This window comes from Sphingomonas sp. GC_Shp_3 (assembly GCF_026540945.1).
GTDB lineage: Bacteria > Pseudomonadota > Alphaproteobacteria > Sphingomonadales > Sphingomonadaceae > Sphingomonas.
Map to the genome: position 1 here is coordinate 1 of NZ_JALNUT010000010.1, position 114028 is coordinate 114028.

The window sequence follows — 114028 nt, forward strand, 5'->3', positions numbered from 1 at the left end:
CATCGTCGTCGCCATGATCGCATTTCTGCGCAAGGCCGATCGCGCCGACGCGCTACGCTACGTTCATGGCGGATGGATTGGCGCGCTCGTCGCCGGCGGCGTCACTTGGGCTATTGCGACCTATGCGATCGGGATCAGCGGCGCGAGCCGCGAGCTTACCGAAGGATTCGGATCGCTTTTTGCAGCGATCGTGCTGCTTTCGGTCGGCATCTGGATGCACGGCAAGGCGCAAGCCGATCAGTGGCAGCGCTACATTCGCGAGAAGATGTCCCGCGCGCTTTCGGGCGGCTCGGGGTGGTTCCTGTTCGGGCTGGCGTTTGTCGTGGTCTATCGCGAGGTCTTCGAGACGATACTGTTCTATGCGGCGCTCTCGGCGCAGGGGAACAACGCAATGCTCCTTGCCGGTGCCGGGTCAGCGGTCGCTTTGCTTGGCGTCATCGCCTGGGCCATGCTCCGCTACACCCGAAAGCTGCCGATCACGCAGTTCTTCCGTTATAGCTCTTGGCTGATGGCGGCATTGACGGTCGTGCTTGCGGGCAAGGGTGTTGCTGCGCTCCAGGAAGCTGGGATCATCGACATAGCGCCGCTTGCAGACGTGCCACGGCTGTCGATGCTTGGTCTGTTTCCGACCTGGCAATCGGTGCTCGCACAAATTCTCATGGCGGTCGCTATCGCCATCGGGTTCGCGTGGAACCGGCGTGGCGGAAACCAGGCCCGGAAAGCTACCTCGGCCTAGAGCAGAGGCGGATCGGCTTGGACGGTCCGCCTGCAACGTCAACGTGGCTTGATGGCGGTCACGGTCGGCCCCGTCGCAGTGACCTGCACCGTAAAATCGATCCGCTGCCCGACCTTGACGCCTTTAAGGAGCGTTGGCGGGTTGGCGACAAAGGCCATCGTCATCCCGGGCCATGCCAGTGCGGCGATCGGCCCGTGCTGGATCGTAACCTTGGCTGTCTTCGGATCGAGCGCCTTGACGATGCCGCTACCGTTGCCGGTTTTGGCGGCCTTCGCCGCCATGCCCGGCATCGGTTTCATCGGCTGTGCTATTACGGGGGTAGCCGTGAGGCTGGCAGCGATGAGTAGTGCGATCGGTTTCATATTTGCTCCTGAGTTGAAGGGGGAAGGGGAAACGTAGAAGCGGCAGGCTGGCGCGATCGTCGCAGCAGCAGATAGGCGGCGGGCAGCACCAGCATCGAAAGAAGTGGCGCCGTCAGCATCCCACCGATCATCGGTGCGGCGATCCGGCTCATCACTTCGGAGCCGGTGCCTGTGCCGATCAGGATCGGGAACAGGCCGGCCAGGATCACCGCGACCGTCATCGCCTTGGGCCGGACGCGAAGGAGAGCGCCTTCGCGCACGGCCGCTGCGACCTCTGCGTCGTCCGGCGTAGGACCGCGGGTCTCCAACGCGTGCTTGAGGTAGATCAGCATCACCACGCCGAACTCCGCCGAAACACCGGCGAGCGCGATGAATCCGACACCGGTGGCGACTGATTGGTTGTAGCCGAGCAGATAGAGCAGCCATAGGCCGCCGGTGAGTGCGAACGGCAGGGTGCCCATCACCAGCGCGGCTTCATCGAGCCGGCGGAAGGTCGCGTAGAGCAGCAGGAAGATGATGACCAACGTCGCCGGCACGACGATCTTCAATCGCTCGACTGCGCGCTGCAGATACTCGAACTGTCCGGTATAGGTGACGCTGACGCCGGGGGGCAGTTTCACCTTGGCGGCGATCGCGTTTTGCAGATCACGAACGATCGTGGTGAGCGGCGCGCCGCGTCCATCGATGTAGATCCACGTCACCGGCCGGCCGTTCTCGCTGCGTAGCATCGGCGGTCCATCGGTGATGCGAACGTCGGCGACGGTGCCGAGCGTGATCTGCTGCCCTGCCGGCGTCAGCACGGCCAGATTGCGCAAACCCTCGATGCTATCGCGCAGCTCGCGCGGGTAACGCACGCTGATCGGATAACGTGCGAGCCCTTCGACGGTCTGGCCGATCGTCTCGCCGCCGATCGCGCCCGACACGATCGACTGCACGTCGGCGACGTTGAGGCCATAGCGTGCCGCGGCGGCCCGGTTGATATCGACATCGATATACCGCCCGCCGGTGAGCCGTTCGGCCAGCGCCGAGCCGACCCCGGGCACGGTCTTCGCGACCTGTTCGATCTCGCGCGCGGCCGCGTCGATCTCGGCGAGGTTCGCGCCTGCCACCTTGATGCCGATCGGACTCTTGATGCCGGTCGACAGCATCTCGATCCGGTTGCGGATCGGCGGAATCCAGAAATTGGCGAGGCCTGGCACCTTTACCGCCTTGTCGAGCTGATCGATCAATTTGTCCTGGGTCATGCCCGCGCGCCACTGATCCTTGGGCTTGAAGCGGATCGTGGTCTCGAACATTTCGAGCGGGGCAGGGTCGGTCGCGGTATCGGCGCGGCCGGCCTTGCCGAACACGCTTTCCACTTCCGGCACGGTCTTGATGAGCCGGTCGGTGAGCTGGAGAAGCTGGCCGGCCTTGGCGGTCGAGATGCCGGGCAGCGCGGACGGCATGTAGAGCAGGTCGCCCTCGTTCATCTGCGGGATGAACTCGCCGCCAAGCTGACTGATCGGCCAGAGGCTGGTCGCAAACACGAGGCCGGCGATGACCAGCGCCTGTTTCGGCCGCGCCAGTACCCAGTCGAGCGCGGGACGATAGACGCGGGTGAGGACGCGATTGATCGGGTTGGCATTCTCGGACGGGATGCGGCCGCGGATCAGCAACCCCATCAGCACCGGGATCAGCGTGATCGACAGGATCGCAGCTCCCGCCATCGCATAGGTCTTGGTGAAGGCCAGGGGCGCGAACAGCCGCCCCTCCTGGCCCTGAAGCGAGAAGATCGGCACGAACGAGAACGTGATGATGAGAAGGCTGAGGAACAGCGCCGGGCCGACCTCGACCGCTGCGGCAGTGATCACGCGCCAGCGCTCGGCACCCGCCAATGTCTCATCGGGATGATCGTGTGCCCAATGTTCGAGATGCTTGTGCGCGTTTTCGATCATGACGACGGCCGCGTCGACCATTGCGCCGATCGCGATGGCGATGCCGCCCAGCGAGAGGATATTGGCGTTCAATCCCTGCACGCGCATCGCAATGAAGGCGATGAGGATGCCGAGCGGCAGGGTGAGGATGGCGACCAGCGCCGAACGGACGTGCCAGAGGAACAGCGCGCAGACGAGCGCCACAACGATGAACTCCTCGATCAGCTTGCTGCGCAGATTATCGACCGCGCGATCGATCAAGCCCGACCGATCGTAGGTGGTGACGACCTCCACGCCAGGTGGCAGGCTTTTCTTCAATTCGTTGAGCCGGGTACGAACGCCGTCGATCACATCACGCGCGTTCTTGCCCTGACGCATCACGATGACACCGCCTGCAACCTCGCCCTCGCCGTTGAGCTCGGCCAATCCGCGCCGCATTTCGGGACCGATCTGAATCGTGGCGACGTCGCCGAGTGTAACGGGCACGCCGCCAATCGTCTTGAGCGGCACGCTGCGGAAATCGTCCAGCGTCTTCAGATAGCCGGTCGCGCGAACGATATATTCCGCCTCGGCCATCTCAAGGACCGATCCGCCGCTCTCTTGGTTGCCGCGCTTCAGCGCCTCGGTCACCGCCTCCTGGGTGATCCCGTAAGCGGCCAGCTTCTGCGGATCGAGGACGACCTGATACTCTTTCACCATCCCGCCGATGCTCGCGACCTCGGCGACCCCCGGCACGGTCTTCAATTCGTAGCGTAGGAACCAGTCCTGGATGCTGCGGAGTTGCGCGAGGTCGTGACGCCCGGTCCGGTCGACCAGCGCATATTCATAGACCCAGCCCACCCCGGTAGCATCCGGGCCGAGCGATGCCTTTGCGCCCTCGGGCAGGCGGCTTTGCACCTGGCTCAGATATTCGAGGACCCGGCTGCGCGCCCAATAGAGATCGGTCGCATCGTCGAATAACACATAGACGAAGCTGTCGCCGACGAACGAATAGCCGCGCACCACGCGCGCGCCCGGCACAGACAGCATCGTCGTCGCGAGCGGATACGTAACCTGGTTCTCGACGATCTGCGGGGCCTGGCCCGGATAGGTGGTGCGGATGATGACCTGGACGTCGGATAGGTCGGGCAGCGCATCGACTGCTGTCGAGCGCAGAGCGCCCACTCCGACGACGATCAGCGCGAGGGCTGCGAGCAGGACGAGGACACGCGCCTTGACGGACGCCTCGATGATCCGCGCGATCACTGCGTGTCGCCCGTGATCGGCCGCGCGGCGATGCCGGTCAGGCTCGCCTCGCTGTCGAGCAGGAACTGGCCCGACGCGACGACCTTCTCGCCTGGTGCCAGTCCGGCGAGGATTTCGGTCCTGCCACCTGCATCACGGCCCGCTTTGACCTCTGCTGGCCGATAGCGGCCCTTATCCTCGGCGAGCATGACCAGCGTCCGCATGCCGGTGCGGATCACGGCTTCGCTCGGCACCAGCAGTGCGGTGTCGGACGTGCCGCCCAGATGGACGGTCGCGAACATGCCGGGGCGCAAGCGACCGCTAGGGTTGCGCAGCTCGATCCGTACCGTGAGCGTGCGGCTGTCGGCTTGTGTCGTCGGCAAGACAGCGATGATCCGTCCGGTAAAATGCTCGGCAGGGAAGGCCGCCAATTCGGCAGTCGCGGTTTGCCCGACCTTGATGGCGCTCGCGCGCACCTCGGGCACTGCGGCATTCAGCCAGACCGTGGCTAGGCCGTTGACCTGTGCCAGCGTCTGCCCGGTGGCGAGCGTTACACCCTGCCGCGCGTCAAGCGTCTGGATGACACCGGCGATTGGACTGCGCACGGTGGTCATGCCGCGCCCGCGCGGCGTGCCGCCCGGAATACCGAGAAGGCGCAGGCGCTGGGCTGCGGCCGCAGTGAGCGCCCTGTCGCCGGTCCGCCGCACGGCCTCATATTCCGCCTGTGCACCGCCCCATTCGGGCACCAAGATGTCGGCGATCGGCGCCCCGCGCGCGATCACGTCGCCCGGCGCCCGATTATAGACCCGCTGGACGAACCCGGCTGCGCGCGACTGGATAATTGCGACGTCACGCTGGTTGAAGTCGATCGTGCCGGTCGCATCCAGTGCGCCGGCCAGCGTCCCGGTAGTCACCGTGGCGATACGGATGCCGAGATTTTGCATCGCGGACGGATCGATCGAGATGCCGGGCTTGGCGGCCGGTCCCGTGGCACTCGCATCCGGATATTTGGGGATCGTCTTCATCCCCATCGACGAGAGCGAGTCCGGATTGTCGTAATGCTCCTGCGGCACCATCGGGTCGTAATAGTAGAGTGGCTTGGGCTTCGCCGCGGAGGCCGGACCGGCGGTCGCCGATGTCGCCGGGGCGGTCGTAGCCGGACCAGTCAACCGTGCGGCGACGAACCCGATCCCGCCGCTAGCAAGGATCGCAAGAACGACCGCGCGGGACGCGGGCGTGCGGGGGACGAGATCGCGCGGGCTCATCGTGGGTCGCTCCGATAGGTAAGGGTGAGACGTGCACCGTCGATCGCGACCAATGCCTCGCGGTCGAGCGTTTCGAGGGCCGCATTGGCAAGCGCACTATGTGCGTCGACGACATCGAGCAGTCCGGCACGTCCGCCAGCATAGCTCGCGGTCTCGAGATCGACGCGCTCGCGCGCCAACGGCTCGAGTGTCTCCTTCGATCGCATCCACTGCGCATGGTGCATCACATGATCGGCAAGGCTCGCATCGAGGCCTGCCGCGAGTTGGCGGGCGGTATCTTCCTGCTCGGCGCGCCGTTTCGCCGCGTCCGCGGCGCGGGCGGCGATCAACGGGTCTTGGCGGTGCGATTTGAACAGCGGCAGGCCGATAGTGACGCCTGCGGAGACATAGTCGCCAAAGCGCGGATCGCGGCGCTGGTAGCTGACGTCGACCCCAAAATCCGGACGGCGATCGGCCTGCGCCAACCGGACATCGGCATCGGCTTGGCCGACACGGGCGGCAATCGCCGCCAGCATGGGGTTGCGGTCGAGCGCGCTGCGCAATTGCGCGGGCTCCACCATGAAGTCCGGCACCGGGCCGGCGACCACAGGGGTCGGATCTCCGGTCCAGCGGATCAGGTCTGAGCGCGCGCGCGCGACCGCGGACACCAGTTCGTCGCGGCGATCATCTAGGGCTGCGAGACCCTGGCGTCCCGCAAGCGTCTGCGCCGGGCGAGCGTTACCGGCCGATACCGCACTGGGGGATGTCCGTACCAGACGCTCCAGCCTGCCGCGCACGGCGTCGAGTGCCACGAGACGGCGCTCGGCATAGGCCAGTGTGATCCAAGCGATTGCAGTTTCGACCTCAACGGTGCGGGCTTCAGCTACCGCCTCTGCATCGGCAGTCGCGATATCGGTATCGGCGCGCGCCTGTTGCGCATGCCGCTTGGCCGCGTTCGGAATGTCCTGTGACAGTCCGACCCGCGCCCACGTGAAATTGTCGCGATTGGGCTCGAAGGCGAGCGGCCCCGAGACCGGGAAGCTGTCGACCCCGAGTGCGAGCTTCGGATCGGGGAGAGCGCCTGCGGCCCCACGTGAAGCACGCGCGCTATCAGCACCGAGAGTACGAGCGCGTAGTGACGGCGCATGGCCCTTCGCTGCGGCGAGCGCTCCATCGAACGTGAGCGGTCCAGCCGTGGCTGTGGTGGTGGTAAGCGCAGCGATCAGCGCAACGCTCAGTATCGTATATCTGGACATGGTTTCCCCGCTGGCAGACGAGAGCGTAGAACCGACCGGCAGGGCTTCGGCCTGCCGGTCGGTTCCTCATCGCTTGCTCAAGAGCTGTGTGAGACGCAGCAAGCCATGTTGCCGGACTTGGCCGCCATCAGTGGGCGGCCGGTGTCGGCAGCGATCATCTCGACCGCCGCTGGAACCCAGGCGCGATGCGACACGGCAAGCGGCGCGCGAGGGCCAGGAGCCTGGACACTAGGCCGCCATTCGTAATGACCATCGTCGGCGCGCGGAGACGCGGATGCGGAAGTGGCCGCAAGCGTGGAAAAAATACCGACGAGAGCGCCGGAAAATCCGATTTTCATGATGTTTGATCCTTGATCTGAGCAGTAGGCCGTCAGCACGCAAGCTTCGAAAAAGAAGCCTGCCGCAGGCGGAATCCGGGTGTCAGATCAGGAAGCTGGGTGGATCGGGCTCGGGACCGTAGGTGCGGCCTTCAAGGCGCGCGGTCAGCGTCCAAGCTGGTGTAAGAAGGTCAAGCTGCCGCGCTGAAAGCGTGATGCCGACAGGTTGAAGAATGGGCGCGATCGCGCATCCCATCACAGCAATGCACTGAAGGGTCATCTTCTTGCACGGCATAGAGCCGTGCATCTGCCCGGACATCATGCTGTCGCCGCAATCCATTGTCGCCATAGCCGTCATCGGCATGGTGACGCCCTGGGCGGGGCTCATAGCCATTGCCGTCGATTGCCCGAATAGACCGAGAACGGCCATGAACAGCAGGAAAGGGCGTAAGAAGCGTGTCACGTCATGGAAGACTTAGGGCAAAGGGTTTTCGAGTCAATTAAACATACTCCGGTGAATGATCACCGACGAGTTACACCGTCGCGCCACGGTCGCTGCGAGGATCGCAGCGTAATGCGCAAGGCCGCAGCACGACCGCGGATCGCATCCATCGTCCGTCCCATCTCGCGGGCGATCTGCGCGATGGTCTGTCTGGCCGTCACACGCCGGCGTAGCTCGGCGTCGGCCTCGTCCGTCCAGCGTGCGCCATGCTGATCGGTCAGCCCAAAATCTCCTCGATCAGGAGCAACCCCAAAAAGCCGATGAAGAACATGGCGCTGATGAGCGGGGTGTCGGGCTTCTCATGCGCCTCGACCAATAGTTCCTCGGTCACGAGGTAGAGCAAAGCCATCAACCCGAAACTCAGGAAACCGGCAACGACGATAGGCGGGAACAGGGCCACGGGCGTCGCCAGCGCCGCGCCGATCGGGAGCAGCAGGGCGATCCCCGCCGTAATCCCAACGATGCGGGCCTTCGATCGGATCGTTTCGCCGAGCTCGGTCGTCACGGTCAATCCAAGGAACAGCACCTCGAGCGTCAAGGCAATGGTGAGCAGCACGCCAGCCTTGCCGCCTGCGACGAACGCCAGTCCCAGCACCAGCCCGTCGATCAGGATGTCGACGCCGACCGCCGCAAGCATGGCGATCGGTCCCTTGGCGCGACCCTCGATCGCCTTGAGCGACAGCATGACGATGATGCCGATCGCGCCCCCGATGAACGTGGCGACGGGCGAGCCTTCGTGCATCACCTGGGGCAGGATTTCGACTGCGGCGGCGGCGAACACCACGCCTGCCGCCAGATGCTGCATGGCGCTTATGACGGCTTCGCTGGGTCGTCTGGTAACGGCCACCGGCGAACCGAGCAGCACGGCCGTGACCGGGATCAGGGTGAAAGCTACGGCCTGCATCGCCACGCCCTCAAACGGTCTTGTCGGATTCGAGCACGCACGGCGTTCCCGGGTCGGTCTCGATCTGAATCGTCGCGTGATCGATCCCGAACTTTTCCTTCAGAGCTGCCGCGACGCCGGCCGTGTAGGCGTCGCCGGGGTAGCCGCCCGGGACGAGCAGATGCACGGTCAGTGCCGTCTCGGTCGTGCTCATCGGCCAGACGTGGAGGTCGTGAATCTCCTGCACGCCCTGGCGTCCGCGCAGGAACGTGCCGATCTCCTCGGGGTCGAGGCCGGGAGGTGCTGCCTGAAGGCTCATGTTTACGGAATCGCGGAGCAACCCCCACGTCCCGATCGCGATCACACCAACGATGACCAGGCTCGTCACCGGGTCGATCCAGGTGAGGCCGGTCTTCACGATGATGAAGCCTGCCACCACGACGCCGGCCGACACCGCGGCGTCGGCCGCCATGTGGAGGAACGCGCCTTTGATATTGAGGTCGCCCTTGCGGCCCGACATGAACAGGAGCGCGGTCGCGGTGTTGACGACGATGCCGATCGCCGCGACGATCATCACCGTCCCGCCCGCTACCGGAGCCGGCTCGGAAAAGCGCCGGATCGCCTCCACCGCAATCACGACGATCGCGATGAGCAGCAGCAGGGCATTCAGGAACGCCGCCAGGATCGACGAGCTGCGGAAGCCATAGGTGTATTTGCCGCCAGGGCGGCGTTTACCCAGCGTCGCCGCGCCCCAAGCGATCAGTAGGCCCAGCACATCGCTCAGATTGTGGCCGGCATCCGCCAGCAGCGCCATCGATCCCGACGCGATGCCGTAACCGGCCTCGATGATGACGAAGCCTAAATTGAGGGCAGTACCGATCGCAAAGGCACGGCCAAAGCTCTTGGGGGCGTGGCTGTGCCCATGCCCCCCGTGAGCGTGACCGTGGTCGTGACCACCCGCTTCGCTATGGTCATGGGCGTCTCCGCCCGCTGAATGATCGTGCATGATCTGTCTTTCAGTGTGCCGGAGCGGGCAGCGGAGGGAGTTCAAGATGGCTGTCCGACGACGCCGGCAGCTTGCGCGCGCCGAAGCGGGCGTAGAGCGTCGGCAGCACGAACAGCGTCAGAAGGGTCGCCGAGATCAGCCCGCCGATGACGACGGTGGCGAGGGGCTTCTGCACCTCGGCACCGGCCCCGTGCCCCAGCGCCATCGGTACGAAACCGAGCGACGCGACGAGTGCCGTCATGGCAACCGGCCGGAGCCTGGCAAGCGCCCCCTGATACGCCGCGACCGCGCGTTCCACGCCGTCGCGCATCAAGTCGTGGATGGAGGAGACCATCACCAGCCCGTTGAGGACCGCGATACCTGACAGCGCGATGAAGCCTACGGCCGCGGAAATGGAGAACGGCATTCCTCGCAGCACCAGCGCCAGCACACCGCCCACAAGCGCCAAGGGCACGCCGGTGAATACGATCAGCGCGTCGCGTACGGAACCTAGCGCCCCGTAGAGCAGCAGCATGATGACGGCGAAGCAGATCGGGACGACGATGGCCAGCCTGTCGCGCGCGGATGCCAAATTCTCGAACTGCCCACCCCATTCGAGATAGGTGCCCGGGGGCAGCTTCACCTTGGCGTCGATCGCAGCGCGTGCATCCGCGACGACACCCGCCACGTCGCGGTCGCGGACGTTCGCCTGCACCACGACACGACGCTTGCCGTTCTCCCGGCTGATCTGGTTGGGACCGTCGACGACGGCGATATCCGCGACCGTCGACAGCGGCACGAAACCGCCGCCTGCGGTCGGCACGGGCACCTGGGCGACCGCGGTTAGATCGGATCGTGCGCTTTCCGCCATGCGGATTACGACGGGGAAGCGACGATCTCCTTCGAAGATGACGCCGGCCTGTCGTCCCCCGATCGCAGCGGCAACCGTGTCCTGCACGTCGCCGGCAGTCACCCCGACCCGCGACATGGCGGTGCGGTTGGGACGGATGTCAAGCATCGGCAGACCTTCGGTCTGCTCGACCCGGACATCTGCGGCGCCGCGTGTCGCACGCAAGATGCCCGCGATGCGATTTGCGGTCGCGTTCATCTCGCCGAAGTCGTCGCCGAACACCTTGATCGCAATATCGCCGCGTACGCCGGCGATCAGCTCGTTGAAGCGCATCTGGATGGGCTGGGTGATCTCATAAGCGTTGCCCGGCAGGGTGGAGAGACGCTTTTCCAACTGCTCGACCAGCGCCTCCTTGGACAGGCCGGGATCAGGCCATTCCCCTTTGGGTTTCAGGATGACGAACGTGTCGGTCGCGTTCGCCGGCATCGGATCGGACGCGATCTCGGACGTACCGGTGCGCGAAAAAGCAAACCGGACCTGCGGCGCCTTGGCGAGCGCCTTTTCGACCTGGAATTGCATGGCCTGGCTCTGGTCGACTGACGTGCCCGGGATGCGGACAGCCTGCACGAGGATATTGCCTTCATCGAGCTGGGGCAGGAACTCCTGACCCAGGGTGGTGAAGGCGACACCGGCAAGCGCGAGCGCGCCGACCGCGACGCCAATGGTGAGGCTCGGCCGGCGCATGGCCGCGCCGAGTCCCGGTTCGTAGCGTCGCCGCAGGAACGCGACGATGCGGCTTTCCTTCTCCTCGACCCGCTTGCTGAGCCAGATGGCGATGGCCGCGGGTATGAAGGTCAGTGAGAGGATGAAGGCGAAGACGAGCGCGATGATGACGGTGAGCGCCATCGGCTCGAACATCTTGCCTTCGACGCCGGAGAAGGTGAGGAGCGGCGCATAGACGAGGATGATGATCGCCTGCCCGTAGACGGACGGGCGGATCATCTCGCGGGCGGACGCGGCGACTAAACCGAGCCGCTGTTCCATCGTCCGCTCGCCATCGCGGCCGTGCTGCGCCTCGGCGAGACGCCGTAGGGCATTCTCCACGATGATTACGGCGCCGTCGACGATCAGGCCGAAGTCGAGCGCGCCGAGGCTCATTAAATTGGCTGAGACACCGGCTTTCAGCATGCCGATGCTGGTGAGCAGCATCGTGATCGGGATGACGAATGCAGCGATCAGCGCCGCCCGGAAATTGCCGAGCAGCGCGAACAGGACGACGATGACCAGAACCGCGCCTTCGGCGAGGTTGCGGGCAACCGTAGCAATGGTGGAGTTTACCAGTTCGGTCCGGTTCATCACCGGCTTCACCACCACGTCGACCGGCAAGGATCGGCCGATCTGGGTCAGCCGCTCGGCCACGCCCGTCGATACGGTACGGCTGTTCTCCCCGATCCGCATTACCGCAGTCCCGACCACGACTTCATGGCCGTTCTCGGACGCGGACCCCATGCGGAGCCCCTGCCCAGTGCGGACGGTCGCGATCTGGTTGAGCAGGATCGGCACGCCCTCGCGCGTGGCAATGACGGTGCGGGCGAGTTCGTCGGCGTTGCGCACACGTCCGTCCGAGCGGACGGCAAGCCCTTCACCATTGCGGTTGACGACGCCAGCGCCGGCGCTGGTGTTGTTGCGCTCGAGCGCGGTCGACAGATCCTGCAGCGTGAGGCGCATCGCCGCCATCCGCTGGACGTCGGGAACGACGAGATATTCCTTGGTGTAGCCGCCAAGGGAGTCCACGCCGGCCAGGCCCGCCGTGCTTTTGAGCTGCGGCGTGACGATCCAGTCCTGCACGGTACGCAGGTAGGTCGCCTTGTCGGCATCGCTGACAAGGTGATCGCCCTCCGGCGTGATGTAGCTGCCATCGCGTTGCAGACCGGGTTCGCCGTTGCGGTGACGAGTCTGATCCAGCTCGCGATATTCGACCGTCCACATGAAGATATCGCCGAGCCCGGTCGCGATAGGCCCCATCTCGGGATTCACCCCCTGCGGAAGGTTTTCCTGGGCGGAGCGCAGGCGCTCGGCGACCTGCGCCCGTGCAAAGTAGATATCGGTCTTTTCTGAGAAAACCGCCGTGACCTGGGCGAAGCCGTTGCGGCTGAGCGACCGGGTATAGTCGAGTCCGGGGATGCCTGCGAGCGACGTCTCGACGGTGAACGCGACCTGCTTTTCGATCTGATCCGGGGAAAGGGCAGGGGCAACGATATTAATCTGCACCTGGTTGTTGGTGATGTCGGGCACGGCATCGATCGGAAGCTGGCGCAGCGCGCCGATCCCGATCAGTGCAGCGGCGACGGTGAAAAGCAGGACCAGCCATCGCTTTTCGACGGACAGGGTGACGATGCGACCGATCATGGCTCAGTCCTCGTCCTTGGCTGCACTTTTGCCGAGTTCAGCCTTGAGCGTGAAGCTGTTGGTGGACGCGATCCGCTCGGAGCCGGTGAGGCCCGATGTCACCACGACCTGACCACCGTTGGTCCGGCCCAATGTCACGGGCAGCGCGCGGAACCCTGTCGGGGTCCGGACGAAAACAAACGATTTGTCCTCGATCATCTGCACTGCGGCCGAAGGCACGGCAACGGTGCGGTCTCCGGTGGCGGGCACGAGGATCGACACGTTGACCGTCTCGCCGACCCGCCAGATGCTGCCGGCGTTGTCGAGCGTTGCGATCACCGGCACCAGCCGGGTCGTCTCGTCCAGCACGGGCGAGACAAACGTCACCCGACCCTCCTGACGCCGACCGGGGGCCGTGACCTCGACGCGCGCACCAGGCTTCACCCGGCCGGCATCATTCGGCACCAGCGACGTGGTGACGGTGACTTTCGAGAGATTGGCGACGCGAAACAGTTCGGCGTCGGCCGCGACCGTCTGCCCGAGCGTGGCGGACCGTGCGATGACCTGACCGCCGATCGGCGAGCGCACCGCGATGCGGTTAAGCGCGCCACCCCCGCTGCCGGTCGCCGATAGCTGCTGCTGCGCCAGGCGCAGCGCGATACCGGCTTCGGTCGCCGCGGTCCGCGCGGCGACGAGATCCTGTTCGGGCGAGACGCGCTCGGCGAACAGGCGCTGTTCGCGGCGCAGGTTGGACCCGGCGAGGGCGGCACGTGCGCGCGCTGCCTCGACTTCGGCCTTGAGCGATGCTGCTTCCCGGCTCTCGATAATCGCGAGCGGATCGCCGCGGCTGACGGATTGGCCAAGATTGCGGGTGAGCGAGACGAGGCGCCCTCCGACCGAGGCCGACACGACCTGTACGCCCTGCGGATCGCCTTCGATCGTCGCGGACAGCTCGATCGCGCCAGCTTCGCCGCCCACGGTCGGGCGCGTTACCTCGATACCGGCATCCGCGATCTGCTGTGCGGATAAGGTGACGACATCCTTGGCCGCTTCCTTGGTCTCGCCGCCTTCGGCCTTCTCGGTCTTCTCAGCGCCGGCTTTTTCGCCGGCCTCGCCGCTGCTGCTCCCACTACCGCAGCCCGCAAGAATGAGGGCCAGGGTCACGGGTGCAAGCGCCCGGATGATGATTTTGGTCATTGATTGGTTTCCTCGGACGAGGGCGCGGCGGCAACGAGCCGTTGGAGGCGGGCCTTCGCATCGTGATAGGTGGCGAGCGCGTCGATCGCGGCGGTTCGCGTTTCGGACAGGGTCCGCTCGGCATCGAGAAGGTCGAGCTGGCCGAACTTGCCTTCGCGGTAGCCGATCCGGGCGATCCGCGCCGCCTCGGTTGCCGACGCGAGCGCAGGTCCGCTCGCGTTGCGGGCGGACGTAGCCGCATTCGCCACCTCGACTTGGGCGCGTGCGATATCCTGTGCCGTATCCAGCTCGGCTACACGCCGAAGCGCCTGTGCCTGATCGCTCTGGGCGCGAGCCTGGGCGACGGCCGCCTTCCCGTTGTTGAAGACGGGGAAGGGGATCGACACCCCGAACACTGCCGCGACGTCGTTGGTCGCCTCGAGACGACGCGCACTGGCGCTGAGCGTCACGTCGGGGACGCGCTGCGAACGTGCGAGCCTCACCTGTGCTTCGGCTGTGGTCGCGTCCGCGCGCGCAGCGGCAAGCGCAAGCGTGCCGGCGGTCGCAATCGGCTGCGCCGGACCAAAGCCCTCGACGCGATCGTACCACGCCATGTCCAGGGCGCCGATGACGGGCTGGCCAATACGGCGCGTCAGATTGTCGCGCGCGACCTCTGCGAGACGCTGCGCGCGCTCGACGGCGGTTTCGGCATTGATACGCAGCACGTCGGCCCGCTGCTGTTCGAGGGGCGATGCCCGCCCCGCCTGCACGCGGACACCGGCTGCGCGCAGCGCTTCCCGGGCGATCCCCGCCTGCTCGCGTGCCGTGACAAGGCGACGGTCGGCCGCCGTCGCTTCAATATAGAGTTGGGTGACGGCAAGGCGCAGATCGGCTTCGGCCAAGGCAGAGCCGATCCGGGCGCGGCTACCGATCGCGTCGGCCATTGCGATGCGCGCGGACCGCTTGCCCCCAAGCTCGATCGGGAACGCCAGACCGGCCGTCGTCTCGGCGCTGCGCACCCCGCGATATTGTCCGCTGCCCGCGACGTTCTCGGTTTCCGCGACGATCGAGGGGTTGGGGCGATAGCCCGCGACGGTGCGACCCGCCTCTGCTGCCCGGACCGCGGCCGTCGCCGCGTCCAGCGCGGGCGCGGTCGCGCCGGCGAGCGCCAGCGCCTGTTCGAGCGTAAGGGTTGGACTGGTCGATATCGGCTCGGACGATTGCGCCTGCGCAATCGACGCGCATGACGCCACGGCCAATAGGGCCGCGATTAAACGCTGCATGGGTAAGTATCTCCTGACGAACGCTGGAATCCGCACCGGTGTGCCCGGGCGGAGCTTAGACGTCGGTTAGGCTTGGGGAGGTCGCAGCGCCGGGTCCGAAAGCGCCATCGCCATCGGACCATTGTTCCAAGCTGATGGCATCACGCACATTCCTGTAGCGGATGCGACCGGATCAGGTGCCATCGGAACGCCGATATCATGGCCATGGCATCCGCCATGATGATGGGGATAGCCCTTCTGGCTGTCCGCCGGCACCTGGTCGCCATCGCCATTGGCATGGCCGATTGACGTAGAGGCAGATACCTCCACGTCCGGCCCCTCGGCCGCGTGCGCAACCGATCCGAACCCGAGCGACAGCGCGAGCATCAGACAGAGGAAGAAAGCGGACAGGCGTTGCATCGGCCCGGCCCGTAGCAGCTTACCGACTGCCATGTAATGATCCTCGGAAATCGACAGGCCCAGAACGTGGGGAAGACCGCAATTCCGCACGGGCCTGTCGCATGATCTGAAAGCCGCCAGCCAATCCCAGCGCTGCCATCAGCGCCGCCACAACGAGGTCGGGCCATGCACTGTTCAGGCCGAACACGCCGCCTGCGGCAAGGACGACGGCGATGTTGCCGATCGCGTCGTTGCGCGAGCAAATCCAGACCGATCGCATATTCGCGTCACCGCTGCGGAAGCGGTAGAGCATGACCGCCACAACGAGGTTCGCGATCAAAGCGACGACACCAACGATGCCCATCATCTCGGCATGCGGCACGGTTCCGTGAACGGCCGCCCATCCTGCCGCAATCAGGACGTAGAGACCGAGTAGCGCGAGCGTTGCACCTTTCAGCATCGCAGCGCGGGCGCGCCAGGCGAGGGCCATGCCTGCGACGCCCAGACTGATCGCGTAATTCGCCGTATCGCCAAAGAAGTCGAGCGCGTCGGCTTGGAGCGCCTTCGAACCGCCCATGATGCCGGCGACAATCTCGATCGCGAACATGGCCCCGTTGATCGCGAGTGCGATCCACAGCGCGCGCCGCCATCTCGGGTCGTTGGTGCCCGTCTTGTCGGACGCGCAGCTCGTGCAGGCCATGTTTCGCCACCTCGATAGAATCGATCTGGCAGCCTATATGCACCCTCTAGTCGCTAGAGGGTCAAGCGCGATGTCCGAGAAACTGACGATCGGAAAACTGGCTGGAGCAACTGGCACCAAGGTCGAGACGATCCGCTACTACGAGCAGATCGGTTTGCTGCCGGCGCCAGCGCGATCGGCCGCGAACTACAGGACGTATGAGGTCGCGCATCTTCGCCGCCTGTCGTTCATCCGGCGCGCGCGGGATCTCGGCTTCTCGATTGATCAGGTGCGGGAGTTGATGGGACTCGCCGATCGTCGCGACCAATCCTGCATCGCGGTGGACGTCATCGCCAATCAGCACCGCGACGCCATCACGCGAAAGATTGCCGACCTGACAGCGCTCGCCGGCGAGCTCGATACGTTGATCGATTCCTGTAGCCGTAACACCGTCGCCGACTGCCGGATTATTGAGGCATTGGCGCCCAGTTCCTGAAGAGGCCCGGCGCTCTATCGGCTAAGTGCCGCGCATAGGCGCGGGGCCATAGGTGTGCCACGTGGCACACCTCACGCGAGGATCGTCACCCGGACGGGCCGAGATGCCGGCACGGTGGCTCGGCCGGTGCCCAGCACCGATGGAGCCGTGGCCCGGCAGGGCCGCGCCCGCGGGGCCCTTAGATCAGGCCCAGATCGCTTCTGCGTCACAGCCGGCCAAGAACCCGCCTTGGATGGAACTTGCGAACGGCATTGCTGGGAACGCTTGCCAGTGCGCCTTCATGCGAGACGGCCAGGATGTCCCAGGATTGATCCGCCTGACGAAGTAGCTGGCCACGGCCGCGGCACCATAGACACGCGTGCGCCGCTCAAAGTCGCTACCAATATGCACGAGCTGCGGTGCCTCGAACGGCTTGGGCACCAACGGCTGATTGATGATGCCTGCGTTCCACAGACGGGCATGATGCGCGCTGATGTTGCGCACGAAGGCGAGCGTCTTGATCCAGCTCACCAGCGTGTTGGGAAGAAGGCCGTAGCGCTTGGCGATGGCAGCACGATCGTTGGGGTGCGCCATCTCAAGCAACCAGGACAAGGTGCCGAAGTCCCATGCCTCGACCGCCATCCAGATCGGCACGGGCGGGCTGTAGGTGGCGTAGAACTCCTCGATCCAGTCGTCCTTCGAGCGGGCGATCGCGCCATCGGCCTTGGCAAGCCAATTCTGGTGCCGTGTGCCCCCTCCAGGCATGCCTTGGTTGGCACGATGGGCGTCGAGAAAGGCCGGTGAACGGTGCGCGCAAGGATCACGCTTGCCCATGGCATGCGCGAGATCCACGCGCAGCGCGACCTCGATCCGTTCGATTGCGTCGAGGAAGAGGAGGCGAAGCTGCTTGTCGAAGAGGTAGAGATCGACAGCGTGGCGGAACTCGGCCCCCGCTTGGAACTGCTAGGTGCGGACGGTCAGCGTCGCATCATTGGGATCGGGAACGAGCTGCTGGAAGGGTTGCCAATAGGGCGTGAGACGTCCGTAGCCGATCCGCTGAAGGTGGAGAACCGCCTTGGCTTGGTCGGTCACAACCAAGCCGCGCTGCATGAGAAGCGCGAGCTGGTCTGCGAAACTGAGATGAGGTTTGGTGTAGGGCGGAAGCATACAGCCCAGATATGAAGAAGGCCGCCCCTTGATGCCAGCGGCAACAGGGGGGACGGCCATGTTGCGTCCGATATATGCGTGGGCGCATGAGGATTCAATTAAAAGTTGAAAGCCGCTCGACCGCTGTGCGCGTCTGGAAGCCTTTGGCACGGCGCGTGCGATCCATGAGCGCTGGTCGATAGGCGGGCCTAGGCTATTACTCGACCGTTCCAACAGCACACCCTTTCGTACTGTCGCCCGCCCGGGAACGTGCGTTATCCTCCTTGCCAGGGCGTCTCAAAAGATTCTGCGTAGCATTCTTTCTGGTTTTGCCGCCCTTCATCACCTGCGACGCGATCGGTTTGGTAAGATCGATACCCTTTTCCAATGTAAGGCGGCCTTTGATCGCACCGACCCCGCGTACAGTCTGAAAATTACCCGTCTTTGGGTCGCGAACTGCGGTGTTCGTCGAGGTAGGCTGTGCCTTTGCCATAGCTCGAATATACTTCGTCGTTTGCGCTGACGAAAGGTGTGTCCCGTAGCACACCTGCTCTATCGAAGCCCGATTTTAAGAGCACCGCGAGAGAGTTGCTCTTTTTCCTACAGCCTCTAGACACGCCATACCCGCGGCCGCTTATCGAGCGTGTCCGTTTCCCGAAAGGGTACTAGCAGACCGGGGCTGTCGTATGGGCGGCCCCGGGTCTCCCCCACGCTCGGTGGGCGACCTCCCAACACCGTGCAGGTCATCGGTCGTCGAAAGCACGAATCGGAATGCCCCGACGCGAGACGCACCTCTGTAGATGTCAGGCAAAACGATGCGAGTTCGTGCTTTCGACGACCGATCGTGATCGACCCGCATTGAGCAAGTGCGCTCCATGGCGGACTTATTTACCGGCGCGATCATTCGGACCTTGGGACGTGTCCGGCAAAACGGTGCCGAATGGCCACTAACCGCAACATCAGCGATCTGCCGACGATCGCAGGCAGGTTGGACGGAGGATGGAGTTGCAAAGCCGAAATTCGGTCGCCGACTGCAGAACCCTTGGGACTTCTGGCTCATGCTGACTACATTCGTGCGGGGTGAAACGAACGAACCCAGCTTCGTCTACTGCTGATAAAGTTGTAATATGAGGGTCGGCATCAAACTCGGTGGAACGCCCTCATCAAGCATCATTGCAAACATTTCATCGTCATCTGCCGTCGGTGCAAGTCCCTCGATCACGAGGTTCGCGCGCGCTTCCGCCAGATCTTCACGCCAAAGTGCGATTTGATCCGGCGTGCCGCGTTCAAACGTCATCGAGCGGAGCTGCCTTCGCATCTCTGTTAGATCGACACTTCCCATCGTGGACTCGCCTACGTACGTTTGAGGGTGTCCTTGAACCTATCCGACCGATGCAGATCGAAAAAGGAACGCGTGGGCGTTTGCAGCGCTTCGTGTCGCAAAACTCATTCTCCGGGTTACCCTCCGAACGTTACATGCCACGCTTCATAATTAGCGATAACGCTGATTCCCGCTAATTACATGCTGGCTTCAATCTGGGCGGTCGCGTATCATTTCCGAGGGTTCCGGAACGGCCGCGCACGCGCCTGTTGCGGTTTGGACGAACGTAACGCGGGAGGTCGGCATGGCCGACGATGGTGGCATCGATAACGCGGCGCACGTCGATCCTTCGGATCTGGCTGGTATCGTGGCTGACGCGCTGGTCGTGGTCGACCAGGTTCAGTCGCTCGAGCCCTATCTCCCGCAGCTCGCGCCCGACGATCGCGAACGGGTTGACGACTATGTTCGCCGAGCCTCGGCCGACGCGACGTTGCGCGCCTACAAATCGGATTGGCGAATGTTCTGCGCCTGGTGCCAGGAAAGCGGTTATCGGCCGCTCCCAGCGACGCCGGCGACGGTCGCCGCGTTCCTGACGCTGCTCGCCGAGAGCGGGTTCAGTCCGCAAGAGCTCCGCCGCACGAAGCGCGGCAAGGTACTGCCGCGGAAAGCGCCTGTGCCGCTCGGCCGCGCGACGATCGGCCGACGCCTTGCCGCGATCGTCTTCGCGCACCGCGCGGCTGACGTTGAGCCCCCCACCTCTCAACCCGACGCGTCACGCCTCGAACGCGCGATGCGCGGCATCCGCAAGGATAAGCGAGGTGATCTGCCCGGGAAGAAGCGCCCAGCCGATGGCGACGTGCTCCGCGACATGGTGCGCGCGATCGTCGGCGAGGATCTGCGCAGCTTCCGCGACCGCGCGCTGCTCGCTATCGGGATGGCGGGCGCGTTTCGGCGTTCCGAGCTGGTGGCGATTACAGTCGGGCAAGTGAACGAGGACAGCCGCGGGCTGTTGGTTCGGATCGCGGCCTCAAAAACCGATCAGGAGGGCAAGGGCCACACGGTCGCGATCCCCGACGGGCGTCGGCTAGAGCCGGTCCGCCACTACCGGGCTTGGCTGAAGACTGCGGGCATTGCGAGCGGTCCGGTGTTCCGCAAGCTCACGCCGCAAGGCCGGCTCACCGATAAGCCGATGAGCGCCCAAGGCGTGGCGCTGGTGGTGAAAGCTGCTGCTGTCGCGGCGGGCTACCCGGCCGAACTCTTCTCAGGTCACTCTCTCCGCGCTGGCTTCCTTACCGAAGCCGGTCGCCAAAACGCTAATTTGTTCAAGATGAAAGAGCATAGCAGGCATTCATCGCTTGAGATGGTTGCGGAATATGTACGCGACCATGAGCGGTTTCGTGAGCATGCGGGCGAAGGCTTCTTATAAGCCGAACCAAAAGAAGCTATTCGTTCCTCTGCGGCGGCAGGAGATTCTGGCTTGGATCAGGGATATACTCGCTCGTGGCGGTGTGGACGATGACCACCGACCGGCCACTTACCCCCCGTCATGACCCTGCCGATCACTCGGAGGGCATTTAGAGCTTACGACAGGGATAGGCTTTCTTCTTGAATTCCTCATTGACGAAAATGCCCTTGGAATCTGCGTTCTGGAACTGCTCCCAGACATCCGGAATAACCTCGGAATAAACGTAGTGACCGCTTTTCTTAAAGATCACATGGCATTCCGAAGTCTCTTCGTCATAGCCGATCTGATCGACGCTTTTCGAGTCAACATAGTTCATTTCCACCACGACTTATCCTCTCACCTGCCGGCGCCAACAACTCAGCGCATCGGCATATAGGTCTACATCCGGGCGCGGTTCAACACTCCAGCGGCCGCTGACCTTTGGGTCTGCCCCGCCATTGGGCGTTCGCGTTATCCGCACTCGAACCCGTGACGGGACGAACATGGCCTCCCCGACGAACAGGCCTTCGCCGGTTCGCAAAGACGGTAGGAGATCGACGAGACCGCCGAGATCATCCGGGAACGCTGCTGCCACCCGGCCCCGGTCGCCTGGATTCGTCGTTCGAAGGGCAATCATCGTTCCACATTGGCTGAGTACAGTTGCGTCGATCTCGCTCGGCCGCTGGGTGATCACCATCAGGCCGACGCCATACTTCCGACCTTCCTTGGCGATCCGTTTCAGAATGCGATGGCAACTGGAATCCTCGCCCTCCGGAAGAAAACGATGGGCCTCATCGACCACGATCAAAAGCGGCTGCGCCTTACCCGAGACCGCAAGTGATCCGGCCCACAACAACGTGTCATAGACGATACGGACAAGTAATCCGATAACATCGCCTGCGATTTCCGACGGCAGCTCGGACACGTCAACGATGGTAAGCGGCTTCGGATGGCCGACCCAGGAGGCGACCAGGGTATCGATGTCAGTCGTAACCCTGCCCTCGAGATCCGGGGCGTATCCACCTGCCGGGTGGAATAAGAACGCATAACGCGCGTCTGTGATACGGCTCCGCGCAAATTCCAATTGCTTGCCAATGCCGCGAGGCGAGGGGTTTTTCATCGGCTCCTTGCCGCCCGGCCCATGGATTGGGTAGATGTTTGAGATTAGTTGGGTCGGATCACCGGCCGTCTCGACCTGCGTCTTAACGCGCTGGCCAGCCTCAGTCCGAAAAGTCGACCTCTCGAAGTCATCGAGTTCAAACCACAATTGATGGACGCTGAAGGGAACGGGACTGTCCGCGGTAATTGAGTTCGGCGGCGGTGGGCTTTCGAGAAACGCCGCGGCGGCGCGCTTGAGTTCTTGGACGCGATCCCGGACGATCGCTTCGTTGCCAGACGACATTCCGCCAAAAGTGATTGAGAGCAGCTCGTTAAAAGGAAGGGCCCAATAGGGAACGACGAGCGCTTGCTCTCCTTGCCCAGGCGAAATGCGAAAGATGGTACGGTCCGTGGCATCCCCTCCATATTCGCCGTGAGGATCGATAACTAAGGTACGAGCGGACGGATAGCCTGGGGACGCGAGCACCTCCAGCATCACGGACACCAGATTAGACTTCCCGGCTCCCGTCGAGCCGACCACTGCACAATGGCGGCTTACCAATCGGTCAAGATCGAGGGTTGCAGGGATCCCACTGGCCGCCGCGATGTTCCCCACTACAAGTCCACCGCTATTTGGCGAGCGACTATAGATAATTCCGAGATCGACGTTAGTGACGAAATGCACTTCGTCCCCGACAGTGGGATACTGGCCAACGCCACGCTCGAAAACTCCGCCAGTCGATTCACCGAAAAGCACGACGGTCATCCACCGATAGCCCGCCAGGCCTTCGTCTTTTGCGTCATCTCGCTCGAGCTGCATTGCGTCTCCGCCGATACCCGGGGGGACTGCGTCAGCGCCGACTTGGGAGCAGACTGAGTATAGCTGAGTGTAGCCAACAGGAATTCGGAAAAAGCCCCCGATTTGGCCGACGCGGTAGGACTCACCCTCGACCAAGACGAGTGTGGTAGGCAAATCGCGCCTCAGCCTCACCCGGACGATACCGCCGGCAACCGACGCGACTTGCCCGATGTAGGTCGGATCCGAACTTGCCATTTCAAGCCGGTCCCGTGAGCTTGCCGAGAAACTCGGCGAAACATGCGAAATCTCCGAGTTTCAGAGTTCCGGCGCCGCTCAGTTCTTTCTCGGGCTCAGGCGGATCGAGGGCAAACGCCTGTGCTAGGTGGTTGGCGCTATGTACTTCCTCAAGCTTCCATTCACCGTGCCGCCCGCCAATGAAGCCGGCGCGCGGACCGAGCACCATCAGGTTCAGATATCGTTGCGCGCGTTCCGCCAAGACCGAAGACGAATCCGGATCGGCAAATTGAAGCGCCACAACATGAGGTCGCCGCTTCGCTTCCAACGCATCAAAGATGATCGCATTGATATGGTCGTCCGAAAAGCTATACCCGCAGACGAAAAGAATTGCATCGTCTCGGTCAAGCACACGGGTGAGACGATCGAGCAGGGCTGAATAAGGCTGCTTCCGCGATTCATCATATTTATGATGCGAGGGAAGGATCATTTCACCTTCATTGTGCGGCTCCGTGCGGATAACCCGCGACCTCCCGCCCACTGTATCCAACCGCCAATTGATAGAACCATGAATTTTCCAGAGCCGGGTCCATGCTGTGCCGGGTGCATTTTCAGGTCTGGTCAAACTGTCGTGGGAGAAAAATGGCCGATTGCATCCCACGAATCCATCAAACGCCGGGACGCGTTCGGCTTCGAGAGCCGTCTCGACGAGGACGTCATAGTTCGTCGTGAAGATCTCGACCGGATGGACTCTCGGCATACGCGCGATCCATCGCACAAATTGTTCATGCGGAAGCTGTTCTGGAAAACTCGACCGGTCGGGGTTCACCTGCGCGGCGATCGTTGCCTGAATAGTCTTTTCTACCACAAGAAGATCGGCAGAGACCAAGCCAGAGAGCGTATCTCCGACTCCGATCGCATGGACCTTGCGACGGACGCACGACAAGATGTCCTCAATATTGACAGGCCGCTTTCCGGTACCGAGCTCCTTCTCAATCGCATCATAAGCAGCGGCGAACCGGGTGCCCTCGTTCACTGGATCAAGTTTCTTGATTTCTCTCGCGCAAATCGCTGTGAGCTCTGCCACGTTCGGGATCAGTGATCGGGTTTTGGGAGGCTCGTCGTCGGCGGCGGCAGGATCGGGCGGAACCGCAACCCGAACAGCGCAGGACGTCCCCGCGCCCAACAGAAAGGAGACATTAGCCTCTGGCTGAGTGAGATGGTTGCGGAGCGATTCCAGGAGTTTGCGAGGATCGTGCGTTGTCATTTCACTGCTCCAAAAGCCGCAACTTCGTGCTCGACCGCCGGCCCGGGGGGGGTTAACGTCAAGCGATTGGCGTTCACATGTCGGAATGCGCGTTCACGGCAGGTCAGCAAGATCACCTGCATCCGTTCGGCCGCCTCGCTTAAAATTTCGACCATCAAATCGAGCCGAGCATCGTCAGCATATACCAGCGGATCATCGAGGATGAGCGACACCGGCCGTCCCTGCTCCAGGAGCATGTCGGCAAACGCAATCCGGGTCAGTACCGCCAGCTGCTCTTGGGTACCGCGCGACAGATCCCCGCACCCTTCGCTGATCCCGCCCCGCACCACCGCATCGAGCATCAGATCCTCAGAAAAGGATAGATCACAGCCAGGGAGCAGGCGCTCAATGTGCCGCTTTGCCCGCTTGGCAACGGGGCCGACGAACTTGGCCGACGTCTCGTCACGTGCCTCGTCTAGCGTTTCGCGCAGAAGCTTCAGGGTTTCGGCCTCTTCGGTGACGCGTTGCACGGCCGCGCGCGCAGCTTCAGCTTCCTCTCGGGCGCTTGCCTCGCGGTCGGCTAGACCCTTCCCGCCTTCGCTCTCGATCGTCCCTTCCAACCGAGCAATTTCCATCTCAAGCTTTGTCCGCGCTTCCCCCGCCGCCCTGCTCCGCGCATCGACCGTCTCGATCTTCCGCGCAATCGTCGCGGCGTCGTGCGCTGTTGCGTCGCGGATCGCATCTTCCAGCTTCACTGCCGCTTCGGCGGTTTGCTCGCGAGCACGAGCGAGATCCTCTGGCAGGCTCAGGAATTCCGGTCGGCTCTCGATCGCAGCGATCTGACCCGTAGCGTTTACGAGATCGCTCGCGGCACCCGCCTCAGCGGCGGCAAGCGGTGCATCCTCCTCCTCGGCACGCCGGAGAGCGGCGAGCGCGCTATCCTGCGCGCCTTCGGCCCGTGCAAGCACGGTGTCGGCCGCCTCCAGAGCATTCGTGAGGGCTGCGATATCGGGAAGTTCGCCTTCACCCGCCGCGGCTTCATCCGCGAGCTCGACGATGAAGAGCTTGAGCGCACTGGCGCCAGCAGCGAGCCCGATATTTTCATCGGCTGGCGTCGTCGCTTCGATCCGCGCCGCTATGGTGCGCAGTTCGCTCGCAGCATCCCGCGCAGCGTCGTTGCGTGCGCGCGCAGCCGCGAGGTCAGCAACATCGAGATCCGCCAGCGCAGACTGCTGCTTCTTCAAAGCCGACGACAAAGCCTCATCAGTGCTCGTCGCGCCAGCGGGCGGTGTGATGATCAGCTCAGCGCCACCAAGCCGAATTTGGGCCCTGCTGGTCAGAGTCCGCTCACCGGGACCCGCGGGTTCGCCGTCAATCAGAATGCCAGCAGTGTCGCCGGTCAGCGCGATGCGCGTCGCGCCCGCGCTCTGCGATGCACGAGACTCGGCAATCGCTCGCTCATTCGTCTCGAGCAGTTCGATCGTCTTTGCCGGGATCAATGTCGCCGCGAGGGTCTTGGCCTCGCCCTGAAGCCGTTCAAGCTCGACCAGCTCAGCATGGCGTTTGCGCGCTGCCGTAACCCCGGTCTTACGACGTGCCGCGCGCACGCGATCCTCGCCCGCGCCGAGAGCGGCGCGCGCATCCTGACGCGCCGTCCGGGCATTTTCGAGGGCCGCACGCGCATCAACGAGGCGCTGCTTGGCTGTAGCCAGACCCTCGCCGAGGTCCGTTCGACTGGCACGCGCCTTCTCCAGCGCGAGTCTCGCTTTGTCACAAGCTTCCGTCGCCGCGCGATGGCGCTCCGAAAGGTCTTCGAGCCCCTTCCCCTTCGCGCTGACAGCTTCATGCTCCGCACGACGGGTCGCCAGGATCTGCGCGGCGGCGCGCGCAACCTCCAACGACGCAACCAGATCCTTCCGCGTCTGGACATCGGTGTCGTCGGCGATCTCGCGCTGAACGACCTTCAGCCTGGCACGCGCGGCTTCGAGTTCAGCGAACGTCTTCTCCAACCCCGCGAGCCTGTCAGCGGCATCTCGCGCGGCGGTCTCGGCGCTTTCGACCCGCTCCCGCACCTCATTTTGACGCTCGCGCTTCTGACCCGTCGGCGACCAGTATCGGGCAAACTGCTCGTCGACCCGGGTGCGGACTCGCTTGTACGCGGGGCCGCCCATGATCGAGCCAACTTCGGCTTCCAAGGTGGACCTGACCGTATCGCGCACGATTTGCCCGGGTGCGGTGACCGCAAGAGCGTCCGTTTGCGCCACCCAGAGCAGACCCAAGGCGCCATAGGTCTCGGCATCGCCTTTTTGACTGGTATCTCGGACGGACCCGAAAAGCGCATGGAGCCGGGCTTCGGCTTCTTCGCCTTGGGCCTTTCCCTGTGGTCCCGTGACCTCGATCGTGGCGCCGCGCAGGAACCGCTTGGTGACAGTCCACGGCGCACCATCGGCCTCGAACGACACCTGAATCTCCGGCCCGACTGCCTCGCCATAGGGCGCGAAGGATTGGGCGAGCTGGTTCTTTGTCCCATGGCGCACGAAAAAGGCCGCCCGAAGCGCCTCGAGCAATGTCGACTTGCCGGTTTCGTTGGGTTCGATGATGATGTTGAGACCGTCGGTGAGCCCCTCGATCGCCATCGGCTCGCGAAACTTGCGGAAGCCGTCGACGGCAATCCGGCGAAGCCGCAGGCTCATGCCTTCTCCTCCCGGCTATACTCGACGAACAGGCGCTCGAGCGCGCGTTTGGCGATCGATGCCTCTAGTCCACCGGCTTCGATCCGGGCGGAGAGTTTTGCGGCCGCTACGCCGAGCATGCCTTCGCCCACAAGTTGCGCGAGATCATCTTCGCTAGGGCGACCGACAAGGTCGCTGGCGCGAACATCGAGATAGCGGACGCGGTGGCCGACATCATTTTCAAGCCTTCCGAGCATCGCCACGCGATCTGTGAGAGTGGTGATTCCGGCGAGCGATAGTTCGAGCAGCGTCGCCGGCGGGTCGATTGACCCCAACAGCTGGTCACATTCGGCGTCGAACGCAGCCTGATCGTTCACGGCCCAGCTGCGCCTGATCCACTGAAAACGGCCGGTGCGGATCGGCGTGACGGTCGGCTCACGGCCCTCGTCGATATCCACCAGCAGGATTTGACCCGGCTCGTCGCGCTGGAAGCGATCGGTCTCAGGCGTGCCGGAATACCAGGTGCGCGCATCGACCTTCAGCATGCCATGCCAGTCGCCGAGCGCGAGATAATCGAGGTTGGATCGATGAGCACGGTCGGGAGCGATCTGATTCTTGGTCTCGCCCTGCGTCCCAAAATCACGGACTGAGCCGTGAGCCACGCCGAGCCGCAGCCGTGCCCCGGGCGTCGCCATGCCGTCGAACAGGTCAGTTGGATCATCGAGATTGTGCCGATGCGCGAGCGGCGCGGGCAATAGCCAGACGCCTGGCTCGATCTCCCGGGGCTGCGGTCCGGAGAGGACGGTGATGGTGGCGCCCACGCGCTGGCGCACACGATCCCATAGCCCGCCATTTCGAGCGAAGTCATGGTTTCCGGGAAGCAGCCACCATCGGCATGGATGGCGCTCCATCCTCGATATCGCCTGCACGATCGTGCGATCCTCGGGGCCTTCGGTGTCGAAGACGTCGCCTGCGACAAGGACATGGTCAACACCATGGGAGGTCGCTGCGCTACCGATCGCGTCGATCGCATCGAAGCGCGCTTCGGTGAGGGCTGCGCGCACCTCCGGCTCGAAGCGCCCATATGGCTTGCCGAGTTGCCAGTCCGCGGTGTGAATAAATTTCATTATGCTTTTGTAGCTTCGAATGCGCGCGCGCGATTGAGAGCAAACAAGCGCGCAAGTATCTCGTCATCGCTTAGAGCGCCCTCGCGCCACGCGTCCCCCCACCCGTAGGCATCGGCCACAGCCGCGTCCAGCGCAGCGTGGGCGTTCACCAGCCACTGCGGGCGTATGTTGTACAGGTTGGTCAGCGTGCGTTTTTTTAGTTCCTTTACGGCAACCTCATCCCTGAGAAGGATCCGATCGGGGAACCCGCTTACCACCTCGGCCACGCGCTCGATCAGGTCAGCGGGGTTCAGCCAGTTTGCGCGCAGCTCGTTCAGCCGCGCGGCAGCCGCGCCGATCGCCTGCGCGTGAGGATCGTCGGCATAGGCCGCTGCCGGGATGTTCGGGGTTAGGCCTTCTGGGAATGGGAAGGTCTCAAATCCAAGTGATGGCGTGTATTGCGGATCATTTCCCACACCATGCCACCCCCCCAGGGCGAGCGACCAAAGCTCATGGAATTTCGAGTGGAGCACGCCGAACGCAGTGTCGTCGTCGCGGCATACAATGACGACACGACTGTCGGGGACGACGCTCGGAGGCGCCCACACAAATAGCCGATGTTTGGCAACACGCGGTGTAAAGATCGCGCGGCTCAGCCCCGCCACTGCTTTCTTGATCCCCGGCACGGTCTCGCCGTGCTGCCACCAGAACAGACGTCGCCGGTCTCTGCGATTGGTCTCCCGAAAGGGCTTCACTACCTCATGGACATGCTCAAACGGCATTTCGTACATCGCCGAGTCGGCTTCGGATGTGGTGCCAAAGTCGATGATCCAGCGATCAGATGGCCTCTGCGTAATGTCCTGTCCGTTGAGAAGCGGACGTACGACGTCACGATTGTGCCGGCCATTGGGATTCATTGGTAATAGGAGCCATCGGCGGGCAAGATCGCCTTCGACGTCGAATGCACCCACCTTGACCGGGCCCTGGAAGGCAACGCTGCGATTTTCTTGCAGCCTGCTGGCAGATGTGAGGTCGACGCCGCCCCGTTCGGCGGACAGGTCGGCGAAGATGCTTTCGACGGAGGAGCCATCGAGTAACGATGGGCCGTCAGATTTGTGACCGAAGCTCACTAGCGACACCCGAACGGCGGCACCGTCGACCGTCCATTGCTCGTCGCTCCAAGCCTCAAAGATTCGGCCGTGCACAACGATAGGAATGAGTACCTCGCGGTTTTTGCCGCTGCGAATGCTGTTTGTCGATACCAGCCCGACACGCGAAACCTGTCCGCCCTCTATCATCGCCCAGGCCTTGGCGAACCAGTAGCAGACTAGATCGACGCCACCCGGCACATTAGGCCAAGCCTTGCGTAGCGCTCGCGTATACTCCTCGCCCAGCTCGCCGATCATCTTCTTGTTTCCAAGGAATGGCGGGTTTCCAACCACTGCATCTGCCGCCGGCCATTCGGCTGGCAAACCCTCGGCGTTCAGAACTGCATCCCGGCACTCGATCGTGTCCAGCGGCCGTAGAATCGGGCTTCTAGCCGCGTCGAACCCGTTGCGGCGCATCCACTGAATTTCGCCGATCCAAACCGAAACTCGGGCCAGTTCGGCTGCGTAGGGGTTCAGCTCGATTCCCAGCACGCATTCCGGACCGACGCGTGGGAAGCCACGCGGCAGACCTAGTGCCTCGGCGTCGAGATTGGCGCGATGTTCGATGTCTTTGAGCGACCTGAGCGCGACGTACAAAAAGTTGCCCGATCCGCAGGCCGGATCCAGTACGCGAAAGCCTGCAAGGCGCTCGATGAAATCGTTGTGGATCGCCGCGGCATCGGTCAGCGCGCGCGTACGCTTTCCCAAATCGGCGCCTCGAAGCAGCTTCTCCTTCGTCTGCCGCGGGGCGCTTTCTACAAGAGCCGTTAAGCGGGCCAGCGTGCGGGCCCATTCCGCTTCAAGTGGTTGGATGATCACGGGGCCGACGATCATCATGATCTTGTCGCGGTCTGTATAGTGCGCGCCGAGCTGACTGCGCTTCGCAGGGTCGAGTCCGCGCTCGAAAAGCGTACCCAGAATTGAAGGATCGATTTGGGACCAGTCGCGGCGCGCAGCGCTCAACAACTGCTCGATGTCGTCGCTGTCCACCGGCAATGCGCTATCGTCGACAAATAGTCCGCCATTGAACCATTCGATCGCGGTGAAGCCCACGGTGCCGCCGCGTTGCGCCATGGCTCCGAACAGCATCGATGCGTTGGCAGTGAACTTGGTCGGATCGCCGCGGCTCACCTCGAGCATCTTCGTGAATAAATGGTCGGGCAAGAGCCCCACATCCTCAGCGAACATGCAGAACACGAGCTGGTTGACGAAATGCGCAACCTTCTGCGCATCATGCCCCCGGTCGCGAAGGCGCTGCGCGATCCTAGCAAAATCGCGAGCCGTCTCCTCGGTGAGCTCCTGGCGAGACTTTTGCGGCTTGAATTGCTCGGGGTCGACGAACGCCGCTTTCAACCGATCGCGGACGGCACCATCGGTCAGATCCTCTAGTGCGAACTCGTGGGTCTCCTGGACGCTGTTGGTCCAGTTGGTCCGGATAACTATCCGACTCATGTCAGAAACGATTAGCAGCGGCGGATTTTCAAGTGCGACTGAATATTGCAGCAGCTGAGCGTTGGCCTTGTCGAGATTGGCGTGTCTGCCCTTATACTCCCATCCGAAACACTCGCGCCGCCACACGTCTGCCCAGCCATTGCCGCCACTCGTCTTGTTCGCCCCCTTCTCGAACGTGAACCAAGTCCCGGCGGGATCCGCAGACACTGGATCGAGCACGCCGAGAAGCGCACAAAGATCGTTGAAATGGCTTTGCGATGCCGAGCGCTCCTTCAGCTCGACGTTTCGCCACTTTTTGAGAAATTCGTAGGGTGTCATGCGGCCCTTAAAATTGATGTGAAGGGCTGCAACCTGCTACCCCTTCCTCTTCTGTAACCCATCGGTTCAGCTGGACAATGATTAGGCCTGCCGATGCCGATCGTTCGGATCACAGCGAAACAGGCGGCTTGGGTCGGCGGACCCGTTGGGGCATCCGTTCCACGTCGAGCAACAGACCCTGCTCGTCCTTCTTCGCATCGAGGAACTCCCCGAGGCTTTCGCCTAATCCGAGAACGAAGAAGGTCATAGCGTACGTGCCCAGCGCGACGGTCGGATCACCTTTCTCTAATTTGAGATACGTACTCTTAGCGACCCCGATCCGTTCGGCCATCATGACCACAGTGAGTGTGCGCTTCTTTCGCGCCAGTGCGATATCGGCGCCGAGCTTCGCCAGGCTGCGCCTCACGCGCGGCGGAAGGGTATCAGGGACGGTCGATCGCATTTAAGGTCTCATATACGCGCCCATGTCGGCGATAGGGTGCGTTATATACGTCTTTATTCGAATAGCCGATGCTATGGTTTTTTTAAACACGACACCAAGAGTTCCACAGCTCAAGTCGCAACACCCTCCCGCTGTTACTGATCCAATGTTTCCTCATACCGACCTGCGCGGCGTAGCTGCCGAACGATGCCATTGAAGGCGGCTGTCACGCCCTGCGCCCGCCCAATCTCGTTTTCCTGGCGCGCAGCATCCCAATAAAGCTCGAGCGGCCAACGCTCTGGGCAGTGCGGGAGAAGGCAGCGAAGCGCCAAACGAACCTCCACGCCGTCCACGCGCGCGTCCGAGCAGCGGGTGACGCCACTCCGTAGGATATGGACCGAAAGCGCGATCACGACGCGCTGGTGGCGACCGATCTTTGCCATCGCTCAATGAAAATCGTGTGATTTGAAACGTATCGCGTCTTCGGGATCCATGCCCTCGGCATGAGGCGGCCAATAGGAGTTACGCGGTTCGGGCTTCCATCCCGCGTCACCTCGGTCGGGTGAACCAGGATGTTTGGCGCCGTCGCCGCGGCCGGTGCGATGCGGGAACGACAGCTCGCCGACACGGTGCAGCAGGTCGCCATGGTCGATGATCCGGTCGCAAATGACATGTATCACCTCGCCTTCCTTCTGCACCCTGCCCTTCATGCCGATCATCGACGCCGACATGACGGTGCGCCTCTGGCGCTCGAACCGGTCAGGCCAGAGGATGCCGTTGGCAATGCCTGTCTCGTCTTCGATCGTGATGAAAAGGACGCCCTTGGCCGAACCGGGCTTCTGACGAACCAGGATGATGCCAGCGACCTCGACATGCCGACCATCGCGTATGGTGGCGAGATCCGCGCACCTGGTTACGCCACGCCGTGTCAGATCATCGCGAACAAAGGTTAGCGGATGCGCGCGCAGCGACAGCTGCAGCGCCCGGTAATCCTCGATCACCTTACGGCCATCGGTCAGCGGGCGCAGCGCAACGACAGGCTCGATCCCTTCGGCGCTGATCGTCTCGGCCGCGCGGTCCGCGGCCGCAAACAGCGGCAGCGGCGCCTCGCCGAGGCCCCTCACCTTCCACAGGCCCTGCCGCCGGTCGGCGCCGAAGGCGTGAAACGCATCGGCATCCGCCAGCTTCTCGATCGCCGCGCATTGGACGCCCGATCGACGCCACACGTCCTCGACGGAATCGAACAATGTCGTGCTGCGCGCTCCTACGATCGCAGCCCCATCGGCGTTCGAAAGCCCGCGCACTTGGCGCAGGCCGAGCCGCACCGCAAGGTAGCGGCCGCCTGTCGGCTCCAACGTGCAGTCCCAGCGGCTCGCGTTGATGCACGGGGGCCGGACCTGGACATCGTGCGCCTGAGCGTCGCGTACGATCTGTGCGGGGGCGTAGAACCCCATCGGCTGCGCGTTCATGAGCGAAGCACAGAAAACGTCGGGATGGTGATGCTTCATCCAGCTCGATGCGTAGGAGATCTTGGCGAAGCTGGCGGCGTGGCTCTCGGGGAAGCCGTAGGAGCCGAAACCTTCGAGCTGGCGGAAGGTGCGCTCGGCAAAGTCGCGCGGGTAGCCTCGGGCGACCATGCCTTCGACGAGCTTTTCCGAGAAATGCGAGACGCCGCCCGTTACCTTGAACGTAGCCATGGCGCGGCGCAGCTGGTCCGCTTCGGCCGGCGTGAAGCCGGCGCCGACGATCGCGACCTTCATCGCCTGCTCCTGGAACAGCGGCACGCCGAGTGTCTTCTCCAGCACCGCGCGCAGCTCCGGCCGGGGGTATTCGGGCCTTTCCAGCCCTTCGCGCCGGCGGAGATAGGGATGGACCATGTCGCCCTGGATCGGGCCCGGCCGCACGATCGCGACCTGAATGACGAGATCGTAGAAGCGTCGAGGCTTCATGCGCGGCAGCATCGACATCTGCGCGCGGCTCTCGATCTGGAAGGTGCCGAGCGTGTCGGCCTTCTGGATCATCGCGTAGACGTCCGGATCGTCGTCCTGCAGATCGGCAAGACCGACCCGAACGCCCTTCGTCTCCTCCAGCATGTTGAAGGCGCGGTTCATGCAGCCAAGCATGCCAAGGCCCAGCACGTCGACCTTCATGAACTTCAGGGAGTCGATATCGTCCTTGTCCCACTCGATGATCTGCCGGTCGACCATTGCGGCTGGCTCGATCGGCACGAGGTCGTCGAGCCGGTCGAGCGTGAGCACGAACCCGCCAGGGTGCTGGCTCATGTGGCGGGGCACGCCGATCAGCTTGCGGGCAAGCTCGAGCGTCAGGCGCAGCCGGCGATCGCCCATGTCGAGATTCAGCTCGTTGACCTGCTTCTCACCGACCCCTTCGGCCGACCAGCCCCAGACGAGCCCCGCGAGCGATGATGTCAGGTCTTCGGGCAGGCCCAGCGCCTTGCCGACGTCGCGGACAGCGCCGCGCGCGCGGTAGCGCTGAACCACGGCGGTCAGCGCGGCGTGGTTGCGGCCGTAGGTCTCGTAGATCCACTGGATGATCTCTTCGCGGCGCTCATGCTCGAAATCGACGTCGATATCGGGCGGCTCACGGCGCTCGCCTGAAACGAACCGCTCGAACAGGAGTTCGTGCTTGATTGGATCGATCGAGGTGATCGCCAGCACGAAACACACGCAGGAGTTGGCGGCTGAGCCGCGCCCCTGGCACAAGATGCCGCGGCGCCTCGCTTCTCGCACGATCGCATAGACCGTCAGGAAATAGGGCGCGTAAGCGAGTTCGGCGATAAGCTTCAGCTCGTGCGTGATCTGATCGGTGTACGCTTGCGGGACGGCGCCATCGAACATCCGGTCGACAGCCTCCAGTGCCAAGCGCTCGAGCGCTTCCTGTGCGCTGAGGCCCTCCAAAAGCCGCTCGTGCGGATACTGATACGCGAGTTCGCCCAGATCGAAGGTGCACGCGCGCGCGATGTCGACGCTGGCACGCAGCGCGTCCGGATACGCCTTGAACCGCCGGACCATCTCGGCGGGAGACTTGAGCGCGCGGTCAGCGTTCACCTCACGGCGGTAGCCGAGCTCGTCGACGGTGCATTTCTCTCGGACTGCAGTGACCACGTCCTGCAGCAACCGCGCCTCGGGCGCATGATAGAGGATATCGCCAGTGACCACCGTGCGCACGCCGGCCGCAGCGGCTTGGCGCGCGAGCGCGTCGATGCGGACCGCGTCATTTGGCCGACGGCGCTGGTACAGCGCCATATAGCCGCGTTTGCCATACACGGCCTTCAACCCGGCGAGCGCAACCGCGTTATGGTCGCTCGCTTCCTCGGCGAGCAGGATGGCGACCATCCCTTCGGACCAGGGCTCGAGATCGTGCCAGTGCAGCTCGCACTTCCCCTTCCCCGCTCGCTTCTTGCCGACCGTCAGCAGCCGGGTCAGCCGGGACCAGGCCGGTCGATCGGTCGGGTAGAGCAACAGCCGGCGGCCGCAGGCCAGATCGACGCGGGCACCGGCGATCATCCGCACGCCAGTCGCCTTCTGCGCTTCCCAACCCCGCACCACGCCTGCGACGGAGCCGATGTCCGAAATACCCAAGGCTTCCAGGCCGAGCAGATTTGCAGCGGCGAACAGCTCGTCCGGGCTCGACGCGCCGCGCAGGAGCGAGAAGTGCGTGAGGACCTGCAGCTCGACATAGTCGGTCATGCGAACACGCCGTGCATCCACCAGCTGAGATCGCCGGTTTCGCTCTGAAAGCCGTCGCCACGCCGGAACACCCAGTAGCGTCCGCCCTTCTCATCCTCGACGCGGTAATAGTCGCGCACGGCCCAGGTCTCCGCGTCGCGGCGCCACCACTCGCCGTGAATGCGCTCGGGGCCGTCACCAGCGACGATCATGTAGGTTGTACCCCGCCACTCGAAGCGCCGCGGCGGTTGGTCGGGCATCAGCGCGATCACACGCGACAGCGGTTCGGGGCGCGCAAACAGACGGATCGGCCGGATCCAGGCTGGCCAGCTGCCCGGCGCCTCGACAGGGTCGGAGCGCGTTACCGCGCGCTCGGGCACATGGCTCTCGACCGGTGCCAGACGGAAGACCGCGCGTGGGCCGATCCTGCCGGCAACGACGTCCACCAACCGCGCCGGGTCGCGCACCAGAGTTTCGCCCGCGAGCACCGCGCCGAGATCGACGGCGTCGAGCGGCTCGGTGTGCGGTGCAACCAACGTGAAGTGCTCAAGTCCGAGGCCGGGTTCGATCCGCTCGATGCGAAGCTTCAGCAGCCGATGGAGGTGCGACACCTCACGTGTCGGTCGCGACGTCCCGACCGCCACGACCTGCTCGCCGCCATCGACGCGCAGCCCGGTCAACCGCAACGCGCGCGCGCCAAGCCCGCGCGCCTGCAGCAGCTCGGCGAGATCGCCGAGCAAGTCTCCCATGACGCGCTCGATCGCTTCTGCTGTGCAGATGGGCTCCAGCAGACGCCGTTCGGCGACCGGCGCCTCGGCATCCTCGCGCGGCGTGATCGGCTCTGCGACGCCACCCAGCGCCTGATCGAGCCGTTTGATCGTCGGCAGTCCAAGGCGCCGGGCCAACGGGCCTCGAGCGACGGGCAGGAGGTCGGCAACCGTCTCGAAACCGAATTTCCGTCCGGCGTTCAGCGCCGTGTCGGACAAGCGAAGCGAGGCGATCGGCAGCGGCTCCAACGCTTCGACGATGCGGCCCGGCGGTACGATCGTGACGTCCGCGCGACCGAAACGGGCAAGGGCGTGTGCAGCACCGGGGGTGTCTGCGACGGCGACGCGGGCCGTAAAGCCCGCGCGCGCGCAAAACGCGCGCAGTCGACGGCAGAAACGCTCTTCGCCACCATGCAGGTGGGCACACCCTGTGAGATCGAGCCACAGCCCATCACTTGGCGTGACGGCTGCGATCGGTGTCCAGCGACGCACGGCACGCAGCGCCAGCGTGTCGAGCAGAGCGGCGTCGGCGTCCGGCTCGAAAGGCCGGAAATCAAGATCCGACACCAGCGCGCGCGCGTGTGTTGCGGCCATACCGACGGTGATGCCAAGGCTCGTGGCTGAAGAGCAGGCGGCCACGACTTCCTCGCGGCGACCGACCTTGCCGACCAAGGCAAGCGGCTCCGCGTGAAAGGCAGCAACCGTCGCTTGCACCAACGCGGTGTGCTCCGCTGGTACGGGGCCACGATACGGGTGCGTCGCGGCTTCGGAACGGCGGCCGAGCTCGCGCATCGGCGGACGCGCGTGCGCGGGAAGCGCCGCGATCTGGCTTTCGGCATCCCCGCCTGCCGGCGCCTCGGTCCGCGCCCAGCGCGCGCCCGGACGCCATCCACCTCCGCGCGGAACCGAACAGGCGCCAGGATTGTCGTCGACGGGAAGCTGGAGCGCTGCGGGGCTAGGCCGCGGCATAGCGTACCGGTCCAACCGTCTCAGCCGCTCGATGGCCAAGTGCGGCAGGAACAGCGAGACGACCCGTCTCATCGCATCCCTCCACGATCATAGAAAATGAAGCGCCACTGCGCTGTCGGGCAAGCTCGACCAACCAGCGCGGCCGCCCGACACCCGCGACTGCGAGCCGGGCCGACGGAGCACTGCCAATCCTCCAGCGGGTCCAGGCAGCCGATGGTTCGGCAAGCGGATCCTGCTCGCGACCCCGCCTCCGCCGCAGAACCAGGACCGGGATATCCGCATCGGCCGCCACGAGTTGAAGTCGCCGGCTCGCCACCATCGACATCCTGCCGACTTCGGCGACCACTGCGGAGGGCGTACCATCGCGCACCGCGTCCTCGACCACGGCCAGCAGCGCGTCATCGTCCCGTGGCTGCGCGTGGATCACGTTGGCGGAGGCAAGACCTGCCTGCGCCAGCCCCGGCGCATACAGATCGTTGCGGCAACTCGCCCACAGCACTGGTCCGCCGACGCGAAGTGCCTCGCGTCCTGCCATCCCAGCGAGGAACAGCGTAGTGGCAGCATCATCGGCGAGCGAGCAGGTCTGCGCAGTAGCTTCATGCAACGCCCCGCCTCGCAGCCCTCCCCCGCCTAGCCGTGCGTCTAGCTCCGAAAGGCCGAACGGCATGACTCGGTACTCGCTGACAGGCGATGCAATTGCCTTGAGTTGGGCGAGTGTGGACGGCAACGAAGAATGGACGGCGGACATAACGCATAGACTCGGTGTGTTCCTCTTATGTTCCTAGCTCATTCCCAACAATGCAAGGCTTTTGGCGTCCCGTTTTGGTCGGGCGACGGACGTGTTCGCCCCCGGTTCGCAAGGGCACGACGATGCGGCTTGGACGAACTAAACCCAGCAAACTGCGGCTGCTCACATCGGATCAGACAGAGGGTGGCTTGTTAGAAATATGCGGGCTATTATCTAACAGGAAAGGAGCAGTCCCGTGACCGCAATGGCCGACAGAATCATGAAACGCATTCGCGGCAAGGGTCGCGGTTGGGTGTTCACGCCCAAGCATTTCATCGACTTCGGCTCGCGTGGCGCGGTCGATGTCGCGATTTCCCGTCTGGCACAATCTGGATCGATTCGCCGGCTCGGCCGGGGACTGTACGATTATCCTCGCCACCATGACACACTAGGCATCCTCAGTCCGGACACTGCGACCATAGCCGATGCGATAGCGACCCAAAGCGGTGACAAGCTGGCGCCCACCGGTGCCGCGGCTGCCAATAGCCTGGGGCTATCGACCCAGGTACCGTCGCGAACGAGCTATGCGACCAGCGGCCGTACACGCGTGGCCAAGGCCGCAGGCCGCACGGTGACGCTCCGACACAGTCGCGCACCGGTTCTCGATTCCGGCTCCGATACCGCCAACGCGGTGCTCCAGACGCTTGCGCAGCTTGGCAAAGCCCATGTCGATGCGGACGTTATTCGGCGGCTCGCGACACAGGTCGACACTCGAGCATTGAAACAGTTGCTCCAGGCACGACCTTCGATGCCGGGATGGATGGGTGATGTGATCCTCAAGATCGATACCGCGCACCATGGATGAATTTGCGCGCCGCAGCGCCAGCGACCGTCGCGTCTTTATTGAGGAAGCCGCAGCGCAGCGCGACCTGACGCCGATCGTCATCGAGAAGGATTTCTGGGTTTGCTGGACGCTGAGACGCCTCGGCACAGCGCCTGATCTGGAAGGCCATGTCACCTTCAAAGGCGGCACGTCGCTTTCGAAGGCTTACGGCATCATCCAGCGTTTCTCCGAGGATATCGACCTGACCATCCGCCGCACAGCGCCACTGCTCGATCAGGTTGCCTCACCGATGGAGGCCGGCATCGGCTCCAACGAACGCCAGCGCCGGACCAAGGCGCTGAAAGCTGCAGCGCAAGCCTATGTCGCCACGATCGCGATGCCGGCGCTCGCGGCGGCGGTCGAGGCTCAGCTTGGCCGTGAGGGATGGAGCATCGCCCTCGATCCGGAGGACCGGGACGGCCAGACGATCCTGTTCAACTATCCACGCACCGGCGGATATGCAGCGAGCGACTATTCTGCGCGTGACTATGCTGCCGATGACGAGACCGGCTACATCAAGCCGCGGATCAAGCTCGAATTCGGCGCACGAGGCGATCCCGACCCGTTCGAGAATCGCGAAATTCGCCCTTACCTCGCCGAGCAGTTTCCGGATGCCCTCCCGGACTCCTCGACGTCGGTCGAGACGCTCAGCGTCGAGCGTACGTTTTGGGAGAAGGCGACCATCCTTCACGCACTCCATCACAACGGCAAGATGCGCGATGGCTTGTCACGTCATTATTACGACATGCTGATGCTCGACCGGGCAGGCATCACCGCCCCAGCCCTCGCCGACCCGGAACTGCTGGAGCAGGTCGTACGCAACAAGAGCGTGATGTTCGCCGATGCGTCGGCGTCCTACGCAACGGCTATCCTCGGCACGTTGCGCCTGACACCCTCCGATTGGATCCGGCAGGCGCTCGCCAGCGATTATGCGGCCATGGCAGACATGTTCATGGTCGAGCCCCCTTCCCTCACCGAACTGCTGGAAGGGTTGGCCGGCCTCGAGGCGCGCATCAACGAGGTCGGCTCGGCATCCTGAAGGCTGTCGCCCACATCTAGTGCAGGCGTTCGCCTCTCGGCCCACGCGGCTCGCGCAGCGGCAGATAGAGCAGGCGGAAATATTCCTCGGCAAGCGCACGCGCCGTATCGGGCAGGAGCTTCTTCACAGTCCCTGTAAACGAACCCCCGAGAAAGAGTGGCTTGCCCGGTGCGCCCCTGGCTAGCGCCTGGAACTTGTCGAACATGAGCCGACCCAGCGTGCGGCCATTGTCGGTGCCGTAAAGATAATCCTCTTGATCCGGGCTCACCGTGATGCAATCCCACTCGAGCTCAGCATAGGCGCGGGCGATCCGAACCATCACCATCGGACGGTTGAGCCTCTGACAGTAGTAATAATGGCTGTCGTTGCCGATCCGATCGCCCCGCCTGAACTCGGCATAAGGCAGGTCCGGCAGTGACCGTCCGGAAACGACGGCGCTGAACGGATTGCTCGGGGCCGTTTCATATCCAAATTCTCGTAAGCGGCGTTCAAAGTCCGCCGGGCTGGCGAGCGTGATGGCGGGCGGCAATTCGGCATTGGCGTCGATTGCCGCCTTGAGGGCGGCGTGTGTACGAAACTGAAGGCCGCTGGCGATTGCCTCGGTCAGATGCGAGGACCGAACCCCCGGCATTTGGCTGCGAAGCGCGGTCTTGGCCGCAGCGACATTGGCGTCAGATAAAATGATCAGGTGCATGGCTAACCGTCCTCATTCGAGTAGACCGTCTGACGCCGATTACGAGACGGCCCGAATGGGTCGGCTGCAAAGCTACCTCTTGCTCCCTTTGACCCGGCGACAGGTCTGGTGGGAGGGACCGAACCTTAATCTATCACCCTGCCGGGCGATGACAAGGTGGCACGCGCGATCGTCCGGCCACTAGGCCCCCTTCAAATTCAAACAGAAGCTGGTCCAGTCGTGCCTCGCCAAAACTGCGTGCTATAGTTGTTCAGGTGTCGCGAGTAGGAGTCGGTGGTCGCTTGAAATGTTTCCGGGATCAGCGTTCGATCCTGTCCTGACTTCAAATATTCCCGAACCGATTGTAGAGCCGACGATCTAAGGTGTTCCCAAACGCGATAAAGCTTCTCCTGCAACTCATCGTCCTGCTTTGCGCGAGTGGGTTTTCGTGCCGGAGCCGACGAGGTGTAGTCAGGGCGCAGGTCAACTTCATGCAGGAACGTAATGCTACCATGCGTCCAGTCGCCTTCCGCAGTGGCACGCCAGCGGTAGTTGATCCGAACGCTCAGGTTGGGAGTGAAGCGCGTGGGCGTCCAGATCACGTCGTCGATCCAAAGGAGCTGCTGCTCACGCTCCTCTTCCTCCAGTCGGCTCTTCATGTCGCGCACCGCGGACACGAGCTCCATGCCCGCGCGCCGGACATCGTGTGCCGTCTCCGCGCGCTTCTTTGCCGCCTTGGCTTTATTGTGGACGATGATCGCCTGGTCCAGCCGGTAGAGCCGCTGGGACACAAACGGGCCGCAGCTGGCGAGGCGCAACGAGTGCAGGTCTCCGGATCTCGATTGCCACACAGTTTCGTCTACGAGCCGCTCAAGCTCTCGAAGCTCGATGCTCTTCAACGCCTCGGCATCGCCGCGTGAAATATACAGATTGCCCATATGATCGCCTCAGAACCAATCCATGCCGAGCGCTCTTGCATGGTCATTAGGCCGGGCCCGCAGCAGGCTGTGTTCAAGAGCGTCGATTGCCTGCAGCGCGAATGTCCGCGCGTCGTCCAGCGCCCGCGCGTCTGCCATGGCACCGATCTGCCGCCGCGCCGCATCGAAGGTCTCGCTAATCGTTGCATCCCGAGCAACGAACGCCTGCGCATTCGTCAGCATTGCGTTCGCGTTGCCGGTCAGAAGACCGGCATCGAATGCGTGTGCCCGTCCGATCATCGAGCGCGCTGCGGCCAAGGGTTCGCGCAATGTCTCTGGGAGCGGCATCGAAATTCCAACCCTGGTTTTCTGTGAAAAAAACAGGATCGCCGCCGAGGCGCAAGTCCTGAATGGTGCGGCGATCTACTTTGATCAAGCCGTCGCGACACCGTCTGGCCAAGGCTTGCGTTAGGTGCCCTTCCCTATCTTCGCATTCTGCAGGAGCAGGATCGAATGCATGTCGCTCAGACTGTCCGCCATCGCCTTGGACCCGGACATGACGCGCGTCGCTTCGTGCAGGAAATCTGCTTCCAGGCGTGAAGTCGCAGCCACAAGACCTCCAAGGTCCATCGCCCTGACCGATGAGACATCCGACTTGCTAAGCACGCTGCCAAGCAGTTGGCCGATACCATTGTCCTTGCGCCAGTCTACAAAATCACGGCGTTCGAACGACTGGGTCAATAGATAGCCGTAGCGCAAGTGAACGGCACGAAAGATGTGGAAGATCAACCAGAGGCGATCTCCCGAGAAGAGACGATGCCGGTCCATTTCATTGCCATTGAGCTCCGTGAACAAGGGATTAGCAAACATATCGCACTCAAAGGCGCGGACATATTCAAGCAGATTCGGGTGGTCCGTTCCGCGGAAGGCGAGGCCCGCCTCTTCAGCCGTGAAGGTGCTATCGAAGCCGACGGAAGTGCCGAATCTATCGCGGATCAGGAGCATATGCGCCCATAATCCCGTGACCGACGCTACGATGTGCGGGTGCATGCCCGCATTCGTCGCTGTGATGACGTCGACCGAGTTTTTGAGCGTCGAGTAAGCGCCCTGCAGGTCAGCCTTGAGCCGTTCAAGCTTTGCGTCGCTTCGACGATCGACTTCTTTAGTAATGAATTTAGTCAGAACGCCGGGAAATAGCTTCAGCACGAGCCAGGATGCGACGACCGGCCACCCGACTGCAAGCACGCTCAGAATAATACTTTTCATACGAGCAGCATAGCCATGACCCAGGCCACCCCTCAAGCGGCTAGCTGCTGGCCACAGGTTCCTCCCGCCGCTCAGTCAACGACGCAATGATGTTGTTCAACCGTCGCAGCAGATCGTCGTAGGTGAGGATATCCATCATGTTCGCGTATTTGCGCTTTATGACTTCGAGGTCGAACATCTGCTGGCTGGTCAAAGCGGGGCTTCCGTCCGGTCCTCGGTCGCGCCCCATGATGATCATTGCCTTGGGGTTGGTGACGCGGAGCGTCATCGAGCCTGGCAGGACGGTGCGGTAGCGCTCAGTCAACTCACGCTCACCCGGGGCACCCCATTTCGACAGGTGAAAGAGGTACTTTTCTGCCTGCATAATGCTGCCTGAAAGCTCGCGCGTGGGGATGCTGTTGCCCCGGTAGAGTGACCGACCGACCAATGCGTTGTCGAACGGCTTTTTAATCTCGATCACGTCGATAGTGCCAGCCGCGTCGACCAAACACAGGTCGATGTAACGGTCACGCCGCTCGCCGGGTTTGCTGTAGAAATCGGCTATCTTGACGTTCTCGAGAACCGCCACGTATTTCGGAAGCACTAGCAGGATGATTTTAATGATCATCCTTTGCCAGTCGTGCTCCGAATAGTCTGTCGCGGTTTGGAGCCACGTCGTGATCAGGTCGCGCAAATAGACGTACTTGTCTATCTCCGCTTGGATGAGTTCGGCTTGCGGAAGGGCGCGATCGCTGATCACCGAGCGCCTCCTGCTGAGGTAGGCCTCGTAGGTTTCGCGGGCGCTGCGCATACTGTCGAAGAACTCGCCAAGGATCAGCTCGACGCGTGCGCTCGCATAATGGTCAAGTTCCGTGGTGTTGGGAAACGTGCGGAGAAGCTCATAGAAGCTTGCTGACGGAATCGCATCGTCGCGGGCTCCGCCAATGACGATAGGCCCGTTGTCGGCTTTCACTTTCGCAATCCGGCGAAAGATTCCGACGTTGCGCTCGGCGACGAACAGCTTCCGCTCGAGCCACACACTTTCGTCGATCAGCACATCGTTCTCGATCTCGAACACGCGCCCGGGAATTTGGAAATATCCATCGCGGTGCGCGGCGAAGCGAAAGCGAAACGGCGGCGCGGGCTCAGGATCATCGTCGGTTCCCAAGGGCCCATCAAGCAAGTCATCAGCCGTAAAGGTGAAGCCGCGGCTGACCGTGACCTCGCCTGAGGTCTGAAGCTGATCGCGGACCCATCTCGGGGTGGTAAAATCAGGTGTGTAGATCAACACGACCGCGCGAGCGTTGACCTCAAAGCTAACCATCACTCAGTTCCTTAAGGTGTGCGCCCGTTGTTGCGTTGACGATCGTTTGCCATCGTCCACCCGATTGAGAAAGAAATTCGAGCCGCCGTTCGCGCAGAATGGCCCTAGCGCTTCTGATCGTCGGCGGCTGGTGGCAAGATCGGAGCACTGGATGAGCTGGCGCTCTCCCGTAGGTGCGCGCGCCACGCATCGTTCCAGTCGTCGTGGTACTCGGGCACGCGGCTGACCACTTCGCGACCGTTCGCGCCGAGGTGTTCGCGCGCCTTTTCCAATAGGCGATCGGCGGCTCTACCCCGGTCGCCGTAGACGATCACGCGGCGAACCTTCTCCGGGATCGCCACAAAGGCGAGCCGTTCCACGCCACCCAAGGCCCAAGTCGGCGTGCCGAACCATTCCATTGCCGATCGCGCATCTTCGATCCCCTCGGCGAGGCCGAGCTCCTCGGTTGCGGGAGCAAGCCGGATGGCAGCGGTGCCGAGCAGCCCCAGCGCGACCTTCGGTTTGGGAATGGGTTTGTGCAGCACATCGGCCGGATCGAGGAACGTCCGCTGGACGGCGACCAGACCGAGGTCGTTTTCGACCGCCGCGATCATCGCGGGCATGATTCGTTTGTCGACACCGGAGCCGAGGATCGTGGCCGGGTTGAAGCGCAGAGCCTTGGGAAACGGGGCGCTCAGACCACGGGCGACGAGATAGTCCTCGGCGAGCGTGCCAGCGATCGGCAGGCTGGCATTCCAGAGGCGCAACGCCAAAGCGCCCATATCGCGCTTGGGCTTCCCTGTCGGGATCGCCACGGCGGTACGGTCATGCAGTTTCCGGCGTTGCAGCGCCTTCAATACCTCCAGCGTCGTGCAGCCGGCGAAGCAGTGAAAGAGAATCGCGGTATCGCCGAGCCGCACAGAAAGGCTGGGCGAGCCGTCGTCATGCGCCGGGCAGCGACATTCACCGCGGGTGCCGCGCCAGACGCCCCCGAGCTGTTCGACGATATTCCTGGCCCGGATCTCGGCATCGAGCGGTAATCTCGCCATCGGGAACGTCCTGTGGGTCTGATAAATTTCGGTCACTCTGGCCTCCGCAAAACGCAACCGAGACCAACGGCATCCTCCCCTCTGTGACGGAGGAGAGACGGACGGCGGCTATCCGCTTCGGGTTCGTGGAGGCATGGTCGGCCAAGGTGCGCGGTGCAGTGCCGGCAACGCCGCAGCGCCGATTGATAAATGCTCGAAAGCACGAAGACGCAGCACAGCGCGCGTGCTCGACATTCCTATCCCGCTTAGCTGTAGCGTCCGGAGAAAAGATCGCCGAGCGCACGCCTGCGGAAGGCGTTCCACCAGCGCCGCCGGCGATGCTCTGGCCCGTCGTGGATCATGTGGCAGCGCTGGCATAAGGCAGCGAGGTTGCGCCAGCGCGGTCCGCTGAAGGTCGGATCGTGATTGAGGTGCGCGGTCGCCAGATAGACGGGCTTGCGCGTCATGCGGATCGCCTCGAGCGGTACGAACTCGGGCGCATGGCGGAGCTGGCGACCGCGACCGTCGCGCCAGACGTTGATCTCGGCGTCCCACCAGACCCCGTTTGCGCCGATAAGCTGCGCGACATGACGGCCATGCGGTCGCTGGCAATGTTCGCACCTGCCGCCGGCGCGCGTGAATCGCACGATATTGCTGATCTCCGGCCAGTCGATCGGATAGAGCCAGCGATGTTCGGGACGGATCGGCATTCAGCGATTCTGAGTCATCCAGCACCAGAACGAAAGGAGAAACTGCGCTACCCGAGAAAGTGGCTCGCCCGTGTCGACTGAGCAGCGCTGGATCAACTTTCTTCCCCTGGCAACGACCCAAGCGAGGATCGTCACCCGACCGGGCCGAGACCTTCGGGCTCGGGCGGAGCGAAGCGGAGCTAGAGCCGTGCCGCAGGCCGCTCCCGCGTCTCATCAGCCGGGCTCGGCTTCGGACTTGGTCAGGACCGAGAACGAGTCGACGATCAGCTCGGTACGGTAGGAAACCTCGTTGCCTTTGCCGTGGTTGCTCTCGCGGACCCGGCCGGTGACATGCACCAGATCACCCTTCCCGGCTGCTTCGACTTGGGGTCCGACATTGGAGAAGCACACGACGCTGTTCCACAGCGTGTCGGTCTTCCAGTCGTCGCCGTCGCGGCGGTTATAATTGGCGGCGACGCTCACATAGGTGACCTTCTCGCGCGCCGTGATTTTGCCGATGCGACCGATGATCCGGAACTCGGCAATATTCTGTGGCATGATTTCCTCCTTCGTTGATGTTGGGGTCGGATCCGGCGGGCCTGTGCGAGCCTAGTCGCGCTCCTCTTGGCGGTGCGCAAAGTGGTAGCGCGCCAAATTCTCTTGCGTCGCGTATGTGTCGTAGGCCTTCGTCCAGTCGCGCCGGGTGGCCTGCTGCGCCGTCCGAAGTGGCACGCGGCGCTCGCAAACCAATCGCCATAAGACATAGGCCAAGGCATTCTTGTCGGCCGCGTTCGCCTGGCCGCGCCGGGGCTGGAGCCATAGATCACGCAGGTCGAGCGGCGCACCGCCAAGCGAGATCGGGATCAGATGGTCGAGTTCGTAATCGGCGAAGGACTCGCCTGGATGCTGCGCGTCCATCAATCGCCGTTTGACGGGCGCGGTAACCGCGAAGGCGGGGCGGACCGATCGTGCATAGCCGGGTCGGCAGATCGTCGTGCCGATGTTCGCCTGAGTGATAGAGGGATCGACGGCCCCTGGCGTATCGCGGGGCGGCAGGATGCCGGTTCGGTCCACCCGCAAGAAGGGATTGCGGAGCGCCGTCGATAGGCCGGCAACGGCATCGCAGAAGTCATGGGTCGCGGCGACGCTGCAGGCCGAAACCTCACCGCGCCTCCCAGCCCGCTTGTCGTCGAACGGCCGATACCAGAAGCCGATGGCGATCAGGAGCGCCAACCCGCCCGATATAGCTTGCAGCTTCAAGAGCGAATGGCCCGTATATCCACCGTCGTCCCAGTCAACTCGAAACCTCTCGACAACTGAATCAGCTAGGTTCCGGCCTAGCTGACAATTGCCTAAAGTCGTTTGAAACACGTCTCCTATGGCCATGGTGCAATACCGTACCTCTAGTCGCAATAGATTACGCCGTATCACTCCATAATCGCGAATGGATCGCTCCAGATGTGCTGTTGTTTGCCTTATGCTTCAGGTTTAGCCTTCTGATGTCGATGTCCTCTAGTCGCTGACATCAGCTTGGGTTCAATTCAGCAATGGTGCATTGGTGTGCTTCCGGCGAGTATCGTAGCGAAGGCAATTCAACTCTGTGCCGCCGGGCTAGCCGGGGCCGGAACGCCATCTCCCGCGTCGCTCGCAATCTCCGTTCGTTCGGGTGCGGTCCTCGCTCGGCAGCCGGGCAACGCAGCGGACGCAGAGGCGACGGTGCGTGATCTGATCGCGTCGGGCGCGGACTTCGAGGCGGGGCCGCTGGCGATCCGCGGCCGAGATTTTGCGACTTACGGTATCACGCTGGCAACGGTTTTTGATGCCTGCGCGCTCTCGCATATCGACGACGACCGGTCTTCTATCGGCTCCGTGGGCGCGCTCTCGGCGTCGAACGTCGCAGCCCTCGTTCGTCGCGCCTTTGGCTCGCGGATCACCGATACGATCCGCCCAATGAACGCCAGCTACGGCGCGCGGTATAGCTGGCACAAGTTCGGCCAGGCAGTCGATTTCGTTCCCGCAGGCGGCGTCCACGCGATCGACCGCGAGCAGATCCGGGCCCTCATGACACAGAGCGGTATCCGGATCATCGAACTGCTCGGGCCGGGGGATCGCGGTCACGCGAACCACTGGCATGTCGCGTTCGCACGACCCGGGCAGGTCATCGACCGGACCCGACCGATCGAAGCCGACGAGGACTGGATCATCACCGTCGCACAGGGCGACGCGCCGTCCCCCCCGACGCCCGCCGGAGTTGAGGCGGCCCCCGCACCGACCGCGCGGGCCTCGGCCCTCGCCCTTGCTGCCAATGCACCGGCGCAGTGGGACGTGTTCGCAACCGAAGAGTGGCGCGCAGCTCATGGAGGTGGCTCATGATCCGATACCTGATGACCAAGCTGGGCGGCACTACTGGCGCCATCTCGCTTTGCGTGGCCGGCGTCGTGGCGGTCGCGGCCCCACAACCCGCCTACGCGTCGGACTGGGGGTGTCAGGTGGTCCTCTGCCTCGCGACACCCGGCTCGCCGACGAAATATGTCGAGTGCGTCCCGCCGATCACGAAACTCTGGAACGCCCTCGCTATCGGCAGCTCGTTCCCGACCTGCACCGGGGTCGGCGTCAAAATGAAAAAGGCCAAGCACGGCTACGACCTGACCGTGACGCAGGCCGATGGCGGAACGTCGCGGTACGCGCTCGACACCCGCTACCAGACGGTGACGCAGCAATGATCCACGCCATCGCCGCGATCACGATGCTTGCGCAGCAATGCGCGCCTGAGATCGCGACCGAGGCGGTTGTTCCCCTCGTCGTGACCGAAAGCGGCGGCGACGATCTGGCGATCAATATTAACAAGGGGCCGCGTGTCCGCGCCGCGTCGATCGCCGACGGTGCCGCGCTGGTGCGCCGGTACATGGCGGCCGGCTATACGGTTGATGTCGGGCTGGCGCAGGTGAACTCCGCCAATTTAGCGCGGTTGGGCGTTACCGTCGAACAGGCCTTCGACCCCTGTACGAACCTGCGGCTCGCATCCTCGATCCTTCGGGCGGGATATGGCCTCGCGATCCAGCATTATACGGGGCTGGACGCGATCTCCGCGACCTATTCGCTCTACAACACCGGCACGCTGACGCGCGGTTTCCACAATGGTTATGTCGGTCGCGTCTGGTCGGCCGCGAGCGGCATGGGGACGATCCAGACACCCCCGCCCATCCCAGGCTCGGCGTCGGCGCCGACCGCCACGCCCGCCTCGGCAAAGCAAGGGATCGCCGAAGCTAGCTGGGTGGTGGGGCAGATCGATTCCAGCGCGGTTCAGGTCTTCAAATGAGCGCGGATAACAGCGTTGCACGGGGCGGCCTCGACGCGGAGACGCAAGCCGGACAGGCGGCTTTCCAGATTCCGCCTGAGCTGGCGACACGGTATCAGGTACGGATCATCGAGCCGTCCGACGGCAGCGAGCGCCGCGTCGGCATGTTCCTGCCGACAGATCGTGAGAACCCGTCGATCGAGATTGCCGGCGATCGCATCATTGCTCGAAACGAGGATCCCGAGACCGTCTCGGCCCTGGTCACGATCGCCAAGCACAATGGCTGGGCAGGAATCGACGTCGAAGGTTCGCCTGAGTTTCGTCAGGCCGTGTGGACGGCAGCGTCGCGCGAAGGCCTGACCGTGCGCGGCTATGAGCCGAGCTTCGACGAACAGGCGCGAATGGAAGAGCTGCGTCGCGCCGATGCTGCACGACGCGACCGTGAGGTGGCGGAGAAGCCGGCGCCGACTGTCGAACCCGTCGCTCCGACGGCGGCTGTCGGGGCGACGGAGGCGACAGTAGTCGCGCCGTCGGCCGACGCGGAGAGGAACGGCGCGCCTCAGCCGTTGCCAAGCGGAAGCAGCACCGAATTGTCCGACGCAGACAAGCGCCTCCTGTTGACGGTGAGCGTCCACACGCAGGATCGCAAGGCGCTCTACGCGGCCGTCAGCGAGGACATGGACCCCTTGCGGAGGGAGGTTCAGGCCGAACGTATCGATCTGAACAGGGATGCGCTGAACGGGGCGCTGGAGCGGGCCTTGGAAAGCCCGACGCTGGTCAGCGCCTTCTCAAGGTCCGGTTATGAACCCGACGGTCTGCGCCAGATGGCTCGCGACGGCGCGTGGGACGGCGAGGTCGCCGATGCGATCTACATCGTCCGCTCTGGGCTCAACCGGCACGAAGTCGCCCGCGAAGCCGGTGCGAACGTGCCGCTCGGCGGCGCGCTCGCCGCCACGCCCGAAGACCGCCTAGCCGGCGAAGCGACGGCTGCGCCCGAGCGACAGACCGAACAGGAACCCCATATCGTTCGGGAGGAGCGCCTTCATCAGGCCGCGCCTGAGCGACGTCACGAAAATGACGAACTGGCCGAACTGTTCCTTCATGGCGGGGCGGAGAGTATCGCCGCCGAGCCGCGCCTCGCGGGCGCGCTGCAGGCGCAGGCGGCGATGGATCAGCACCTTGGTGCGGCGTTCGATGGCGACGCGGAACGGATGACGTCCGCGAGCTTGGAGAGCCGCCACATGATCTCGGACGTGCTGCGGCGCGGCCTGGATGTTTCGGTCCGCGAGCCGACGCCTGTGCGGCAGGTCGAGCCGATCCGCCCCACCCACGATCTCGAGAGGTAAACCCCAAGCCATGGAGACCCGTATGAAGTTCACTCAAGGCATGGGCCGGATGTTGTCCGACGCCCGCGCGCGGCAGGTCATCGGCTTTGTCGGTGCGCTCGCCCTCATTTCGATCGCCCAGCCGGCCTTTGCCGATGGAACCGCGATCGAAGGTGGTCTCAACACTATCAAGGCATGGATGACTACCGTTGCGTCCGTGGTCGGCGTCATCGCCGTCATGGCGGTCGGCTATGCCAAGCTGACCGGTCGGATGGACTGGGGAAAAGCGGTCACGGTGCTGATTGGCATCGGTATCATTTTTTCGGCCACGACGATCGTCGGCTGGATGAGCAGCTCGGGTGGCTGACGCGGATAGGCTCGCCGAGGATAAGGTGTTCCTCGCCCTGACCAGACCATCGGTGTTCATGGGATTGCCGCTCGAGGCGATCCTGCCGATCATCATGGTCTGCATGGTGATCTGGGGGGTTTTCCATAATCCGTTTTACCCCCTGGCCTTGTTCGGAGCGCTCTACTTCCCGGCACGCATGATCTGTCACTACGACTTCAACGCGTTCCGGCTGTGGGGCCTGTGGTTCCAGACCGGCTTCCTATCCAAGAACCGCAAGTTCTGGGGCGGCGGGAGCTACTCACCCGTCCGCCTCGCCAAAGGCGTGAAGCGGAAGCATTTCGGCAATGACTGATACCAGGCTGAGGCATAAGAAGATCGCGGTTCGCGAGACGGATGACATCAAGTTCATTCCTTACACGCGGCACGTCGACGACACGCTGGTTGCCCTCGAAGACGGCTCGCTCATGCGCATGTACCGCGTCGATGGGCGGCCGTTCGAGACCAGCGACATCGGCGACCTCAACACCTGGCATAACAAGCTCAACATCGCGTGGCGCTCGATCGGTGACGATCGCGTCGCGCTGTGGACCCATCTCGTGCGGACAGCGACCGACCCTGTTCTCGGTGGCGACTTCCACTCCGACTTCGCGCGAACCTTGCAGGAGAAATACGCCGACACGCTGAAGGAGAAAGTCCTCTACCACAACGAGTTCTACGTCACGATCATCGTCCGGCCGTCGAGCATGGCCGGCGAGCAAGTGACGCGGCTTTTCTCCAGGCGAAAAGCCAACGCCGAGATTGACCATCGCGCGCTCACTATCATGGCGGACAAGTGCCGCGACTTCGAAACGCTGCTCGCCGATGTCGCGCCAGAGCCGCTCTCGCTGTATGAGCACAACGGCGTCCTTTTTTCACGACCGATGGAGGTGCTGCACTTCATCCTGACCGGCGACCGCATCCGCGTGCCGCTGCTCGACGGCAGGCTGGGCCAAGCCCTGTATGCCTCACGCGTGGTGTTCGGTCGCGAGGCGGCCGAGATCCGGCTGCCGCACACGTCGCATTATCTCGGCATGTTCGGTGTGCGCGAGTATGTCGCCAGCACGCGGACCGGTCAGTTCAACAGCCTGCTCACGCTCGACTTCCCGTTCGTGCTGACCCAGAGTTTCGCGCCGTTGGTGAAGTCGGTCGCGAGCGAGCGGTTCACGAAAAAATACAAGCAAATGGTCTCCTCGGACGATGCCGGCGTCAGCCAGGCGGAGGAACTGCTCGACGGCGTCGACGATCTCATGGCGAACCGCTTCGCCATGGGCGAGCATCACCTCTCGATCGCGGTCATCGACGAGAACCCGAAGCGGCTGCTGGAACGCTTGTCGATAGCCCGATCGGCAGCGGCCGATACGGGCATGGTGATGGCGCGCGAGGACGTCGCGCTGGAAGCCGCCTTCTGGGCGCAGCTTCCCGGCAATTTCAGGATGCGCGCGCGCCCCGCGGTCATCAACACACGCAATTTTGCAGGCCTGAGCCCGTTCTACACCTTCCCGGCCGGCCGCAAGTCGGGGAACCACTGGGGCGAGGCGGTAACGCTGCTCAAGACGCGCGCGGGCTCGTCCTTCTGGTTCAATTTTCACCGTGCCGACATCGGCCACACGCTCATCATCGGGCCAACCGGTGGCGGCAAGACGGTGCTGCAGAACTTCCTGCAAGCGCAGCTCGAAAAGACCGGCGCGAAACAGGTGTTTTTCGACAAGGACCGCGGTGCCGAGATCTTCGTGCGCGCTTGTGGCGGCACCTATTTGGCGCTGCGCGACGGCGAGCCCACCGGCTTCGCGCCGTTGAAGGGCCTCACCCCGTCTCCGCACGACATCGCGTTTCTGCGGCAGTTTATCCGTGTTCTGGTACGCCGGGAAAACCGCCCTCTCAGCGTCGCCGAAGAGCGACTGATCGACGAGGGTATCGAGGCGGTGATGCGGCTGCCGGCGCCGTCGCGCTCGTTCAGCGCGTTGCGCGAAATGCTGGGCTACGCCGATGCGGAGGGCATTGGTGCGCGGCTGGAGCGCTGGTGTCTGGGCGGCCCGCTCGGCTGGGCTTTCGATGGTCCGCAGGACGAGGTGTCGATGTCGGCGCGGTTCATCGGCTTCGACATGACGGACTTCCTGGAGAACCCGGAGATCCGCACTCCCACGATGTTGTACCTCTTCCACCGCGTCGACGAGCTGCTGGACGGGCAGCGTGTCGTGGTCGACGTAGACGAGTTCTGGAAGGCGCTTCAGGACGAAGCCTTTCGGGCGTTCGCGCAGGACGGTCTCAAGACCTTCCGTAAGCGCAACGCCTTCATGGTATTTGGCACGCAGTCCCCGGCCGATGCGCTGCGCTCGCCGATCGCGCACTCGATCATCGAGCAGACCGCGACCAAGATCTTGCTTCCAAACTCGGACGCCAAGCGATCGGATTATTGCGACGGGCTCGGCCTGACGGACGCGGAGTACCGGCTGATCCGTGAGGATCTGACGCCGGAGAGCCGGACCTTTCTGGTCAAGCAAGGGCATACCTCGATCGTTGCAAAGCTCGATCTCGGCGGGATGCCCAATGAGCTGAAAGTGCTTTCTGGCCGCGAGGAAACCCTCGTCGCCATGGAGGAGGCCATTGCCCTGGCGGGCAACGATCCTGCGGCGTGGCTGCCGCATTTCTATGCCAACCAAAGGAGAAGCTGACATGTCGCTCAAGCGCATCATCATGGTTGCAGCCGCGCCGGTCGCGATCGTCGCGTTTACGTCGCCGGCCGCTGCACAGGGCATCCCTGTGTTCGACACCTCGACCTATGTGCAAGCGCTCGCCCAGGTCCAGAACACGATCAAAATGATCCAGCAGGGCGAGCAGCAGATCCAGACAGCGACGACAACGCTCAGCTCGCTTCAGAAGCTGACCAACGTCAACGCGCTCGCCCCGCAATTGCTCAACGCGCAGGTGCGCAACATCCTGCCCAACACGACGATCGACGCCTCGACGTTGCTCGGTGGCGACCTGTCGAAGATCGGATCGCTCGGTTCGCTCGCATCGAGCATCCAGTCTCGTTACGCGCTGCCGGCAACGTCGTCCTCCGACGCAGACCTAGCCTACACCCAGGCGCTCAAGGATGCGACCAGCTCATCGGCCGCCACGGCCGCGCTGGGCGAGAATACGCTCAGCATCGCCCAGACCCGGATGCAGGGCCTCGACCAGCTCCGCGAGCAACTGTCGAGCGCCAAGGATCCCAAGGACGTGATGGACCTGCAAGCCCGTATCTCGGTCGAGCAGGCGCAGCTTCAGAACGATATGCTCAAGATGCAGGCGATCCAGATGGCGCAGGCGGGTCAGGCGAACATGCAGATCAGCGCGGCGCAAGTGGCGGCTGGTCGCGACGAAGCAGCATTCTTCAGTGCCAACACGATCAGGAAGTGATCATGCGCAAGATACTATCCGTCTGCTCTTTGCTCGTTGTCTGCGGATGCCAGCAGAACGTCGTGGTGCCTACCGCCAAGGAGCTGATCGCCAGTCCGCAACTTCTCACGGAGTGGCAGGCGAAGTGCGATGCCGGGGAGTACAGCCATCTCCCTGCGGATCAGAAGGCGAAGATGTGCGCGACGACCGGAGACGCGACCATCTCGGTCGCCCAGACCAAGGCGGGTAACGAAGAGGCCGACTTCTTCAAACAGAACACGATCCGCAAGAAGTAGATCTACCCGCTGCCTTGTTCGCCGAAGATCGGAACCTCACGTAATGGCTGCCGGCCCACCCAACATAATGACGCTGTTCACGACGATGTATTCGTATGTGGAGACCGCCATAGCGACCTCGGTTGCGAGCTTCGGGGCGGGGCTCGTCGATTTCGTTGCAGCGCCTTTGGCCCTGGCGGCGATCATCTACTTCCTGCTGCTCGGCTTTGCCGTGCTACGAGGGGCTATCCAGGCTCCACTTCGCGAGCTGGTATTCCAGGCTGGTAAGGTCGGGTTCGCCCTCGCCGCTGCCAGCGCGGTTGGCTATTCGGCGTTCGTGGTGAACGTGGTCACCAACTTGCCAAGCGAGATCATCGCGGCTGGATCGGGCACGCCCGTCACCAACCCGGGCACCACCTTCGATACCTATGTCGCCGATACCGGCAAGCTCTCGGAAAAGTTGGTCAACGCGAACCTGAAAGTTCAATCGCAAGAGCAGAAGGGCATCACAGACTTTCGCACACCCGTGATCCAGCTCAGCGCCACCCTGATCACCTATCTGTGTGTCGCCGTCCTCTACATCTTCGCGTTTATGTCGGCGTCGATCGGCTTTTGCATCGTCATTTTTGCCAAGCTGTCCGTTGCGATCTGCGTCGCGCTCGCGCCGCTCGCGCTGGCGTGTCTGCTTTTCAACTCCTCCCGCTGGCTGTTCGACGGGTGGCTGAAGCAGACCGTCAATTTCATCCTGCTGATGGTCGTCATGGCAATCATGACCAAGTTCATCACCGGCCTCCAGGAAGCCGCCATGGACGGCATCATGGGATCGATCCCCGAAGACGGCTCGTCCTTCGTCATGGCGCAGAACGGCTACATCGTTCTGAAAGCTGCCGTGATGCTCGTCGCGACGATCGCCTGCGCGGCGATCTACATCGTCGGCACGATCTTCTTCTTTCAATCGCCGGCCATCGCTGCGGGTATCTCGGGGGGTGCGTCATCTGGCGGCCATGGCTTCCTGCAGACCGGGGCGAACATGTTGACCAACCGGCTCATGTTCCGGCGCGCGACGCAGGCGAACCGTCCCCCCGCAGGAGGAAGCGGCACGGGCGGCTCGGCATCTCGGTCCAATTAGGCCGGCTGCCAGTCCAGAACCATGAAACACGGAACACCGCAGGCGCGGGACCTTACGAACGGAGACGGTATGAAAAGGCTGACCATCGTGGCGATCGGCACGCTTGTGCTTGGCGGCTGCACCGGGACCCATATCAAGCCCGTCTCGGTGTGCGACGGCAAACACCGGCGTCCCGCCAACCTCTACGGGTCGATCCTGCCAAGCTTGCCGGTGCCACTGCCGGCGTCACAGCAGGGCGCAGGGCAGTCGATGGTGGTTCCTCCATCACGCGAGCCCGCACCGCCCCCTACGCCCGGTGCCGGAGGTCCGCCTGCCGCCCCAATCGGACCTGGGGCCATGAATATCCCGCGATCGGCGCCACGCACGTCCGCGCAGGACGTCGCGCCGACCTACTCCTCCTGCTGAAGGGATCGACGCCATGGGCGCGGTGAAGGCCGAAGATAAAGAGAAATACTACGAGACATCGAGGACGTGGGAATATGACCGTATGCGTGCGGCGATCCAGTCCAAGCGGCTCGCCTGGGGCGTTGCGGCGGCTGCGTGCACGCTCGCTGTGGCGTCAGTTGCGGCAGTCGCGATGCTCAGCCCGCTGAAGACCGTCGAGCCCTATGTCATCAGGGTCGACAAGAGCTCGGGCGAGACGCAGGTCGTGACCGCGCTCAAGGGGCCGCAGCCGCGCACCTATGAGGATGCGGTCAACCGCTACTTCATCTCGCAATATGTGCGGTTGCGCGAAGGCTGGCTCAACGATGCCGCGCGCGAGAACGCCTATACGGTCATGCTTACCAGCGATTCCGCCGAGAGCGCTCGTTACCTCAACAGCGTTCAGGCCAACAACAAGAACGCTCCGTCCAACATCTATGGCGACAAGGGCTTCGTCTCGATCTCGATAAGAACGATCAGTTTCCTCAGTCCTACCGTGGCGCAGGTCCGCTTCACGAAGATCATCACCTTCGGGCAGAACACGCCGATCGCGCAGAATTGGAACGCGATCATGACCTTCAGATACACGACGGCGCCGGAGCATGAGAAGGATCGGAATATCAATCCGCTCGGCTTCCAGGTCGTGAATTATCGTTCTGACCCGGAGGCGTGACATGAGCGATCAGCCAAATACGTCGGACAATGGCGACCGTGTTGCCGTCCCCTTCATGCCCGCGCTCCGCAAAGAGCTGGGTCTGCGCCTGTCACCGCCGACGACGGCGTTGGTGCTGACGGAGGATGGCGCCAGGAACAGCTTCTGGCGCGGGGTCGGGGCGGTGTGGCTCCGCCTCGTCGCGTTCTCGGTTCTGGGTGCCGCGGCAGTCACGCTCGCGCCACAGCCTGCGTTCGCGTCGGAGACCCCCGTCCCTGGGGCCAAGGACGCTCGCGTTCGCAACGTCAACTACGATCCAGATCAGGTGGTGACGATCGTCGGCAGTTTCCGGCACGCGATCGAGATCCAGTTCGGGCCCGGCGAAACGGTCACGCAGGCCGCCTTGGGCGATACCGTCTCCTGGCAGATCGCGCCCGTTGGAAACATCGTCTTTCTCAAACCCCGCGAGAGGGCTGGAGGAACCAACCTGATCGTCGTCACCAACGCGGGCGGCGTGTCGCGCACCTATCATTTCAACCTCGCACTAGGGACGGGCGCCACGATGTACGGCGTACGATTCCGCTATCCGCGCGAGGAACGGGCGATGGCGGCGTTGCAGGTGCAGCTTGCCCAGGTCCAGGCCGCCAAGGCGATCGAGACGACCATCACCATCGCCGCGCTCGACCATGCCGTGATCGAGGGCACCCGGAATATGAGTTATACCGTGCAGGGCGACGTCGCGCTGCAACCCACCGAGGTCTCCGACAACGGCGAGTTCACCGTGCTGCGCTATCCGGGCCACGCCGACATTCCCTCGATCTTCGCGGTCGACGTCGACGGGACCGAGACGATCGTCCCCTACGATGTTCGCGAGGATTTCGTCGTGATCCATGCGGTCTACCGTCAGTTGCGCCTCCGGCGCGGGGCGACGGTGCTGTGCATCTACAACGAGGCGCCGCTGCGCAACGATCGCGGCGATCGAACGGGCACCGTCTCCAATGTCGTCGAACGCAAAGTGAAGGGGCAGTAACATGGTCGGGACCGTGATTGACCGCGGGGGCGATGTCGCTGCCGACACCGTTGCTCCAAGCGAGGTCGATAACCCGGTCGCGCGTAGCGGCGGGTGGGGCAACCTCGCCTTCATCGGTGCGGGGATCGGATTGCTCGGCGCCCTAAGCGGCATCGTGATAGGCTATGGTGCGTTTCACCAATCGGCCAGTACCGCGGCTGCCGCGCAGCCCGCGAAGGCCAGTGACCGTGCCGTGGACGACGTGATGGGATCGCCAAACGCCCAGCGAGCGGCGCTCGCGGGTCAACTCGGCCAGCCCGGCGCGGCGCAGACCGACATCTTCGGGCGGCCGATCGCCGCAGCGGCGGGGACGCAGGTCGCCGATGCCAACGGCAATCCGGTGCCGACAACGGGCGGGACAGCCTCCGCCACGGCGAACGGACAGCAATCTCCGGAGCAGCGACGTGCAGAGCAGGCGCGCGCCATGGCCGATGCGGCCCGGCGATCGCCGATCATGGCCTTTGGCAACACCGGGCTGGCCTCGACCGCTCTTCCCGCCTCCGCGCCCGGTGCGGACGCTCAACAGAGTACGGACCTCGAGGACCGGACGCGCGGCGCTGGACAATCCACCGTCGCGCGGCGGGGTCTCGGTGCCAGTGGTTTCGGAGCGCCGGGCGAAGACAATCCGGCCGAAGCGGGCAAGGGTTCGACCGACTTCAACGATCAGCTCGGCCATGCCGCGATCCAGACGGTCCGGGCAACGATGGTCGCGGACCGTAACCTTCTGCTGAGTGCGGGCACGGTCATCCCCTGCACGCTCCAAACGGCGATCAACTCGACGCAGGCCGGGTTCGTGTCCTGCGTCATCAACCACGATGTCTATTCCGAGAACGGTCGCATCGTCCTGCTCGACAAGGGGACCAAGGTCCTCGGGCAATATTCCGGCGGCATCACGCAGGGGCAAGCGCGCCTGTTCGTACTGTGGACGCGCGCCCTGACGCCGCGCGGCGTAGCGATCGACCTCGGGTCGCCGGCAGCGGATAGCCTTGGTCGGGCCGGGTTGCCAGGCGGCGTCGATACCCAGTTCTGGGCACGTTTCGGCGTTGGGCTCGTCATCTCGGTGCTGGAGGATGCCTCGCAAATCGCCGGTCGGGCGGTCGCCAATGAGGGGAGCAACACCACGCAAGTTCCCGGACAAACCGGGCAGACCGTCCTTCAGCAAACTATGAACATCAAACCGATCTTGAAGAAGAACCAGGGCGACACCGCGGCGATCTTCGTCGCCAAGGACTTCGATTTCCGCTCAGTCTATGATGTGGGATTGAGGCGTTAAGGCCGTGGCATCCAGTCCGACGTCGCTGATCTACGAGCATAATGCCGAGCCGATCCGACGGCACCTTCTGCGCGACGATGTGACCGAGCTGGTCATCAACGAGCCAGGGATGATCGGCCTCGAGACGCGTGGTGGCTGGGAATGGCATGAGGAGCCCGCACTCGACAATGCGGCCCTCATGACGCTGGCGAAGCTGATCGCGGGGCTGACCAAGCAGGACATCAACTCCGAATATCCGATATGCTCCTCGGTCCTGCCGGGCGGCGAGCGCGCACAGGTCGTCGTTCCCCCGGCGGTCGAGCAAGGCTTCATCTCGATCACGATCCGCAAAGCGTCCGGCGTGACGATGAACATCGACGATTTCGAGCGTGCCGGCCTGTTCAGCGAGGTGCGCGCGCACGGCCTGTACGAGGAGGTTGACCCCGATCTGCTGCGACTGCGCGAGGCGGGCGATTGGCGCGCCTTCTTCAAGCTGGCGGTCGAAGCCCGCAAGAACATCCTCATTTCCGGCGCGACGGGCTCCGGCAAGACGAGCTTCTCTAAGGGTCTCATCAAGCTGATCCCGGACTATGAGCGGATCCTGACGATCGAGGACACGCGCGAGCTCGTCGTACCCCAGCGCAACCACGTCCACATGATGTACGCCAAGGATGGGAAGAGCCTCCAGAAGGCGGGCGCCAAGGAGTTGCTGGAATCGGCGCTGCGGATGCGGCCCGATCGCATCCTTCTGCAGGAACTGCGGGACGGCACCGCCTTCTTCTACCTGCGCAACGTCAACAGCGGTCATCCCGGTTCGATCACCACGGTCCACGCCAATACGGCCGAGGGCGCGCTCGAGCAGCTGACGCTGCTGGTGAAGGAATCGGAAGGCGGCAACGATCTCGACCGCCACGACATCCGGGCGCTGCTGCGCTCGCTGGTCGATATCGTCGTGCAGATGCACCGCCTGCCACCCGGCGAGGGCCAGCCGGCGCGCTATCGCATGACCGAAGTATGGTTCGATCCGGCGAGCAAGCCGACCGACTGAAGGGGGTGCCGGCATGAACGGAAAATGGGTGCGAAGCGACGAAGGGTCGCAGCCGGGCGCGATCGCGTTCCTTGGCATCATCGGCCTGGCGCTGAGCGCCACGATCGGCGCCCTCGCCGTCCTGTGGCGTGCCCACCTCCTCAACGCGCATACGCCCTGGATTAAGGTGCCGGCCGCGCTGTGGGCGTTGAAGGGCTATCCGATCGTCTATCAGCCGTTCCTGATCGGCTTCGGGATCGGCCTCGTTCTGACGGTCATCACCATCCTCTCCACGCTGTTCAAACGGCAGAAGCTCCACGGCGAGGCGCGCTTCGCGCGAGTCGGCGAGGTTCGCAACGGCAAGATGCTCGCCTCGGCCGGCATCGTGCTGGGCAAGTTCGGCGGGAAGGTGATGCGCTTTGGCGGACCCGAGCATGTGATGCTGGAAGCCCCGACGCGCGCCGGCAAGGGGGTGGGCGTCATCATCCCGAACTTGCTCGACTGGCTCGATTCTCTCGTGGTGCTCGACATCAAGCAGGAGAATTACGACAACACCGCGGGGTATCGGCTGAAGGTGCTCGGGCAGCAGGTGCTGCTCTTCAACCCGCTCGATCCCACGGGTCGCACCGTGCGGTGGAACCCGCTGAGCTACATCAACCGGCATGATCCGGTGGAGGTCATCAACGAGCTTCAGAAGATCGCGGCAATGCTCTATCCCGATCCGCTCACGGGCGAGAAGTTCTGGGCCGAGGGCGCGCGAACCGCTTTTCTCGGCATCACCGCATATATCGCGGCAACCGTCGACGATGGGGAGGACGCCCTCCCCTTCACGCTCGGCGAGGTGTACCGCCAGTTCGCGGCCAGCGATGCCCAGCGGCGTTTCCCGAAGATCATCGCCGATCGTAAGAAGGCCGGGAAGCCCCTGTCGGAAGGGTGCGTATCGGCGATCAAGGATTATACCGGCTCGTCGGCGAACACATTTTCCGGATTGCGCCAGTCGGTTACGTCCAAGATCAACGGCTGGCTGAACCCATATGTCGATGCGGCGACCTCAGAGAGCGATTTCGATCTCAGTGACTTTCGGGACAAGCGGATCTCGCTCTATCTCGGCGTGTCGCCGGACGACCTAGAGCGGGTTGCGCCCATCTACGGCCTGCTCTTCCAGCAACTCATCGACCGCAACGTCCGCGAGCTGCCGAAGGGCGACAAGCATCAGATCAAGGTGCTGCTCGCCCTGGACGAGTTCGCGAGCCTCGGCAAATGCACCGTGCTCGCGAACGCCTTCAGCTATGTCGCCGGCTACGGGCTGCGGATGCTGCCGGCGTTCCAGTCGCTCGAACAGATCCAGGGCGTTTATGGGGACAAGGTGGCGGCCGACATCGAGCGAAACTGCGCGGTGCGGCTTGTTCTTCGTCCGGCCGGTTTGGCCGAGGCGAAGAAGATTTCGGACCAGCTCGGCAGCTACACGTTCAAGGCGCGGTCGCGCTCGATGGGAACGTGGGGCGGCGGCGGCGGCTCCACCTCGGACTCCGATCAGCGCCGGCCGCTGATGCTCCCTCAGGAAGTTGAGTTGCTGCCGGAGGACGATCTGATCGTTTTCCGGCGAGGCATGTACGCGACCTATGGAAAGAAGGTCCGTTACTATGCCGAGAAGAAGCTCTCGGCGCGGACCAAAATACCCGCCCCGGAGATGCCCCAGATCCGCGTCGACCCCGCCGTCGCTGCTAACAGCCTTCGGGTGATCGAGGCCACGCAGGCTCCCGCCGACGACGCCTCGTCGATGCGAAGCGCCGCGACACCCTCAGAACCTGCTGCTACCAACGGCGCTCGTGCAATGGGTCGGCGGGGATTGAATCAGGCCGCGATCAGCGCGGCTTTGGCCGTTCCGCCAAACGAGCGTGTCGCCAAACTCTTCGAAGGCGTCCTCATGGTGCGACGCAAAGCTGCGTAATTAATGAGAATGCCTTTTCGGCGATTCGCTAGCGGGAATCGTTTTTGGGAACGAGCGATTTGTCCCCAATGGCGTCAAATGGGACGAAGCAGTCGTTCGGGCAATCGGCCGGGAATGTCGGGTTTCGGATGAATCGGCCATTCGCGGGGCTTCCGAGATTTGCTCGGCATCGCGCCAGCCTGCACGGTAGCGACTCCGCGGGGCTTCGATCTCACGCCAAAATAACAGCCGCGGCTCCCCTAACGAAAAACCCCGCCTCCGAGGTTGTCGCGCACTTTCTCCATCCGACAGGGTATCTCGCGCAATAGTGCGAACCTAGAGCACGTGCGCCACCGCCCCACGCCGCAATTCTCCAGAATTTGCGGTGCTCTGCGTCGCCTATCATGTGTTTTCCGACAGTCTCAAGACGCTGCGGCAACCTATACCGGCGTCATGACCAAGATACTGGATACGGACAGGAGATCGCAGGGTTCACCTGAACCCTCATTTCTGCACCTGAACGACAGCGCCCGGCATCATCGCGTCGCCTGACGCAATGACGAGGTACCGGCGCATGTCGCCCTTCGCGTCGCTGACGATCTGGCGGAGCGGTCCGAGCGTGTTGACGATCGCGCCGCCCTCCGGATTGGTCATGAACTTTGCCAGAGGCTGGATCACGCCGCCACCATCAGCGCGGGAGGATAGCCCAAGGACATAGGGCATCTTTGGGCTGAGGCCCGCAACCGCCGCCTGCAGGATCTGGACTTGGCCTTGATCGAACAGCGTGACCTGGCTGCGGCCAGTCCCGGCGAGGGTCAGCTGGATCTTCATGCCGGCCTGTGCGAGCGGTATCAGGTTTGCACGGCCTTCGCCTACCGGCACCGCGCCGGGAACATAGGCCACGCCTTGCGGCCCCTGACCGATCGGAATCGTCGCGATGACGGTGTTGCTGGCGGTGTCGATCGCCGCAACAGCGTCGGCGTTCTCCAGCCCGACATACATCCGCGTGCCGTCGCCCGACGGCCACAAGCCGTGCGGCAGCGCGCCGACCGGAATGCTTGCGACCTGCACGAAGTCGGTGGTGCGGAATACCTTGACGACGTTCTCGGTGCCGACCGTCACATAGGCGAACTGGCCGGTCTTAGTGCGGGCGATGTTGACGTGGTTGGTGATCGCGCCGGTGTCGAACGTCTTCAGGATCGCGAACGGTGGCTTGGCATCGAACACCATGACCTTGCCGACGTCTTTCAGCGTCAACCAGACCTGCTTGCCGTCGGGCGTCGCGGCGATGTCGGGGCAGAACGGGCTCGCCTGCTTGACGCGACCGACGATCTTCTTCGAGGCGGTGTCGATCACCACGGTCTCGGGTGTGAAGCTCGAACAGACGTAACCGTATTTTCCGTTCGGCGAGAAAATCGTCATGCCGGGGCCGTTGGGGACGGGGATGCGCGTGGTCGGCGCGAAGGTCTTGCCGTCGAGCACCTGGATATAATCCTCGCCGCGCACCGCGACCCAGACTTCGCGACCGTCGGGGCGGAAAAACGCCTCATGCGGCGAGCGCCCGACATAGGTCGTGTGCTTCACGGCATTGGTCGCGGTATCGATGAACGTCACCGAGTTCGAACCGATCGAGATCGCCGCCAGCGTCTTACGATCGGGCGAGAAGCCCATGCCGTGGACAAGCAGCTGCCCCTTGTAGAGCGGGCTGAGGTTGGCGGGGGTCTGGTCGCCGAGCTTGATGACGCCGAGCAGCGTGTTGGTTGATGGGTCGATCACCGACACGGTGTTGGAGAACTGGTCCGACGTGTAGAACCGGTCCTGCGCGCTGACAGGGATGTCGGGGGTCGCATTAGGCGCTTGCTGGGCAAACGCAGGGCCTGAAAAGCACAAGGCGGCGCAGGCGGTTAGGGTGAAACGCTTCATGGACGGTCTCCGTGATGGGGGTGACCAGTCGCGGTCGGTTCGGTGTGACGTGGCAACGCGCCGCCTTCGGATAGGATGCCCTGCATCACCGCGATTTCCTGACGCTGTTCGACGATGATCCCTTGCGCAAGCCGGCGCAGGCGTTCGTCCTTGCCGTAACGCAGCTCGATCTCAGCCATGTCGATCGCGCCTTGATGATGCGGGATCATCATCCTTGCGAAGTCGCGATCGGGATCGTTTGAATAGCCGCTCATCATCGCGCCGTGCATCCGCGTCATCGCCGCATCCATCGCGGACGCGAAGCCGTCCGTTTGCGCGATAGCAGCGGTCGATACGGACAAGCCTATCGCCATCAGCAAGGTCATGCGTGATCTCATCGTCCTGTCCCTAGTTTTCCTGTTTACGACACGCGAGCGATGATGCCGATAATCGTTGCTAGCACGGCCATGCAGGCCGGGAGAAAGAGCATCTGTATAGCCGCTTCGCGCCCTGTGATCGTGCCCGTCAGGATATCGACCGGGCCCTTGATGAACTCCGAGAACGAACGGAGGGGTTCGCCGGGGGCGGGAGTATCGCTGAGTACGATGCCGCCAGCAATCAGACCGAAATACAGGATCATGAAGACCGACACGACCGTCAGGACGAGCGCCGTAGCTGCATCACGTGCGAAGAAGGTCCAGAAAGTCAGCAACATTGCTGCATACACGCCGACGAGCAAGCCCAACGTGGCAGGATGGACGCCGCGCGATGCGATGCCTGGAGCCGTTCTTTCCAGCTCGTCATAATTGCCTACATCCGGCACGATTGCGAGATGTCGACGCACAGGCTTAGGAGCAACGAGTGTCTCGGTAGCGAGATCGTAGATCGGCTGTGTTGCCATGAGGAAGTCTCCGCGCGTCTCGATGAATGCCGAGCGTGACAGGATAGATGATTGCGGCGGGGCGGTCGGTCCAACGCATAACCACGGTCATTCCAATCATTTAACAGGAACGGTCGGCGATCTATAATCGCGTTTTCGTATTGAAATCATCGCGACCATGCGTTGGACGCGAGGGACATATCGGTCGATCTAGCGGCATCGGACCGGCACGATCACCCGCCGGGTCCGTGATAAGGATCAAACGATGAAAGCTGCGATCGTTTTGGTTGCCGCGATGTTGGCCTCCGTAGCGCCAGTCCCGGCGATCGCTCAGGCCTATTGGGCTGCACCTGCGGCGGACGACTTTCCCTACGATATCAAGGCGGTTCAGGCACCGTGGTCGAAGGCTGATATCGACCTCAGCCATCATGACCGGATCTATGTGTCTGACCCTACATCGACGAAGATCGTTGTCATCGATCCTGCAGCGGGCAACGAACTGGGACGGATCGACCTCGCCAAAAGCGCGATAGCTGAGCCCAGCTTTTCCAGCCCCAAAGTCCAGCACCTGGCTGCAACGCGTGACGGGCGGACCCTGGCGGTATCGGCATTAGCGCAGCACAGTGTGACGCTCGTAGATCTGGCCACGAACACGGAACGAGGCCGGACCGTGTTCCAGACGTCGCCTACCGCCGTCGCGTTTACGCCCAATGGGCACGAACTCTGGGTTTCGCTCGGCGATGAACATGCCATCGCGGTCGTGGATCCTAAGACCGCGCGGGAGATCACCCGCGTACCAGCAAGTGGCGGAGCGGGCGCGACCATCCTGTCGCCAAACGGACGCTATGCCTTTGTATCGCTTACTGAAAGGCCGTCCATCCTGGTTGTCGACGTCGAGCATCGGCGCGTCGTCGGACACGTTGCCAGCAACGGTGCAGGTGCGGGAGCAATCGCGGTCTCGCCAGATGGCAAACAGATCTGGGCAACACGCCGCGAGAGCGGCACGACCACGGTCTTTGCTGCCAAACCGCCGTTTGCGGTACGCGAAGTGATAAACACTGGTCCAGCAACGGGCGCGGTCAACTTCGCCCAGCGCGCAGACGATTCCTTTGCCTATGTCAGCGTTGGCGGCGATCAACCTGCAATCAAGGTCTATAGAACCGACAGCCTGGAGGCTGTGGCAACCGTCCCGCTACAAGCGGCTCCGAGTGCGGTTTGGCCGTCGGGCGATGGTACGAGGATCTATGCCAGCCTGGCCGGAACCAACAAGGTCGCTGGGATCGACACGCTGACGTACACCACCGTGTCGACGATCCCGATCAGTACGGATGCGCAAAGCCTGATCTACGTTCCTGGTGCCGTAAGATCAGGAAAAGGTCTCGCCAATCTGGTGCCATCCGGGCGCGATGCGGCGCTTGCCCTGGCGGCGCGTTAATCGGTCTCACACCGTCTGTAATCTTCCAACGAAAGCCCTTTCCAAAATGACCAAGCCCCCCGTCAGGATCGCGATCAGCGGTGCCGCAGGACAAATTTGCTATTCGCTGCTCTTCCGGGTCGCGCAGGGTGACGTGTTCGGACCGGACCAGCCCGTTATCCTTCAACTGCTCGACGTGCCGCAGGCGCTGGACGCAGTACGCGGCGTGGTCATGGAACTGGAGGATTGCGCGTTTCCGCTGCTGGCAGATGTGATCATTACTGATGATCCGATGGTGGCTTTCAAGGACATCGATGCGGCCATGCTGGTCGGGTCTCGTCCCCGCTCGAAGGGCATGGAGCGCCGTGATTTGCTCGCTGCCAACGCAGCGATCTTCAAGACGCAGGGCGCAGCGCTGGACGCAGTGGCCAAACGCGACGCCAAGATCCTGGTCGTCGGCAATCCCGCCAACACAAATGCCTGGATCCTTGCGCAAAGCGCGCCGGGTTTCCCTGCCGAAAACATCACGTCGATGATCCGCCTCGATCACAATCGCGCGCAGGGACAGCTTGCGGCCAAAGCGGGTGTCGGTGTCGATGCGATTACAAAGCTCGTCGTCTGGGGAAACCATTCGCCGACGATGTTTGCCGACTGGGGGAATGCCGAACTCGATGGCCAAAAGCTTGCCGACCGTATCGGAAACGAGGCCTGGTACCGCGAGACCCTGATCCCCACCGTTGCGCAGCGCGGAACCGCGATCATCGAAGCACGGGGTGCGTCCTCGGCCGCATCGGCCGCAAATGCGGCGATCGATCATCTACGCGACTGGGTGCACGGCGCAGGCGACAATTGGGTGTCGATGGGCGTGGTGTCAGATGGCTCCTACGGTATCCCGCAAGGGCTGGTGTGCGGCGTGCCGGTGCACTGCAAAAGCGGTGGGTATGCGCGTATCGAAGGACTGATCCTCGATCCATTCCAGCGAACGATGCTCGATCGCACGATTGCCGAACTGGTCGATGAACGTGAGGCGGTTATCGACATTCTGAAATGACCGATCGTTATTTCTGATTGGAATGAGCGTAATCTTTGGTTGGTGCGATTGATCTCCTTTCCCTATCATTGGGGCAAGGAGATCGGGCATGACCCTCGAACAACTCAGGATTTTCGTCGGTGTCGCAGAGCGCGAGCACATGACGCGCGCTGCCGAAGCGCTCAATGTGACGCAGTCAGCCGCAAGCGCTGCCATCGCCGCGCTGGAAGCCCGGCATGGCGTGCCGCTATTCCACCGGGTCGGCCGCGGGATCGAACTGTCCGAAGCGGGCCGCATGTTTCTGATCGACGCACGCGCAGTGCTTGGCCGTGCCGCCAGCGCGGAACTTGCATTGGCCGAATATGCCGGGCTGGAGCGCGGCACACTGCGGCTGGTCGCGAGCCAGACGATCGCGGGCTATTGGCTACCCCGCCAGCTGGCGGCGTTCCATGCGCGCTACCCGTCCATCACGATAGAACTGGCGATCGACAACACGGAAGGGGCCGCGGCGCGCGTGCTCGACGGTGCGGTCGAGCTCGGCTTCGTCGAGGGTGTGATCGACGAGCCCGCGCTCGCGCATTGGACGGTCGCGAACGACCGCATGGTGCTGGTAAGCGACCGCGCAGCCGACACGATCGACGAGGACTGGATCCGCGCCGCGCGCTGGATCGTCCGCGAGCAGGGATCGGGCACGCGCTCGTCGTTCGAGGAGGTGTTGCGCCAGCGCGGCGTCGATCCGTCGGACCTCACCACCGCGCTGACCCTGCCGTCGAACGAGGCGGTGCGTAGCGCGGTCGAGGCTGGCGCAGGCGTCGCGGTCCTGTCGCAGCATGTCGTCGCACCTGCAATCGCCGCCGGAACGTTGCACGATCTACCGCTCGGTCTGCCGCGGCGTCCGTTCTACGCGCTGCGGCACAAGGAGCGCTATCGTACCCGGGCGGCCGATGCGCTGACCGATCTCATCAAGGAGACTGGGAAGTGACCGCCGATCTGAAACCCGTTCTCGATGGTCTGAAGCCGCTCAGCCGGCTTGATTCTCCGCGCGAGATGATCCGCCAGTTCACCCCCAACTGGTTCGCCGCTACGATGGGCACGGGCATCCTCGCGCTGGCCTTGCCGCAGGTGCCGGGCGTCGCCGCATCGCTGCACCCGGTCGGCGAGGCATTGTGGTATTTCAACATCGCGCTCTTCACGCTGTTCGCCGGGCTCTACACCGCGCGCTGGACGATGTTCGGGCACGAGGCGCGTCGGATCTTCGGGCACAACACCGTATCGATGTTCATCGGTACGATCCCGATGGGCCTCGCGACGATCATCAACGGGTTCCTGGCGTTCGGCCTGCCGCGGTTCGGCGCCGGCGTGATCCCGATCGCCGAGACATTGTGGTGGATCGACGTCGCGATGTCGCTCGCCTGCGGTGTAGCGATCCCCTACCTCATGTTTACCCGGCACGAACATTCGCTCGACGGCATGACTGCGGTCTGGCTGCTGCCGGTGGTCGCGGCCGAGGTCGCAGGCGCGAGCGGAGGCCTGCTCGCACCGCATCTGGCGGACGCCCATCATCAGTTCGTGGTGCTGGCGACCTCTTATGTCCTGTGGGCCTATTCGGTGCCGGTCGCGTTCGGCATTCTCGCAATCTTGATCCTGCGGATGGCTCTCCACAAGCTGCCGCACGAGAGCATGGCCGCCTCGAGCTGGCTCGCGCTCGGTCCGATCGGCACCGGTGCGCTCGGGATGCTGGTGCTCGGTAGCGACGCGCCCGCGATCCTCGCCGCCAACGGCCTCGGCCAGATCGGCGCGGTAGCGCAGGGAATCGGCACGATCGCCGGGCTGTTGCTCTGGGGCTTCGGGCTGTGGTGGCTGGCGCTCGCGACGCTGATTACGATCCGCTACTGGCGCGCAGGCATTCCGTTCAACCTTGGGTGGTGGGGCTATACCTTCCCGCTCGGCGTCTACACGGTCGCCACCTTCAAGCTCGGCACGACGCTCCAGCTCGGCTTTTTCGGGATCGTGGGCACCGTCCTCACGATCGCACTCGCCGCGATGTGGCTGCTGGTCGGCGCTAAGACGGTCGCGGGCGGCTGGCGCGGCAACCTGTTCGTGTCGCCCTGCATTGCCCAAGCCAATTGATGGGCCGAACTGATCGTCCTGCCGGATCGAACCGGCGAATCTGATCGACCCGTACCGGGCAGACCGGCGGACGGGGCGCGCATACAGATCATGACAGAAATGGGAGAATGTTGGTGGACAGCCTGGATATGAAACTGGCGCAGGCGACGAACCGCCGTCGCTTTCTCGCAGAGGCCGCGGTCGGCAGCGGTGCGCTGATCGCCGCACCCGCGCTGGCTCAGAGCATGGTCGATCTGCACCTGCCGGGCGGTCCGTCGGAACGGCCGATGACCAGTGCGTTCCCCGGCAAGGGCAACATGATCCTCCAGCGGATCCACCCGCCTTTGCTGGAAACGCCGATGAGCGTGTTCAATGGCGACGTCTTCACGCCAAACGACCAGTTCTTCGTCCGCTGGCACTGGGCTGATATTCCGACCGCGATCGATGTCGAGGCGTTCCGGATCAAGGTGCACGGCGCGGTCACGCGGCCGCTATCGATCTCGCTCGCGCAACTGCTGAAGCTGCCGCGCGTCGAGCTGGCCGCGATCAACCAATGCTCGGGCAATTCGCGTGCGCTGTTCCAGCCGCCCGTTGCCGGAGCGCAGTGGCGTCACGGGGCGATGGGCAACGCCAAATGGCTCGGCGTGCGCCTGCGCGACGTGCTCGACATCGCCGGGGTGAAGCCGGGCGCGGTCGCGGTGCGGTTTGGTGCGCTCGACCAGCCGGTGGTCGCGGGTGGACCGGATTTCGCCAAGTCACTGTCGATCGACCACGCACGCGACGGCGAAGTGATGCTCGCCTTCGGGATGAACGGCGAACAGATGCCGCTCCTCAACGGCTTCCCGGTCCGGCTGATCGTACCCGGCTGGTATTCGACCTACTGGGTCAAGATGCTGAACGACATCGAGGTGCTTGCCGCGCCCGACGACGGTTACTGGATGGCCAAGGCTTACAAGATCCCTGACACGCCAGGCGCGAACGTGCGGCCTGGCCAGAAGGATTTCCCGGCCGTCCCGATCAACAAGATGATCCCGCGCAGTTGGGTCACGAGCCTCGACGAAGGGCAGGCGATCGCGTTCGACCGGTCGATCCCGCTGGGCGGCATTGCGATGGGGGGCGATTGCGGCGTCGCCAAGGTCGATGTGTCGACCGACAACGGCAAGACCTGGTACAAGACGGTGCTCGGCCCCGATCACGGCAAATACAGTTTTCGCCGCTGGGATGCGCAGGTTCCGCTCACGCATGCGGGCCCGACCAGATTGATGTCGCGCTGCTGGAACACTGCCGGTATCGCGCAGCCGATGACGCCGATCTGGAACCCTGGCGGGTTCATGCGCGGTAACATCGAAACTACCAACATCGTCGTCGGCTGAGGAGCGTCCCCAATGAAAACGCCATCCATCAGCACACTGTCCTTCGGGATGGTCGGTGTCTTCGCCGTTCTGCTTGTCGCGATCGGTGCCCCAAACAGCCGTGTCGCCGCGCCGCCTGCCGCCCCGACCGCGCCACCACCGCCGAGCGTCTCGGCGCGCGGGTTCTCGCTGGCTTCCACCTCGGTCGATCTTCCAACCGATGAAGGGCAATATCCCGACGGCCCGCATGCCGACGTCATCAATGCGAACTGCACCTCGTGTCATTCGGCGAGCATGGCGCTGAACCAGCCGCCACTCTCCGCCGACCAGTGGACCGCGGAGGTCACCAAGATGCGCGAGGTCTACAAGGCTCCCGTCGCCGCAGCCGACGTGCCAGCGATCGTTGCGTACCTGACCGGCATGAGCGCGAAGCTGCCGGGGGCCGTGAAGGGCAAGGCGCAGGACCCGGATCCGAAGGCTGCGCCCGACGTATCGGGGGGATCAGGCTAAGCCCATCAACTCACGACACGCGGTTCTGCGCGCGAAGTGCTGTGCGGCGTGGCCTCCGGGGGAGGGCGTCGACGCCAATCGAAACACTGCTCGCGCCCTGCGCGTTCGCAGGTGTGCCATGTGGCACACCTTACGCGAGAATCGTCACCCGGCAGGGCCGAGACGCCGGCACGATGGCTCGGTCGGCACGCCCAGCGGGCCGATAGAGCCGTGCCCGCGGGGTCCCGCCCCACTCGTTGGGGACTTCGGAAAAGAGCGTAGGGTGCCGACTGCCTGCCTACTTGGTGCTATAAACGTCTGGACCGAAACTATATAGCTGCTATTCTGGATATATGGAAAGCCACACGGCAAGTTCAGCGCTCGGCGCGCTCGCACAAGGAACACGCCTCGACGTGTTCCGCCTGTTGGTGCGGCACGAACCGCATGGCTTGGCTGCCGGCGAAATCGCCCGTCAGCTCGACGTACCGCAAAACACGATGTCCGCACACCTCGGCATCCTCGCCCGTGGCGGGCTGGTGCGATCCGAACGTCATAGCCGCTCGATCATCTATCGTGCCGATCTCGACGGCCTGCGCGCGCTAACGCTCTTCCTCGTCAAGGATTGCTGCGCCGGCAACGCGGAGCTGTGCGCCCCGCTGATCGCCGAACTCACCCCCTGCTCCTGAAAGGACGCCCGTGGCCGTCGATATCGTGATCTATCACAACCCCGTGTGCGGCACGTCGCGCAACACGCTCGGCCTGATCCGCAATGCCGGCATCGAACCGCACGTGGTCGAATATCTGAAAACCCCGCCCTCGCGCGCGCTGCTGGTCGAGCTGATCGACCGCGCCGGCATAACGCCCCGCGAGCTGCTGCGCGAAAAGGGTACGCCCTATGCGGAGCTCGGCCTGGGCGACACGTCGCTGTCCGACGACGCGCTGGTGGATGCGATGATGACGCACCCGATCCTCATCAACCGGCCGATAGTCGTCTCACCGCTCGGCGTGAAGCTCTGCCGGCCGTCCGAAGCCGTGCTTGATCTGCTGCCGGGCGATCAGCGCGGCGCGTTCGCGAAGGAAGACGGACAACAGGTGGTGGACGCCTCGGGCCAGCGCATCGCCTGATGCTTCTTGCCGTCCTGATCTTCGTCGTCACGATCGTGCTCGTCATCTGGCAGCCCAAGGGGCTCGGAATCGGGTGGAGCGCGATGGGCGGGGCCGTCTTGGCGCTGCTCGCGGGCGTCGTCACGCTGTCAGACGTGCCGGTCGTTTGGGGCATCATCTGGAACGCGACGGCTGCATTCGTCGCGATCATTGTCATAAGCCTGTTGCTCGATGAAGCTGGATCCTTCGAATGGGCGGCGCTCCACATTGCGCGCTGGGGCAGGGGACATGGGCGCCGGCTCTTCGTCCTGATCGTGCTGCTCGGCGCGGCGGTGTCGGCGTTGTTCGCCAATGATGGTGCGGCGCTGATCCTCACGCCGATCGTCATCGCCATGCTGCGCGCGCTAGGTTTCAAGGACAAGGCGACACTGGCGTTCGTCATGGCGGCCGGGTTCATCGCCGACACGGCCAGCCTGCCGCTGGTGGTCTCGAACCTCGTCAACATCGTGTCGGCCGACTTCTTCAAGATCGGGTTCGGCACATATGCGTCCGTGATGGTCCCGGTCGATCTGGTGTCGATCGCCGCCACGCTCGGCGCCCTGCTGCTGTTCTTCCGGCGCGACCTCCCAGAAGACTATGACGTGGGGGCGCTGCGCGCGCCCCGAGAAGCGATCCGCGACGTCGCGACCTTCCGCGCCGGGTGGATCATCCTCGCGCTGCTGCTGGCCGGCTTCTTCCTGCTCGAACCGCTTGGCGTGCCGGTCAGCGCCGTCGCCGCTGCCGGTGCAATCCTGCTGCTGGTAATTGCGGGACGGGGCCATGTGATCCAGACCGGCAAGGTGCTGCGCGGCGCACCGTGGCAGGTCGTGATCTTCTCTCTCGGCATGTACCTGGTCGTCTACGGGCTGCGAAACGCGGGCCTGACCGACCATCTGGCGGCGCTTCTCGATCGCACCGCTCAGGGCGGCGTGTGGGGGGCGGCGTTCGGGACAGGCGTGATCGCGGCCATCCTGTCGTCCGTGATGAACAACATGCCGACCGTACTGGTGGGCGCGCTGTCGATCGACGCGACCCATGCCACTGGCGCCGTGCAAGAAGCAATGATCTACGCCAATGTCATCGGCTGCGATCTTGGCCCCAAGCTGACGCCGATCGGCTCGCTCGCAACGCTGTTATGGCTCCACGTCCTCGGCCAGAAAGGTGTTCGGATCGGATGGGGCTATTATTTCCGTGTCGGTATCACGCTGACTGTGCCGGTATTGCTGGTCACGCTTGCCGCCTTGGCATTGAGGATCACGATCGGATGACAGCCCTGATCTACATCGGCGCGGCGCTTGCCGAGATTAGCGGATGCTTTGCGTTCTGGGCCTGGCTTCGCATGGCGAAGTCACCTTTGTGGCTTGGTCCCGGCGTCGTCTCATTGATCCTGTTCGCATGGCTCCTCACCCGCGTGGACAGCGATGCCGCGGGACGAGCGTATGCCGCTTACGGCGGCATTTACATCTGTGCATCGCTTGCTTGGCTCTGGACCGTCGAAGGCGTACGGCCCGATCGCTGGGATGTCGGTGGAGCGGCGCTCTGTCTGATCGGCACCTGCATCATCCTCTTGGGACCACGAACCGCCTGATGCCGCTACGCACTCTCCACGATCCCGACACCTTGCCAGCGCTCGATCCTGCCTATGCCATCGAGCGGCCGGCCCTAGGGCTCGGATCACTCGATCCCGCACCGCGTATCCTGTTGCTCTATGGTTCGCTGCGGGAGCGGTCCTATTCCCGCCTGTGCGTCGAGGAAGCGGCGCGCCTTCTTCGATTTTTCGGCTGTGACACGCGCCTCTTCGATCCCTCCACCCTGCCGCTGCCTGACCAACACTCCGGCGACGATCATCCGGCTGTCCACGAGCTGCGGCAGTTATCGCTGTGGTCGGAAGGTCAGGTGTGGTGCAGCCCGGAACGCCACGGCCAGATCACCGGCATCATGAAGCTCCAGATCGATCATCTGCCGCTCTCGATGGGCGGGATGCGTCCTACACAAGGCCGGACGCTTGCGGTCATGCAGGTGTCGGCCGGATCGCAGTCGTTCAACAGCGTCAACACGCTACGCGTGCTCGGCCGCTGGATGCGAATGGTGACGATACCGAACCAGTCGAGCGTCGCCAAGGCATTCGCCGAATTCGGCGAGGACGATCGCATGAAGCCGTCGAGCTATTATGACCGCATCGTCGACGTAATGGAAGAACTGGTGCGGTTCACGGTGCTGCTGCGCCCGCACGCGGCACAGCTCGTCGACCGCTATTCCGAGCGCAAGGAAGCTCGCGTTGAATTCGACCCGACCACGGACTTGTCGAGTATCGCGACCACGACACCCCCTCGCGGTGTTTGACCTCGCCCCGACGCGATGGGATAATCGGAGCGGCTACTGTGCGATACCTGCAAACGGCCTGCTGGGCTGTTAGTCGTCGACCACCGAAGCCGACTACGCGATCAATCCTGGCGACGTTCGATCTTGTCCCCTGGCCCCGGCGCTTCTGGAGACGATCGGTCGTCTTTACGCTTCTCCGAGGCGACCATTTCGCCAACTTCGACCATCTCCGCGGTTTCCTGCGTGGTCGGCTCATCCTTGTCCGTCTCGGCCATATGCGTCTCCTTTAAAGCATCAACGCCAAAGGCTCGCTATTAGATGCGAGGAGACGCGCAGGCGTCGGATCAGTCGTCGTCGCGGTCCTGCTTTTCGCGGGAAACGACCTTGAAGTTGCGGTTTAGCTTGATGTCATAGCGGCCGCCACGGCAGCGTGCGTCGTCGACCTCGAAGCCACCATCGTCGCGCTCGATCGAGCGTGGCGCAGTGCAGCCGATCCGCTTCAAGGCGGTAAGCGTCGAGGCCCGCTGGCGCGGGGTCACCCGATCGTCGTCAGCGAGGGCGGGGGAAGCGATGACGAGTGCCAGCGCGCCGGCAGCGAGATATTTGAGCATGGAAAAGACGTCCGATTAAAGGTCGATGGAAACTCTGAATCCAATGCGGCCCGCGCGCCGATCGTTCCGAAATCATCCCCACCGTCGGGTGATAACGAGAGCAATCGCCAGAACGACGACCGAGAGAACAAGACTTGCCAGCACATAGCCGATCGCGGCGCCGGTCTCGCCGCGCTCCCATAATGTCACGGCATCGAGCGAGAAGGTCGACCAGGTCGTAAATCCGCCGATAAGTCCCGTCGTCACGAACAGGCGCAACTCCGCATTTTCGATGCTCTTGGCGGCAAACAGGCCGATCATCATGCCCATCAGCGCCGAGCCGACCACGTTGATGGCCAAGGTTCCCCAAGGGAAGGTTGGCCCCATAAGACGTAGTGCCACGATGCCGACGCCGTGACGCAGCATGCCGCCCACGCCCGAGCCCAGGAACACGACCAGAAAGCCAAGCCAGATCGGCATCGTTCACCCCGTCACTATCATCTGAACTGCCGTCACCGAGAGGAGAGCGGCGACCAACAATTGGAAACGGTGCACCGAAAGGCGCTTGATGAAATCATGCGCCAACGCGCCGACCACGACCGAGGGGAGGAAGGCGACCAGCACGTTTCTCGAGAAGCGGCGGGCGTCGGCATCGGACGACAAGCCGGAGACGACCGACCAGAGCCGCGCGCGGTACAACCAGCAGATCGCGAGGATCGCCCCGACCTGAATGACGACATCGATGATCCCGGCTTGCCGCCCTTCGTAGCCGATCAGTCGTTCGGTCAAAATGAGATGGCCGGTAGAGGAAACCGGGATGAACTCGGTCAATCCCTCGACGATGCCGAGGACGATCGGAGCGATCAGCGAGGGTAGATCCGTCACGTTCGGGGCTTCAGTCGCGACACGAAGGGATTGGTGAAACGTGCTTTGGCGCCGAGCTCGGCTTCGATCTCGATCAGTCGGTTGTATTTGGCCAACCGCTCACCCCGGCAGGGTGCGCCGGATTTGATTTGCCCGGCGCCGACCGCAACCGCGAGATCGGCGATAAAGGCGTCCGTGGTCTCGCCCGACCGGTGCGACACCATCGTTCCCCATCCCGCAGCGTGGCAGATGCGAACCGCCTCGATCGTCTCCGTGACGGTGCCGATCTGATTGGGTTTGATGAGGGCCGCGTTCGCAGCCTTTCGAGCGATGCCTTCCTGAATGATCCGGGGATTGGTGACCAGGAGATCGTCGCCGACGATCTGGATCCGGCTACCCTGGCCTGCGTTCTGGTCGATGAACCCTTGCCAGTCCTCCTCACCGAACCCGTCCTCGATCGAAACGATCGGATACGCATCGATCCAGCGCCCGTAGAGCGCGAGCAAGCCTGCGCGGTCGAGCAGGCCCGTTCCCGACCGCGCAAGATCGTATTGCTCCCCATCCGAGAAGGACGATGCGGCTGGATCGAGCGCGATGGCGATGTCTGTACCCGGTCGATAACCCGCGGCTTCGATCGCATCGACGATCAACTCGCAGGCGGCCTCGTTTCTTTTGAGGTTCGGGGCAAATCCGCCTTCGTCGCCGACTGCCGTCTTGAGGCCGCGAGCATGGAGGAGGTCGCGCAATGCGGCATAGGTTTCCGCACCATAGCGCATCGCTTCGGCGAAGCTGGAGGCTCCCACCGGAACGATCATGAATTCCTGAAAGTCGAGGCTGCTATCGGCATGCTTGCCACCATTCAGGACGTTCATGCACGGCATCGGAAGGAGGTAGTCGGTCGTACAGGCGAGCGTCTCGTAAAGCGGCTGCCCGAGCACCGATGATGCGGCGCGCGCGACCGCCATCGAAACACCCAGAATCGCATTGCCGCCAAGCCGCGCCTTGTTCGGCGTGGCATCGCGTTCGATCATCACCCGGTCGATGTCCGGCTGCGCGCAGACATCCATTCCGATGATCGCGCTGCCGATTTCGCCTTCGACGTTCTGCAGGGCTTGCCGAACACCCTTTCCGGCGAAACGATCGGGGTTGTTGTCGCGGAGCTCGACGGCCTCATGTGCGCCTGTCGACGCACCCGACGGCACCGATGCCGATGCTGTGATGCCGTTGTTTAAGGTCACGGTGACGGACAAAGTCGGATAGCCTCGGGAGTCGAGGATCTCGAGGGCACGGAGGCTGGTGATGTGGCTGCTGGCCGGCATGGTCGGAGTCCTTGTCACTGACGGATAGCGCGACCGATGATCGCGGTCGTGGAACTGAAATCGTAGAGGATCGCGCCTCCGGTCGGGATATCGAGGGTCTCGACCCGGGCGGCATCAAGGCCGTCGAGCGCCATAACCAGCGCCCGCAACGCGTTGCCGTGGGAGACGACGAGTGTCGTGCCGCCACTCATCACGGCAGGCAGCATCGTCCGAACGTAATAGGCGAGCACGCGCGCGACGGTGTCGCGCAGGCTCTCGCCGTGTGGCGGGGCAGCCGCATAGGAGCGTCGCCATTGGCGGACCTGATCTTTACCGTAGCGATCCGACGCCTCGGTCTTGTTGAGACCAGTGAGCGCACCGTAATCGCGCTCGTTGAGCGACCGGTCTACCGTAATAGGGACATCTGGTGCCCCCATCACGGCAGTGACGATAGCCGTCGTGTCCGCGCAACGCCGAAGGGTAGAGCGGAAAATCCGTGCCGGCCGAATGCCCTGCGCGATCAAGCGGTGTGCGATCGCCTCGGCCTGACTGTGCCCCAGAGGCGTCAGCGCCGGATCCGCAGAACCAGTAAATCGGTTGGCTGCGTTGGCTTCGCTTTCGCCGTGTCGAACGAGGACCAGACGCGCGTGCGGGAGCATCGTCACCCCTCAGTGCGCCATCAGCAGGGGTATATCGGCCGCGGCGAGGATGTGGCGCGTCGTGCCGCCCATGAACCACTCGATGATCTGGTTGTGCCGATAGGCGCCGGTTACGAGAAGCTCGGCACCGATCGCCTTCGCCTCGGCGACGAGCTGGGCACCCAGATTGTCGCTAGAGCGCGGCACCACATGCAGCTCGTGACGAACACAGATTTCGTCGAGCAGTGTTTCCAATCCCAGCGCCGGATCGGTTTCTTCGCCGATGCGGATTGCCGTGACACGCTTGGCGACACGAAGCCACGGGGCGGCCTCCTCAATGGCGTGGCGCGCTGTGTCACTGTCGCTGAGCCCGACGGCCATGTGCTCGAAGCCGGTTCGCGCGCCGGCTCTCCACCCAGCCGGGACGATGAGGACGGGCTTGTCGGTCGAAAAAATTGCGGCGTGCAGGGCGTCACCGCCGTCCATCGTCTGCTCGCGCGCGATGACGATTAGCGCATCGACATTTGCGGCCTCCTGTTTGACCGTCGCTTCCTCGGTGCCGACGATCGAGCGCCAGGCGACCTCGGGTGTGTCATCGCTGGCAGCTGCGGTCCAGGCAACGAAGGCAGCCCGCGCCGCATCCGCGCGCTCTTGGGCTGTCCCCTCGTCGCGCACGCGTAGGCGTTGAAAGTCGATCTCCTCGCTCGCAACCGCGATCTGCTCGGGATCGACGACAACATTGAGGGCCTCGATCGATGACTCGCCAAGAGATCTGGCGGCGAGAACCGCCGCATCGAGGCAGGCGGCAGCGCTGTCGGCACCGACAATCACGGCAAGCAGTTTCATGGCATCGTCTCCCGGGCGGGGGTGAAGGCGTGTGTGAAGTTTCCGGAATGCTGGGCACCGGATCGTTTGAACCTTTGCGACGGCGCAGGACGGCTCTTCCCCGCCCATCCCATCGAGGCACCCTCATTTGGATACGCGAAGTACCGCGTCACAAGGCGCATCATGACTGGTTCCACGACCGAATGACCGGCTCGTCGCCATCATGTTCGTACCCGAGGACGCTGATGCTGGCCGTATCGAGCAGGAAATAGGCAGCGGCCCTGACGGGTAAGCCGAGCCAGCGCGCTGCCAGCACGCGGAGAATATGAGCGCTCGAGAAGATCAGGACATCGGCGTTGCGCCCACGCAGCGATGCGATGACGCGATCGGCTCGGGCTGCGACCGCCTCCGGAGACTCTCCTTGCGGGCAGCCGTCGCGGAACAGGTTCCAGTCCGGGCGATCGGCGAGGATCTCCTTCGTGGTTCGTCCCTCGTAGGCGCCGTAATCCCATTCTGCGAGATCGTCGGCAGGCACCAGGCGGGTCGCGAAACCGGCCAATTCCCCGGTCCGGCGCGCCCGTATCGAAGGGCTCGACCAGACGGCGGTAAAGTCCAAGCTTGGCAGACGTTCGGCTATTCGTTTCGCCGCGGCTTCTCCTGCCTCGGTCAGCGGGATGTCAGTCCGTCCCGTATGCTGCCGCGAAACGCTCCAAGCGGTTTCACCGTGACGGACGAGCCAAATCTGTGGGAGCCGGTTCATCGCCGCATCGCCTTTTCACCCGATGGGACGGATGCTGTTCCTATACCGAGCGTCCGATCGGGGAAGCCGCCGGCATCGAGATAGCGGATGCCGCCCAGCTGCTGATATTGCAGGACGGTCGCGAGGCCGTTGGCAGCAGGCTGCGAGCGCTCTTCGCGACCCTCGTAGCGCGGCACCGTTCCACCCGGCATCGCCTCGCGCAGTACCCGGCCGGTCAGATGGCCGCGCGGGGTGGGGAGGAGATTCAGCAATGCCATCATGGTGCGGCCCACGTCGACATTGCTGACCGGTGCTGGATCGACAAAGCCGCGCTTGAAGTCCGGGCCGGTCGCTGCGGTAAAGTTCAATGTGTCACCGCGGCCGAAGCTGCCGTGCATGCCCTGCCCCTGCTGGAGGGTCGTATCGGAGACTTCGATCTGGCAGTTTGTCGCAATCGCACACCCGGTGTTGGCGGATCGGAAGTTGACGACGATCGACGGCACCGGCGGGAGTGCCTCGCCCTTCAAATTGATCGCGGAAAGCGGCAGTGTTCCGGCGATTGCTCCCAGGCGGTCATCGACGAAGATACCGCTGACATAGTCCTGATCCAGCAGTGCGGAAACGACCCGTGCCGCTAGGGCAGGATCGCGGGTCGGTAGATAGAGGAGGTCGGACCCGCCATTTGCCGCCACCACTACGTCAGGTCTCGTCGCATCGGCACCGAGCACCGCGTTGCCGCGGCTCGGATGCTTGCCGTCCGCGACCCGCGTGTTGCCCGCTTCTGGATCGAATACGGGCATGTTCAAGGCGGACGCCAGATCAAGCGCAAGGAAGCCGGGCGGTAGGAAACCTTCGGGAACATCGACATAGCGCCCGCGTGCTGCGGAGCTGGTCCGGCTTTCTTTGGAGATCGTAGAGAAGCCGTGATCCGACGTGACGATGATGTCGGTCGTCTTCGCAAGACCCAAGCGATCGAGTGCTGCGCGCAGCTTCGCTAGATCATAGTCGGCATTGCGGATCGCGGCGAAGGTCGTGGGACCGTTGATGCCCGGCGTCAGCTGATTGAGGCTGTCGCCCTGATTGTGCTGCGTGCCATCGGGATCGCGCGACCAGAACACCATGGCGAACGGCCGGTGCTGCTTTCGGAAGACCGGCAAAGCGACCCGGGTCGCGACGTCGATCAGATAGTCCTGCTGCACGCGGTTGGCACTCGTCGTTCCGGGGATTCGGGCATCCCCGGACCGTCCGTTACTGCCGCGGTCCGGTGCTTGCAGCGCAAGCCCTGCCTGCGTGAGGCGAGCGGCAACGTCGGCAGACAGCGGAATCCCGCCGGGACGCCCGGTTGAATCGTCGATGATGAGTGTGGTGGCTCCGTCGCGTGCACGATGGTCCTGGATCAATGCGGGACCGAGCTTGCCGATCGCGGCCGTGCCGTACCCTGCTTGCCGCGCCGCTTCGAGAACGGTGGTCTCGTTGAGGTAATTGCCCCCGAAATGCTCGTCGACCTCGCCCAGAACAGCATCGTTCTCGAGGAAGGGCGTCACGCTGCCGGCAGCTGCAGCAATCGGCGCACGAGTCCATATCGTGTTGCTGAAGTCTCCGGTGTCGCCGAGCTGGTGACCGGTTGCGAGCGCCGACGCATTGGCGGTGGTGAACGTCGGGAAGACCGAGTGGCTGTTGGAAAAATAGGTGCCGGTGTCCCGCAATTGCGCGAGCGTCGGCGCGCTCTGGGATGTGACGATCTTGCCTCGCAGGCCGTCGATCACGACAAGAATGACATTGTGGGGCGCCGGGTGGCGCTTTGGCGTGCGCGCCTGAACCGTGGGCGAGACCGTGAGGACCAGGGTCGCAGAGAGTGTCGCAAGGAGGCGCATCGTTGGGTTCCGGTTTCGAGGTTCAGGCAAGGGCGACGAGCACGGCTCCCGCACCGATCAGGACGATCCCAAGCCAGCCGCGGGTGGAAAGATGCTCACCGAGAAACGCCACGCCGAGCACCGCGACGAGGACGACGCTCAGCTTATCGATCGGTGCGACGCGGGCGGCATCGCCGATCTTCAAGGCGCGGAAGTAGCAAATCCAGGAGGCACCCGTCGCAAGGCCCGAAAGGGCAAGGAACAGCCAGCTTCGCGGACTGATCGCATCGAGTGGCTGAAATTTGCCCGTGACCGCAAGAAGGATGGTCAGCACGGCAACTATCACCAGCGTCCGAAAGAGCGTGGCCAAATCGGAGTCGATCCCTTCGACGCCGATCTTCGCGAAAATCGCGGTCATCGCGGCGAAGCCGGCGGAGCCCAATGCCCAGACGAGCCAGGACGCTGAAGCGGTGCTTCTCATCCTCGCGCTCACTCCGGCTCTGCCGCGAGGATCGCGGGCGCGGCATCTTCGTGACGGATACCGGCAGAGCCAATGCTCCAGTGTTCGAGATGCTTGTAGACGATAACCTTGCCACCAAGGATCTCGCCATGTGCTTCGCAGAAGCGTTCCAGTTCGTGGCGCTGCCCGATCAACTCGACACACATGGTCAGGTGCGGATCGGCGATTTCGGAACCATTTTCGCGCACCGGGCCGTGATTGCTGTAGCCGTAGTGCGTGTTGTGAGCGACCGCGTTCATGATGCCGTCGCGCTTCGCTTGCGCGACAAGCTCACGGTAGAGCGGCTTGCGCGACCAGAAGCTGCGCGATCCGGTCGCGATCTTGTCGGATGGCTTTAGATAGATGCGGATCATACCGATCTCGCTCGGCGTCACCTTATGCTGTTGAGACATCAGTCATGCTCCTTGGTGATGACGGGGGTCGGGGATGGACGGGGGCCGCGCCGTGACGCACGAGCATCGCGCAGGGTCGCAGCCCCGGTATGCGCGCGAGACGCGCGCTTTGGCACCGCGATCCGCTGCGACAGGTAGATGCCGTTATGGCCCGAGCAGATGTAGGCGATGAAACAAGCGACTGCGATTGGGACGGCGTGGGCCGCTCCGAACAGCTCGATCCCCATGATCGTGCAGGCGAGCGGCGTATTGGCCGCGCCAGCGAACACCGCAATGAAGCCTAGTCCCGCGAACAGATCGAGCGGTGCGCCAAGCAGCCAACCGAGCGCATTACCGAGCGCTGCGCCGATGAAAAATAGTGGGGTCACCTCGCCGCCCTTGAAGCCGGCGCTAAGCGTCACGACCGTGAACAGCATCTTGAGCGCCCAGCTCCACCGATCGGCAGGGCCGGTGAAAAAGCCGGCGATCGTGGGATCACCGGGAATGGCCGACCATACGCCTAGGCCGAGATAAGCGCGTGTACCAACGATCCAGACCAGCGCGATGACCAGCACCCCGCCCAGCGCCGCACGCGCAGGGCCGTAAGGGATATGGCGCTTCAAAACTCCGCCGAAGGCGTGGTTGGCTTCTGCAAACACAAGTCCGGCGAGACCAAACGCTACGCCGGCTATTGCCGCCTTGAAGAGCAACACCGGCTCGACGAACAAGGCACCGCTCGCGGAGGCCACATAGGTGATGTGGTAAGGCGTATGATGGATGCCCCAGGCGTGACATGCCCAGTCGCCGACCAGCGCGGCTAGCAGACAGGGGATGATGCCGCCGTATTCGATGCGTCCGACGGCCAGCACCTCGAGTGCGAACACCGCCCCGGCGAGCGGGGTCCCGAAGACCGCACCGAAGCCGGCTGCGACACCTGCCATAAGCAGAATGCGGACGCTGGCAGGATCGAGCCGGAAGAGGCCGGCAACGGCGCTGGCGAGACTGCCGCCGAGCTGGACCGCAGTGCCCTCACGCCCTGCGGAACCGCCAAAGAGATGAGTGGCGATCGTGCCGATGAAGACCAACGGTGCCATGCGCAGCGGAACGCCGCCTCCGGGCTCGTGTATCTGCTCGACGATGAGATTATTGCCCGCTTCGACCGAACGGCCGGTCAGGTGATAGAGCAACGCGACCGCCGCTCCGCCTAAGGGCAGGAGGTAAAGCAGCCAGGGATAGTCGAACCGCGCCTGTGTCGCGGCGTCGAGGCTCCAGAGGAAAGCCGCGCAGAGTGTTCCCACCAGCGCCGCCATCGGCACGAGGATCAGCGTCCAGCGCAACACCGACAGGGCATGGTCATGGCGATCGCGAAAAAAAGCGGCCAAATTTAATTCGTTATAGAGATTGCGAAACGTCGCGCGCACAATTCCTCCTTGCTGCCTTGCGGCGCCCGGTAGGAATCATCGGCCCTTGCGAGGGCGGTTCGGCCAACATAGCCAGGCGGAAATCCATCGCCTTCGGCCGCTATATGTCGCCGCGGTGCGGCAACGTCAATCCGATGTAGAAATGAAACTGTATGGTTGCCGGATGACAGGCCCGAAACGGCAGGATAACTGACGGACCGATACTGTTGCTCGCAGCCATCCGATTGCTGTGGCCGGCGGAGCAGGCGAAGAGCCGCCGCCCAAGGGCGGCGAGGTCACGCCGCTGTTCTTCATCGGCGCGGTGCTGGGTCATGCGCTCGCCGGCCCGATCGGTGTCCCCGTCGACCTCCTTGCCGCGCTCGGTTTCGTGGCGGTGTTCGCGGGCGCGGCCAATACGCCGCTCGCCTGCACGATCATGGGCGTCGAGCTGTTCGGCGCCGAGACCGCAGTGCCGGTCGCGGTCGCCTGTTTCGTCGCTTACGCCTGCTCCGGGCATAACGGCATCTACCTGTCGCAACGGGTGGCGGTGCCGAAGCGGGCGGGCAGCACCCTGCCGCCGGACCTGACGCTGCGCGATGCGCGCGCGCTCCGTCCCGTGTCCGACCTTTCAGACCTGTTCGCTCCTTACCTCACGGAAGGCTTATCCATGTCCGACGCCCACCACGTGTCGCAGACCGAGATCGGCTGGTCCGCATCTACATGAAGCTAGCCGATAAGGCGGTAAAGCCGGGCACGCGCTCACGCTGGGCTGCCAAGCCGCTCGACCGAACGCTCGTCGCGCAGGCCAAGGCGGACGGAATCATGAACGCTGTCGCCCACTATACCCACTACGGCTACAGCAACCACGGCCCGGTGCATGAGAACGGCGCCGAGATCGCCGATCCACACCTCACCATGTGTGTCGAACTGATCGGCCAGCGCGAGCAGCTCGAAGGCTTCTGCCGGGCGCATGGCGACCTGCTTGCGAACAAGGTCATCGTCTACAAGCACCTGGAGCATTGGACGGTCAGCCCGGCGGGCTTGCGCCAGGAAGATGCGGATACGGCCGAGCTGGTTGGCTGAGGCATGGGGCCATACCTGATTGTGTTCGCCGGGGCTGGTTCCGACGGCATGCTGCGGTATGGGCTGAACGGCCTCAGCCTGCGCCTGTTCGGCCCCGACCTGTCGATCGGAACGCCCATCATCAACGTGCTCGGCTCATTCCTTATGAGTCTGCTGGGGGGCTGGTTCTTGTTGCGAAGCGGATCGAGCCCGGGATGGCGATTGTTCCTCACCACCGGCGGGCTGGACGGCGTCACGACCTTCTCGACCTTCTCGCTGGAAGCGGCCTTGCATTAGGAGAGAGCCGAAGTCGGGCAAGCTGCCCTTTATGTTGTCGGATCGGTTGGGCTGGGCGTGCTCGCGCTGTTCGGCGGCCTCGCTCTCGTTCGCTCCTTCAGCCCGGCTTAGCGGCGCCAACCGGCTCAGAAGCGATCATCTTCCTTGACGTTGTCAACCTTCGCCTTGTGTTTGGCGCGGACCGACTCCTCCAGCTCCAGAATCTCGGCCGATTCTTGCGTGGTGGGCTTCTTCTTGTCGATATCGCTCATGAAGTCCTCCGTCTGCAAAACTACTGGTACACCGTTTCGCGCCAAGGATTATTCAGGGTTTCTGCTCGGCGTCCCGCCGGTCCGCTTCGGCCGGGGTCTGCCGGGCGCGTTCGCGGATACGGCGTTCGAGCGGTGCGCCGACGAACAGCACGAGCATCGCCAGCAGCAGACCGCCCACAAGCAGTGGCCACACCGCCAATCCCGCTGCCGCTCCGAGCGTCGCTGACACCCAGATGCACGCCGCCGTTGCCAGCCCATGCACCTCCTGCCCGCTGCCGACGCGCAGGACCGCGCCCGCGCCGATGAAGCCGACGCCGGATAGGATGCCCTGCATCACCCGACCTGCTGCATCGGCGTTCACGTTCGGCAAGCCGCTGTGGACGATCGCTTGGACGGCGATGCAACTCGCGAGCCCGACCAGCCCTAGCGTCCGCAGACCCATGATCTGTCGGTTCTCGCGTGACCGTTCCCAGCCGAGCGTCATGCCGGCCGCCGTCGCCACGATCATCCTGCCGATCGCGTCGACCCAGAAGGCGAGATCGACCGACAAAGGCGGCGGATTCACTCGACCAGCACGTGGACGTGGTGCCAGGCCGTGCAGAGGTATCCGGCGAAGTTCCACATCGTATCGGGTAGTTCGGGCTGACCCTGGCCCGCATCGTCGAACGCGCGCACCACAAGGTGCTGGCGCCCCTTGGGCAGTTCCGCATCTAGCGACCAGCGCTGCCAGCTCCACTGCCCGTCCGGATCGTCGGAGAAATCGACCTGCCGCCAGTCTCGACCGCCGTTCAGCGACACCTCTACCCGCGACACGCCGCGCTCATAGGCGACGGCATAGCCCTCGATCCGGACCTTGCCCGCGGGCAGGCTCTCGCCCGAACCAGGCGAGCAGATCGCGGCGTTGAGCGGCATGGCGTTGATCGTCAGCCCTTGCGTCCAGTCCGCCGTCTCGCTGGTCACGTCGGCCGGAAAAAGCTTGTAATCGTGCGCCTGGATCGGCGCCTCGGAGGGCGTGTCCTTGACCTCGATCCGGGTCAGCCACTTGGCGCTACGCACGCCAGCATAGCCTGGCACGACCAGACGCAACGGCGCACCGTGCTCGGGTGCCAGCGGTTCGCCGTTCATCGCCCAGGCGAGCAGCACGTCGGGCGCCCGCGCCTTGGTCATAGCGATCGAGACGCCGAACGGTGCCACCTCGCCTTCCACATCCACCTCGTCAGCGCCGGTGAAGCAGACGAACAGGTTGGACGCGTCCGATGCTCCAACTGCATCCAACAGGTCTGCGAGCCGCACGCCCGTCCACTCGGCATTGCCGATCGCGCCTATGTCCCATGGATCGCCTGAAGTCTTGCCCACCTGTTGGAGATCGGTCCGGCGGTTGCCGGCGCATTGAAGCACAGCCGTGACAGTCCGGACCGGAAAGCGCGCCTTCAACTCCGCAATCGAGATGGAGCACTCGCCCACACTGATCCCGCCCACCTCAATCCGGTGATCGGCCGGCAGGTCCGGCACGGGCCCATGGCTGCGCACATAGAACAAGTTCTGTGGCGTCAAGAACCGCTCGATCAAGGCGCCAGGCACCGGCTCGGCGTTGTAGGGCTCGGGGTTCCGCTCGATCATCAGCTCGCTCATGCTATTGTAACGCCTGACGATCGGCTTGGCCCCGGCCTCATCCTCACTATCTTGCCCGATCATGCGATGTGCAGCGCGGCCAGCAGCGTCAGACTGATCGCGCCCAAGCCGAGCAGCGACAACACGACCGCAATAGTCACGCGGCCCCCGGCCTTGGCGACGGTGCGAACGTCCACGCCGAGCCCGAGTGCCGCCATGGAAACGACGGTTAGCAGCGTGGCGCTCCGGCCGATCGGTGCGATTGTGGCAGGCGGCACCAGCTCCAGCGAACGGCAGGCGACCAGCGCAAGAAAGCCGATGATGAACCAGGGCACGAGGTGGGCGAGGTCCATTCGCTTGACCGAAGGGGCACCGGCCACGAACTCGCCTTCCGGCACAGCTTGCGGCGTGAGGCGCGGTGCCACCAACGACAATACGAGGCATACCGGTCCGAGCATCAGCACGCGAACTAGCTTGACCAACGTGCCCATCTGCACGGCGGCGGTGCCGAGCGGCGAGGCCGCCGCGATCACCTGCGGCACGGCATAGACAGTGAGCCCGGCGAGGGCCCCGAAGGCGAGCCCGCTCATGCCGATCGCAATTCCGAGCAGTGGCAGGCCAAGCACTACCACCACGCCCAGTACCGCCGTGAACGCGATCGAGGCGGCTACGTCGTCGCTGTCGGCGCCGATTACCGGTGCCACAGCCGCGATGGCGGAGTTGCCGCAGATTGAATTGCCGCAAGCCACAAGCAGCGCCATCCGCGTCGGCAAGCCGAGCAATCGGCCGATGCCAAAGCTGAGCAGGATCGCGCTCGCGACCACGCCGGCGATTCCGGCGAGGAGCGGCAGTCCGGCCGCCAAGATGGTCGCGGCGCTGACCGAAGCACCGAGCAGGACGACCGCCACCTCCAGTAAGTACTTGGCGCTGAACGCGATGCCTTCATGCCACCTGTCACCCGGCGTCCACAGGCTGCGCACAGCGGTGCCGATCAGGATGGCGAGCACTAGCGCCTCCAACCACGCCTTGCCGGCTAGCGTGCGCTCCCCCGCCTCCAGCGCGTAGGCCGCGCCGGTGACGGCAAGGCAGAGGCCGACGCCGGGCAGCAGCGCGGGAAGTCTGCTAGTCTGGACGGTCTGGAATATACGATGGTTATAGGCAAAACTGGACACGGCGGTGTTCCTTCCGCCGTACGATCTAAACCCTGCCTACCGATCACTCCAACGCAGACTTGTTGTCATCTCGATCGTCATTCGTGATCGGTTTCTATATCAGGTGCGGGATGACACTGGAGCAACTGCGCATCTTCGTCGGCGTGGCCGAGCGCGAGCATATGACCGCCGCGGCGCGGGCCTTAAACATCACGCAGTCGGCGGCTTCCGCAGCCATCGCCGCGCTTGAGGAGCGACACGCAATCAAGCTCTTCCACCGCGTCGGGCGCGGCATCGCTCTGACAGAGGCCGGACGGCTGTTCCTGACCGAGGCTCGCGGAGTTCTTGCGCGGGCCGACGCGGCCGAGACGGTGCTGGAGGAGCTTGGCGGGCTGAAGCAGGGCACGCTGCGCGTCGTCGCCAGCCAGACCATCGCCGCCTACTGGTTGCCGCCCATCCTCGCAACTTTCCATGAGCGCTATCCGGCGATCGGTATCGAACTGTCGATCGGCAACACTGGGCAGGCCGCGGTACACGTCAATGACGGCAAGGCCGATCTGGGTATTGTCGAGGGCGAGATCGAAGATCCGGCGTTGGCGCATTGGCCGATCGGCGAAGACCGGCTGTTGCTCGTCGGAGCACAGCCTTTCGGCGACGTCGACATCGACGCGACATGGCTCCGACGAGCACGCTGGGTGCAACGGGAGCCTGGATCAGGCACGCGATCGACGTTGGATAGCCAGTTGCGCGGCTTGGGGGTTGATCCGGCTGCCCTCGACGTCGCGCTGACGATGCCGTCTAACGAAAGCGTCCGAACGGCCGTGGAGGCTGGGGCGGGCGTTGCTGTCCTGTCCGCGCTGGTGGTCGATCCGGCCATCAAGGCAGGTCTGTTGCACGTCGCACCGATCACATTCGCTCCTCGCCCCTTCTTCGGGCTGCGGCATAAGGAACGCTATCGCACGAAAGCCGCGGATGCGCTGTTGGACGTGATCGGGTTGCAGCGGCGGTAGGTACGCATCGGCATTCTCAAAACGCCATCCTTTGTGGGACCGCCCGCGATCGCCATCTCCTTGCTGAAACCTGTCTGACCGCACTCCACCAGATTTGCGCCATAGTAGGACGGGACATCGCCCACGAGCGGCCGGATCTGGCAGTAGCTGTTGTTCAGCAGGCCGTGCCGGGACGACGCCTTTGTCCCTGAAGGCATCGATTACGGCGGAAAACCCTGTCGCCATCCTGGATGCACGACAAACGGGTGTTTTCCGACATGGCAGGTCAATCGCCTCTCACTCAACAGGGGGATGGCTGGGAGGGGTCGCGAAGCCGAACATCGTGTTCGCGTAGGGTGAGTGGCAGGTTTTGAGAGAAGCCGCCATTTACCCCTTTGCTGAGGAACGGCGTGAGTTGGTCGGAACCCGCCGATCCGCTTTAACGTACTTCGTCTAACGATCCTTGGTGACCTCGACCGCAGTCGCACGGTCGTTGCTGGAAGCCCTGCGACTGTCACCGATGTCCGGTCGATCGCCTGCCTCGATGCGGCTGGCTAGATCGCTGTGAAGCGAGACCAGCTCGGGTAGAGAATGCTCCCCAGCCGCAGGCCCCAGCCTGCGCTCTGCATCGTCGAAGATATCTATGGCGCCCGCCAGTTCGGGTTCGCCGTAAAGCGCTGCGCTTTCCCCTGCACGCCATAGCTCGGCGAGTTCGTGGGACCTTATCAGGCAAGCCGAGGCTGTACGATCGACCGCCACGGTGGTGCCCGGTGGTGCCGGCGGCGCAGCCCCCCTCCCCTTGATCTCGGCTCGCGTTAGTGCCGCCAGGCGGTAGCGCAGGACCCGGGTCTCCGGGGTATCCGTTGGTGAGGGCTGATACTGCCGGTTCAGGAGAACAATAAGCTCGGCTGTGCTGGCGGCCGACGCGGCGTTGCGCCAGTCCGTCAAGGACCGCTCGTCCGATAACAGATCCGCGGGTTGAGTCAGGATAAAGCGCTCGAGGAGCGGATCGCTGGCTACTGCGACAGGCAGGGGTGCTCGGTTACCGTTAGCGGCGGCATGGGCGAAGCCGATCGCCGCCGCAATCGTACCGAGTTGCGTCTTCATGATTTCACGATCGCCGATCGATCGCCCTAGGATCATCTCGAGGATCGGCGTTAGATCCGTCACGGCGGCCTGGCCCGCATCGATCGTGTCGAGCCTATGGACGATCTCTTTGTGTGTCGCCTCGATGCGCTGGGTGCTCGCGGTCAGCGCATCGAGCTGCTCCTGCACGAACGTCAACGCATCCAGAACGCCTGCAAGAGCAACGCTTACCTTGTCCGTGCTCATCGTTCTGGCCCACCCTTATCCGGCGAACGCACTCGGTCCCGAGTGGCGCGGTCGCGATCCAATATCTCGCGAAGGACCTCCTCCGGCTTGCTTGGCGTCGGTGCCGTGGCCTGCCGTTCGGCCTCGTCCATAAGCGAGCGAAGGCGCTCGGATACCCCCGAAGGTCGGCGTTCATGCGGCGTGTCTTCGGTCCGCTCGGGTCTCTCCCGAAGTGCTTGCTTGGCCTCCAGCTTTCCACGCAAGACGCGAGAACGTTCCAGTGCTGCGGCGATCGGATCGGGCCCGGGATCCGCAACAGCGGGGCGCGTCCGAGCATCGACAATCGCGCCGCGCGTGCGGGACGGTGAACCGGCACGCATCGCCCGAGCGGAGTTGGGCTCGGGCGGCGGCAATGCCGCGACGAACCGCCCGAGGCTCTGTGCCACCACCTGATCGGCGAGGGAGGGCGAAGCCGACAGCTCCGCGACGGATCGCATATAGGTCGCGCGAACGATGGCCTGCCGACTTGCAATAATGGCCTCGACCGGGTCGGATATACCCTGGTCGCGGAGGCGCATGGCGCGCTCCGCCCGGCTCCTATCGAGCCGCGGAACCTGCCCCTTGTCGCGCATCTTTTGTACCGCAATGTGCTCATGCGCGGGGTCAATACCGCGCGCCCTGGTCGGCGTGGCGTTGGCCTCGATGCCGCGTTCGCGGAGCTTCTCGGCGAAGCGTTGCCGCCATCGAAACAGATCATCCCGGTCCGGATGAAAGCGGCGCCCGTCAAAATCGCGACGCGCGATCGTGATGTGAACGTGCGGATGGTCGCGATCGACGTGAAGGCCGGCAACCCACGACCGGTTCGCAAACTCCTCGCGTGCGAAGTCCAGGGCCGCCGCTTTCAAACGCTCCGGATCGGTCCCCGTCGGCATCGAGAGGATCATCGAAATGGACGTCGCACCCTTGCGTCTGGCGTCCCCGTCCATCTCGAAGCTATGCCAATCCGTCGCGAGAATCTGCATGTCCCGTCCGTCACGCAGCATGACGCCCTCGCTCGTTTCAAGACCGAGTTCCTCGTCGGAACCGTGACCCAGCCGGCTGATGTAGGCGAAGTTGGCCATGACGTGTCCGCCGCCATGCTGTCGCCCCGTGATCCGCACCATGACCTCGGGGACGCGACGCGATGTGCGATCCGCAGCCATGGTCGCCTGGCCGCTCATTCGGGCCTGCGTTCCGCCCCCGAAAGCGTGCTTAGCCTGCGCACTGGCACGCGACGTCCCCGACGAGGATGCGGCTTTCGGGAACATCGACGCAACGGCAAGACCGAGCATCGTGCCCCCCGTTCTCGGGCCCTTTGCGTTGCCGCCTCCAGTCCCGAGGCGGTACTTCTTCGGCGGCGCGAAGACGCCCGCCATGGAGTCCATCGTTCCAGAAGAGAAGCGGAAGCTCACGCTCCTGACGCTCGGTAGGTTTCGGTCCAGTACCCGACCTCTGCCCCGATCGAAGCAGATAGGCCCAGCCGGGTCGTAAACAGCAGCGTCTTCAGTTCCTCACATTTCTCGATGAGGGGACCGGCGACGCGGGCGATGTCGAGCGAGCTTTCGGGCTGGTTGGCGGCGTTCATCGCATGGACCGCCTGGTTGATGTTCCGGCCGATCAGAAGCACCTGCTTGCGCAACGCGACGATCTCAGCCTGGGTGGCTGGCGCCAGCCTCAGCACGCCCGCCTTGTCCCAAAGCTGCCAGCGAAGCGTGCGTTTGATCCATTCGTTTCGCGTCATCTTCATCGGCGCCGCTACGGTGTCGATGCCTTCGACCTCGCTCCGGTCGAGGCGGACGGTGACGCGAATGAGATCGTCGGGATCCCCCCTACCCTGAATCGGCATCACCGGAATGTCATCGTTCTCCGGAGCCAGCACTGCGTTGGCCAATACGTTTGCCATCCAGCGACTTCGGGTCTGCCCATTCGCCGCGGCAACGCGGTCGATCTCGGCGACCAAATCGTCCTTCAACCGCAGGCCTACATTCATCTCAAAAGCCCCGTGCAGCGGCGCCCCACAAACCAATGTTAAACATTGGTGCCGTGAGGCATATCCTGCCATCCCTAGTAATTGCCTGTTCTCATGAAACAACGACCTTTTTGGAGCTAAATCACTCCAAACGCGGAGGTGAAAAGTGATTGACTGTATGCTTGCTACAAGTAACTTTCGTTCTTGTGGCGCCGGCGCAAGGCGTTTGTACGATTAGGTACGCCTACCTGCTATCTCCCGGATTGCCCGCAACATGGTAAGTTGTTCTCTATTGGAACCGGATTCAAAGAATGGCTCGATCAAGAAACGCCGTCGATCTCGCAACAATCGAGGCTCGGCGGGAAGCTCTAAAAGCGGAACTTGCTCATCTGGACGAACAGGCAAAGGCGGCGGAGCAGACGGCTCGAGACGCTGGTCGTCCGGTTCTAACCGCAGCGCTCGAGCGGGTTAAAATTGCAGCGATCGACAAAGCGGATGCCCGGGCAATCGCGACGGCTATTTCGAAACACGGCGGCAAAGCGGTGGCAAGCCAGCTTGCGTCGCTAGGCTAGGCTTCCAGGTCCACCATCCAGACGAGAAGCCGGCGTTGGCCTAGTATCCAGATTAGGGCAGCCTCATCGGATGCCTCAACGCTTGAACCTGACCGCTCTCCTTGTCGACGAATATGACACCGCGCTCTCTTCTTCGTCGAGAAGCTTGGCTTCGAACTGCGTGAAGATACCGTGCTGACCGATGACAAGCGGTGGGTGGTGGTCGCGCCGCATGGTGCGGCAAACGGACTGTTGCTAGCGCGAGCGGTTGGCGACCGGCCACGTGAGGCGATCGGCGATCAAAGCGGCGGTCGCGTGTTCCTGTTTCTCGAAGCAGACGACTTTGCCCGTGACCACCTCGCTTACACGCAGCGGGGCATCCGTTTTGTTGAAGCGCCTCGCCATGAACCATATGGCACGGCGGCGGTCTTCGAAGACCTCTACGGAAACCGATGGGATTTGATCGAACCTAGCGTGGGCAAGGGATGACCTTCGATCCGCCATTCTATGCGGTAAGCGCATTGGCTGGGATCGAACGCAGCGGTTCCCCAATCTTGGCAGCCACGGCCTGTCTGGGTGTTGCGCCGACGGAGGCTGACGGCCGGCGCTCGCTTCAGCGCGGCCTAGCAGGATACCCGAAAGCAGATTGACGGCGCCAGATCAGGCTGCCCCCTCCCCTGCCGGCCTGCCACAGACTGCGTCGTGTTGGTGGTTGGCGATCGCCCGTGCGCCTGTGCACGCGAGCGCCGCTCGTATGGTGTTTCGGGCGCTGTCGCGGTCCTGCCAAGTGAGCAATCACGCCCTATTTATTCGATCGTGGGATCGCCCTTAACGAGATCTACGGCGCGCTGGCGGTCAACCGGGATTACGTTGCGCCGCCTTGCTAACGACATGGACGCCCCCTGCCCTACCTATTGACTAGCGCCACCGATCTCGCGTTCGTAAAGCAAGAGCGCCGCATCTGCTACGACGTCGGCGAGCACGCGCTTGCGTGCCGGATCCGCGTCACGAAGAGCATAGAGTCTCGCAGCGGTCTCGGGATCTACCCTCACGTTGATCGCGATATTGCGATTGCCGGTTACGCGTGGCGGCCGTTGGAATGTCCCGGCTTGGGGACGCTCTTGAGGCACGGGCGCCGCTACAGGCGGAGCAGCTACAGCTGGGACAGCCGGACGCGACGGAAAGCCCGCCCCGTCGCTGATCTCGCGTAGCTTGGCTGGATCCTTGTTCGGGGGCGTATCATCGAACTCCGAGAGATCGAGCCGGGTCCGGGTCATGCTGCCTCCTTCACGGTACGCGCCTTACGCAGCCTCGCGATCACCGCTGCCGCGTAGGCCTCGGCGTTCTCGAGCGCTGCCTTCATGTTGCCGACGCCTTTGTCGTTGATGGTGCGAAGCGTTCCACCAGCGGCGAACATCGCGCGGTAGGCCTCGCGATTATAGATCATGACCGGAAGGACTGGAATTTCAGCATCGTTGAACTGCTCCGCGATGTCCTTCTGATTGTTCGAGCGCAGCGCCGGCGGGATTTGGCTGAACAGGATCGCATAATCGATCTCTGTCCTGGTGCCGCGCGCCGTCTGCTTGACGAGCTTGATAGCGCGGGCAGCCTGGGTGGCATCCAGATGCGACCCCTTGCAAGGAATGATCACCAGATCGCTTTGCGCGATTGCGAACGTGACGGTCGCGGTCGCCGCGCCTTCGAGGTCAACGAGTGTGAAGCGCGCCTCCGACGCGCCCCTCTCGATTTCATCGATGATCGCGTTTTCGTCGCGGCACCCGACGACAGTTATCGCATCCGGCCGTCCCGGTAACTGGCCCCAGTCGACCAGCGGAAGGTTCGGGTCAGCATCGATCAGGCGTACGGTACCCCCAGCCTCCGCCAACTCTCCGGCGAGCAACAATGTCGCGGTGGTCTTGCCCACCCCGCCTTTCGGCGACACGAAGCTGATGACTGGCATGCTGCTCTCCCGTTGCGGCCAGGTTGCTACCATGTAGCAGCCAGCGTTCATGAAGCTGCTATATCGCAACCTAGCGGCTAGCGTCTAGCGACTTCGACGCAATCTGACAGCGAGCTGCTTGCGGTACGATTGCGATTTGCTTGCAACTAGCCCGCGCGTTGGTAGCGAGTTTGTCGCGAGCCAGTTGCAGCCTAGATGCGACGGCGTTGCGGCTAAGAGGCGACGCGCTAGCGATCTGGTTGGTAGCGGGTTGCTGCTTGCTACCAATTGGCGATACGCGCCCTTGCGTTACCGTCGATGCGCGGTTGTAAAGGCGCGATAGGCAAGGCCACCAACCGTGTATGAACATGCCACTCATAGCTGTCGGTTGCTACCCGAACGCAATCCGCGATCAGGTCGCTACAATGTCGCTCGCTAGTTGCTACCAGGCAGCTACCAGACGAAGGAACGATTCCCTCAGTTCGCGTGTCGCCAAAGCAATTGATGAATCCACAGTGCCAAGCCACAAATCGACAAGAGATTGAGACGCCAAACGCGACAAACGCGATCGGCGTTCACCAAAGCGCAAAATGGCGAAATCGACCGTCAAGTACCCACGGCCCGATCTCGTTCGACAGGACCTGCACCACACCGGATATAACGACGCTCAAGACGAAGACCCGATCCTCTAATCGGGCGGCCGAGGCCGCCCGGACGATGTTCATTCCTCCCAGAGCGGCTTGAGCTTGCGGGTCCGCTTTACTGCGGGGAGGGGTGCCCGCTCGGGCATCCCGTGTGCTGCGATCTCCGCTCGGATGTTTGCAAGTTCAGCGAGCCATGCCTGGGTGCGTGCTGTTTGGACGTGCATGTGAACCTCCGTCTGTTCGTTGAGACGGATGCCGGCTGACGATCGGGTGGGGTCAGGGTCACAGGACCGCGCAGCGGCCGCGCAAGCGGGGCGTGGGGGTGCCGATTTTGTCGTGCTCGGAGCGAAGCGAAGGCCGCGTCAAAATCGGGGGAACCGCGCATCCTTGACGCTGGCTCCGCCCGGTCGTCACGATGGACAGAGTCGACGACAGAGCCTTTCCGACGTTGGTAGGGCAGGGGAGGCGGCGACCCACGCGACGGTCTTGCCTCCCACGCGCGCCAATCACCCTTCCCGTACAACCGTCGTTGCCCAAATCGCGACCGTCAGCCGGTCGGTATCGAATTCCGCGGCAAGTCACGGGCATTGAGGCACTCGATCTCATCGGGAAGAATGCCGCTTCATGCGGACGTTGCCACGTGGGAAGTCGATCTCGCGTTTCCGTCGCACGCGCTCGGTTCCGCTCATCGCAGGGCGTTGAGTGGGGAGGGGGGACTCGACATTCGCGATCCGATCCTCTCGGCAGAACGAAGAACCCCGGCGCCATCGCGCCGGGGCGGTGCGTCATCGTTCGTCGACGCGCATGATCGTCAGGACGCGCGTGGTCTTGAAAGGATCTGCCGGATCCTCCGAGCCCGCGCTCAGGTCGTGATTGTAATAGTCGATCTTCCAGTAGCAATCCGTGCCCTCGAACAGGAACCGGCCCAGGTCGTGCTCTCCATACGGATCGATCGCGTCGTCAAAGGCATCGAAGTCGCGAACCGCGCGGAGCAGCTCCGCCCGCTTGCGGAAGTTCCGGAAGAGGCTGATGTCGCCGATCAGGTCTGCGATCCCGCTGGTCATCACGACACGGTTGTTGCCCGGGGCGGTGAGATGCTCGCGCAGCCAGTCGTTGAGGCGGGCGATCTCCGCTGCGCCACCCTTGGCGCGGTCTAATTGAGGCGTTTGCTCGGCCATGATGGTCTCCTGCCCTTGACCCCGACGATCGGGGCCTTTCGACAGGCGACAGGACGGCCGGGGCATAGGTCGCTCGCGCACCCATAGGGTCGAAACGGAGTGGAGAAGCCCGCTGGCGGGCTTGCGCGGGGGAGCGCCCCGGCCAGGACGTACGAGCCCGAAATGCCGCGCGGATCGTCGACACGGGGAGACTTCACGTCGAGGCTGATGCTGGACGACCACGCCGATCGCGGCGTATCGTGCGATCATGGAAACGGCTGCCAACATCGTTGCCCTGTGGCCCCGCTGGATGGACAGCGCTGGCGATATGCTCCGGATGAAGGCGTTGGTCCGGACTCGCTGCTGCAGATGCGGGACTCTGATGCGGGCCGAGCTGGAAGACATCGTGGCACGCCACGGCTCCGATTATTCGCTGGTCGACAAGCTGGAGCGCTGCCGAATGGTCGAGTGCGAAGGGTCTACCTTCTATCTGGCGTCGCGAACCTATGGCCGCGAATGGGTGACGCTCCTGCGCGATCCGCGGCTGATGAAGGTGTTCGAGGAACTGCCGCCTGTCCGGACGGCGTGGAGCTGATCGCCCGCCTCCGGAAGAGATACCGTCTGAATTTGGATCCCGCACCCAAGCGGTGGATAGAAAGAAGTAGAAGCCCTTCGTCTCGCGGCGCTGCCGTGCTTGCGCAGCAGGGCCGGGGCGGGCTCGATGCCCGCTCCGGCGCCTTCACGGTTGACGAGCGGAGAGGGGAGGGGGGCCGAAGCCCCCCGGGAGGCTCAGGCGTAAGGGTCGTACTCGTTGACGATCGTGAGCGAGCTGTCGTGATCTTCGGCGGTGATGACGGAATATTGGGTGCCGACGGCGATGACCATGGTTGCCACCATCAAGGTTCTTGCGAGGCCCATGGCGTTTTTGCGGGCGATCCAGATATCGTTGAACATGTCCGAGGCTCCTGTGAAGCCGGCGGGGTTCATCCCCGCTCGACAGGCGCCCGACAGGACGGGGAAGGGCCGCGATCACTTTTTTCGCACGCGAAAAAAGCCGTAGCGAAGCGCCCGGACCCTTGCGGGTTGATCGTACAAGGCCCTGAGCCGGCCCAAGGATTGCGCCTCAAGAGCGGGGTGAAGCCCGCCTGCCGGGAACGTCGTGCTCAGCGTTGGTTTGCCGGTAACGCGCCCCCTCGCAGGCGCGGTGGACACCTGTTCAGTCCGTGCCCCCTCTCTGCGCTCCGATGTCGATGGGGACAGTGCGCTGCGCGGCGGTGCAGCCCCGGCCGGGCCAGGATGGAAGGACGTTGCCGCTTTCCGGAAAGAAGTTTCCGCGCTGCGCGCCCGTCAGTCGATCGTCACCCGAACGGGCCGAGACCGGCTACGGGCTCGGTGAAGCGAAGCGGAATAGAGCGACGGTCCCGGCTTCGCCGGGAGACGCCAACTCGTTTCGAAACAGCAACCCAGGCTACCCGGCTTCATGATAAGGCTTTAGACTGAATGGCGATCCCTACCGTCATCTATGCATTGGTAGTCGACGACGATCCGCTCATTCTCAGGCATGCGTGCGACATTCCGGAGGGAGCGGGTTCTCACTTTCACCAAGCGGGTACGGGCGAGGAGGCTAAGGCCTTCCTGGGCGATGATGCCGACGGTGTGACGCTCATGTTCTCCGACGTGGCGATGCCCGGCGACAGCGACGGGTGCGTGCTAACCCATTACGTTGCCGAGCATTGGCCCTGGATCGAGATCGTGCTCACAAGCGGCAACGTGACGCCATGTCCGGGGGACATGCCCGACAAAGCAACGTGCATCGGCAAGCCTTTCGACGATCGCATGCGCCAGCAACGTCTCACGGAGACGCTGCCGGACAACAAGCAACTCGAGCAGCTGAAGCACGCGGTGTAGCTGTGTCTTCGTGGACTTGTGACCTTGCGGTCCTGATTGCCGGTGAACGCGAGAAGAGGCCCGGAGCGTCAGCTCCGGGCCCGTACTGCCTCCCTCAGAAGGGGACGTCATCCGCCTCATCGTCCTGCGCGGCGCCTTGGCGTTCCTGGCGGCTTTTGCCGTAGGAGAGGAAGGTCACTTCGTCGGCGATGATCTCGACACCGTAGCGCTCGATGTTCTGATCGTCGGTCCAGCGGGTGTAGTGGATGCGGCCCCGGACCATCACCTTCTGGCCCTTCTCGACATACTGCGCGACGGTCTTGCCGACGCCGTTGAAGCAGGTGATCCGGTGCCATTCGGTGTCCTCGACCCGGCGACCTTCGCCATCCTTCATGGTCTTGCCGTCCTGGTCGCGCTTGGGGCGCGAGGTGGCGAGGGAGAAGTTGGTGATCTTGGTGCCGCCCTGGGTGGTGCGGACTTCAGGCGTGGCGCCGACGTTGCCGGCGAGGATAACGAGGTTCTGCATTTCGGGGTTCCTTTTTTGCTCGCCGGGGGGTCCGTCCCCTCGACTGAACACCAAAAAAGACGGCCAGGACGCCCTCTCCACCGAAAGCGCGAAGACGCGCAGGGGAACCCCGATCGAAGGGGTGGTGCGGGCAGCCGTGGCACACGGCAACTCGGCCCGAATGATCGCGGGTTGGAGGGGGTGGACGGCCGGATTAGGTCGTTCAGGAAAGAGAGGGGATGGACCCCCACCGGCGGGCAACGGACATGGAACCGTGAAGCAGGACGCCCTTGTCGCGTCGCTCGTCCGGCAGTGTCACTGTTCCTGGTTCCGCTATCCAGGCGCTCTCTGACACCCTCCCTCGCTGGTGCTCGCGCCCTGCGCCGGTGCCTGTCGTGAAGGATGATGGTTGCGGCGTGGACCTTGGTGCCGCCTTTCGCCGTCACGGCGCGCGCGTGTCGTGCGTGTCGAGATGACGATGGGGGGTTCGTGCTGCGCAGCGTCCCGCCCGGACGGCAGGAACCAAGCGCGGCTGACGTGCCTGCCGGCAGTGCATCCCACCTGGCACAACGCGGCGAAGCCGGCGCAGAGACCAACGCGGTAGGGGTGGAGTGCCTCCTGTCCGGGAGGAACACGGCCCCTGGGCAGGCTCCGGCCTCGCCCCACGGAACCGCTCCGCGTCGGAATCGCGATTTGGGCGCGATAAGCCCCGTCAGTCGAGCGTCACCCGAACAGGCCAAGACCGGCTAGGGGCTCGGTGGAGCGAAGTGGAATAGCGCGCTGGTCGTGACACTATTGGCCCCGAACCTTCGCAAGATTGCCCTTAGGAACCAGTCATTACCGCTCGGCTGTTCGCCTTGGAAAGCCTGCACGACCGATCATGGCATCGACAGCGCGACCCGCTTCCTCACCATTCGGGCGGGAGGCCGGGGCCGGGGCCGGAGTCGGCGACGGTGTCGAAAAGCCTCGTTCCGCGCGCGCGAGGAGCGCTGTGGTTGTCCGTCATGACGACGTGGTAGGTGTCGCCGTCAGCCGAAGCGCGAAGCGCCAGCTTTGCGCAGCCGTCTGTAACCGTTTGGGCGAGGCATCGGTTTGCTCCTCGATGGGGTGGAAGTAACTGGATCTCTGCGGGGAGCGCGCAAAGGGCTCGGCCGCTGGCTTTGCCAGCGGCCGAGCCGAAGCTCAGGCGACCTCTCGGTCGCGCTGAGCGTTCTGAGCTGCGGGCGGGGTGCCGAGCGGGCCGCGGCGGTCGACCACGCGGATACCGGCCTTCTTGGCGTCGATTACCAAGCGCTCGGTCACGCCGTTACCCTGGAAGGCGATGACGTAGCGAGGTTTCAGCGAGAGCATCTGCTCGTTGCGACGGAAGCCGGCACGATCACCCAGCTTGCGATCGAGACCGAAGCGGACTTGCTGGATACCGTTATGTTCGGCCCACGAAGCTGCGATCCGCTCGATCCCCTTCATGTCGCCGCCATGGACGAGATACATATCGCCGACGCGCTCCCGAACCGCACCCAGGGTGCGCAGCAGATTGTCGCCAAACGCCTTCATGTCCTCGTCGGTGCGGAAGGTCAGCCGTCCCCCGGCAAACACTACGGGCGTGCCCTGTGCCGTGTTGGCGTCGCGGACCCGCTCGCGGCGAGCCTGAAGGAAGGCGCGTCCGTCAACGATTGCCGACGTAACCCCGAGCGAAATGCGGTTGCCGGTCGACGGGATCCAGGAACGGCCGGTCTCGCGGATATAGTGTGCCGCTGCGGTGTCGCGCATGTGTTCGTAGCAGGTGGCGGCCTCCTCGATCTTCTTGGCAATGTCGATCTTGTCCTCGAGGTTGGCGGTGTTGATCTCCGAACCGTCCTGCTCGGCCAGGAGGAGCCTGATCTCGTCGGTGAGACGGTCGATCGTCGCGTGCTTCTTCGCCGCGGCCCGGTGGAAGAGGTTGACGAGGCCCCAGCCCATCTCCTCGATATCGCGCTCGAGCGACGTGTTCTGGAGGGTTGCGAACAGGTCGCTCCAGATGGCGGTGGTGGTCTGCTCCAGTGCGTCGGTCGAGGGCGGGCACATGCCCGAAACGTCTTCGGCGCGGGGTTCGAGGTGTCCAAGCTCCAGCGCGGAGAGTGCGGCAGCGAGGGAAGTGGTCATGGGGTCAAGCCCTTCATCTGATCGAGGCCGGCGGCCTATCCGCCGGATGCGCACCTCCTGGGCGGCCGAATAAGAGGCGCCCGCACCGGAGCGCAGCGAAGGGAAACCGCAAAAAACGGGGTGGAGCGGGCAGCCGCAAAGCGGCAACTCGGCCCGGATTTTTGCGGTTGCGGGGGTCTCGCGGCCGCCCATGTGCCGCATCTCTCTGGCGGAAGGCTGTCGGGCGTCAGGTGGCGTGGGGCGCAGACGTGACCACGCTGCTGCTACGATTGAAGTGGGGTTCAACCCGAACGTCGCAATGTCGTCGAGAAGTGCCTGCCCCGTTGCACACAAGCGGACGATCGCCGCTGGGGTGATCCGTGGGCGCTCCATCGGCGCCGATCGCGTCGACCATCACGCGGAGCTGGTCGACCAGATCCTCGCTCCGGGTCGCGGCATAGCCCGCGCACGCCGTCACCTCAGAGAACAGGCCCGGGACGGGCAGGACGGAGGCATCACCGCCATCCGGGACAAAGCGCCAAGGATCGACGTCCGCACCTTCAGCGACAAGCGCTGACAAAAGTGGGATGTTCCGTACCGAGGCTCTTCCACCCGTCGGTCGTATGCGACGCATCGATCGCGGAGCGGCAGGCGCTGACGACATCTTCCGCCTCGACCGTGAGTTCCGCACGGTAATGGGCAGGGTATTCGAAAGGGGTAGGTGAAGGTCTTCATGAGACCGGACTCCTGAAGGTTGGCAAAATGGGAGACCCAAGCGGTTCGGATCATTCGTAGCGGGGACGTTCGGCCGGAAAGGCGAGAGGGGGCCAGCCATCGTGAACGCGGGCCTCGAAGCGACCAGCGGAGAGGACGCTGCTGATCTCGCGCGCGTGATCGCCGACGTTCCAATCGCGATCGAGATGCGCCTGAACCTCCAGCGCCATCGTCCAGGCGCGGTCCGCGTGACCCTCGGCAAAGGTGACGCCGAAGGCGGTCAGCGCCGGGTCGGTGCAGAGTTCGCCGGAATCGTAGTACCAGCACCTTCCTCGGGACCGCCATAGACACCTCGTCGGGCTTGATGCTGCCGCAGAAGTAGCAGCTCGACTTGGGCGGGACGGGAAGGCCGGCGCGCGCGATGCGCGCTTCGCAATCGGCGCGCGACCACGCCCATTCCCGCAAGGGGTAGCGGTAGGCGTAGCGAGGATCCTCGCACCCGACCGCGTGATGGTAACGCTGCGTGTCGCGTCCCGAAGCGTCGTAACCGATCAGCTTCACCACGCGCCCGCCTGCGTCCCAGCAGCGGCGCGCGGGTTCCCACTGGGCGGTCCAGGCATCTTGCGGAGCCGCCTTCCATTTCTGGCTGCACGACCCGCCACCAAATACCACGGAGGGCAGGGTGGCGTTGGTCAGCATGTTCTTGGCGATGCCCGCATAGGGCGGCCAGTGTTTGAAGTTGCGGGGCTGGTAGCGGACGATCTCGGACGCGATGCCGCGTTCGGACATCCAGTCCCGGAACACGGGGATGAAGGCATAGGTCGCCGATTTCTCGGCGCCGGGGTCGGCGAAGAGAACCATGTCGATGGGCTCGCCGCGTACGGCGAGTTCAACGATCATGGCGGTGGAATCGACGCCGGCACCCCATGCCGCGATAACGGGCGGGCGGTCAGCCACTGGCCGCGTCCCTTACGACGATCGCGGCATGCACGATGCGGTATGCCCGTTTGCGAAATGCCGGGATGCGGCAGATCGCGCGGCTTTCCGGGTCGCGGAAAAGCGGCGTCTTGCCCTTAGGATTGGCGACCACCTCGAAGCGATTGCGGTCGCTACCGTCGCTGAAGCGCATGGGCTCATCGAAGATGATGGTCTGCCCGGGCTTCGGGGTCGGCTTGGCCCGGTCGAGCTTCTTCGCGAGCAGGTTGGCGCGGCACCGCGCGCGCCAGGCCAAGGCATATTCGCTGTCCGTGGCGGTCAGATCGTTGAGGATCGCGGCCGGACACTCGCTCTCGTTCGGCCCGACCGTTTCATCCATATCCTTGTAACCGAACGTGCAGCCGTCGCGCGCGCCGGTGCTGGTCTTGGTGAGGCAGACGATTCCGAACACGATCCGTTCGGCGTCGTCCGCGAGGCGCTCGCAAGCGGCGTAATAGGTCGATCCGACCATGGCGGACGCCAGCACGGTCAGACTATGCGTCTCGCGCTGGTAAGTGAACTGGTTGTCGAGATACGAGCGCGGTGTGGCGTAGCCGCCCATATCGCGCATGAAGAGCCAACCCATGATAAGTCTCCGATGACGTGAGGATCAGGCGGCAGCGGCGAGGCGCGGAGCGCCAACGTCGCCAACCGTCGCGGTAAGCCGGCGCTGGAACGCGGCAGCGTCCAGCAGTTCGGCGATCGGCGCGCGTTGAACGGGGCCAGCGTGTTCGCCGCCCCGGCAGCAATTGAACGTGATCTCGCTGTCGGGGAGGAAGCTGTGCGGCCGCACCCGGATCGAGAGATCGACGTGGCGCAGCTCGGTCGTACCATCGTCCGCTATACCGCCCATGTCGGTATCTATACGGACGTCATGGGCCTCGAGGCCGATCGCCTCGGCGAGCGAAGCGAGCGCGAGGCGTGCCTGCCGATGGAATGTCCGTTTCGCCGCGGCATCGCCGGCGACGCTGTTGCCGGCGATGTCGAGCAGCGCGGTTCCAGGAATTACGGTGCCCCGATCTTCCGCACAGCGCAGGCGCAGTTCGTTGGTGCTGGGCGCACCACGTTCGGCGACGGACGCAAGGTTGCGGATCAGCAGCAGGATGGACGCGTCGCGATCGATCGGCTTGCCGGCACGCCGGCAGTCGTCGACGCCTGCGTTCAGGGCATGGAGCGCTGCAGGCAGGGTGCCGAGCGCCTCGGGAGACAGCGCCTCGTTGTGGCGGTAGTGGGGGTCGTAGAGCATGGCCGAACCTCCTGAGCGCCAGGGCGCGCTCAAAAGGCCGAAGGCTCCCTCTCCTCCGTGCGGGGCCTTGTCAGAGCATCCCGCCAACAGGATCGGCCGATCGTGAGGCTGCATCATAGCCGGACTGCCAAGCCGTGCGGAGCTTGCTCCCTCGGCGGTAATGGCACCGGCCGTTGCCCATGACGAAGCAGCGCCATCCCGATTTCTCTGCTTCCCACAGCGGGTCTTCCCGCGTGGGAGCGAGCAGATCCATGAGATCGACGCGCGTGGCGGCGTTCATGGCGGGCCTGCATGGTCGCCGAATGCGCCGGCAGGGAGCGTCCAGCGATCCGCCAGGATCGAGAGACGCCAGACCGGATCATCGGCTTGCGCCAATTCGTCGGGATGGAGCGTCGCAGCCGGGAACGCCGTGCCGCGGTCAGCGAGCTGCGTGACGGTGAGCGAGCGATGGATCGTCTTCCCGCTCGCGACTTCGCGAGCCGCGACCCGTCGGAAGGCGGCAGGGAAGACGAGCCGGAGCGTCGCCCATTGGTCGGGCGAGCCGAAGATGCAGGCTCGGCAGGACAGGCGGCCCCAACCCAGGACGTAGGCCGGGTGGGGACGGATCCGCGCTTGCGCGATCGCGTCCCAGATCAGGCGCTCGGTCCAGTCATGGACCGGGCGCCAATGATCGACCGCACGCGCGAGGGTCGATGTGCGATGCGGCTCGAGCGTCGCATAGCGCGCACGCGAGGAACTTTCCTCGGCGCCGCGCCGGTGATGACCAGCGTGCGGCCGTCGAGGAAGCGCGGCTGATTCCGGATCGCGGCCGCGAGGACGTCGATCTTCGGCGCGGGGCTGCACCAGCGCACGCGAAGATCGGGAGACGTCTGGGGAAAGAGCCCGCGCGTGCCGGTAGGGCCGTTGCCCCCGGCACGGCCGATGCCGGTCGGCGTCTCGAACGCGATCGGCGCGGTCGGCGCGTCGACGCGCGCCAGTTCGCGCGTGAAGCCGCCCTCGCGCCACGAGACGTAGAGCGCTATGCCGAAATGCTCGGCGATCGCGCGGACATAGGCGGGGGTGCACGGCCAATCCATGAAGGTCGGGCCGTGGCCATCGACATCATGGTGATGCAGCTCGATCGCGTGTGCCGGCACGCCGAGGCTGAGGAGGTGGAGCAGGGCGGCAAGGCTGTCCTTGCCGCCACTGAATGCCACGACGAAGCGCCGGTAGGCGCCGAGGTCGGGGAGGACGGCCGGAGCGGTCATGCTGCTTCACGGATCTGTTCCTCGGGTTCGGCCGAGGCGTCGAGGCCGGTTGCGCGGAGTAGATAGCCGGCTGCCGCTTCTGCCTTCGCCGCGGCGGTCATGATCGCGCGGCTGTCCTTGCGCAGCACCTTCAACCACGAGCCGATATAGGCGGCATGGTCGTCCATATGCGACGTCGGCAGACCGAGATCGGCACCGAGCAGCGCTGAGGTCATCTCGGCGCAGAGTTCTTCGAACGCGTAGGCGTCGTCGCCGAAGCGCTTGCCGAATGTACGATCGAGCCGATCGGGATGGCCGGTCCAGTGGCCAGCTTCATGGGCGAGCGTTGCCGCAAAGTAGGCGCGGGTCGAGAATAGCGCGACGGGCGGCATGGTGATGCTGTCGGCGGTGCGGTCGTAGAACGCGCGATCGCCGCGCGTGTGAACCGTAGCCGGCAGCGCATCGAGGAAGCGCTGCGCGCGCTCGGGCAGCGCATCGGCCGGGGGCACGATGCTGACAGGGCTCGGGTAGAAGTCAGAAGACAGCCCGTCGATCTGGTCGCAATTGAACACGGCGTAGGAGCGCAGCACGCGCCGCATCTCGTCGGTCGTGTCGCCGGTGACGACGGATTCGACGGTCTTGCTGTAGGATTTGTAGAAGATCGCGATCTGCGAGCGCTCACCCTCGCGGACCTGGCCGCCAAGGGCCTGCGCCTGTTTGTACGTCATCCAGGTGCGCGAGTTGTAGCCCGCGCCCTCGGCACACAGCCATAGCCAGAAGCAGTTGATGCCCTTGTAGGGGTCGCCGGTCGCGCGCAGCGGACGGCCGCCAAGGCCGGGGCGCCATGGCTTGACCCAGGGACGCACCCCGGATTCGAGCTTGTCGATGATCGTGTTGGTAATGATGTCGGCAGGCGAGGGCTTGTCGGTGGTCTGTGCCACGATCGTTCTCCTGATTGGGTTGAGGCAAACCCGCGTGAGCATCCTCCCCTCTGGAGGGGCGGTGCCGGGTCACAAAAAGAGGGGCGACACTCCGCGAAGAGTGCCGCCCCCAAGTGCCTCGAAATGTGCAAGCCGGCGTCAGGCCGCTTGGCTGAAATCCTCCTCTTCCTCGTGATCGATCACTGCGTCGTCACCGGTGTCGAGGTCGGTATCGTCGTCCTCGTCCGGATCGGTGCCGGTCTCGTCATCGGCGAAGCTCGAGCGCAGCGGCGTGCGTGCCGCCTTTTCGATCCCGTCGAAGCGCATGGCTTCCGGCAACCAGGCCGTCGCCTTCTCGCGGATATCGGCTTCGACGATGCCCTGGCCGTTGCACAGCGAGGCACAGGTGCCGGCAAGGTCGCCCTTCTTGGCGTCCTTGTAGCGGCCGCGCAGGATCGGCCCGCCAATCTCCTCGAGCGCGTCGAGCATGACGGTCTTCTTGACCCGGCCGAAGAAGTTCTCGGCCGTTGGGCGCCACCAATGCTCGACCTGGATGTCGAGGAGGCGACCGAGATGGTCGTGGAAGCCGTTGCTCCGATAGCCCTCGGCGACGTTGAGCGTCGGTTCGAGAGTTCGTGCTATCGAGTATGCAACCCAAGCGCCCCGGGCCTCGTCGTCGAGCGCGCGGAAGGCGTCGAAGCGGGCGGTCATGGTCGGCAGACCCGCCCAACTCGTGTCGAGCCGCTGGCGCTGGTCGTCGATCGTCTGCGACGCCATCGATCCCTCGTCGCGGAAGGCGAAGATCGGGAAGCCCGCGGCGCTCGACTTCAGGGTCGAGTGGTTCGGGATATGCGCATGCTCGAACACCACGTTCTGCGCCATCAGGAAGATGGTCAGGTCGAGTGCCATTGCCGGGTCGCTGGCGATATGAGCGACGAGGATCTGGCGGCGCTGCGTCGCCAGTTCATCGATCAGCGTGGCGCTGAGCTTCGGACCCTGTTCGGCGTCGCCGGCATCGCCTTCCCCGGCTGCGCCGCCTGACTCCTCGGGCGGTGCGTTCGGATCCACCACCGGCTTTTCGCTGAAAAGGCGAGTGTGGACGCGGGGTTCGCCATCACCCCCGATATAAACGAACGTCCCGATCTGGCTTTTAAGCGCCGGATCGATCTCGTGACGGGCGTCCTCGATCGTCTCCAACTCGCGCTCGATCGCCTCGATACGCGCGTTCGCCGCCTCGGCCTCGGTGCTGCCGTCGGGCAGTTCCTGCTCGAGCTGGTCGATCAGCGCATCGTTCTCGGCAGACAGAACCTCAACACGCGCAGTCTCGTCCTCGGTGAGGGCGCGGGCAGGCGCGTGATACTCGTGAAGCTGGCGCTCCAGGTCGTAGGGGACGTGCGTCGCCGCAATTGGCGTGACGAACGCGAGACCCTGGTCTCGCGCCAGTTCGGCCGCTGCGGCTTCGAGCTTCGAGGCGGCAAGCGTCTCGATCAGGTCGACATCGGTCCAGTTCTCGTCGCCCTCGGTCGCGAACAGGTCGCCTTCGATGCGACCGCCTGCTGCGATATAGGCTTCGCGACCGACGAAGCGCGCCTTGGCGTCGTTCGCCTTGACGGTGCCGTTGAGGATGGCGCGACGGATGTTGTCGGCGTTGTCGCCGTAGTAGGAGGTCTTCATCTGGGCGAACACACGCGTCTGGCGATCGACGTCGATGGTGACGGCGTAAGCCTGCGCAACGCCGAGCGTGATCTCGCCGGCTGCGAGCGCCTCGAACACGGGAGGGGCCAGCTCGGCAAGGCGCACGCGCTGCTCGACGAAGCGGGTGGTCACGCCCTGACGCTTTGCGACGTCCTCGGCGGTCATGCCCTTCTGGATCAGGAAGTTGAACGCGGTGCATTCATCGGCCGGATTCATCGGCACGCGCTGGAAGTTCTCGGCGAGGCTTGCCTCTATCGCGTTATCGTCGTCGCTCAGCACGAGGACCGGGACGGTATGGTCAGCGGGGAGGGTGCCCTGCTGGATCAGGAGCTGGAGCGCGCGCAAGCGCCGACCGCCCGCCTTCACCGTGAAGGTACCCGCTTTCTTGAGCGGGGTGACGACGAGGTTCTGCAACAGCCCCTGGGCTGCGATGTTCGCGGCGAGGGTGTCGATCCCTGCGTCACGGTTGGATTTGCGCACATTGTCCTTCGACAGCGTCAGGTTCTTGACCTTCACGGACTGGATCATCGGTCGTCTCCGTTTGGAAATGGCGCGCCGCGTCCCGCGGTCACGCGAGCCTGGTCCTCCAAGCTCACAAAGCCGAAGGCTCCCTCCCCTCCCTTTGATGATCGGGAAGAGAGCCTCGCTCGGGTCAGGCGGTGATGCGGTCGATCACGGTCGCGGCAGTCGCGACGGGGACGAACATCCGCGTCTTGTGCTGGATAATCTCGGTGAAGCATCCGGCTACCTTCAGCTCGGCCAACCGCGTGTGCGGCCAGTCGAGCAATTCGAGGCGCTGCTGTCCGGCGACCAGGCTGCGCTTCAGCCGGTACGCACCGAGCGCGGTGATCTCAGCCGTCCCCATGACGTGTTTGGCGGTCTCGGCACCCGACACGGTGATGGTGGCGGCGATGCCGAAGGCGTCCGCGAGCTTGGTCACCAGCGGGGCGGGGACGATGCGGCCGAGGAAAGACTGGCCGTCATCGGTGTTGAGACGCCAGACTTGAACGTGATCGTCGGGCAGGCGGTCCCAGACCGGCAGGAGCAGGCCGGTGACGAGGTAGAGCGTATTGGTGCGGGTCTTGCCCGACATCTCCTCGACCTCGGCTTGCCAGAGCGCGGAAAAGTCCGCCTCGCTCGCATCTTCCCACATCGTCTCGAGAAGAAGATCCTGCCGCATCCGTTCGGTGCGCGTCGGGCGGACCAGCTCGTAGCGACGTACGATCTCGCCATCGTCGTCGGTGAGCGAGTAGGTGCTGCACCGGATCGCGGCCTTGCCCGACTTGCGGTTGACGATCGGGCGGGCGTCATCGCCGAGGATCCGCAAAGCGCGATCGAGCGCGAGCGGCTTGTAGCGTTCCTCGGTGTCCAAGCGGAGGATCTCGGTCTCGGCACCGCTCGTCTGGTCGCGCCGGATGACGGTGCGATCGAGAATCGTGATGCGCTCGGCGTTGATGCTCTCGACGCCAAGATCGAGCGTGCCGGCCTCCTTGGCCGCCTCGATCCGCGCCTCGATCAGGCCGAGATATTCGTCGAAGATCGCGTTCTGCATGGCGATGCGCAGCGCGAGGATGCGATTCAGCCAGCGCTGGATGGGCGGCATCTCTTCCTTGAGGCCGCCACCTTCGCCCTCCAGCTCGAGGCCGGTCAGTTTCTGGAACTCGTCCAGCGTGGTCGAGCGCAGCTTGCCATTGGCGAGCAGGCGGAACCACTGTTCGAGCGACTCCTTGGCATAGTCGCTTTCGAGGTTATCGCGCGGGTCGAACAGGCCCTGACCGCCAGTCTGTCGCTGGCCGCGGGTGAGCGCGCCCAGGCTGTCGAGCCGGCGCGCGATCGTCGAGATGAAGCGACGTTCGCCCCGACAGTTGGTCGACACCGGCCGGAACAGCGGCGCGGTTGCCTGATGCGTGCGGTGCGTGCGGCCAAGCCCCTGGATGGCGGCGTCAGCACGCCAGCCCGGCTCGAGGAGGTAATGATTGCGGCGCGACTGGTTTTCGCAACGGAGACTCGCATGATAGCTGCGGCCGGTACCGCCAGCGTGGGAGAAGATCAGGATCTTCTTCTGCCCCCGCATGAAGGCGTCGGTCTCTGCCAAGTTGGTGCGGGGCGAGCGGCTTTCGACGCGCTGGCGGCCGTGGGCGTCCATGATGACGCGCCGGCTGCGCCCCGTCACCTCGGCAACCGCGTCGGTGCCGAAATGCCCGATGATATGATCGAGCGCGGATCCGACGATCGGCAGCGCGCAGAGCTGCTCGAGGAGGTTGTCGCGCATCTCGAGCGCCTCTCGGGCGAAGACCGGGCGGCCGTCCTCGTCGGACATCGGTTCGGAGCGCGTCTTGCCGGTCTCGTCGACAAAGGTTTTCATCTGCCGGACCGGGAAGGCGGCCGTGAGGTACGACATGAGAAACTCGCGCGGGGAAAGCTCGATGTCGAGGTTCGCCCGCTCTTCGACGGTCAGCGCGGCAAGTGCCCGGTTGAGCATGGCCTCGGACGTCGACACGAGCTGGATCACGACGCTCTCGCCGCGGACGAGATCGGCGCGGATCGCTGGGACGAGCGAGGGCAGCTTCATGCCGATCAGGAGTTGGCAAAAGAACCGCTGTTTGGTGGATTCGAAGATTGACAACGCAGCGGCCTTGGCGCCGCTGTTATAGGTGTCGTTCGAGAAGCTGTCCGTCACGCGGGTCGCGTCCAGCGCCGCGCGAAGGTTGCTGTGGATGATCGCCCACGCATCGGCATAGGCATCATAGACCTCGATCTGGTCGATGGTCAGCTTGTGTTCCAGGATGTCGTATTCGACGCCGGCGAAGCTCAGCGCGCGCGAGACGTAGAGCCCCTGCATTTTCAGGTCGCGCGCGATCAGCTCCAGCGCGGCGATCCCGCCCCGGCGCAGGGAGTCGACGAAGGTCCGGCGATCGGCGAACGCCGTGCCCGGACCCCACAGGCCAAGCCGCGTTGCATAGGCCAGATTGTTGACGTCGGATGCGCCGGTCGCGGACACGTAGAGGACGCGGGCGCGCGGCAGGAGGTTCTGGAGACGGACGCCGGCGATGCCCTGGTCGGAGCCTTGTTTGGTGCCGAAACTGCCTTCGCCGCCTGCGACACCGGCCATCTCGTGTGCCTCGTCGAACACGATCATGCCGTCATAGTCGTCGCCGACCCATTCGAGGATCTGCTGGAGCCGGGTGCCCCTGTCGCCGCGATTGGAGCACAGCGTCGCATAGGTAAGGAACAGCACGCCCTCGGCTGCACCGATCGGCGTGCCGAGTTTCCACTGGTTGAGATGCTGGATGTCGAGCGCGAGACCGCCAACGGCGGTCCAGTCGCGACGCGCGTCCTCGAGCAGCGTCTCGGTCTTGGAGACCCAGATGTGCTTGCGGCGTCCGCGCAGCCACTGGTCGAGGATGATCGCGGCGACTTGGCGGCCCTTGCCGGCGCCGGTGCCGTCACCGAGGAAAAAGCCGGTCCGGTACGGACGGCCATCCTCCGATGGTGCGATCGAGAGCCCCTCCTCGACAGGTTTGAATAGGCCGGGAATGTCGCGCTCGAAGGCGTCGCCGGCATAGATCAGCGTTTCAAGCTGCGCGTCGGAGAGCGTCTTCGCGTCGACGACAGCGTGCGGCAGGGTCGGGACATAGATCGGCCGCGGTGCGGTGATCGAGCCCATCGCGATCGATTCCACCAGAGCGGTTGGATGCGCCGATGCGCAGCCGATCGCGATACGGCTCGGCCGATAGGGCAGGTACACACCAACAGACTCGCCGGTCGGAAGTGGCTCGGCGAACACGGTGTAATCGATCGAGGTCGCGGTCTGCGACCGCGCGGTTTTTGCGGGTGGTGCGCTCAGGCGCGGTTTATTCGCGAGGCCGCCAAGCAGCGAGCTGCGCCTGCTGGGTCGGGCGAGCAGCGAGGCCGCGCGCGGGACAGGCGCAAACACAGGCGGAGCGGCCTTCGCGGCGATCGCCGCGAGCGCCTCGGCGAGCGTCACGCAGCGGATCAGCTCGGCAGGCGTGCCGGTGCCCTTTTCCAGCACCATGATCTTCACGGTCTGACTGGTGCCATGCTTCGCATAGGCGTTCGCCGGCAGTTCGAGGTGCAGCGTCAGCGTGCAACCATCGATCGCCTTCGCCCAGGCGCGGCTCGACGTGTCGACGCGGTCGGGCAGGATGGCGGCGCAGCGGCCTCCGGTGCCCAGAGGCATCAAGGCGGCGCGAAGATGCCGGAGGGCTGCCATCGGGTCGGCGTGGCGACCGATGCTGCGCGAGAAGGGAGGATTGACGAGGACGGCCGTAGGCCGGATCGTTGGTGCAAGCAGATCGTGGATCAGCTCGGCGTCATGTCGCGTGACGGGCACGCCCGGGAAGGCGGCTGCGAGCATCTCGGCGCGGGCCGGATCGATCTCGTTGAGGACCAGGCGCGCACCGGCGCGGTGCGCGAAGACGGCGAGCAGGCCGGTGCCGGCAGACGGTTCGAGGACCAGATCCGTAGCCGCAATTCTGCCAGCGAGCGCAGCGAGGTAGGCGATCGGGGCGGGGGTCGAGAATTGCTGAAGCTCGATTTGCTCCTCGCTGCGGACGGTATGCGTGGGCAGGCCGGCGACCAGCTCGGTCAGTGTGGCAAGGCAATCGCCCGGAGTGGATGGCAGGTCGGCCTTCGCCAGGTGCATGACCTCGGCGAGTTCGAGCATGTCGTAAGCGTCGCGTAGCGACCAGCGACCGTCGGCCGAGGATCCGCCATAGGCTTGCTCCATGACCCACAGCAGCGTGTCGCGTTGGAGCGATCCGTTTTTTGCGATGGTGTCGGCGACCGCCTTGGCCGCCGTGATCGACGGTTCGGTGAAATCGAGTTCGAGAGCTGCGGCTGAAGTACGCATCGAGGGCCTCCGGTTTTATCGCCCGGTGGTCATCACCGGATCAACAAGCCGAAGGCTCCCTCTCCTCTGAACGCCTTTTGCATGACGAGGCATCGCTACCGCGAAGCAAGCTCCCCGAGCCGACCGCAACTTGCCAGCCGCTGTTAGTCGAGCGACATGTCAGGCCTATATGTCGATGTTACGCGGCCAACGCTGCCCGACCGCCTGTCGATCGATCCTTGGGCCGCATCACAACGACCGTTTCGGGCTTCCCGACCCTTCGGCCGAGTTTATCACGCGCAGGGACTTCCGGAACGACTTCACGCACGTCGATCGAATAACTCGGCATTTTATTCTCGGCTGCGATCTTCTTGAGCTGACTTTTCAACGTGCGGAGCGGCGACGTTGAGCCGATCTTCGCACCCAGCATTTCCAGAGGCATTTCATATTCTTCATCACGACAATAGCAGTGCGCCAATTCATAAAGGCGTCGTTCAATCGAGCCGAGACGGAAATAGTCGTTGTGGTAGTCATAGATACGGCTGTCACGCGAGACCGCGCGGACGAGCCAGTCACAGAGCTGGACGCGGACCGGCATGAGTTGATCGACGCCGCTCGCCGTTTCGCGAGTGGTCGCCTGCGCTTCCGCGAACCAGGAGAAGAAGCCCTTCGTCCCCACGGTGCCAGTTTTGATGTTCGTGCGGATCTGCGTGCCCTGCAGACGACCGAGCGCTTCGATGAAGCGATCGTAATCACGCTTCGATGGGCGTCCGACGCCGGTCGCCCGGAAGAAGTCGTGTGCATTGAAGGTGAAGACGTTCTGTACTTCACCCCCGGTCCGACCAATATGCTGCACCATCAGCGACAGGACGTAGATCAGGACCTCTTTATCCCACATCGTCGCGATACCGCTCGAACTGGGCTTGATCTCGATTTTGACGCCGTCCATTTCGTAGGTCATCGCCTCCATCTGAGGCCGCTTCGCTAACGAGAAGAGTGGAAAGTCCATGATACTCTGCTCGCCACGGACTTTGCCGTGCAGCGGGCTGTCGAGATAGTCGAACAGCTTACCCTGGGTGAGAGCGACTTCTCGCGAATCCATCGTCGGGGCTCCCACCAGCTTCACTTAGCAAAGCCGCTTATAGCGGATCGGCCGCAAACCTGCAGTCGGATAAGCGACCGCGTTATCGATAGCACGAGGATTTGGAGCGATTTAGCCGGTAAATCGGGGTGTGTTTCACATTTCGGTAGGTGCTGGCCACCGCGAAGTCGGTGGGGACTCGTGCTATCGGTAACGCCGTGAAAGCCGTTCAAAGACCAGGTGTGCAGTACGAGGTCCAGGCCTTTGAAAAGATGACGAGATCCCGTCATCGTAGTCCGGCTCCTCGGGAAACCAGCCGCGACATCAGGCTCCCGATCGGCGTCGCATCGGTCCCATCGGACATCCCCCGCATGGCGACCGCGCGGCTCGTGTCCTTGAGGCCGTGGAGCGTCCGCCCAAGGTTCAATTCGCCCTTGTCAGCTTTGCTGCTCATTCCGCGAAGATACGCGCCGGGCCGCTGAACCTCGCCGCGCCGGTATTTCTGGATGGTGGCGATGACGGAGGCAGCAGCACCTCGCTGGCCCATGATGCGACAGGCTTCCTTGAACGCGTGATTGCTGATCCCCGACTGGCCCGCAAGCCGCTCCGCGGTGGCGACCACCTCGCCCCACGATCCATCCCGGTGGAGCAGACCGGAACAGAGCTCCGGCGCGATCGACATCATGAATTCCGGGTCGACACCGTGTTTCTCCAGATCGTCGTCGACTGCAGTTTGAGGTTGAGAGGGGAGGGCGTCCCCATTCTCACTACTTTTATCCGCCAAGCCACTACTGGTATCTGCTTTAGCAGATTGGAGTTGGTTTGTAGTTGTAGAGTGGATGTCCTCAGGTCCATCCCAGCATGAACAATCTTCCTGATCGCTAACCATATTGGGGACGGCAATCTTGGCCGAAACAGCCTCGGCAAGACGACGCGCACGCTCTTCGATCTGCTCCACACAGGCC

Annotated in this window: 111 protein-coding genes, 3 pseudogenes and 1 riboswitch (1 of these 115 cut by a window edge); of the genes and pseudogenes, 42 read left to right on the plus strand and 72 right to left on the minus strand. The window is 63.8% G+C overall.

The annotated features are described in order from the left end of the window. A partial coding sequence (locus OXR00_RS15985; protein ID WP_267389280.1) for an FTR1 family protein occupies nt 1-736 on the plus strand: 736 nt, incomplete at its 5' end. Between the two features lie 38 nt (nt 737-774). Here OXR00_RS15985 and OXR00_RS15990 read toward each other — a convergent pair. The 13 genes from OXR00_RS15990 to OXR00_RS16050 all read right to left on the minus strand — a co-directional run bounded on the left by OXR00_RS15990 (nt 775) and on the right by OXR00_RS16050 (nt 16197). Then, a complete protein-coding gene (locus tag OXR00_RS15990) occupies nt 775-1098 on the minus strand; it encodes a copper-binding protein (protein ID WP_267389281.1) in 324 nt (107 codons plus the stop codon). Next, a complete protein-coding gene (locus OXR00_RS15995) occupies nt 1095-4256 on the minus strand; it encodes an efflux RND transporter permease subunit (RefSeq protein WP_267389282.1) in 3162 nt (1053 codons plus the stop codon). Before OXR00_RS15995 ends, OXR00_RS15990 begins: the two co-directional genes overlap by 4 nt. Next, entirely contained in the window at nt 4253-5500 is a 1248-nt protein-coding gene (locus OXR00_RS16000) for an efflux RND transporter periplasmic adaptor subunit (protein ID WP_267389283.1), read from the minus strand. Before OXR00_RS16000 ends, OXR00_RS15995 begins: the two co-directional genes overlap by 4 nt. Next, on the minus strand, nt 5497-6735 hold the full coding sequence (locus OXR00_RS16005) for a TolC family protein (RefSeq protein WP_267389284.1): 1239 nt from the start codon (nt 6733-6735) through the stop codon (nt 5497-5499). The genes OXR00_RS16000 and OXR00_RS16005 overlap by 4 nt, the downstream gene beginning before the upstream one ends. 77 nt (nt 6736-6812) lie before the next feature. Continuing rightward, complete coding sequence (locus OXR00_RS16010; RefSeq protein ID WP_267389285.1) at nt 6813-7073, minus strand: hypothetical protein; 261 nt, start codon at nt 7071-7073, stop codon at nt 6813-6815. Between the two features lie 82 nt (nt 7074-7155). Beyond that, the gene (locus OXR00_RS16015; RefSeq protein WP_267389286.1) at nt 7156-7515 is read right to left on the minus strand and encodes a hypothetical protein; all 360 of its coding nucleotides are present in this window, start codon (nt 7513-7515) and stop codon (nt 7156-7158) included. 256 nt (nt 7516-7771) lie between these two features. Beyond that, on the minus strand, nt 7772-8458 hold the full coding sequence (locus tag OXR00_RS16020; protein WP_267389287.1) for a transporter: 687 nt from the start codon (nt 8456-8458) through the stop codon (nt 7772-7774). A gap of 10 nt (nt 8459-8468) precedes the next feature. Next, nucleotides 8469-9443, minus strand: a complete 975-nt coding sequence (locus tag OXR00_RS16025; protein WP_267389359.1) for a cation diffusion facilitator family transporter — start codon at nt 9441-9443, stop codon at nt 8469-8471. A 10-nt stretch (nt 9444-9453) separates the two neighbouring features. Further along, nucleotides 9454-12681: a CusA/CzcA family heavy metal efflux RND transporter gene (locus OXR00_RS16030; protein WP_267389288.1), complete on the minus strand. Its 3228-nt coding sequence runs from the start codon at nt 12679-12681 to the stop codon at nt 9454-9456. Between the two features lie 3 nt (nt 12682-12684). Then, nucleotides 12685-13857 (minus strand): efflux RND transporter periplasmic adaptor subunit, encoded by a 1173-nt coding sequence (locus OXR00_RS16035; protein ID WP_267389289.1) that lies wholly within the window; start codon nt 13855-13857, stop codon nt 12685-12687. Then, nucleotides 13854-15119, minus strand: coding sequence for a TolC family protein (locus OXR00_RS16040; protein WP_267389290.1), 1266 nt, complete (start codon nt 15117-15119; stop codon nt 13854-13856). The genes OXR00_RS16035 and OXR00_RS16040 overlap by 4 nt, the downstream gene beginning before the upstream one ends. Nucleotides 15120-15185: 66 nt before the next feature. Then, complete coding sequence (locus OXR00_RS16045; protein ID WP_267389291.1) at nt 15186-15551, minus strand: hypothetical protein; 366 nt, start codon at nt 15549-15551, stop codon at nt 15186-15188. Then, entirely contained in the window at nt 15538-16197 is a 660-nt protein-coding gene (locus OXR00_RS16050) for a cation transporter (RefSeq protein WP_267389292.1), read from the minus strand. Before OXR00_RS16050 ends, OXR00_RS16045 begins: the two co-directional genes overlap by 14 nt. Before the next feature lie 70 nt (nt 16198-16267). On the opposite strand from OXR00_RS16050, the gene OXR00_RS16055 reads away from it, so the two are divergent. Further along, nucleotides 16268-16672: a helix-turn-helix domain-containing protein gene (locus tag OXR00_RS16055; protein WP_267389360.1), complete on the plus strand. Its 405-nt coding sequence runs from the start codon at nt 16268-16270 to the stop codon at nt 16670-16672. A 183-nt stretch (nt 16673-16855) separates the two neighbouring features. Here the strand turns inward: OXR00_RS16055 and OXR00_RS16060 are convergent. Next, nucleotides 16856-17554: pseudogene (locus tag OXR00_RS16060) on the minus strand (Abi family protein); the annotation flags it as partial. Here OXR00_RS16060 and OXR00_RS16065 point away from each other — a divergent pair. Beyond that, nucleotides 17489-17833: a hypothetical protein gene (locus OXR00_RS16065; RefSeq protein ID WP_267389293.1), complete on the plus strand. Its 345-nt coding sequence runs from the start codon at nt 17489-17491 to the stop codon at nt 17831-17833. The pseudogene OXR00_RS16060 and the gene OXR00_RS16065 overlap by 66 nt on opposite strands. Nucleotides 17834-18902: 1069 nt before the next feature. Here the strand turns inward: OXR00_RS16065 and OXR00_RS16070 are convergent. Continuing rightward, nucleotides 18903-19094: a hypothetical protein gene (locus OXR00_RS16070; protein ID WP_346732008.1), complete on the minus strand. Its 192-nt coding sequence runs from the start codon at nt 19092-19094 to the stop codon at nt 18903-18905. Between the two features lie 328 nt (nt 19095-19422). Between OXR00_RS16070 and OXR00_RS16075 the strand changes: the two genes are divergently transcribed. Continuing rightward, on the plus strand, nt 19423-20544 hold the full coding sequence (locus OXR00_RS16075; RefSeq protein WP_183937187.1) for a tyrosine-type recombinase/integrase: 1122 nt from the start codon (nt 19423-19425) through the stop codon (nt 20542-20544). Nucleotides 20545-20692: 148 nt separating this feature from the next. Here OXR00_RS16075 and OXR00_RS16080 read toward each other — a convergent pair whose 3' ends face one another. The 11 genes from OXR00_RS16080 to OXR00_RS16130 form a co-directional block, all read right to left on the minus strand. Continuing rightward, a complete protein-coding gene (locus OXR00_RS16080; RefSeq protein WP_260171591.1) occupies nt 20693-20899 on the minus strand; it encodes a KTSC domain-containing protein in 207 nt (68 codons plus the stop codon). Between the two features lie 12 nt (nt 20900-20911). Beyond that, the gene (locus OXR00_RS16085; RefSeq protein WP_221211828.1) at nt 20912-22480 is read right to left on the minus strand and encodes an ATP-binding protein; all 1569 of its coding nucleotides are present in this window, start codon (nt 22478-22480) and stop codon (nt 20912-20914) included. Nucleotides 22481-22715: 235 nt separating this feature from the next. Continuing rightward, complete coding sequence (locus OXR00_RS16090; RefSeq protein ID WP_267389295.1) at nt 22716-23960, minus strand: SIR2 family protein; 1245 nt, start codon at nt 23958-23960, stop codon at nt 22716-22718. Then, nucleotides 23957-26632, minus strand: a complete 2676-nt coding sequence (locus OXR00_RS16095) for an AAA family ATPase (protein ID WP_267389296.1) — start codon at nt 26630-26632, stop codon at nt 23957-23959. Before OXR00_RS16095 ends, OXR00_RS16090 begins: the two co-directional genes overlap by 4 nt. Further along, a complete protein-coding gene (locus OXR00_RS16100) occupies nt 26629-27738 on the minus strand; it encodes a DNA repair exonuclease (RefSeq protein WP_267389297.1) in 1110 nt (369 codons plus the stop codon). Before OXR00_RS16100 ends, OXR00_RS16095 begins: the two co-directional genes overlap by 4 nt. Then, entirely contained in the window at nt 27738-30635 is a 2898-nt protein-coding gene (locus OXR00_RS16105; RefSeq protein ID WP_267389298.1) for a class I SAM-dependent DNA methyltransferase, read from the minus strand. Before OXR00_RS16105 ends, OXR00_RS16100 begins: the two co-directional genes overlap by 1 nt. 109 nt (nt 30636-30744) lie before the next feature. After that, on the minus strand, nt 30745-31077 hold the full coding sequence (locus OXR00_RS16110; protein WP_267389299.1) for a helix-turn-helix transcriptional regulator: 333 nt from the start codon (nt 31075-31077) through the stop codon (nt 30745-30747). A gap of 134 nt (nt 31078-31211) precedes the next feature. Then, nucleotides 31212-31499, minus strand: coding sequence for a hypothetical protein (locus OXR00_RS16115; protein ID WP_183937179.1), 288 nt, complete (start codon nt 31497-31499; stop codon nt 31212-31214). Between the two features lie 3 nt (nt 31500-31502). After that, complete coding sequence (locus OXR00_RS16120; protein WP_267389300.1) at nt 31503-34766, minus strand: error-prone DNA polymerase; 3264 nt, start codon at nt 34764-34766, stop codon at nt 31503-31505. After that, nucleotides 34763-36481, minus strand: coding sequence for a DNA polymerase Y family protein (locus OXR00_RS16125; RefSeq protein WP_267389301.1), 1719 nt, complete (start codon nt 36479-36481; stop codon nt 34763-34765). Before OXR00_RS16125 ends, OXR00_RS16120 begins: the two co-directional genes overlap by 4 nt. Continuing rightward, the gene (locus OXR00_RS16130; RefSeq protein ID WP_267389302.1) at nt 36468-37229 is read right to left on the minus strand and encodes a protein ImuA; all 762 of its coding nucleotides are present in this window, start codon (nt 37227-37229) and stop codon (nt 36468-36470) included. Before OXR00_RS16130 ends, OXR00_RS16125 begins: the two co-directional genes overlap by 14 nt. Nucleotides 37230-37473: 244 nt before the next feature. On the opposite strand from OXR00_RS16130, the gene OXR00_RS16135 reads away from it, so the two are divergent. Both OXR00_RS16135 and OXR00_RS16140 read left to right on the plus strand, forming a co-directional pair. After that, nucleotides 37474-38073 (plus strand): DUF6088 family protein, encoded by a 600-nt coding sequence (locus OXR00_RS16135; RefSeq protein ID WP_267389361.1) that lies wholly within the window; start codon nt 37474-37476, stop codon nt 38071-38073. Beyond that, complete coding sequence (locus tag OXR00_RS16140) at nt 38066-39130, plus strand: nucleotidyl transferase AbiEii/AbiGii toxin family protein (protein WP_267389303.1); 1065 nt, start codon at nt 38066-38068, stop codon at nt 39128-39130. Before OXR00_RS16135 ends, OXR00_RS16140 begins: the two co-directional genes overlap by 8 nt. A 16-nt stretch (nt 39131-39146) precedes the next feature. Here the strand turns inward: OXR00_RS16140 and OXR00_RS16145 are convergent, their stop codons facing one another. The 9 genes from OXR00_RS16145 to OXR00_RS16185 all read right to left on the minus strand — a co-directional run bounded on the left by OXR00_RS16145 (nt 39147) and on the right by OXR00_RS16185 (nt 46371). Then, entirely contained in the window at nt 39147-39824 is a 678-nt protein-coding gene (locus OXR00_RS16145; RefSeq protein ID WP_183937175.1) for a hypothetical protein, read from the minus strand. 197 nt (nt 39825-40021) lie between these two features. Continuing rightward, nucleotides 40022-40741, minus strand: coding sequence for a hypothetical protein (locus OXR00_RS16150; RefSeq protein WP_267389304.1), 720 nt, complete (start codon nt 40739-40741; stop codon nt 40022-40024). 9 nt (nt 40742-40750) lie between these two features. Further along, a complete protein-coding gene (locus tag OXR00_RS16155; protein ID WP_183937173.1) occupies nt 40751-41038 on the minus strand; it encodes a hypothetical protein in 288 nt (95 codons plus the stop codon). Between the two features lie 150 nt (nt 41039-41188). Then, the gene (locus OXR00_RS16160) at nt 41189-41986 is read right to left on the minus strand and encodes a hypothetical protein (RefSeq protein WP_267389305.1); all 798 of its coding nucleotides are present in this window, start codon (nt 41984-41986) and stop codon (nt 41189-41191) included. 40 nt (nt 41987-42026) lie between these two features. Further along, nucleotides 42027-43289, minus strand: a complete 1263-nt coding sequence (locus tag OXR00_RS16165; RefSeq protein ID WP_267389306.1) for a Shedu immune nuclease family protein — start codon at nt 43287-43289, stop codon at nt 42027-42029. A gap of 104 nt (nt 43290-43393) precedes the next feature. After that, entirely contained in the window at nt 43394-44317 is a 924-nt protein-coding gene (locus OXR00_RS16170; RefSeq protein ID WP_346732009.1) for a toprim domain-containing protein, read from the minus strand. 245 nt (nt 44318-44562) lie between these two features. Continuing rightward, nucleotides 44563-45006: a hypothetical protein gene (locus OXR00_RS16175; protein ID WP_267389308.1), complete on the minus strand. Its 444-nt coding sequence runs from the start codon at nt 45004-45006 to the stop codon at nt 44563-44565. Between the two features lie 213 nt (nt 45007-45219). Continuing rightward, complete coding sequence (locus tag OXR00_RS16180; RefSeq protein ID WP_267389309.1) at nt 45220-45543, minus strand: single-stranded DNA-binding protein; 324 nt, start codon at nt 45541-45543, stop codon at nt 45220-45222. A 51-nt stretch (nt 45544-45594) separates the two neighbouring features. After that, on the minus strand, nt 45595-46371 hold the full coding sequence (locus OXR00_RS16185) for a hypothetical protein (protein ID WP_267389310.1): 777 nt from the start codon (nt 46369-46371) through the stop codon (nt 45595-45597). Nucleotides 46372-46701: 330 nt separating this feature from the next. On the opposite strand from OXR00_RS16185, the gene OXR00_RS16190 reads away from it, so the two are divergent. The 16 genes from OXR00_RS16190 to OXR00_RS16265 all read left to right on the plus strand — a co-directional run bounded on the left by OXR00_RS16190 (nt 46702) and on the right by OXR00_RS16265 (nt 61152). Further along, nucleotides 46702-47358 carry a muramidase gene (locus OXR00_RS16190; RefSeq protein ID WP_267389311.1) on the plus strand — a complete coding sequence of 219 codons (657 nt, stop codon included), beginning with the start codon at nt 46702-46704 and terminating at the stop codon, nt 47356-47358. After that, on the plus strand, nt 47355-47708 hold the full coding sequence (locus OXR00_RS16195; RefSeq protein WP_242153035.1) for a hypothetical protein: 354 nt from the start codon (nt 47355-47357) through the stop codon (nt 47706-47708). The genes OXR00_RS16190 and OXR00_RS16195 overlap by 4 nt, the downstream gene beginning before the upstream one ends. Next, nucleotides 47705-48304 (plus strand): lytic transglycosylase domain-containing protein, encoded by a 600-nt coding sequence (locus tag OXR00_RS16200; protein ID WP_242153038.1) that lies wholly within the window; start codon nt 47705-47707, stop codon nt 48302-48304. Before OXR00_RS16195 ends, OXR00_RS16200 begins: the two co-directional genes overlap by 4 nt. Continuing rightward, complete coding sequence (locus OXR00_RS16205) at nt 48301-49629, plus strand: LPD7 domain-containing protein (RefSeq protein WP_267389312.1); 1329 nt, start codon at nt 48301-48303, stop codon at nt 49627-49629. Before OXR00_RS16200 ends, OXR00_RS16205 begins: the two co-directional genes overlap by 4 nt. Before the next feature lie 22 nt (nt 49630-49651). After that, a complete protein-coding gene (locus tag OXR00_RS16210) occupies nt 49652-49975 on the plus strand; it encodes a TrbC/VirB2 family protein (protein ID WP_121905604.1) in 324 nt (107 codons plus the stop codon). Next, nucleotides 49968-50309 (plus strand): VirB3 family type IV secretion system protein, encoded by a 342-nt coding sequence (locus OXR00_RS16215; RefSeq protein ID WP_121905603.1) that lies wholly within the window; start codon nt 49968-49970, stop codon nt 50307-50309. The genes OXR00_RS16210 and OXR00_RS16215 overlap by 8 nt, the downstream gene beginning before the upstream one ends. Then, nucleotides 50302-52668: a VirB4 family type IV secretion/conjugal transfer ATPase gene (locus tag OXR00_RS16220; protein WP_267389313.1), complete on the plus strand. Its 2367-nt coding sequence runs from the start codon at nt 50302-50304 to the stop codon at nt 52666-52668. Before OXR00_RS16215 ends, OXR00_RS16220 begins: the two co-directional genes overlap by 8 nt. A gap of 1 nt (nt 52669) precedes the next feature. Then, nucleotides 52670-53395, plus strand: a complete 726-nt coding sequence (locus OXR00_RS16225; RefSeq protein ID WP_267389314.1) for a type IV secretion system protein — start codon at nt 52670-52672, stop codon at nt 53393-53395. A 2-nt stretch (nt 53396-53397) separates the two neighbouring features. Then, complete coding sequence (locus OXR00_RS16230; protein ID WP_267389315.1) at nt 53398-53670, plus strand: hypothetical protein; 273 nt, start codon at nt 53398-53400, stop codon at nt 53668-53670. Nucleotides 53671-53737: 67 nt separating this feature from the next. After that, the gene (locus tag OXR00_RS16235; protein WP_267389316.1) at nt 53738-54778 is read left to right on the plus strand and encodes a type IV secretion system protein; all 1041 of its coding nucleotides are present in this window, start codon (nt 53738-53740) and stop codon (nt 54776-54778) included. A gap of 69 nt (nt 54779-54847) precedes the next feature. Continuing rightward, on the plus strand, nt 54848-55183 hold the full coding sequence (locus OXR00_RS16240; protein ID WP_267389317.1) for a hypothetical protein: 336 nt from the start codon (nt 54848-54850) through the stop codon (nt 55181-55183). A 13-nt stretch (nt 55184-55196) separates the two neighbouring features. Beyond that, on the plus strand, nt 55197-55874 hold the full coding sequence (locus OXR00_RS16245) for a type IV secretion system protein (RefSeq protein ID WP_121905599.1): 678 nt from the start codon (nt 55197-55199) through the stop codon (nt 55872-55874). 1 nt (nt 55875) lies between these two features. Next, nucleotides 55876-56883 carry a TrbG/VirB9 family P-type conjugative transfer protein gene (locus tag OXR00_RS16250; RefSeq protein WP_267389318.1) on the plus strand — a complete coding sequence of 336 codons (1008 nt, stop codon included), beginning with the start codon at nt 55876-55878 and terminating at the stop codon, nt 56881-56883. A gap of 1 nt (nt 56884) precedes the next feature. Then, the gene (gene virB10, locus OXR00_RS16255; protein WP_242153053.1) at nt 56885-58195 is read left to right on the plus strand and encodes a type IV secretion system protein VirB10; all 1311 of its coding nucleotides are present in this window, start codon (nt 56885-56887) and stop codon (nt 58193-58195) included. Between the two features lie 4 nt (nt 58196-58199). After that, a complete protein-coding gene (gene virB11, locus OXR00_RS16260) occupies nt 58200-59222 on the plus strand; it encodes a P-type DNA transfer ATPase VirB11 (RefSeq protein WP_121905596.1) in 1023 nt (340 codons plus the stop codon). A gap of 13 nt (nt 59223-59235) precedes the next feature. Beyond that, complete coding sequence (locus tag OXR00_RS16265; RefSeq protein WP_267389319.1) at nt 59236-61152, plus strand: type IV secretory system conjugative DNA transfer family protein; 1917 nt, start codon at nt 59236-59238, stop codon at nt 61150-61152. 483 nt (nt 61153-61635) lie between these two features. On the opposite strand, the gene OXR00_RS16270 is transcribed toward OXR00_RS16265, so the two are convergent. Genes OXR00_RS16270 through OXR00_RS16280 form a run of 3 tightly spaced genes read right to left on the minus strand, consistent with a single transcriptional unit; the run spans nt 61636 to nt 63934 of the window. Next, nucleotides 61636-63054, minus strand: a complete 1419-nt coding sequence (locus tag OXR00_RS16270; protein ID WP_267389320.1) for a beta-propeller fold lactonase family protein — start codon at nt 63052-63054, stop codon at nt 61636-61638. Further along, nucleotides 63051-63419, minus strand: coding sequence for a DUF305 domain-containing protein (locus tag OXR00_RS16275; RefSeq protein ID WP_267389321.1), 369 nt, complete (start codon nt 63417-63419; stop codon nt 63051-63053). The genes OXR00_RS16270 and OXR00_RS16275 overlap by 4 nt, the downstream gene beginning before the upstream one ends. Before the next feature lie 35 nt (nt 63420-63454). Then, on the minus strand, nt 63455-63934 hold the full coding sequence (locus tag OXR00_RS16280; protein ID WP_267389322.1) for a hypothetical protein: 480 nt from the start codon (nt 63932-63934) through the stop codon (nt 63455-63457). 244 nt (nt 63935-64178) lie between these two features. On the opposite strand from OXR00_RS16280, the gene OXR00_RS16285 reads away from it, so the two are divergent. From OXR00_RS16285 to arsH, 11 genes are all read left to right on the plus strand, one after another. Next, nucleotides 64179-65348 carry a hypothetical protein gene (locus OXR00_RS16285; RefSeq protein ID WP_051583499.1) on the plus strand — a complete coding sequence of 390 codons (1170 nt, stop codon included), beginning with the start codon at nt 64179-64181 and terminating at the stop codon, nt 65346-65348. A 46-nt stretch (nt 65349-65394) separates the two neighbouring features. Beyond that, on the plus strand, nt 65395-66378 hold the full coding sequence (locus OXR00_RS16290) for a malate dehydrogenase (RefSeq protein WP_346732010.1): 984 nt from the start codon (nt 65395-65397) through the stop codon (nt 66376-66378). An 88-nt stretch (nt 66379-66466) separates the two neighbouring features. After that, nucleotides 66467-67339 (plus strand): LysR family transcriptional regulator, encoded by an 873-nt coding sequence (locus tag OXR00_RS16295; RefSeq protein WP_267389324.1) that lies wholly within the window; start codon nt 66467-66469, stop codon nt 67337-67339. Continuing rightward, nucleotides 67336-68487, plus strand: a complete 1152-nt coding sequence (locus OXR00_RS16300) for a TDT family transporter (RefSeq protein ID WP_267389325.1) — start codon at nt 67336-67338, stop codon at nt 68485-68487. The genes OXR00_RS16295 and OXR00_RS16300 overlap by 4 nt, the downstream gene beginning before the upstream one ends. A 107-nt stretch (nt 68488-68594) precedes the next feature. Then, nucleotides 68595-69839, plus strand: coding sequence for a molybdopterin-dependent oxidoreductase (locus tag OXR00_RS16305; protein WP_267389326.1), 1245 nt, complete (start codon nt 68595-68597; stop codon nt 69837-69839). A 12-nt stretch (nt 69840-69851) separates the two neighbouring features. Further along, nucleotides 69852-70328: a hypothetical protein gene (locus OXR00_RS16310; RefSeq protein ID WP_267389327.1), complete on the plus strand. Its 477-nt coding sequence runs from the start codon at nt 69852-69854 to the stop codon at nt 70326-70328. 332 nt (nt 70329-70660) lie between these two features. Further along, the gene (locus tag OXR00_RS16315) at nt 70661-70993 is read left to right on the plus strand and encodes a metalloregulator ArsR/SmtB family transcription factor (protein WP_267389328.1); all 333 of its coding nucleotides are present in this window, start codon (nt 70661-70663) and stop codon (nt 70991-70993) included. Nucleotides 70994-71003: 10 nt separating this feature from the next. Then, nucleotides 71004-71432: an arsenate reductase (glutaredoxin) gene (arsC, locus tag OXR00_RS16320; protein WP_267389329.1), complete on the plus strand. Its 429-nt coding sequence runs from the start codon at nt 71004-71006 to the stop codon at nt 71430-71432. Beyond that, entirely contained in the window at nt 71432-72718 is a 1287-nt protein-coding gene (locus OXR00_RS16325) for an arsenic transporter (RefSeq protein WP_267389330.1), read from the plus strand. The genes arsC and OXR00_RS16325 overlap by 1 nt, the downstream gene beginning before the upstream one ends. Next, on the plus strand, nt 72715-73038 hold the full coding sequence (locus tag OXR00_RS16330) for a YnfA family protein (protein ID WP_267389331.1): 324 nt from the start codon (nt 72715-72717) through the stop codon (nt 73036-73038). Before OXR00_RS16325 ends, OXR00_RS16330 begins: the two co-directional genes overlap by 4 nt. Then, nucleotides 73038-73793 (plus strand): arsenical resistance protein ArsH, encoded by a 756-nt coding sequence (gene arsH / locus OXR00_RS16335; protein WP_267389332.1) that lies wholly within the window; start codon nt 73038-73040, stop codon nt 73791-73793. Before OXR00_RS16330 ends, arsH begins: the two co-directional genes overlap by 1 nt. A gap of 101 nt (nt 73794-73894) precedes the next feature. Here arsH and OXR00_RS16340 read toward each other — a convergent pair whose 3' ends face one another. From OXR00_RS16340 to OXR00_RS16395, 12 genes are all read right to left on the minus strand, one after another. Next, nucleotides 73895-74047 carry a hypothetical protein gene (locus OXR00_RS16340; RefSeq protein ID WP_267389333.1) on the minus strand — a complete coding sequence of 51 codons (153 nt, stop codon included), beginning with the start codon at nt 74045-74047 and terminating at the stop codon, nt 73895-73897. A gap of 69 nt (nt 74048-74116) precedes the next feature. Next, a complete protein-coding gene (locus OXR00_RS16345; protein WP_056056375.1) occupies nt 74117-74383 on the minus strand; it encodes a PepSY domain-containing protein in 267 nt (88 codons plus the stop codon). Nucleotides 74384-74455: 72 nt separating this feature from the next. Next, nucleotides 74456-74842, minus strand: coding sequence for a fluoride efflux transporter CrcB (crcB, locus tag OXR00_RS16350; protein WP_056056373.1), 387 nt, complete (start codon nt 74840-74842; stop codon nt 74456-74458). 3 nt (nt 74843-74845) lie between these two features. After that, nucleotides 74846-75247: an undecaprenyl-diphosphate phosphatase gene (locus OXR00_RS16355; RefSeq protein WP_267389334.1), complete on the minus strand. Its 402-nt coding sequence runs from the start codon at nt 75245-75247 to the stop codon at nt 74846-74848. Then, a complete protein-coding gene (gene eno, locus OXR00_RS16360) occupies nt 75244-76545 on the minus strand; it encodes a phosphopyruvate hydratase (RefSeq protein ID WP_267389335.1) in 1302 nt (433 codons plus the stop codon). Before eno ends, OXR00_RS16355 begins: the two co-directional genes overlap by 4 nt. Before the next feature lie 14 nt (nt 76546-76559). Continuing rightward, on the minus strand, nt 76560-77183 hold the full coding sequence (locus tag OXR00_RS16365; protein ID WP_267389362.1) for a 2,3-bisphosphoglycerate-dependent phosphoglycerate mutase: 624 nt from the start codon (nt 77181-77183) through the stop codon (nt 76560-76562). Nucleotides 77184-77192: 9 nt separating this feature from the next. Continuing rightward, nucleotides 77193-78008, minus strand: coding sequence for a universal stress protein (locus OXR00_RS16370; RefSeq protein WP_267389336.1), 816 nt, complete (start codon nt 78006-78008; stop codon nt 77193-77195). A gap of 160 nt (nt 78009-78168) precedes the next feature. After that, complete coding sequence (locus OXR00_RS16375) at nt 78169-78747, minus strand: histidine phosphatase family protein (RefSeq protein ID WP_267389337.1); 579 nt, start codon at nt 78745-78747, stop codon at nt 78169-78171. Beyond that, nucleotides 78744-80600 (minus strand): alkaline phosphatase family protein, encoded by a 1857-nt coding sequence (locus OXR00_RS16380; RefSeq protein WP_107963383.1) that lies wholly within the window; start codon nt 80598-80600, stop codon nt 78744-78746. The genes OXR00_RS16375 and OXR00_RS16380 overlap by 4 nt, the downstream gene beginning before the upstream one ends. 22 nt (nt 80601-80622) lie before the next feature. Further along, a complete protein-coding gene (locus tag OXR00_RS16385; protein WP_056056364.1) occupies nt 80623-81060 on the minus strand; it encodes an EamA family transporter in 438 nt (145 codons plus the stop codon). 8 nt (nt 81061-81068) lie between these two features. Beyond that, a complete protein-coding gene (locus OXR00_RS16390) occupies nt 81069-81491 on the minus strand; it encodes a DUF190 domain-containing protein (RefSeq protein ID WP_056056363.1) in 423 nt (140 codons plus the stop codon). Further along, a complete protein-coding gene (locus OXR00_RS16395) occupies nt 81491-82891 on the minus strand; it encodes a voltage-gated chloride channel family protein (protein ID WP_056056360.1) in 1401 nt (466 codons plus the stop codon). The genes OXR00_RS16390 and OXR00_RS16395 overlap by 1 nt, the downstream gene beginning before the upstream one ends. 23 nt (nt 82892-82914) lie before the next feature. Next, nucleotides 82915-82992, minus strand: a riboswitch (Fluoride riboswitch). Nucleotides 82993-83153: 161 nt separating this feature from the next. Between OXR00_RS16395 and OXR00_RS16400 the strand changes: the two are divergent. The 3 genes and pseudogenes from OXR00_RS16400 to OXR00_RS16410 all read left to right on the plus strand — a co-directional run. Next, nucleotides 83154-83594: pseudogene (locus OXR00_RS16400) on the plus strand (chloride channel protein); the annotation flags it as partial. Beyond that, a complete protein-coding gene (locus tag OXR00_RS16405; protein ID WP_082471096.1) occupies nt 83591-83953 on the plus strand; it encodes a DUF190 domain-containing protein in 363 nt (120 codons plus the stop codon). The pseudogene OXR00_RS16400 and the gene OXR00_RS16405, both read left to right, overlap by 4 nt. Nucleotides 83954-83956: 3 nt before the next feature. Next, entirely contained in the window at nt 83957-84229 is a 273-nt protein-coding gene (locus OXR00_RS16410; RefSeq protein WP_201780755.1) for a CrcB family protein, read from the plus strand. 125 nt (nt 84230-84354) lie between these two features. Here OXR00_RS16410 and OXR00_RS16415 read toward each other — a convergent pair whose 3' ends face one another. From OXR00_RS16415 to OXR00_RS16430, 4 genes are read right to left on the minus strand one after another with little or no spacing between them, the layout of a single operon-like run. Continuing rightward, entirely contained in the window at nt 84355-84480 is a 126-nt protein-coding gene (locus OXR00_RS16415; protein ID WP_258191424.1) for a hypothetical protein, read from the minus strand. A 52-nt stretch (nt 84481-84532) separates the two neighbouring features. Then, nucleotides 84533-85045, minus strand: coding sequence for an MgtC/SapB family protein (locus OXR00_RS16420; protein WP_107963382.1), 513 nt, complete (start codon nt 85043-85045; stop codon nt 84533-84535). Further along, on the minus strand, nt 85042-86112 hold the full coding sequence (locus OXR00_RS16425) for a sulfite oxidase (RefSeq protein WP_031440360.1): 1071 nt from the start codon (nt 86110-86112) through the stop codon (nt 85042-85044). The genes OXR00_RS16420 and OXR00_RS16425 overlap by 4 nt, the downstream gene beginning before the upstream one ends. Before the next feature lie 59 nt (nt 86113-86171). Continuing rightward, entirely contained in the window at nt 86172-87263 is a 1092-nt protein-coding gene (locus OXR00_RS16430) for a putative sulfate exporter family transporter (RefSeq protein WP_267389338.1), read from the minus strand. Between the two features lie 110 nt (nt 87264-87373). Between OXR00_RS16430 and OXR00_RS16435 the strand changes: the two genes are divergently transcribed. Further along, on the plus strand, nt 87374-88252 hold the full coding sequence (locus OXR00_RS16435) for a LysR family transcriptional regulator (RefSeq protein WP_267389363.1): 879 nt from the start codon (nt 87374-87376) through the stop codon (nt 88250-88252). A 432-nt stretch (nt 88253-88684) separates the two neighbouring features. Here OXR00_RS16435 and OXR00_RS16440 read toward each other — a convergent pair whose 3' ends face one another. From OXR00_RS16440 to OXR00_RS16450, 3 genes are read right to left on the minus strand one after another with little or no spacing between them, the layout of a single operon-like run. Continuing rightward, a complete protein-coding gene (locus tag OXR00_RS16440) occupies nt 88685-89563 on the minus strand; it encodes a hypothetical protein (protein WP_267389339.1) in 879 nt (292 codons plus the stop codon). Beyond that, a complete protein-coding gene (locus OXR00_RS16445) occupies nt 89560-90957 on the minus strand; it encodes a relaxase/mobilization nuclease domain-containing protein (RefSeq protein ID WP_183128850.1) in 1398 nt (465 codons plus the stop codon). The genes OXR00_RS16440 and OXR00_RS16445 overlap by 4 nt, the downstream gene beginning before the upstream one ends. Nucleotides 90958-90989: 32 nt before the next feature. Further along, nucleotides 90990-91541 (minus strand): hypothetical protein, encoded by a 552-nt coding sequence (locus OXR00_RS16450; protein ID WP_313932034.1) that lies wholly within the window; start codon nt 91539-91541, stop codon nt 90990-90992. 320 nt (nt 91542-91861) lie between these two features. Between OXR00_RS16450 and OXR00_RS16455 the strand changes: the two genes are divergently transcribed. Next, nucleotides 91862-92122 (plus strand): hypothetical protein, encoded by a 261-nt coding sequence (locus OXR00_RS16455; RefSeq protein ID WP_121905588.1) that lies wholly within the window; start codon nt 91862-91864, stop codon nt 92120-92122. A 70-nt stretch (nt 92123-92192) separates the two neighbouring features. Further along, a pseudogene (locus tag OXR00_RS16460) lies at nt 92193-92590 on the plus strand (VOC family protein). Between the two features lie 784 nt (nt 92591-93374). On the opposite strand, the gene OXR00_RS16465 reads toward OXR00_RS16460, so the two are convergent. After that, nucleotides 93375-94061: a ParA family protein gene (locus OXR00_RS16465; protein WP_121905587.1), complete on the minus strand. Its 687-nt coding sequence runs from the start codon at nt 94059-94061 to the stop codon at nt 93375-93377. Between the two features lie 1408 nt (nt 94062-95469). After that, on the minus strand, nt 95470-95862 hold the full coding sequence (locus tag OXR00_RS16470; RefSeq protein WP_267389340.1) for a DUF3768 domain-containing protein: 393 nt from the start codon (nt 95860-95862) through the stop codon (nt 95470-95472). A gap of 361 nt (nt 95863-96223) precedes the next feature. On the opposite strand from OXR00_RS16470, the gene OXR00_RS16475 reads away from it, so the two are divergent. Continuing rightward, nucleotides 96224-96436, plus strand: a complete 213-nt coding sequence (locus OXR00_RS16475; protein WP_245337149.1) for a hypothetical protein — start codon at nt 96224-96226, stop codon at nt 96434-96436. Between the two features lie 194 nt (nt 96437-96630). On the opposite strand, the gene OXR00_RS16480 is transcribed toward OXR00_RS16475, so the two are convergent. Continuing rightward, complete coding sequence (locus tag OXR00_RS16480) at nt 96631-96795, minus strand: hypothetical protein (protein ID WP_183937264.1); 165 nt, start codon at nt 96793-96795, stop codon at nt 96631-96633. Between the two features lie 546 nt (nt 96796-97341). Here OXR00_RS16480 and OXR00_RS16485 point away from each other — a divergent pair. Continuing rightward, on the plus strand, nt 97342-97749 hold the full coding sequence (locus OXR00_RS16485) for a response regulator (protein WP_267389341.1): 408 nt from the start codon (nt 97342-97344) through the stop codon (nt 97747-97749). A 94-nt stretch (nt 97750-97843) separates the two neighbouring features. Here OXR00_RS16485 and OXR00_RS16490 read toward each other — a convergent pair whose 3' ends face one another. Both OXR00_RS16490 and OXR00_RS16495 read right to left on the minus strand, forming a co-directional pair. Continuing rightward, on the minus strand, nt 97844-98254 hold the full coding sequence (locus OXR00_RS16490; RefSeq protein ID WP_037527256.1) for a single-stranded DNA-binding protein: 411 nt from the start codon (nt 98252-98254) through the stop codon (nt 97844-97846). A gap of 1161 nt (nt 98255-99415) precedes the next feature. After that, nucleotides 99416-100375, minus strand: coding sequence for a DUF2493 domain-containing protein (locus OXR00_RS16495; RefSeq protein WP_267389364.1), 960 nt, complete (start codon nt 100373-100375; stop codon nt 99416-99418). 274 nt (nt 100376-100649) lie between these two features. On the opposite strand from OXR00_RS16495, the gene OXR00_RS16500 reads away from it, so the two are divergent. Further along, nucleotides 100650-100931 carry a hypothetical protein gene (locus OXR00_RS16500; protein WP_267389365.1) on the plus strand — a complete coding sequence of 94 codons (282 nt, stop codon included), beginning with the start codon at nt 100650-100652 and terminating at the stop codon, nt 100929-100931. A gap of 208 nt (nt 100932-101139) precedes the next feature. On the opposite strand, the gene OXR00_RS16505 is transcribed toward OXR00_RS16500, so the two are convergent. From OXR00_RS16505 to repC, 10 genes are all read right to left on the minus strand, one after another. Continuing rightward, nucleotides 101140-101298 (minus strand): hypothetical protein, encoded by a 159-nt coding sequence (locus tag OXR00_RS16505; protein WP_267389366.1) that lies wholly within the window; start codon nt 101296-101298, stop codon nt 101140-101142. A gap of 719 nt (nt 101299-102017) precedes the next feature. Then, on the minus strand, nt 102018-102629 hold the full coding sequence (locus tag OXR00_RS16515) for a hypothetical protein (RefSeq protein ID WP_267389342.1): 612 nt from the start codon (nt 102627-102629) through the stop codon (nt 102018-102020). A 24-nt stretch (nt 102630-102653) separates the two neighbouring features. Then, entirely contained in the window at nt 102654-103289 is a 636-nt protein-coding gene (locus OXR00_RS16520; protein ID WP_267389343.1) for a hypothetical protein, read from the minus strand. A gap of 70 nt (nt 103290-103359) precedes the next feature. Further along, nucleotides 103360-103569 (minus strand): hypothetical protein, encoded by a 210-nt coding sequence (locus tag OXR00_RS16525; RefSeq protein ID WP_267389344.1) that lies wholly within the window; start codon nt 103567-103569, stop codon nt 103360-103362. A 352-nt stretch (nt 103570-103921) separates the two neighbouring features. Next, on the minus strand, nt 103922-104536 hold the full coding sequence (locus OXR00_RS16530; protein ID WP_267389345.1) for a hypothetical protein: 615 nt from the start codon (nt 104534-104536) through the stop codon (nt 103922-103924). After that, nucleotides 104533-105456 (minus strand): zincin-like metallopeptidase domain-containing protein, encoded by a 924-nt coding sequence (locus OXR00_RS16535; RefSeq protein ID WP_267389346.1) that lies wholly within the window; start codon nt 105454-105456, stop codon nt 104533-104535. The genes OXR00_RS16530 and OXR00_RS16535 overlap by 4 nt, the downstream gene beginning before the upstream one ends. Nucleotides 105457-105594: 138 nt before the next feature. Continuing rightward, nucleotides 105595-107658 carry a ParB/RepB/Spo0J family partition protein gene (locus tag OXR00_RS16540; protein ID WP_267389347.1) on the minus strand — a complete coding sequence of 688 codons (2064 nt, stop codon included), beginning with the start codon at nt 107656-107658 and terminating at the stop codon, nt 105595-105597. Between the two features lie 124 nt (nt 107659-107782). After that, the gene (locus OXR00_RS16545) at nt 107783-112003 is read right to left on the minus strand and encodes a strawberry notch-like NTP hydrolase domain-containing protein (protein ID WP_267389348.1); all 4221 of its coding nucleotides are present in this window, start codon (nt 112001-112003) and stop codon (nt 107783-107785) included. Between the two features lie 178 nt (nt 112004-112181). Further along, complete coding sequence (locus OXR00_RS16550) at nt 112182-113084, minus strand: replication initiator protein A (protein ID WP_267389349.1); 903 nt, start codon at nt 113082-113084, stop codon at nt 112182-112184. Between the two features lie 265 nt (nt 113085-113349). Continuing rightward, nucleotides 113350-114028, minus strand: the 3' portion of a protein-coding gene (repC, locus tag OXR00_RS16555) for a plasmid replication protein RepC (RefSeq protein WP_267389350.1). The gene runs 656 nt beyond the window's last position; the window shows 679 of its 1335 coding nt (coding positions 657-1335); its start codon lies off the right edge, out of view — the gene reads right to left on this strand; the stop codon is at nt 113350-113352.

Bases quoted from the DNA above. Each gene is read 5' to 3' on its own strand.
- OXR00_RS16550 (WP_267389349.1), bottom strand. From the start codon at position 113,084: ATGGATTCGCGAGAAGTCGCTCTCACCCAGGGTAAGCTGTTCGACTAT.
- OXR00_RS16125 (WP_267389301.1), bottom strand. From the start codon at position 36,481: ATGCCGCGGCCTAGCCCCGCAGCGCTCCAGCTTCCCGTCGACGACAAT.
- OXR00_RS16375 (WP_267389337.1), bottom strand. From the start codon at position 78,747: ATGAACCGGCTCCCACAGATTTGGCTCGTCCGTCACGGTGAAACCGCT.
- crcB (WP_056056373.1), bottom strand. From the start codon at position 74,842: ATGCCGATCTGGCTTGGCTTTCTGGTCGTGTTCCTGGGCTCGGGCGTG.
- OXR00_RS16545 (WP_267389348.1), bottom strand. From the start codon at position 112,003: ATGCGTACTTCAGCCGCAGCTCTCGAACTCGATTTCACCGAACCGTCG.
- OXR00_RS16135 (WP_267389361.1), top strand. From the start codon at position 37,474: ATGGCCGACAGAATCATGAAACGCATTCGCGGCAAGGGTCGCGGTTGG.
- OXR00_RS16340 (WP_267389333.1), bottom strand. From the start codon at position 74,047: ATGGCCGAGACGGACAAGGATGAGCCGACCACGCAGGAAACCGCGGAG.
- OXR00_RS16130 (WP_267389302.1), bottom strand. From the start codon at position 37,229: ATGTCCGCCGTCCATTCTTCGTTGCCGTCCACACTCGCCCAACTCAAG.
- OXR00_RS16200 (WP_242153038.1), top strand. From the start codon at position 47,705: ATGATCCACGCCATCGCCGCGATCACGATGCTTGCGCAGCAATGCGCG.
- OXR00_RS16100 (WP_267389297.1), bottom strand. From the start codon at position 27,738: ATGAAATTTATTCACACCGCGGACTGGCAACTCGGCAAGCCATATGGG.
- OXR00_RS16435 (WP_267389363.1), top strand. From the start codon at position 87,374: ATGACACTGGAGCAACTGCGCATCTTCGTCGGCGTGGCCGAGCGCGAG.
- OXR00_RS16315 (WP_267389328.1), top strand. From the start codon at position 70,661: ATGGAAAGCCACACGGCAAGTTCAGCGCTCGGCGCGCTCGCACAAGGA.
- eno (WP_267389335.1), bottom strand. From the start codon at position 76,545: ATGCCGGCCAGCAGCCACATCACCAGCCTCCGTGCCCTCGAGATCCTC.
- OXR00_RS16490 (WP_037527256.1), bottom strand. From the start codon at position 98,254: ATGCAGAACCTCGTTATCCTCGCCGGCAACGTCGGCGCCACGCCTGAA.
- OXR00_RS15990 (WP_267389281.1), bottom strand. From the start codon at position 1,098: ATGAAACCGATCGCACTACTCATCGCTGCCAGCCTCACGGCTACCCCC.
- OXR00_RS16030 (WP_267389288.1), bottom strand. From the start codon at position 12,681: ATGATCGGTCGCATCGTCACCCTGTCCGTCGAAAAGCGATGGCTGGTC.
- OXR00_RS16065 (WP_267389293.1), top strand. From the start codon at position 17,489: ATGCGCGAGATCCACGCGCAGCGCGACCTCGATCCGTTCGATTGCGTC.
- OXR00_RS16480 (WP_183937264.1), bottom strand. From the start codon at position 96,795: ATGTTCAACGATATCTGGATCGCCCGCAAAAACGCCATGGGCCTCGCA.
- OXR00_RS16240 (WP_267389317.1), top strand. From the start codon at position 54,848: ATGAAAAGGCTGACCATCGTGGCGATCGGCACGCTTGTGCTTGGCGGC.
- OXR00_RS16095 (WP_267389296.1), bottom strand. From the start codon at position 26,632: ATGAGCCTGCGGCTTCGCCGGATTGCCGTCGACGGCTTCCGCAAGTTT.
- OXR00_RS16405 (WP_082471096.1), top strand. From the start codon at position 83,591: ATGAAGCTAGCCGATAAGGCGGTAAAGCCGGGCACGCGCTCACGCTGG.
- OXR00_RS16285 (WP_051583499.1), top strand. From the start codon at position 64,179: ATGAAAGCTGCGATCGTTTTGGTTGCCGCGATGTTGGCCTCCGTAGCG.
- OXR00_RS16195 (WP_242153035.1), top strand. From the start codon at position 47,355: ATGATCCGATACCTGATGACCAAGCTGGGCGGCACTACTGGCGCCATC.
- OXR00_RS16070 (WP_346732008.1), bottom strand. From the start codon at position 19,094: ATGACGTTTGAACGCGGCACGCCGGATCAAATCGCACTTTGGCGTGAA.
- OXR00_RS16275 (WP_267389321.1), bottom strand. From the start codon at position 63,419: ATGACCTTGCTGATGGCGATAGGCTTGTCCGTATCGACCGCTGCTATC.
- OXR00_RS16005 (WP_267389284.1), bottom strand. From the start codon at position 6,735: ATGTCCAGATATACGATACTGAGCGTTGCGCTGATCGCTGCGCTTACC.
- OXR00_RS16110 (WP_267389299.1), bottom strand. From the start codon at position 31,077: ATGCGATCGACCGTCCCTGATACCCTTCCGCCGCGCGTGAGGCGCAGC.
- OXR00_RS16475 (WP_245337149.1), top strand. From the start codon at position 96,224: ATGCGGGCCGAGCTGGAAGACATCGTGGCACGCCACGGCTCCGATTAT.
- OXR00_RS16090 (WP_267389295.1), bottom strand. From the start codon at position 23,960: ATGACAACGCACGATCCTCGCAAACTCCTGGAATCGCTCCGCAACCAT.
- OXR00_RS16455 (WP_121905588.1), top strand. From the start codon at position 91,862: ATGGCTCGATCAAGAAACGCCGTCGATCTCGCAACAATCGAGGCTCGG.
- OXR00_RS16440 (WP_267389339.1), bottom strand. From the start codon at position 89,563: ATGAGCACGGACAAGGTAAGCGTTGCTCTTGCAGGCGTTCTGGATGCG.
- OXR00_RS16410 (WP_201780755.1), top strand. From the start codon at position 83,957: ATGGGGCCATACCTGATTGTGTTCGCCGGGGCTGGTTCCGACGGCATG.
- OXR00_RS16325 (WP_267389330.1), top strand. From the start codon at position 71,432: ATGCTTCTTGCCGTCCTGATCTTCGTCGTCACGATCGTGCTCGTCATC.
- OXR00_RS16280 (WP_267389322.1), bottom strand. From the start codon at position 63,934: ATGGCAACACAGCCGATCTACGATCTCGCTACCGAGACACTCGTTGCT.
- OXR00_RS16010 (WP_267389285.1), bottom strand. From the start codon at position 7,073: ATGAAAATCGGATTTTCCGGCGCTCTCGTCGGTATTTTTTCCACGCTT.
- OXR00_RS16525 (WP_267389344.1), bottom strand. From the start codon at position 103,569: ATGAACGCCGCCACGCGCGTCGATCTCATGGATCTGCTCGCTCCCACG.
- OXR00_RS16250 (WP_267389318.1), top strand. From the start codon at position 55,876: ATGAGCGATCAGCCAAATACGTCGGACAATGGCGACCGTGTTGCCGTC.
- OXR00_RS16035 (WP_267389289.1), bottom strand. From the start codon at position 13,857: ATGACCAAAATCATCATCCGGGCGCTTGCACCCGTGACCCTGGCCCTC.
- OXR00_RS16140 (WP_267389303.1), top strand. From the start codon at position 38,066: ATGGATGAATTTGCGCGCCGCAGCGCCAGCGACCGTCGCGTCTTTATT.
- OXR00_RS16415 (WP_258191424.1), bottom strand. From the start codon at position 84,480: ATGAGCGATATCGACAAGAAGAAGCCCACCACGCAAGAATCGGCCGAG.
- OXR00_RS16160 (WP_267389305.1), bottom strand. From the start codon at position 41,986: ATGAAAAGTATTATTCTGAGCGTGCTTGCAGTCGGGTGGCCGGTCGTC.
- OXR00_RS16050 (WP_267389292.1), bottom strand. From the start codon at position 16,197: ATGGCCTGCACGAGCTGCGCGTCCGACAAGACGGGCACCAACGACCCG.
- OXR00_RS16465 (WP_121905587.1), bottom strand. From the start codon at position 94,061: ATGCCAGTCATCAGCTTCGTGTCGCCGAAAGGCGGGGTGGGCAAGACC.
- OXR00_RS16370 (WP_267389336.1), bottom strand. From the start codon at position 78,008: ATGAAACTGCTTGCCGTGATTGTCGGTGCCGACAGCGCTGCCGCCTGC.
- OXR00_RS16025 (WP_267389359.1), bottom strand. From the start codon at position 9,443: ATGCACGATCATTCAGCGGGCGGAGACGCCCATGACCATAGCGAAGCG.
- OXR00_RS16230 (WP_267389315.1), top strand. From the start codon at position 53,398: ATGCGCAAGATACTATCCGTCTGCTCTTTGCTCGTTGTCTGCGGATGC.
- OXR00_RS16505 (WP_267389366.1), bottom strand. From the start codon at position 101,298: ATGGCGCTGGAGGTTCAGGCGCATCTCGATCGCGATTGGAACGTCGGC.
- OXR00_RS16290 (WP_346732010.1), top strand. From the start codon at position 65,395: ATGACCAAGCCCCCCGTCAGGATCGCGATCAGCGGTGCCGCAGGACAA.
- OXR00_RS16295 (WP_267389324.1), top strand. From the start codon at position 66,467: ATGACCCTCGAACAACTCAGGATTTTCGTCGGTGTCGCAGAGCGCGAG.
- OXR00_RS16310 (WP_267389327.1), top strand. From the start codon at position 69,852: ATGAAAACGCCATCCATCAGCACACTGTCCTTCGGGATGGTCGGTGTC.
- OXR00_RS16520 (WP_267389343.1), bottom strand. From the start codon at position 103,289: ATGCTCTACGACCCCCACTACCGCCACAACGAGGCGCTGTCTCCCGAG.
- OXR00_RS16180 (WP_267389309.1), bottom strand. From the start codon at position 45,543: ATGCCACAGAATATTGCCGAGTTCCGGATCATCGGTCGCATCGGCAAA.
- OXR00_RS16085 (WP_221211828.1), bottom strand. From the start codon at position 22,480: ATGCAGCTCGAGCGAGATGACGCAAAAGACGAAGGCCTGGCGGGCTAT.
- OXR00_RS16210 (WP_121905604.1), top strand. From the start codon at position 49,652: ATGAAGTTCACTCAAGGCATGGGCCGGATGTTGTCCGACGCCCGCGCG.
- OXR00_RS16235 (WP_267389316.1), top strand. From the start codon at position 53,738: ATGACGCTGTTCACGACGATGTATTCGTATGTGGAGACCGCCATAGCG.
- OXR00_RS16045 (WP_267389291.1), bottom strand. From the start codon at position 15,551: ATGGCAGTCGGTAAGCTGCTACGGGCCGGGCCGATGCAACGCCTGTCC.
- OXR00_RS16150 (WP_267389304.1), bottom strand. From the start codon at position 40,741: ATGGGCAATCTGTATATTTCACGCGGCGATGCCGAGGCGTTGAAGAGC.
- OXR00_RS16470 (WP_267389340.1), bottom strand. From the start codon at position 95,862: ATGGCCGAGCAAACGCCTCAATTAGACCGCGCCAAGGGTGGCGCAGCG.
- OXR00_RS16495 (WP_267389364.1), bottom strand. From the start codon at position 100,375: ATGACCACTTCCCTCGCTGCCGCACTCTCCGCGCTGGAGCTTGGACAC.
- OXR00_RS16225 (WP_267389314.1), top strand. From the start codon at position 52,670: ATGTCGCTCAAGCGCATCATCATGGTTGCAGCCGCGCCGGTCGCGATC.
- OXR00_RS16515 (WP_267389342.1), bottom strand. From the start codon at position 102,629: ATGGGTTGGCTCTTCATGCGCGATATGGGCGGCTACGCCACACCGCGC.
- OXR00_RS16530 (WP_267389345.1), bottom strand. From the start codon at position 104,536: ATGACCGCTCCGGCCGTCCTCCCCGACCTCGGCGCCTACCGGCGCTTC.
- OXR00_RS16390 (WP_056056363.1), bottom strand. From the start codon at position 81,491: ATGTCTCAACAGCATAAGGTGACGCCGAGCGAGATCGGTATGATCCGC.
- OXR00_RS16000 (WP_267389283.1), bottom strand. From the start codon at position 5,500: ATGAGCCCGCGCGATCTCGTCCCCCGCACGCCCGCGTCCCGCGCGGTC.
- OXR00_RS16145 (WP_183937175.1), bottom strand. From the start codon at position 39,824: ATGCACCTGATCATTTTATCTGACGCCAATGTCGCTGCGGCCAAGACC.
- OXR00_RS16175 (WP_267389308.1), bottom strand. From the start codon at position 45,006: ATGCCGATCCGTCCCGAACATCGCTGGCTCTATCCGATCGACTGGCCG.
- OXR00_RS16485 (WP_267389341.1), top strand. From the start codon at position 97,342: ATGGCGATCCCTACCGTCATCTATGCATTGGTAGTCGACGACGATCCG.
- OXR00_RS16425 (WP_031440360.1), bottom strand. From the start codon at position 86,112: ATGAGCGAGCTGATGATCGAGCGGAACCCCGAGCCCTACAACGCCGAG.
- OXR00_RS16105 (WP_267389298.1), bottom strand. From the start codon at position 30,635: ATGACACCCTACGAATTTCTCAAAAAGTGGCGAAACGTCGAGCTGAAG.
- OXR00_RS16380 (WP_107963383.1), bottom strand. From the start codon at position 80,600: ATGCGCCTCCTTGCGACACTCTCTGCGACCCTGGTCCTCACGGTCTCG.
- OXR00_RS16305 (WP_267389326.1), top strand. From the start codon at position 68,595: ATGTTGGTGGACAGCCTGGATATGAAACTGGCGCAGGCGACGAACCGC.
- OXR00_RS16170 (WP_346732009.1), bottom strand. From the start codon at position 44,317: ATGGCGAGATTACCGCTCGATGCCGAGATCCGGGCCAGGAATATCGTC.
- OXR00_RS16120 (WP_267389300.1), bottom strand. From the start codon at position 34,766: ATGACCGACTATGTCGAGCTGCAGGTCCTCACGCACTTCTCGCTCCTG.
- arsH (WP_267389332.1), top strand. From the start codon at position 73,038: ATGCCGCTACGCACTCTCCACGATCCCGACACCTTGCCAGCGCTCGAT.
- OXR00_RS16165 (WP_267389306.1), bottom strand. From the start codon at position 43,289: ATGGTTAGCTTTGAGGTCAACGCTCGCGCGGTCGTGTTGATCTACACA.
- OXR00_RS16385 (WP_056056364.1), bottom strand. From the start codon at position 81,060: ATGAGAAGCACCGCTTCAGCGTCCTGGCTCGTCTGGGCATTGGGCTCC.
- OXR00_RS16265 (WP_267389319.1), top strand. From the start codon at position 59,236: ATGAACGGAAAATGGGTGCGAAGCGACGAAGGGTCGCAGCCGGGCGCG.
- OXR00_RS16115 (WP_183937179.1), bottom strand. From the start codon at position 31,499: ATGGCAAAGATCGGTCGCCACCAGCGCGTCGTGATCGCGCTTTCGGTC.
- OXR00_RS16080 (WP_260171591.1), bottom strand. From the start codon at position 20,899: ATGAACTATGTTGACTCGAAAAGCGTCGATCAGATCGGCTATGACGAA.
- OXR00_RS16220 (WP_267389313.1), top strand. From the start codon at position 50,302: ATGACTGATACCAGGCTGAGGCATAAGAAGATCGCGGTTCGCGAGACG.
- OXR00_RS16055 (WP_267389360.1), top strand. From the start codon at position 16,268: ATGTCCGAGAAACTGACGATCGGAAAACTGGCTGGAGCAACTGGCACC.
- OXR00_RS16540 (WP_267389347.1), bottom strand. From the start codon at position 107,658: ATGATCCAGTCCGTGAAGGTCAAGAACCTGACGCTGTCGAAGGACAAT.
- OXR00_RS16075 (WP_183937187.1), top strand. From the start codon at position 19,423: ATGGCCGACGATGGTGGCATCGATAACGCGGCGCACGTCGATCCTTCG.
- OXR00_RS16330 (WP_267389331.1), top strand. From the start codon at position 72,715: ATGACAGCCCTGATCTACATCGGCGCGGCGCTTGCCGAGATTAGCGGA.
- OXR00_RS16365 (WP_267389362.1), bottom strand. From the start codon at position 77,183: ATGCTCCCGCACGCGCGTCTGGTCCTCGTTCGACACGGCGAAAGCGAA.
- virB10 (WP_242153053.1), top strand. From the start codon at position 56,885: ATGGTCGGGACCGTGATTGACCGCGGGGGCGATGTCGCTGCCGACACC.
- OXR00_RS16040 (WP_267389290.1), bottom strand. From the start codon at position 15,119: ATGCAGCGTTTAATCGCGGCCCTATTGGCCGTGGCGTCATGCGCGTCG.
- OXR00_RS16445 (WP_183128850.1), bottom strand. From the start codon at position 90,957: ATGGCGGGCGTCTTCGCGCCGCCGAAGAAGTACCGCCTCGGGACTGGA.
- OXR00_RS16020 (WP_267389287.1), bottom strand. From the start codon at position 8,458: ATGCAGGCCGTAGCTTTCACCCTGATCCCGGTCACGGCCGTGCTGCTC.
- OXR00_RS16205 (WP_267389312.1), top strand. From the start codon at position 48,301: ATGAGCGCGGATAACAGCGTTGCACGGGGCGGCCTCGACGCGGAGACG.
- OXR00_RS16270 (WP_267389320.1), bottom strand. From the start codon at position 63,054: ATGAAGCGTTTCACCCTAACCGCCTGCGCCGCCTTGTGCTTTTCAGGC.
- OXR00_RS16185 (WP_267389310.1), bottom strand. From the start codon at position 46,371: ATGGCCATAGGAGACGTGTTTCAAACGACTTTAGGCAATTGTCAGCTA.
- OXR00_RS16245 (WP_121905599.1), top strand. From the start codon at position 55,197: ATGGGCGCGGTGAAGGCCGAAGATAAAGAGAAATACTACGAGACATCG.
- OXR00_RS16345 (WP_056056375.1), bottom strand. From the start codon at position 74,383: ATGCTCAAATATCTCGCTGCCGGCGCGCTGGCACTCGTCATCGCTTCC.